Origin of the sequence: Rothia uropygialis (assembly GCF_004137765.1) — a bacterium.
In the GTDB taxonomy this organism is placed as follows: Bacteria; Actinomycetota; Actinomycetes; order Actinomycetales; family Micrococcaceae; genus Rothia.
Genome location: NZ_NOIS01000003.1, coordinates 346,029 through 461,371, shown reverse-complemented (window position 1 = coordinate 461,371; position 115,343 = coordinate 346,029). Strand labels below are relative to the sequence as shown.

At 59.5% G+C, this 115,343-nt stretch carries 107 protein-coding genes, 2 tRNA genes, 1 pseudogene and 1 riboswitch (2 of these 111 cut by a window edge); of the genes and pseudogenes, 59 read left to right on the top strand and 51 right to left on the bottom strand.

Annotated features, from left to right (window positions below; all coding sequences use genetic code 11):
- From EWV35_RS08835 to trxA, 5 genes are all read left to right on the top strand, one after another.
- Positions 1–74, top strand: partial view of an NUDIX hydrolase gene (locus EWV35_RS08835; RefSeq protein ID WP_129358263.1) — the end only. 427 nt of this gene lie to the left of the window's left edge; only the last 74 of its 501 coding nucleotides appear in the window; its start codon lies off the left edge, out of view; it ends in the stop codon at positions 72–74.
- A 64-nt stretch (positions 75–138) separates the two neighbouring features.
- Complete coding sequence (gene murJ / locus EWV35_RS08830) at positions 139–1,773, top strand: murein biosynthesis integral membrane protein MurJ (RefSeq protein ID WP_129660692.1); 1,635 nt, start codon at positions 139–141, stop codon at positions 1,771–1,773.
- 120 nt (positions 1,774–1,893) lie between these two features.
- Complete coding sequence (locus EWV35_RS08825) at positions 1,894–3,282, top strand: hypothetical protein (RefSeq protein WP_129660689.1); 1,389 nt, start codon at positions 1,894–1,896, stop codon at positions 3,280–3,282.
- Between the two features lie 221 nt (positions 3,283–3,503).
- The gene (gene trxB, locus EWV35_RS08820; protein WP_238654359.1) at positions 3,504–4,484 is read left to right on the top strand and encodes a thioredoxin-disulfide reductase; all 981 of its coding nucleotides are present in this window, start codon (positions 3,504–3,506) and stop codon (positions 4,482–4,484) included.
- 55 nt (positions 4,485–4,539) lie between these two features.
- Positions 4,540–4,866, top strand: coding sequence for a thioredoxin (trxA, locus tag EWV35_RS08815; protein ID WP_129660682.1), 327 nt, complete (start codon positions 4,540–4,542; stop codon positions 4,864–4,866).
- 108 nt (positions 4,867–4,974) lie between these two features.
- On the opposite strand, the gene EWV35_RS08810 is transcribed toward trxA, so the two are convergent.
- The 8 genes from EWV35_RS08810 to rpmH form a co-directional block, all read right to left on the bottom strand.
- Positions 4,975–6,060 carry a ParB/RepB/Spo0J family partition protein gene (locus EWV35_RS08810; RefSeq protein ID WP_129661063.1) on the bottom strand — a complete coding sequence of 362 codons (1,086 nt, stop codon included), beginning with the start codon at positions 6,058–6,060 and terminating at the stop codon, positions 4,975–4,977.
- Positions 6,061–7,581: 1,521 nt separating this feature from the next.
- Positions 7,582–8,499 (bottom strand): ParA family protein, encoded by a 918-nt coding sequence (locus EWV35_RS08805; RefSeq protein ID WP_394342444.1) that lies wholly within the window; start codon positions 8,497–8,499, stop codon positions 7,582–7,584.
- A 227-nt stretch (positions 8,500–8,726) separates the two neighbouring features.
- Positions 8,727–9,368: a 16S rRNA (guanine(527)-N(7))-methyltransferase RsmG gene (gene rsmG, locus EWV35_RS08800; RefSeq protein WP_129660679.1), complete on the bottom strand. Its 642-nt coding sequence runs from the start codon at positions 9,366–9,368 to the stop codon at positions 8,727–8,729.
- A complete protein-coding gene (locus EWV35_RS08795) occupies positions 9,365–10,018 on the bottom strand; it encodes a Jag family protein (protein WP_129660676.1) in 654 nt (217 codons plus the stop codon). The genes rsmG and EWV35_RS08795 overlap by 4 nt, the downstream gene beginning before the upstream one ends.
- Before the next feature lie 123 nt (positions 10,019–10,141).
- Positions 10,142–11,116: a membrane protein insertase YidC gene (gene yidC, locus EWV35_RS08790; RefSeq protein ID WP_129660673.1), complete on the bottom strand. Its 975-nt coding sequence runs from the start codon at positions 11,114–11,116 to the stop codon at positions 10,142–10,144.
- 13 nt (positions 11,117–11,129) lie between these two features.
- Positions 11,130–11,558: a membrane protein insertion efficiency factor YidD gene (gene yidD / locus EWV35_RS08785; RefSeq protein WP_129660670.1), complete on the bottom strand. Its 429-nt coding sequence runs from the start codon at positions 11,556–11,558 to the stop codon at positions 11,130–11,132.
- Entirely contained in the window at positions 11,555–11,956 is a 402-nt protein-coding gene (gene rnpA, locus EWV35_RS08780; RefSeq protein WP_129660668.1) for a ribonuclease P protein component, read from the bottom strand. Before rnpA ends, yidD begins: the two co-directional genes overlap by 4 nt.
- Positions 11,957–12,051: 95 nt before the next feature.
- Complete coding sequence (rpmH, locus tag EWV35_RS08775; protein ID WP_129358273.1) at positions 12,052–12,189, bottom strand: 50S ribosomal protein L34; 138 nt, start codon at positions 12,187–12,189, stop codon at positions 12,052–12,054.
- Between the two features lie 651 nt (positions 12,190–12,840).
- On the opposite strand from rpmH, the gene dnaA reads away from it, so the two are divergent.
- The 4 genes from dnaA to EWV35_RS08755 all read left to right on the top strand — a co-directional run bounded on the left by dnaA (position 12,841) and on the right by EWV35_RS08755 (position 17,961).
- A complete protein-coding gene (dnaA, locus tag EWV35_RS08770; protein WP_129660665.1) occupies positions 12,841–14,532 on the top strand; it encodes a chromosomal replication initiator protein DnaA in 1,692 nt (563 codons plus the stop codon).
- Between the two features lie 436 nt (positions 14,533–14,968).
- Entirely contained in the window at positions 14,969–16,093 is a 1,125-nt protein-coding gene (gene dnaN, locus EWV35_RS08765; RefSeq protein ID WP_129660662.1) for a DNA polymerase III subunit beta, read from the top strand.
- A gap of 12 nt (positions 16,094–16,105) precedes the next feature.
- Entirely contained in the window at positions 16,106–17,329 is a 1,224-nt protein-coding gene (recF, locus tag EWV35_RS08760; protein WP_129660659.1) for a DNA replication/repair protein RecF, read from the top strand.
- The gene (locus tag EWV35_RS08755) at positions 17,326–17,961 is read left to right on the top strand and encodes a DUF721 domain-containing protein (protein ID WP_129660656.1); all 636 of its coding nucleotides are present in this window, start codon (positions 17,326–17,328) and stop codon (positions 17,959–17,961) included. Before recF ends, EWV35_RS08755 begins: the two co-directional genes overlap by 4 nt.
- Here the strand turns inward: EWV35_RS08755 and fdhD are convergent.
- Positions 17,952–18,806: a formate dehydrogenase accessory sulfurtransferase FdhD gene (fdhD, locus tag EWV35_RS08750; RefSeq protein ID WP_129660653.1), complete on the bottom strand. Its 855-nt coding sequence runs from the start codon at positions 18,804–18,806 to the stop codon at positions 17,952–17,954. The genes EWV35_RS08755 and fdhD overlap by 10 nt on opposite strands.
- A 6-nt stretch (positions 18,807–18,812) precedes the next feature.
- Complete coding sequence (locus tag EWV35_RS08745; RefSeq protein ID WP_129660650.1) at positions 18,813–19,124, bottom strand: DUF6457 domain-containing protein; 312 nt, start codon at positions 19,122–19,124, stop codon at positions 18,813–18,815.
- 399 nt (positions 19,125–19,523) lie between these two features.
- Here EWV35_RS08745 and gyrB point away from each other — a divergent pair, with 399 nt between their 5' ends.
- The 6 genes from gyrB (at position 19,524) to EWV35_RS08720 (ending at position 25,294) form a co-directional block, all read left to right on the top strand.
- On the top strand, positions 19,524–21,551 hold the full coding sequence (gyrB, locus tag EWV35_RS08740) for a DNA topoisomerase (ATP-hydrolyzing) subunit B (protein WP_129358280.1): 2,028 nt from the start codon (positions 19,524–19,526) through the stop codon (positions 21,549–21,551).
- A 92-nt stretch (positions 21,552–21,643) separates the two neighbouring features.
- Positions 21,644–24,316 carry a DNA gyrase subunit A gene (gene gyrA / locus EWV35_RS08735; protein WP_129660648.1) on the top strand — a complete coding sequence of 891 codons (2,673 nt, stop codon included), beginning with the start codon at positions 21,644–21,646 and terminating at the stop codon, positions 24,314–24,316.
- Positions 24,313–24,897 (top strand): DUF3566 domain-containing protein, encoded by a 585-nt coding sequence (locus EWV35_RS08730; RefSeq protein WP_129660646.1) that lies wholly within the window; start codon positions 24,313–24,315, stop codon positions 24,895–24,897. The genes gyrA and EWV35_RS08730 overlap by 4 nt, the downstream gene beginning before the upstream one ends.
- 97 nt (positions 24,898–24,994) lie before the next feature.
- Positions 24,995–25,068, top strand: a tRNA-Ile gene (locus tag EWV35_RS08725).
- 28 nt (positions 25,069–25,096) lie between these two features.
- Positions 25,097–25,216, top strand: coding sequence for a DLW-39 family protein (locus EWV35_RS13450; RefSeq protein ID WP_238654323.1), 120 nt, complete (start codon positions 25,097–25,099; stop codon positions 25,214–25,216).
- A gap of 5 nt (positions 25,217–25,221) precedes the next feature.
- Positions 25,222–25,294: transfer RNA gene (locus EWV35_RS08720), tRNA-Ala, on the top strand.
- Positions 25,295–25,450: 156 nt separating this feature from the next.
- Here the strand turns inward: EWV35_RS08720 and EWV35_RS08715 are convergent.
- Positions 25,451–26,755, bottom strand: coding sequence for a CynX/NimT family MFS transporter (locus EWV35_RS08715; protein ID WP_129660643.1), 1,305 nt, complete (start codon positions 26,753–26,755; stop codon positions 25,451–25,453).
- Between the two features lie 137 nt (positions 26,756–26,892).
- Here EWV35_RS08715 and EWV35_RS08710 point away from each other — a divergent pair, with 137 nt between their 5' ends.
- From EWV35_RS08710 to EWV35_RS08695, 4 genes are all read left to right on the top strand, one after another.
- Complete coding sequence (locus EWV35_RS08710) at positions 26,893–27,642, top strand: AraC family transcriptional regulator (RefSeq protein WP_129660640.1); 750 nt, start codon at positions 26,893–26,895, stop codon at positions 27,640–27,642.
- 192 nt (positions 27,643–27,834) lie between these two features.
- Positions 27,835–29,115 (top strand): inorganic phosphate transporter, encoded by a 1,281-nt coding sequence (locus tag EWV35_RS08705; protein ID WP_202976061.1) that lies wholly within the window; start codon positions 27,835–27,837, stop codon positions 29,113–29,115.
- 15 nt (positions 29,116–29,130) lie between these two features.
- Entirely contained in the window at positions 29,131–29,427 is a 297-nt protein-coding gene (locus EWV35_RS08700; protein ID WP_129660637.1) for a hypothetical protein, read from the top strand.
- Between the two features lie 33 nt (positions 29,428–29,460).
- Positions 29,461–29,739, top strand: a complete 279-nt coding sequence (locus tag EWV35_RS08695; protein ID WP_129660634.1) for a DUF3349 domain-containing protein — start codon at positions 29,461–29,463, stop codon at positions 29,737–29,739.
- Positions 29,740–29,854: 115 nt separating this feature from the next.
- Here EWV35_RS08695 and EWV35_RS08690 read toward each other — a convergent pair whose 3' ends face one another.
- Positions 29,855–30,742 carry a hypothetical protein gene (locus EWV35_RS08690; RefSeq protein ID WP_129660631.1) on the bottom strand — a complete coding sequence of 296 codons (888 nt, stop codon included), beginning with the start codon at positions 30,740–30,742 and terminating at the stop codon, positions 29,855–29,857.
- Between the two features lie 213 nt (positions 30,743–30,955).
- Here EWV35_RS08690 and EWV35_RS08685 point away from each other — a divergent pair, with 213 nt between their 5' ends.
- The 3 genes from EWV35_RS08685 to EWV35_RS08675 all read left to right on the top strand — a co-directional run bounded on the left by EWV35_RS08685 (position 30,956) and on the right by EWV35_RS08675 (position 34,316).
- On the top strand, positions 30,956–31,498 hold the full coding sequence (locus EWV35_RS08685) for a peptidylprolyl isomerase (protein WP_129358289.1): 543 nt from the start codon (positions 30,956–30,958) through the stop codon (positions 31,496–31,498).
- A gap of 388 nt (positions 31,499–31,886) precedes the next feature.
- Positions 31,887–32,429 (top strand): rhomboid family intramembrane serine protease, encoded by a 543-nt coding sequence (locus EWV35_RS08680; RefSeq protein WP_238654321.1) that lies wholly within the window; start codon positions 31,887–31,889, stop codon positions 32,427–32,429.
- A gap of 822 nt (positions 32,430–33,251) precedes the next feature.
- On the top strand, positions 33,252–34,316 hold the full coding sequence (locus tag EWV35_RS08675) for a C40 family peptidase (RefSeq protein WP_238654319.1): 1,065 nt from the start codon (positions 33,252–33,254) through the stop codon (positions 34,314–34,316).
- A gap of 195 nt (positions 34,317–34,511) precedes the next feature.
- Here EWV35_RS08675 and EWV35_RS08670 read toward each other — a convergent pair whose 3' ends face one another.
- The 6 genes from EWV35_RS08670 to EWV35_RS08645 form a co-directional block, all read right to left on the bottom strand.
- A complete protein-coding gene (locus tag EWV35_RS08670) occupies positions 34,512–34,706 on the bottom strand; it encodes a CsbD family protein (protein WP_129660625.1) in 195 nt (64 codons plus the stop codon).
- A 69-nt stretch (positions 34,707–34,775) separates the two neighbouring features.
- Complete coding sequence (locus EWV35_RS08665; protein WP_129358292.1) at positions 34,776–34,922, bottom strand: ribosome recycling factor; 147 nt, start codon at positions 34,920–34,922, stop codon at positions 34,776–34,778.
- Between the two features lie 215 nt (positions 34,923–35,137).
- Positions 35,138–36,253 carry an NADH:flavin oxidoreductase/NADH oxidase gene (locus EWV35_RS08660; protein WP_129660622.1) on the bottom strand — a complete coding sequence of 372 codons (1,116 nt, stop codon included), beginning with the start codon at positions 36,251–36,253 and terminating at the stop codon, positions 35,138–35,140.
- A 393-nt stretch (positions 36,254–36,646) separates the two neighbouring features.
- The gene (locus EWV35_RS08655) at positions 36,647–38,119 is read right to left on the bottom strand and encodes a galactokinase (protein ID WP_238654317.1); all 1,473 of its coding nucleotides are present in this window, start codon (positions 38,117–38,119) and stop codon (positions 36,647–36,649) included.
- 41 nt (positions 38,120–38,160) lie between these two features.
- Entirely contained in the window at positions 38,161–38,769 is a 609-nt protein-coding gene (locus tag EWV35_RS08650; protein ID WP_129660619.1) for a TetR family transcriptional regulator, read from the bottom strand.
- A gap of 44 nt (positions 38,770–38,813) precedes the next feature.
- Positions 38,814–39,353, bottom strand: a complete 540-nt coding sequence (locus EWV35_RS08645; RefSeq protein WP_129660616.1) for a type 1 glutamine amidotransferase domain-containing protein — start codon at positions 39,351–39,353, stop codon at positions 38,814–38,816.
- A 164-nt stretch (positions 39,354–39,517) separates the two neighbouring features.
- On the opposite strand from EWV35_RS08645, the gene bioB reads away from it, so the two are divergent.
- The 3 genes from bioB to EWV35_RS08630 all read left to right on the top strand — a co-directional run bounded on the left by bioB (position 39,518) and on the right by EWV35_RS08630 (position 42,700).
- A complete protein-coding gene (gene bioB, locus EWV35_RS08640; protein WP_129660613.1) occupies positions 39,518–40,690 on the top strand; it encodes a biotin synthase BioB in 1,173 nt (390 codons plus the stop codon).
- Between the two features lie 71 nt (positions 40,691–40,761).
- Positions 40,762–42,417, top strand: coding sequence for a cation:proton antiporter (locus EWV35_RS08635; protein WP_129660611.1), 1,656 nt, complete (start codon positions 40,762–40,764; stop codon positions 42,415–42,417).
- A gap of 49 nt (positions 42,418–42,466) precedes the next feature.
- Positions 42,467–42,700 (top strand): hypothetical protein, encoded by a 234-nt coding sequence (locus EWV35_RS08630; protein WP_129660608.1) that lies wholly within the window; start codon positions 42,467–42,469, stop codon positions 42,698–42,700.
- Between the two features lie 72 nt (positions 42,701–42,772).
- Here EWV35_RS08630 and EWV35_RS08625 read toward each other — a convergent pair whose 3' ends face one another.
- The 7 genes from EWV35_RS08625 to EWV35_RS08595 form a co-directional block, all read right to left on the bottom strand.
- The gene (locus EWV35_RS08625) at positions 42,773–43,246 is read right to left on the bottom strand and encodes a MarR family winged helix-turn-helix transcriptional regulator (RefSeq protein WP_129660605.1); all 474 of its coding nucleotides are present in this window, start codon (positions 43,244–43,246) and stop codon (positions 42,773–42,775) included.
- A 206-nt stretch (positions 43,247–43,452) separates the two neighbouring features.
- Positions 43,453–44,115, bottom strand: coding sequence for a response regulator transcription factor (locus EWV35_RS08620; protein ID WP_129660602.1), 663 nt, complete (start codon positions 44,113–44,115; stop codon positions 43,453–43,455).
- A 99-nt stretch (positions 44,116–44,214) separates the two neighbouring features.
- Complete coding sequence (locus EWV35_RS08615) at positions 44,215–45,582, bottom strand: sensor histidine kinase (protein WP_165168466.1); 1,368 nt, start codon at positions 45,580–45,582, stop codon at positions 44,215–44,217.
- A 244-nt stretch (positions 45,583–45,826) separates the two neighbouring features.
- On the bottom strand, positions 45,827–46,690 hold the full coding sequence (locus EWV35_RS08610) for an alpha/beta hydrolase family esterase (protein WP_129660596.1): 864 nt from the start codon (positions 46,688–46,690) through the stop codon (positions 45,827–45,829).
- Between the two features lie 142 nt (positions 46,691–46,832).
- Positions 46,833–47,231 carry a VOC family protein gene (locus EWV35_RS08605; RefSeq protein ID WP_202976060.1) on the bottom strand — a complete coding sequence of 133 codons (399 nt, stop codon included), beginning with the start codon at positions 47,229–47,231 and terminating at the stop codon, positions 46,833–46,835.
- A gap of 229 nt (positions 47,232–47,460) precedes the next feature.
- Positions 47,461–48,135, bottom strand: coding sequence for a CE1759 family FMN reductase (locus EWV35_RS08600; RefSeq protein ID WP_129660593.1), 675 nt, complete (start codon positions 48,133–48,135; stop codon positions 47,461–47,463).
- On the bottom strand, positions 48,128–49,228 hold the full coding sequence (locus tag EWV35_RS08595) for an LLM class flavin-dependent oxidoreductase (protein ID WP_129660590.1): 1,101 nt from the start codon (positions 49,226–49,228) through the stop codon (positions 48,128–48,130). Before EWV35_RS08595 ends, EWV35_RS08600 begins: the two co-directional genes overlap by 8 nt.
- Before the next feature lie 774 nt (positions 49,229–50,002).
- On the opposite strand from EWV35_RS08595, the gene EWV35_RS08590 reads away from it, so the two are divergent.
- The 3 genes from EWV35_RS08590 to EWV35_RS08585 all read left to right on the top strand — a co-directional run bounded on the left by EWV35_RS08590 (position 50,003) and on the right by EWV35_RS08585 (position 52,569).
- Complete coding sequence (locus EWV35_RS08590) at positions 50,003–50,572, top strand: hypothetical protein (RefSeq protein WP_202976059.1); 570 nt, start codon at positions 50,003–50,005, stop codon at positions 50,570–50,572.
- Between the two features lie 18 nt (positions 50,573–50,590).
- Positions 50,591–50,767 (top strand): hypothetical protein, encoded by a 177-nt coding sequence (locus EWV35_RS13190; protein ID WP_165168464.1) that lies wholly within the window; start codon positions 50,591–50,593, stop codon positions 50,765–50,767.
- Between the two features lie 560 nt (positions 50,768–51,327).
- Entirely contained in the window at positions 51,328–52,569 is a 1,242-nt protein-coding gene (locus EWV35_RS08585) for an MFS transporter (RefSeq protein WP_129660587.1), read from the top strand.
- 140 nt (positions 52,570–52,709) lie between these two features.
- On the opposite strand, the gene EWV35_RS13575 is transcribed toward EWV35_RS08585, so the two are convergent.
- From EWV35_RS13575 to EWV35_RS08560, 5 genes are all read right to left on the bottom strand, one after another.
- The gene (locus EWV35_RS13575; protein WP_342210832.1) at positions 52,710–52,820 is read right to left on the bottom strand and encodes a helix-turn-helix domain-containing protein; all 111 of its coding nucleotides are present in this window, start codon (positions 52,818–52,820) and stop codon (positions 52,710–52,712) included.
- A 388-nt stretch (positions 52,821–53,208) separates the two neighbouring features.
- Positions 53,209–54,843: an OPT/YSL family transporter gene (locus EWV35_RS08575; protein WP_193554096.1), complete on the bottom strand. Its 1,635-nt coding sequence runs from the start codon at positions 54,841–54,843 to the stop codon at positions 53,209–53,211.
- 23 nt (positions 54,844–54,866) lie between these two features.
- The gene (locus EWV35_RS08570) at positions 54,867–55,820 is read right to left on the bottom strand and encodes a DUF1177 domain-containing protein (protein WP_129660584.1); all 954 of its coding nucleotides are present in this window, start codon (positions 55,818–55,820) and stop codon (positions 54,867–54,869) included.
- Positions 55,817–56,530: a dipeptidase PepE gene (pepE, locus tag EWV35_RS08565; RefSeq protein WP_202976058.1), complete on the bottom strand. Its 714-nt coding sequence runs from the start codon at positions 56,528–56,530 to the stop codon at positions 55,817–55,819. Before pepE ends, EWV35_RS08570 begins: the two co-directional genes overlap by 4 nt.
- An 11-nt stretch (positions 56,531–56,541) precedes the next feature.
- Positions 56,542–57,807: an aminotransferase class V-fold PLP-dependent enzyme gene (locus EWV35_RS08560; RefSeq protein WP_274542953.1), complete on the bottom strand. Its 1,266-nt coding sequence runs from the start codon at positions 57,805–57,807 to the stop codon at positions 56,542–56,544.
- A 33-nt stretch (positions 57,808–57,840) separates the two neighbouring features.
- Between EWV35_RS08560 and EWV35_RS08555 the strand changes: the two genes are divergently transcribed.
- From EWV35_RS08555 to EWV35_RS08510, 10 genes and pseudogenes are all read left to right on the top strand, one after another.
- Complete coding sequence (locus tag EWV35_RS08555; RefSeq protein ID WP_129660575.1) at positions 57,841–58,602, top strand: IclR family transcriptional regulator; 762 nt, start codon at positions 57,841–57,843, stop codon at positions 58,600–58,602.
- Between the two features lie 476 nt (positions 58,603–59,078).
- Positions 59,079–60,539: an MFS transporter gene (locus EWV35_RS08550; protein WP_129660572.1), complete on the top strand. Its 1,461-nt coding sequence runs from the start codon at positions 59,079–59,081 to the stop codon at positions 60,537–60,539.
- A gap of 172 nt (positions 60,540–60,711) precedes the next feature.
- Positions 60,712–60,915, top strand: coding sequence for a hypothetical protein (locus tag EWV35_RS08545; RefSeq protein ID WP_129660569.1), 204 nt, complete (start codon positions 60,712–60,714; stop codon positions 60,913–60,915).
- A 637-nt stretch (positions 60,916–61,552) separates the two neighbouring features.
- Entirely contained in the window at positions 61,553–62,818 is a 1,266-nt protein-coding gene (locus EWV35_RS08540; RefSeq protein WP_165168462.1) for an SLC13 family permease, read from the top strand.
- Between the two features lie 19 nt (positions 62,819–62,837).
- Complete coding sequence (locus tag EWV35_RS08535; protein ID WP_129660564.1) at positions 62,838–63,917, top strand: PrpF domain-containing protein; 1,080 nt, start codon at positions 62,838–62,840, stop codon at positions 63,915–63,917.
- A gap of 214 nt (positions 63,918–64,131) precedes the next feature.
- Positions 64,132–64,314 carry a hypothetical protein gene (locus tag EWV35_RS08530; protein WP_129660562.1) on the top strand — a complete coding sequence of 61 codons (183 nt, stop codon included), beginning with the start codon at positions 64,132–64,134 and terminating at the stop codon, positions 64,312–64,314.
- A gap of 1,020 nt (positions 64,315–65,334) precedes the next feature.
- Positions 65,335–66,183 (top strand): methylenetetrahydrofolate reductase, encoded by an 849-nt coding sequence (locus EWV35_RS08525; RefSeq protein ID WP_342210830.1) that lies wholly within the window; start codon positions 65,335–65,337, stop codon positions 66,181–66,183.
- Positions 66,184–66,275: 92 nt separating this feature from the next.
- Positions 66,276–66,586: pseudogene (locus EWV35_RS08520) on the top strand (formyltransferase family protein); the annotation flags it as partial.
- Between the two features lie 81 nt (positions 66,587–66,667).
- A complete protein-coding gene (gene ligM, locus EWV35_RS08515; protein ID WP_129660558.1) occupies positions 66,668–68,071 on the top strand; it encodes a vanillate/3-O-methylgallate O-demethylase in 1,404 nt (467 codons plus the stop codon).
- A gap of 70 nt (positions 68,072–68,141) precedes the next feature.
- On the top strand, positions 68,142–68,831 hold the full coding sequence (locus tag EWV35_RS08510; RefSeq protein WP_129660555.1) for a PadR family transcriptional regulator: 690 nt from the start codon (positions 68,142–68,144) through the stop codon (positions 68,829–68,831).
- 305 nt (positions 68,832–69,136) lie between these two features.
- On the opposite strand, the gene EWV35_RS08505 is transcribed toward EWV35_RS08510, so the two are convergent.
- The 4 genes from EWV35_RS08505 to EWV35_RS08490 form a co-directional block, all read right to left on the bottom strand.
- The gene (locus tag EWV35_RS08505) at positions 69,137–70,174 is read right to left on the bottom strand and encodes a Gfo/Idh/MocA family protein (RefSeq protein ID WP_129660552.1); all 1,038 of its coding nucleotides are present in this window, start codon (positions 70,172–70,174) and stop codon (positions 69,137–69,139) included.
- A gap of 69 nt (positions 70,175–70,243) precedes the next feature.
- Entirely contained in the window at positions 70,244–71,125 is an 882-nt protein-coding gene (locus EWV35_RS08500) for a sugar phosphate isomerase/epimerase family protein (protein WP_202976057.1), read from the bottom strand.
- A gap of 85 nt (positions 71,126–71,210) precedes the next feature.
- Positions 71,211–72,629: a glycoside-pentoside-hexuronide (GPH):cation symporter gene (locus EWV35_RS08495; RefSeq protein ID WP_129660545.1), complete on the bottom strand. Its 1,419-nt coding sequence runs from the start codon at positions 72,627–72,629 to the stop codon at positions 71,211–71,213.
- Between the two features lie 36 nt (positions 72,630–72,665).
- A complete protein-coding gene (locus EWV35_RS08490; RefSeq protein WP_129660542.1) occupies positions 72,666–73,877 on the bottom strand; it encodes a Gfo/Idh/MocA family protein in 1,212 nt (403 codons plus the stop codon).
- Between the two features lie 368 nt (positions 73,878–74,245).
- Between EWV35_RS08490 and EWV35_RS08485 the strand changes: the two genes are divergently transcribed.
- Both EWV35_RS08485 and EWV35_RS08480 read left to right on the top strand, forming a co-directional pair.
- Positions 74,246–75,238 carry a Gfo/Idh/MocA family protein gene (locus EWV35_RS08485; RefSeq protein WP_129660539.1) on the top strand — a complete coding sequence of 331 codons (993 nt, stop codon included), beginning with the start codon at positions 74,246–74,248 and terminating at the stop codon, positions 75,236–75,238.
- A gap of 59 nt (positions 75,239–75,297) precedes the next feature.
- Positions 75,298–76,395 carry a LacI family DNA-binding transcriptional regulator gene (locus tag EWV35_RS08480; RefSeq protein ID WP_129660536.1) on the top strand — a complete coding sequence of 366 codons (1,098 nt, stop codon included), beginning with the start codon at positions 75,298–75,300 and terminating at the stop codon, positions 76,393–76,395.
- Positions 76,396–76,987: 592 nt separating this feature from the next.
- Here EWV35_RS08480 and EWV35_RS13275 read toward each other — a convergent pair.
- From EWV35_RS13275 to EWV35_RS08460, 3 genes are all read right to left on the bottom strand, one after another.
- On the bottom strand, positions 76,988–77,725 hold the full coding sequence (locus EWV35_RS13275) for a hypothetical protein (protein ID WP_193554095.1): 738 nt from the start codon (positions 77,723–77,725) through the stop codon (positions 76,988–76,990).
- Between the two features lie 259 nt (positions 77,726–77,984).
- Positions 77,985–78,839: an AraC family transcriptional regulator gene (locus EWV35_RS08465; protein ID WP_129660530.1), complete on the bottom strand. Its 855-nt coding sequence runs from the start codon at positions 78,837–78,839 to the stop codon at positions 77,985–77,987.
- A 345-nt stretch (positions 78,840–79,184) separates the two neighbouring features.
- Positions 79,185–80,186, bottom strand: coding sequence for an Lrp/AsnC family transcriptional regulator (locus EWV35_RS08460; protein WP_165168488.1), 1,002 nt, complete (start codon positions 80,184–80,186; stop codon positions 79,185–79,187).
- Between the two features lie 185 nt (positions 80,187–80,371).
- Here EWV35_RS08460 and EWV35_RS08455 point away from each other — a divergent pair, with 185 nt between their 5' ends.
- Both EWV35_RS08455 and EWV35_RS08450 read left to right on the top strand, forming a co-directional pair.
- Positions 80,372–81,778 carry an MFS transporter gene (locus EWV35_RS08455; RefSeq protein WP_165168460.1) on the top strand — a complete coding sequence of 469 codons (1,407 nt, stop codon included), beginning with the start codon at positions 80,372–80,374 and terminating at the stop codon, positions 81,776–81,778.
- The gene (locus EWV35_RS08450) at positions 81,775–83,013 is read left to right on the top strand and encodes an amidohydrolase (protein ID WP_129660521.1); all 1,239 of its coding nucleotides are present in this window, start codon (positions 81,775–81,777) and stop codon (positions 83,011–83,013) included. Before EWV35_RS08455 ends, EWV35_RS08450 begins: the two co-directional genes overlap by 4 nt.
- A gap of 137 nt (positions 83,014–83,150) precedes the next feature.
- On the opposite strand, the gene EWV35_RS08445 is transcribed toward EWV35_RS08450, so the two are convergent.
- Complete coding sequence (locus EWV35_RS08445; protein ID WP_129660518.1) at positions 83,151–83,567, bottom strand: DCC1-like thiol-disulfide oxidoreductase family protein; 417 nt, start codon at positions 83,565–83,567, stop codon at positions 83,151–83,153.
- 34 nt (positions 83,568–83,601) lie between these two features.
- Positions 83,602–84,594, bottom strand: coding sequence for an EamA family transporter (locus EWV35_RS08440; protein WP_238654354.1), 993 nt, complete (start codon positions 84,592–84,594; stop codon positions 83,602–83,604).
- A 222-nt stretch (positions 84,595–84,816) separates the two neighbouring features.
- Here EWV35_RS08440 and EWV35_RS08435 point away from each other — a divergent pair, with 222 nt between their 5' ends.
- From EWV35_RS08435 to EWV35_RS08405, 7 genes are all read left to right on the top strand, one after another.
- Positions 84,817–85,746, top strand: a complete 930-nt coding sequence (locus EWV35_RS08435; RefSeq protein ID WP_129660515.1) for a LysR family transcriptional regulator — start codon at positions 84,817–84,819, stop codon at positions 85,744–85,746.
- A 355-nt stretch (positions 85,747–86,101) separates the two neighbouring features.
- Positions 86,102–87,763, top strand: a complete 1,662-nt coding sequence (locus tag EWV35_RS08430) for an ABC transporter substrate-binding protein (protein ID WP_129660511.1) — start codon at positions 86,102–86,104, stop codon at positions 87,761–87,763.
- Positions 87,760–88,839 (top strand): ABC transporter permease, encoded by a 1,080-nt coding sequence (locus EWV35_RS08425; protein ID WP_129660508.1) that lies wholly within the window; start codon positions 87,760–87,762, stop codon positions 88,837–88,839. The genes EWV35_RS08430 and EWV35_RS08425 overlap by 4 nt, the downstream gene beginning before the upstream one ends.
- Positions 88,839–89,726, top strand: a complete 888-nt coding sequence (locus EWV35_RS08420) for an ABC transporter permease (protein WP_238654313.1) — start codon at positions 88,839–88,841, stop codon at positions 89,724–89,726. The genes EWV35_RS08425 and EWV35_RS08420 overlap by 1 nt, the downstream gene beginning before the upstream one ends.
- Complete coding sequence (locus tag EWV35_RS08415) at positions 89,723–91,399, top strand: dipeptide ABC transporter ATP-binding protein (RefSeq protein ID WP_238654312.1); 1,677 nt, start codon at positions 89,723–89,725, stop codon at positions 91,397–91,399. Before EWV35_RS08420 ends, EWV35_RS08415 begins: the two co-directional genes overlap by 4 nt.
- Positions 91,400–91,575: 176 nt before the next feature.
- A riboswitch (SAM riboswitch) is annotated at positions 91,576–91,693 on the top strand.
- Positions 91,694–91,733: 40 nt separating this feature from the next.
- Entirely contained in the window at positions 91,734–93,140 is a 1,407-nt protein-coding gene (locus EWV35_RS08410; protein WP_129660505.1) for an O-acetylhomoserine aminocarboxypropyltransferase/cysteine synthase family protein, read from the top strand.
- Complete coding sequence (locus EWV35_RS08405) at positions 93,137–94,369, top strand: cystathionine gamma-synthase (protein ID WP_129660502.1); 1,233 nt, start codon at positions 93,137–93,139, stop codon at positions 94,367–94,369. Before EWV35_RS08410 ends, EWV35_RS08405 begins: the two co-directional genes overlap by 4 nt.
- Before the next feature lie 22 nt (positions 94,370–94,391).
- Here the strand turns inward: EWV35_RS08405 and EWV35_RS08400 are convergent, their stop codons facing one another.
- Positions 94,392–95,396: a putative FMN-dependent luciferase-like monooxygenase gene (locus tag EWV35_RS08400; protein ID WP_129660499.1), complete on the bottom strand. Its 1,005-nt coding sequence runs from the start codon at positions 95,394–95,396 to the stop codon at positions 94,392–94,394.
- Positions 95,397–95,464: 68 nt separating this feature from the next.
- The gene (locus EWV35_RS08395) at positions 95,465–96,712 is read right to left on the bottom strand and encodes a glutaminase (protein ID WP_129660496.1); all 1,248 of its coding nucleotides are present in this window, start codon (positions 96,710–96,712) and stop codon (positions 95,465–95,467) included.
- A gap of 135 nt (positions 96,713–96,847) precedes the next feature.
- Here EWV35_RS08395 and EWV35_RS08390 point away from each other — a divergent pair, with 135 nt between their 5' ends.
- Entirely contained in the window at positions 96,848–97,339 is a 492-nt protein-coding gene (locus EWV35_RS08390; RefSeq protein ID WP_129660493.1) for a DNA glycosylase AlkZ-like family protein, read from the top strand.
- A 325-nt stretch (positions 97,340–97,664) separates the two neighbouring features.
- On the opposite strand, the gene EWV35_RS08385 is transcribed toward EWV35_RS08390, so the two are convergent.
- A complete protein-coding gene (locus EWV35_RS08385) occupies positions 97,665–99,188 on the bottom strand; it encodes an MFS transporter (RefSeq protein ID WP_129660490.1) in 1,524 nt (507 codons plus the stop codon).
- Between the two features lie 85 nt (positions 99,189–99,273).
- Between EWV35_RS08385 and EWV35_RS08380 the strand changes: the two genes are divergently transcribed.
- The gene (locus EWV35_RS08380; RefSeq protein ID WP_129660487.1) at positions 99,274–99,870 is read left to right on the top strand and encodes a TetR/AcrR family transcriptional regulator; all 597 of its coding nucleotides are present in this window, start codon (positions 99,274–99,276) and stop codon (positions 99,868–99,870) included.
- A gap of 15 nt (positions 99,871–99,885) precedes the next feature.
- On the opposite strand, the gene EWV35_RS08375 is transcribed toward EWV35_RS08380, so the two are convergent.
- Complete coding sequence (locus EWV35_RS08375; RefSeq protein WP_129660484.1) at positions 99,886–100,560, bottom strand: TetR/AcrR family transcriptional regulator; 675 nt, start codon at positions 100,558–100,560, stop codon at positions 99,886–99,888.
- Positions 100,561–100,673: 113 nt separating this feature from the next.
- Here EWV35_RS08375 and EWV35_RS08370 point away from each other — a divergent pair, with 113 nt between their 5' ends.
- The gene (locus EWV35_RS08370; protein WP_129660481.1) at positions 100,674–101,591 is read left to right on the top strand and encodes an NAD-dependent epimerase/dehydratase family protein; all 918 of its coding nucleotides are present in this window, start codon (positions 100,674–100,676) and stop codon (positions 101,589–101,591) included.
- A gap of 50 nt (positions 101,592–101,641) precedes the next feature.
- On the opposite strand, the gene EWV35_RS08365 is transcribed toward EWV35_RS08370, so the two are convergent.
- Positions 101,642–102,304, bottom strand: a complete 663-nt coding sequence (locus tag EWV35_RS08365) for a GntR family transcriptional regulator (protein ID WP_129660478.1) — start codon at positions 102,302–102,304, stop codon at positions 101,642–101,644.
- Positions 102,305–102,463: 159 nt separating this feature from the next.
- Between EWV35_RS08365 and EWV35_RS08360 the strand changes: the two genes are divergently transcribed.
- Together EWV35_RS08360 and EWV35_RS08355 are read left to right on the top strand one after the other, a co-directional pair.
- Positions 102,464–104,056, top strand: coding sequence for an AbgT family transporter (locus EWV35_RS08360; RefSeq protein WP_129660475.1), 1,593 nt, complete (start codon positions 102,464–102,466; stop codon positions 104,054–104,056).
- A gap of 61 nt (positions 104,057–104,117) precedes the next feature.
- Positions 104,118–105,203, top strand: a complete 1,086-nt coding sequence (locus tag EWV35_RS08355) for an NAD/NADP octopine/nopaline dehydrogenase family protein (RefSeq protein WP_129660472.1) — start codon at positions 104,118–104,120, stop codon at positions 105,201–105,203.
- Between the two features lie 42 nt (positions 105,204–105,245).
- Here the strand turns inward: EWV35_RS08355 and EWV35_RS08350 are convergent, their stop codons facing one another.
- The 3 genes from EWV35_RS08350 to EWV35_RS08340 all read right to left on the bottom strand — a co-directional run bounded on the left by EWV35_RS08350 (position 105,246) and on the right by EWV35_RS08340 (position 107,535).
- Positions 105,246–105,500, bottom strand: coding sequence for a YrhK family protein (locus EWV35_RS08350; RefSeq protein ID WP_165168458.1), 255 nt, complete (start codon positions 105,498–105,500; stop codon positions 105,246–105,248).
- 162 nt (positions 105,501–105,662) lie between these two features.
- On the bottom strand, positions 105,663–106,571 hold the full coding sequence (locus EWV35_RS08345) for a sulfite exporter TauE/SafE family protein (protein ID WP_129660466.1): 909 nt from the start codon (positions 106,569–106,571) through the stop codon (positions 105,663–105,665).
- 175 nt (positions 106,572–106,746) lie between these two features.
- Positions 106,747–107,535 carry an HAD-IIB family hydrolase gene (locus EWV35_RS08340; protein WP_129660464.1) on the bottom strand — a complete coding sequence of 263 codons (789 nt, stop codon included), beginning with the start codon at positions 107,533–107,535 and terminating at the stop codon, positions 106,747–106,749.
- A gap of 234 nt (positions 107,536–107,769) precedes the next feature.
- On the opposite strand from EWV35_RS08340, the gene EWV35_RS08335 reads away from it, so the two are divergent.
- Entirely contained in the window at positions 107,770–108,600 is an 831-nt protein-coding gene (locus tag EWV35_RS08335; RefSeq protein ID WP_129660461.1) for a thioesterase family protein, read from the top strand.
- Between the two features lie 289 nt (positions 108,601–108,889).
- Here the strand turns inward: EWV35_RS08335 and EWV35_RS08330 are convergent, their stop codons facing one another.
- The 4 genes from EWV35_RS08330 to EWV35_RS08315 form a co-directional block, all read right to left on the bottom strand.
- Positions 108,890–109,228, bottom strand: a complete 339-nt coding sequence (locus EWV35_RS08330; RefSeq protein ID WP_129660458.1) for a hypothetical protein — start codon at positions 109,226–109,228, stop codon at positions 108,890–108,892.
- A gap of 706 nt (positions 109,229–109,934) precedes the next feature.
- Entirely contained in the window at positions 109,935–110,285 is a 351-nt protein-coding gene (locus EWV35_RS13665; protein ID WP_238654308.1) for a type IIL restriction-modification enzyme MmeI, read from the bottom strand.
- Between the two features lie 137 nt (positions 110,286–110,422).
- A complete protein-coding gene (locus EWV35_RS08320) occupies positions 110,423–111,127 on the bottom strand; it encodes a class F sortase (protein ID WP_129660455.1) in 705 nt (234 codons plus the stop codon).
- A gap of 20 nt (positions 111,128–111,147) precedes the next feature.
- Entirely contained in the window at positions 111,148–111,960 is an 813-nt protein-coding gene (locus tag EWV35_RS08315; RefSeq protein WP_129660452.1) for a hypothetical protein, read from the bottom strand.
- A gap of 338 nt (positions 111,961–112,298) precedes the next feature.
- On the opposite strand from EWV35_RS08315, the gene EWV35_RS08310 reads away from it, so the two are divergent.
- The 4 genes from EWV35_RS08310 to EWV35_RS08295 all read left to right on the top strand — a co-directional run.
- On the top strand, positions 112,299–112,916 hold the full coding sequence (locus tag EWV35_RS08310) for a sigma-70 family RNA polymerase sigma factor (protein ID WP_238654306.1): 618 nt from the start codon (positions 112,299–112,301) through the stop codon (positions 112,914–112,916).
- Positions 112,910–113,737, top strand: a complete 828-nt coding sequence (locus EWV35_RS08305) for an anti-sigma factor (RefSeq protein WP_129660450.1) — start codon at positions 112,910–112,912, stop codon at positions 113,735–113,737. Before EWV35_RS08310 ends, EWV35_RS08305 begins: the two co-directional genes overlap by 7 nt.
- 164 nt (positions 113,738–113,901) lie before the next feature.
- Positions 113,902–114,624: a YcnI family copper-binding membrane protein gene (locus EWV35_RS08300; RefSeq protein WP_129660447.1), complete on the top strand. Its 723-nt coding sequence runs from the start codon at positions 113,902–113,904 to the stop codon at positions 114,622–114,624.
- Positions 114,621–115,343, top strand: partial view of a copper resistance protein CopC gene (locus EWV35_RS08295; protein ID WP_129660444.1) — the beginning only. Its footprint extends 990 nt past the window's final position; 723 of the gene's 1,713 nt are visible here — the first part of the coding sequence; its start codon is at positions 114,621–114,623; the stop codon falls past the right edge of the window. Before EWV35_RS08300 ends, EWV35_RS08295 begins: the two co-directional genes overlap by 4 nt.

Here is a 115,343-nt window from a genome sequence, read left to right as displayed (position 1 = left end):
GGCGTAAACTCTCGTTTCCGAACGAACGTAGGATTGCGGATATCGCTCGGGAATACATCATCCACCAGATCTAGAACCGTGTGGGCGTGGTTCCGGGCCGGTGCCGATCCCAAACTTCATCGATAGGGCTTAGCAAATATGGCACGAACTGGTGCTCGATCTAGCGCCATTATGGCCGCGGGAACGATGGTTTCTCGCCTCCTGGGCTTCGTCAAGACCATGCTCTTGGCCATCGCTATTGGCGCCTCGACGACGGCCGGTAACGTCTTCGCCCTCGCCAATACACTGCCGAACTTGATCTACGTGCTCGTCGCCGCGGGTGTATTCAACGCGGTACTGGTTCCCCAGATCATCAAGGCGTCCAAGAAGCCGGACGGCGGCGCCGACTACATTTCCCGTTTGCTGTCCCTGGCCATCATCGGCTTGTTTGTCATTACGGCAATCGTCGTTCTGTGCGCGCGCCCGATCATCAGCATCATGGCCAACGACTGGTCCCAGGAAAAGATCGACTTCGGGACGACGTTCGCCCTGTGGTGTTTCCCGCAGATCTTCTTCTACGGTTTGTACACGGTTGTCGGCCAGATCCTCAACGCTCGCGGCGCTTTCGGCGCCTACATGTGGGCTCCGGTCCTCAACAACGTGGTCGCGATCGCCTCACTGTTGGTGTTCATAGGCTTGTTCGGATCCTGGGGTACTGCGCATCACGATCCCTCCAACTGGAGCGGGGAGAAAACATTTTGGCTTGCGGGAATGGCGACGATCGGCGTCATGGCACAAGCCCTGATTCTGTTTATTCCCCTCAAGGCATTGAAGCTCGGCCTCGGTATCAAACTCGGCTGGCGGGGCATCGGACTGGGAACGGCGGCTCGCATCGGCAGCTGGACCCTCGCAACGGGAGTCGTCGCGAATCTTTCTTTTCTCTTTTTGGCCCGTATTGCCACCAGGCCTGAGGGGTCCCAACAGGATTTCAGCCACCCGATCGCGGGCAACAATGTGCTCGATCAGTCGACAATGTTGTACCAGCTTCCCCACGGCGTCATCGGCTTGTCGATCGCAACCGTGCTCTTCAACGAAATGTCCCGCTACGCGGATAACAACGACAACGCCTCACTCGTGGAAACCCTTTCACGCGGCCTTCGGGTCGCTTCGGTCGCGACCATCTTCTGCGCCGTGGCACTGATCGTTTATGCCGGACCGATCGGGATGCTCTTCGGTGGTGGTGATCCCGCCCAGGGTGCTGTGATCGGTCAGGTGATTTCCGTGATTGCCCTCGGCGGTCCGTTCCTGACCATCGCTTTCATGATGGGACGGGCCTTCTACGCTCACGAAGACGCCAAGACACCATTGATCAACCAAGCGATTTCTGCGGTGATCGTGATCATCCTGGGATTCATGGTCGGCAAATTGCCGCCTCAATACATTGTTTTCTGCCTGGCCGGTCTATACGCGATGCAGAATATATTGGCAACGTTGCTCTTCCACCGGGGTCTACGCCGATGGCTCGGCGATTACGATCTGGCCAGCATCGTCAAGACGCACCTTCGGGTCACCGTTTCCGCGATTGTCGCTGGGGTGGTCGGCTTCATCGTTCTTCACCTGATGGGTGGCGGAGCCTTTGGCGGCTTCGCGTGGCACAGTCAGATCACGGCTTTGGTCACGATTCTGATCGGCGGTTTGATCATGGGTGTCGTTTACTTCGGGGCTCTGCGAGTTTTCCATGTTCGGGAGCTGGACAGTGTTCTCAAACCTCTGAAGGCACGTCTAGGCAGGTAGTTCGGACCACAAGGGCCCGAACGCCGGTATCATCGAACTGTTACTTCGACCCAAATTAGCGCGGGGGTACTTTTGACGCAGGCGATTCAACTCGGCACCGTTCTTGGTGGCCGATACAAGGTGACCGCTCAGATCGTTACCACCGCGGCACAGGACCACGTTCTGGATGGCAAGGACCAGGTCCTTGAACGCAAGGTTTCGATCCTTGTGGCTAGTCCGAGCCACAGTGATCTGCTCATTGAAAATGCCCGTGACATCGCGACGGGGTCCCGATCGGGCAGCCTGCAGGTGCTCGACCTCGGCCAATCCGACGACGTCACTTACCTGATTACCTCTCACGCTCAGGCGAATGATTTGCTCGATCTGCTGCTCACGGAGAATCAGGAAGACGTTTCCTCCGAGAATGAAGAACTCGGTGGGGAGATCTTCGGGGGCGGCAACGCTCCCGTGGCTCCTTCGTCGGATTACGAGCAGGTAGGGACAGAGACGTCCCCTCAAGAGGAAGTCGCTCAGGATGAAGAAGACTCCGCTGCTCCCGTAACTGAATGGACTGACGCCGATTATGAGGCCTTTGGAGAGGAACCTCCCGCTCGACGTTCTTCGAGTCCTTCCCAGCGCGGGGGAACTCTGTTCGATCGCGCGGCAACCGACGTCGCGGGCGGTTCTTCCGCTGCCGCCGCGGCTTCGTTGCGTGAGGAAGACAGTTCGTACGACGGCGACAACCGGTATCACTACACCGATGAAGAAGAATTCGTCCCTGCCAGCGACTACGAGGATTACGAGGACGAGGAAGACCCTGAGGAACCGTATTACGACGAGGATGAGGAGTACTACGACGAGGAGCCCCGTCGTAGAAGCTCAGCCGGTCTGTGGATCACAGCCGCGGTCGTCGTCATCCTGTTGGTCGTCCTCGTCGTCTTCGGATTTAACAAGCTCGGATCTCTCGTTTCGAGCTCCGGATCTGTCCCCAGCGGTACCGTGAGCTCCGCGGAAGGCCAGTCCAATTCGGAATCCTCCGGTGAGTCGTCTTCTCCTTCGGACTCTTCGGCGACGCCGCGGGTCGCCAACCTTTCCCGTGTCATTCCCGACAACCCGAATTTCATGTCGGATCAGGACGGCACCTTGGGCCAAGCTAATGATGGCAATCCGGGGACGTACTGGACCAGTTATGGTTTTTCGAATGCCAATTTCGGTCAGTTGATCAAGGGAATTGGCCTTGCCGCTCAGTTGCAAGAACCGGCCAAAGTCAATCAGGTAACGGTGGATGCGCCCAAGAGTACCGGTGGTCAGTTCTCGGTCTACACGAATGACTCCCCCAGCCTCGATGGCGCCACCAAAGCCGGCCAAGGTTCGTTCAAGAACGGTCCTACTTCAGTCGATCTCTCCGACGAGGCCAAGTCGAAGTCGGCGCAGTACGTGATCGTCTATGTGACCCAGCTTCCTCAGGTCAGCTCCCCCATCGGCGGTTATAACTATGGCCTCCACGTGGGCGAAATCAGCGTCAAGTAGCCCTGATTCGGCCTTCCGGGCATGGGTTGGTCGGGTTGCGAGTCATTCTCCGTGCCGAATAGCCCTGCGGAATATTCTGGGGGCTCCCTAGGTTTCATCCAACAGATCAACGTAGAGCCTCAGTGACCTTTGAGCTGAGGCTTCCGCACTGGCCAGCGTCTGGCCCGCATGGAAGGAAATAAGTGACCGACAGCGTCTTTTCACAGGGGGCGGCTCCCCTGATCAATCTCAAGGGTCAGGAAGCCGAGACGTCGCAACCTCAAGGTCATGGCTCCGAGAAGGTCCATGACGTGGTGATTATCGGTTCGGGGCCGGCCGGATACACTGCGGCCGTCTACGCTGCGCGTGCCAATCTGGCTCCGGTCGTCTTCGCAAGCTCTGTCGCGGCCGGAGGTGACCTCATGACCACCACGGAGGTGGAAAACTACCCTGGGTTCATCGAGGGTATTCAAGGGCCCGAGCTCATGGCCAACATGCAACAGCAGGCGGAGCGTTTTGGCGCCGACATCCAGTATGAAGACGTCGAATCCGTCGAGCTGGATGGAGACGTCAAGAAAATCACTCTCCAGGACGGCACTGTCCACCAGGCGAAAGCCGTCATCATCTCGACTGGTTCCGAATACCGCAAATTGGGCCTCGACGACGAGGCCCGTCTTTCGGGCCACGGAGTCAGCTGGTGCGCAACGTGCGATGGGTTCTTCTTCAAAGAAAAGCCGATTGCCGTCGTCGGTGGTGGAGACTCCGCGCTGGAAGAGGCCCTTTTCCTCACCAACTTCGCCTCGAGCGTGACCGTGATTCACCGGCGGGATACTCTCCGTGCTTCCGACATCATGCAGGAGCGTGCGCTCAACAACCCCAAAATCACGTTCATTTGGGATTCTGCAGTCGTCCGGATCGAAGGGGAGCACAAGACCGAGGCACTCCAGGTCGAGAACCTGAAGTCGGGTCTTACGCAACGTGTTGAGGTTGATGGCTTGTTCGTCGCCATCGGATCTGACCCGCGAACGGACTTGGTGAAGGGCCAACTGGAGTTGACGCCCGAGGGAACCATCGCTGTAGAGGGCCGTTCCTCCAAAACCAATGTTCCAGGTGTCTTTGCCGCAGGCGACGTCATCGACCCAACGTACCGACAGGCCATTACTGCCGCCGGGTCAGGGTGCGTTGCCGCCATCGATGCCCAGCACTACCTGGAGTCCCTGTAACTACATATTCTCTCGGTAATCCGAGTAATTTCCACCCACCTCGAAAGGATCAGATATGAGCAACGCAAAGGCAGTTACTGACGCTACGTTCGAAGAGGACGTCCTCCAGAACAACCGTCCTGTCATCGTCGATTTCTGGGCCGAATGGTGCGGGCCCTGCCGTCAGGTAGGCCCTGTGCTAGATCAGATCGCCGAGGAATATGCCGAAAAGGTCGATGTCGTGAAGTTGAACGTCGATGATAACGGCGAAACCGCGGCCAAGTATGGAATTACTTCCATTCCGGCCATCTACGTCTTCAAAGACGGAGAGCTGGCCAAGACTTCGGTCGGGGCCAAGCCGAAGGGAGTACTGGAGAAGGAATTCGCCGATTTCCTTTCCTAGGATCTAGGTACTTACGTAAATGCCCGCTTCGTTTCACGTGAAACGAAGCGGGCATTTTTTGTGATGACGCCATCAGATAGGCAATGAGTCGTGGGCCTCCCAGTCCGTTCAGTCCCTCTCGATCTCCGGGTCAAGCACCGAGATAATACGGTTGAGGTCGTCAACTGACGCGAACTCGATGGTCATTTTGCCCTTGCGCGCACCAAGATTGATCTTCACACTCGTGTCTAGCTTGTCCGAAAAAGCGTCAGCAATGTAATCGAGTCGTTCATGGTGGCGGCTGGGCGTAGCGGCTTTTCGAGGCTTTTGGGTGGCCTTCTCTGCCCCACCCGATTGGATAATCTCCTCGACTGACCGAACAGAGAGACCCTCTGCCACGATACGCTGGGCCAATCTCTCCATGGCAGCCGGGTCGGTGAGCGACAACAGCGCACGCGCATGTCCAGCGGACAGGATGCCGGCAGCCACTCGTCGCTGAACCAGCGCAGGCAACCTCAAAAGACGAATTGTGTTGGAAATCTGTGGACGGGACCGACCAATGCGTGCAGCCAATTCGTCCTGCGTGGTGCCGAATTCATTCAGCAACTGCTGGTACGCGGCTGCCTCTTCCAATGGATTCAACTGGCTGCGGTGCAGGTTTTCCAAAAGAGCGTCGCGGAGCAGATCCACATCCTGGGTCTCCCGCACGATAGCAGGAATCTTTTCAAGACCCGCTCGCTGCGTCGCACGCCAGCGTCTCTCCCCCATGACCAACTCGTATTTTTCCTCGCCCGCTTCATTGCTCGGCCGGATGACGATTGGTTGCAGCAGGCCAATTTCCCGGATCGAGTGGACGAGCTCTTCCATCTCGTCCTCATCAAACTCCTGCCGGGGCTGCTTTCTATTTGGGTGAATGTCCTTGACTGGGATTTCACCAAAGTAGGCCCCCGGAACCGGAATCAGACTCGAGTCCGTTTCTTGGTCCACACCGTTGGACTGGGCAGGCCCTTCAGCAAGGCCCGACGCACTCTGGGATTGCTCCGTTTCACGTGAAACCTTCTCCTCAGATTGCGTCCACGGGGCGTCACCGTCGTTTTGCAGAGCTTGCGACTCTTCACTGGCCTTTCCCGCTATGCTCGATTCGCTCTCGGAGGGTTGAAAGAAGAAATCAACCGGCCGACGCCCCCCAGAGCTCTTCCTCAGGGCAGCACCCATGTCGGCCCGAGGGCCACCAGACCTGCGATTCGGAGAAGCGTTCCCTCCCTCTTTTTCGCCCTTCGCTTTCGATTCAGAGGAGGACTCTTTCCTCTTTCCAGAAGCAGGTGCCCTGGATTCAGTAGAGGCCGACGTATTTCGCCCCTGAGACGTTGTTCTTTTATTCGATTTGCTTGATGCTGTTTTTGCCTTTCCGTCAGATTCAGTTTCCGTCCTCGTTGCAGGTTCATCTTTGGCGGGTTTCACCGAACCTGGAGCAGAGTTCTTCGCCTGGTTTACACTATGTGAAGACTCATCCCTATCCTCGAGCTTGTCCCTTGCGGGCCGGGCTGATGATTTCTTCGCCTTCTCGCCCTTTGCCGGTGAATCTCCGGGAACGCTGACCTCGCGTCGGGAGCTCGGAGCGGAAGTTTCACGTGAAACAGATTCAGCAACAGATGAGTTTTTAGGTTCCGCGTTATCCACGGCATCACTTGAATCTTCTGTAGATGTTGTTGGGATCAAAGACCCCAGTCCACGACCTAGTCCACGACGTCGCTCAGCCACGGTGCTCCTTAATGATGCTGTTGGTGATCCCATCATTCTATAGCCCCGTCTCTCGATTTTTGGACTCTACGCCTGATATTGCGTGTATTTGTGGACTCCAACAGTAAATAGTGCAGCCCTCTCTCCCACGGCTTCAAGATCATCGACTGCCTGTACTGTGCCGCACCGAGGACGCCTCTTGCGTTCTTGGCGATTAACTCCTCCTTCGACGGACCGGCCATCCAGCAGATGTTTCACGTGAAACTGTCCTTACTGGTCCCCAAGTACGGATTCCCGCGACTATCGATGGTCCAAGGGAATGGCTCTAGTCAGAATCCGTTGCACGCACGGAGTGTTCCGCGGGGCCAGGACATGGCCTTCGTCGCCCAATGGCTATCTTGATTATCGTTTCACGTGAAACATTCCCGTTGTACTGTTCTACCGGAAAGGTCCTACTGAATTTCGATGCAGATTGGAGTATCGCGCCGCCAGCCCTCCCAAGAAGTGCCCCGTTCCTTAACAGTTGGATTACGGTCAGTCGGCCAGAACTAAGGGGATTTCAATACAGCATTCTGTCTATATATCTCGGACATCGTCCAGTAGTTCGACTTGACGGTTTCACGTGAAACCACGATTCAACAGGCAACAATCCGGCGTCGCCAAAGTCCTACGACGTTCATTTATGCTGTGACTCTATTTAGCGCCACGAACCGAATCTGGGCCGAGCAATGTGACGATATGCTGGGCGCCCTTGTGGAACTCAAACGGCGCGAGCATCCCGGGGGAGAGGAACGACCGCGCCCCAGTCTGGATCCATGTCCAGAAACATTTAGTTTCACGTGAAACCCATCCATGGCGAAGCCGGGTGCACGCGACTGAAAACGAATTTCAGCCGCCACCCAAATGCATCAGGCCTGTGGTCTATATGTAGGCAATCCGTCGCCACATAAAGAAGACCCCGATACCTCCAGGTACCGGGGCCTCACTGGTGACTGTCTATTCTGCACCTCGTTGGGCAATCTCTACAGCCGCTTCCAGGTAAGACAACGCGCCTGTGGAATGGGGGTCGTAGGTAAGAACAGTCTGCTGGTAGCTAGGTGCCTCGGATATTCGGACGGAACGGGGAATGACAGCATCCAATACTTCGTTGGGGAAATGCTGCCGCACCTCTTCCGCGACTTGAGAGGCCAAATTGGTGCGCCCGTCGTACATTGTGAGGAGAATAGTACTTACACTCAGTGTGGGGTTCAGATGCTTTTGAACGAGTTCAATGTTCTTGAGCAACTGACTCAACCCCTCCAAAGCGTAGTACTCGCACTGAATGGGAATGAGAACCTCCCTGGCCGCGACGAAAGCGTTGATTGTCAGCAGCCCCAAGGAAGGTGGGCAATCAATGAATACGTAATCCAGACGGGGGAGCCCATGCTCTTCCCGATACGTTCCGTATTCTCGTAGGGCGCGGTCAAGCCGCTGTTCCCGAGCCACGAGAGAAACCAGTTCAATTTCCGCACCGGCCAAATCAATGTTGGACGGTAGGCAATAGAGGTTCGAGTAATCGGGGCATTGTTGAACGACATCGCCCATGGCGGTGCCTTCAATAAGCACGTCGTAGGTCGAATCGACTTCAATTCCATGCTCAATGTTGAGGGCAGTGGATGCGTTCCCTTGGGGGTCGATGTCCACAACGAGGGTTTCGAATCCCCGGTCAGCCATCGCGGCAGCAAGGTTCACTGCCGTGCTGGTCTTCCCGACGCCGCCCTTCTGGTTACTGATGGTCAAGACGCGGGTCTGGTCAGGGCGGGGGACCGGTTGCTTGGCTAGCTGCTTCCAGCGCTTCTTTTCGTTCATGAGTTCTCTCGCAACGGGGGATTTGAGGCGGTCCGTGATTTTGATCCTCGACGTCATGGAATCCATCGTTTCATGTGAAACATGGCGACCCTGATCAGGAACAACCGGCTCGGTTTGATCTTGCGGATTAGGTGGCATCCCGGAGTCGGGAGCCCTATGTCTTCCTACCACCAAGTGTCCCTTTCACGATCCGCTGCTTGATTCCACATCACACCAGGGTACCCGGAAAGCCTCCGCGAAAGCAGAACTGTCGGTCATTGTGGATACTCAACCCGTCCCGAAATCAACGGGCGCTACAGTTCTACCTGCACTACGGTGGTTGGTTGCTCCAAGAGCGATTCTCCGACCGTCACGATCTCCGTCGACCGAGCACCATACTTGTTGAGCTTCTTCTGCGCCTTTTGGATTTCCTCTTCCGCAGACTTGCCTTTCAACGCCAAGAGCTGTCCGGTTCCTCGCAGGAGGGGCACTGTCATATCCAGGAGGCCCACGAGCGCTGAAACCGCGCGGGCAGTCACGACGTCGACGTCGATCTCTCCGACGAATTGTTCCGCCCGGCCACGCCGCAGATCAACGTTCTCCAGACCCAAGTCCTCGATGACTTCGTCCAGCCAGATCACGCGACGCTCGAGGGGTTCGATGAGCACAACTTCCAGGTCTGGCCGTGCGATGGCCAGACATAGGCCGGGTAGTCCTGCACCAGAGCCCACGTCTGCAACGCGTGAATTGCGTTCGATAAGGGCTTCGACGACAGCACAATTGAGCACGTGCCTGGACCACAGGCGAGGGATCTCCCGGGGGCCGATCAGACCTCGTTCGATCCCGCTGGTCCCCAAATGCTCGACATAGCGCTCGGCCAGTTCGATGCGTTCCCCGAAAACCGCCTGGGCGGCTTCACGTTCTGAACTTGAAAGTTGAATCTCCGAAGAATTCAATGTGCGGCCTCGGCGTCATCATGAGCCTCGGACTTCATCGACACCACAATGTGTCGTTTGGAGCCTTCGCCTTCCGATTCGGAGTGAAGTCCGTTCTCGGCGACAAGGTCATGGACGATCTTCCGTTCATACGCGCTCAAGGGCTTGAGGTGGCAAGCATCGCCTGATTCCTGGACCGACGCAATGGCTTCCTTGGCCATTTTTTCCAGCTCGTCTCCACGGCGATCACGGTATCCAGCGATGTCAAGGATCAGTCGTGAACGTTGACCCGTTGATGCAAGCACCGATAGTCGAACGAGCTCCTGCAATGCATCCAGAACCTCGCCTCGGCGACCGACCAACAATTCCAGGTCGTCCTCGTTCTCCTCGGTGACCACGGACAGATACGCACGGTTCTGACGGACTTCGATGTCGATGTCCCCGTCCAGATCGGCGATGTCCAGCAGTTCTTCGAGGTAATCGGCGGCGATCTCGCTCTCGTCCTCGCTCGCTTCCGGGGCGGGGGAGGCTTCGGCGGCATCGCTCACAGCCTCTGAGCTCGGCTCGTGGCCATTCTGATCTTGATCTTCCGTATGCCCGCTGTGATCGTGAAGCTCGTCCTCAGCCGGGACCGCTGCCTTGTCGGAACGTTCCTCATTCTGTTCGACCATGGAATTCTCCTGCTCCGCACCGTGGATCCGGCGCAGTCATCGGTTCGGGTGCTCTATGCACCGCACGTGACCTGAATTCAGCGTGCCGGGCCCGGAAGATTTCCGAGGCCCGGCACGGCCGCGCTAATTCTTCTTTTTCTTCTTTTGGCGGTTCTTGCTCACCGGCTGCTGTCGCTGGCCGCCCTGGGCACGCTCACGCTGTGCCTCGAGCTCGGCTTCGTGCTCCTCACGGCTTTTGCCAACGGGAGGCAGTCCTTTGGCGGCGCGACGTTCGTTGAGCTCCTTCTCGGCCTGTGAACCGGCTGTCGGGTTATTGCGGATAACCCACCACTGCTGGCCCATGGCCCAGAAGTTCGACACGGTCCAGTACACCAGAACACCGAGGGGGAAGTTGATACCGCCGACGGCGAAGATGACGGGGAACAGATACATGAGCATCTGCTGTTGCCGGTACATCGGTGATTCTTTGGCCTGCGCACTCATGTTCTTGGAAGTGAGTTGGCGCTGGGTGAAGAACTGGGTGAGAGACATAGCGACGATCATGATGATCGCGAGAATGACGGTGGTCGTGTGGTTGCCATCACCGGGATGAGTCAGCGTCGAGAAGAGCGGTGCCCCGAGAATGTACGCATCATTGAATTGATGCACCATCTCGGCCGAGAGAACCAGAATCCCTTCATGGTTGCCCGAGGCCGGGGGTACGCCACGCAGAACCTGTAGCAAGCCGAAGAAGACAGGCATCTGAACGATGATCGGGAAGCACGACGATAACGGGTTGGCGCCTCTGCTCTTGTACAGGGCCATCTGTTCCTGAGCCATCGCCTGACGCGAGAGCTGATCCTTCTTGCCTTTGTACTTGGCCTGGATTTTGGCCATTTCGGGCTGCAGCTCCTGCATGCCGCGCATGGACTTGATCTGCTTCATGAACAGCGGAACGGTCAGCAGACGCATGACGAAGGTCATGAACACGATGGCGAGGACCCATGTCCAACCGGAGGCCGGGTCCATGCCAATGGCAGTAAACAAACTGTGGAAGACCCAAAGGACCGCGGAAACGATCCATTTGAAGGGCCACAGAATGATGTCGATTGGGTTCATCAGGAATTGACTCCTAGCCCCGAGGCTCGTGGGGCATTGTGTTCTCCGCCGCAGGCGGATGGTTCAACAGCATAATCTTGGGCTCAGTACCCGGCGCGAAGCTCCGCCGCCCGGGAGGCACGGGGTCGACCCCTCCGGTTGCCCAGGGGTGACACCTCAATAATCGTCTCACGGTTAACGCCATTCCTTTGACGAGTCCGTGAACGGTGATCGCTTCCAGCCCGTACGCCGAGCAGGTCGGAAAATACCGGCAGACGTCTCCATACAAAGGCGAGATAATCCGTCGATACAAACGCAGGAACGCGATAGCAATATTCTGCGGAAGTGTCCGGACCGCTTGCCCGGCCCCATTCGGATGTACGTATTCCGCCGGTGCGTTCGACAAACGCTCTTCGGAAGCCACCTGATCGGCAGAGGCGTCCCTGCCATGATTGCATGTCATTGCGGTCTACCGGCCTGCCTTGGTTCACATGCTTGAACCGGTCCCGATTCCGGCGCCTCAAGTTTTCGCTGAATGCTGTTCCAAGCATTCCGGTAGTCACCTACCAGATCATCCCATGACGCGTTGGCCGACGCGGGCAGCGCCCTGACGACGATGCTCATGCCGTATGGCTTCCATTTGATGGTCTCCGCGACCAGCTCACGCAGTCTTCTCTTGACGAGATTCCGCATGACGGCGTTGCCTACGGCCTTCGATACGACGAATCCGCTGATGCTGGGGGAGGAGTTATGTGTAAGGAGCACATATAGAACTAAGTTCCGGCGTCCGCTACGGACGCCGGAACGTGTAGTCATTGAGAACTGTACAGAAGTCCTCATCCTGTGCTGTTGTGCCAGCACGTCAAGGCTCCTTCAACGCAGACCGGGTTGGCGCTTGGTATTTTGGTCCCCTCGGAGACCTGCACCGGTTGACGCCCCATGAACAGGGGAGTCAGTTATGCCGAAACGGAAGAGCGACCCTTGGACCGGCGGTTAGCCAAGATGGCGCGACCGGCGCGGGTGCGCATACGAAGACGGAAGCCGTGCTTCTTGGCACGACGGCGGTTATTCGGCTGAAAAGTCCGCTTGCTCACTGTGGTAACTCCAAGACTGTTTGTTCGGGCCTACCCCTGGTCTGGGTCCTTGCGGGCGATGTTCATGCAAAGAGTCAGAGGATTGGCGCTTTCGGTTCTCCTGCGCCGTCGGACATCCATTTCCAATTCCGGATCATCCCAAGACAGCGGATTCCGGCATATGGGCATAGTCCAACGCGCAGACGACTAACAAACTCTACGAGCAGATCAACGCCCTGGTCAAGTCACTTCCGTGGAGGAACGGCGAACTAGACCAAGGACACACCCTTGCGACCCCCTCTTTCCCCCAGGGTCGCCCATCTCAACATGCTGTGCACTCGCCACGATTCGCAGCTGTGGATAATCCCAAATTTTTTTGCCAGCCCACAGCCCGCGGCATGCCGGGAAACTACAAAGCTGTGATTACAGTTTCCCGCGGATTTGGGCCTCAGGCGGCTTCCGGGATGGCCTAAGCTAGCTAGAGCCATCTACGGTTATCCACATTATCCACAGCTGTGTACAAGGTTGTGGAGAACTTGGGTACAACCCGTGGATGAGCCCTCGGCGGACCTTCTTATCTCGGCCGGACGTGCCCGTCTCACGGTGACAAGTTCGAGTGGAATCCGAAGAGACCGAGGCTGTGCCGGACGTCCCCTCAATACAAGGAGAACAGTGAGCATTCAGGGCAACAACGAGATCCAGTCCCAGTGGGACGCGTGTATTACGGATCTTCAGGCAAATGCCGCCATCGCCCGCCGCTTGCGTGCTTTTCTTCCCCTGGCCAAACCACAGGGGCTCTTCGGCACCACGTTGATCGTTGCTGTCCCCAACGAATACACCCGCGGAATCTTCCAGTCAGATATTCATCAGGCGTTTAAAGAGGCCATCGCCAAGACCTTCGGCGAGGACATCACCGAAGCGTTCGTCATCGACCCTGAGATGGATGTCTCCGAATCCACGTCGGCTGCCCCCGCGAAGGCACAAGATCAGCAACCACAGCGCTCAGAACAGTCCGCACCCCAGGAAAACCGGACAACGAGCTCGTCTGTCTCCCAGTCGACGCCTGAACCGTCTCTCAACCACGAGAATTCGGTGACCGTATCCGGCGTTTCGATTCCGCCGATCAATGAGCTCGAAGCCGAACGAGGCCACGCCACGTCACATACTTCGCCCGTCGACGTGCAGCACACGGATGAAGCCAGCGCCCCCCGCATCAAGAGGAACGACGTCGAATTGCCTGCGCCTCGAGTGGACCCTCCTCATCAGGTACGCAATATTCCGCGTGACTCATATGACCGAACCCAGGACGACATCGAATGGGACAGCTCAGCACGCCTCAACGACAAGTACATGTTCGATACTTTCGTGATCGGGCAATCCAACCGTTTTGCTCACGCGGCGGCACTTGCCGTGGCAGAGAATCCGGCCAGCGCGTATAACCCTTTGTTCATATACGGGGACTCCGGGCTGGGCAAGACGCATTTGCTCCACGCAATCGGTCACTATGCCAAACGCTTTTACCCGAATCACCGCGTGCGGTATGTGAACTCCGAGGAATTCACCAACGATTTCATCAACTCGATTCGCGACGACGAGGGCTCCAGTTTCAAACAGATCTATCGGAACGTGGATCTGCTTCTCATTGACGACATCCAGTTCTTGGCGGGCAAAGAGCACACGCAGGAAGAGTTCTTCCACACTTTCAATGCTTTGCACAACCACAAGAAGCAGATCGTGATCACCTCCGATCTGCCGCCCAAACAACTCTCCGGATTCGCAGAGCGCATGCGTTCCCGCTTCGAGTGGGGATTGATCACTGATGTTCAGCCTCCCGAGCTGGAGACACGTATTGCGATCCTCCGGAAGAAGGCTCAGAACGAGAACCTGGATGCTCCCGGGGACGTCATGGAGTACATCGCATCCAACATCACCACGAACATCCGCGAACTCGAGGGTGCCCTGATCCGTGTGACGGCGTTCGCATCGCTGAACAAGCAACGGGTCGATCTGCCCCTGGCCGAATTGGTACTCAAAGATCTGATCACCGATGACGGCGTCCCGGAAATCACTTCTTCTGCGATCCTGGGCCAGACCGCGAACTATTTCGAAATTTCCTTGGAGGAGCTCCGCAGCAAATCGCGCAACCGCACTCTCGTGACGGCCCGCCAGATCGCGATGTATCTGCTTCGGGAGCTGACAGACATGTCCTTGCCCAAGATCGGACAGGAATTCGGCGGCCGTGACCACACCACCGTGATGCACGCGGATCGGAAGATTCGAAAGCTCATGGGGGAGCGTCGTCAGATCTTCAACCAAGTCACCGAGCTCACCAACAGGATCAAACAGCAGCAGCGCGAGGGCTGACGTTATCCACACTTCCGCGGAATCACGCGACAAGAGCTGTTTATTAACACCTGTGGATAAGTTTGTGGAATAAACCCCAAAACCTGTGGACCTTAAGGGGACGCAAAGGCAGAACCTGTGGAGTCGGCTCATAGGCCCTCAGAACTCTGCACATCCCGTCCACCAGAGTGACCGCTTTAACCCACATCCTGTCTACAGCCTGAACCCTGCGCCGGCACCGCTTGAGGCACTTATCCACAGTATCCACACGGGTTATTAACACTACCCATCGTTTAAAGAGATCATTCCAAATAACAAAACTCTGTTCCGAGTCCTGCCGGCGGAACCGGAGGAGCCCCCCGCCTGAAATCCGTAATTACAAGAATCCTATGGAGACTCCGTCTCCGGTAGGCTCTATACAAAGACCCACCATCTTCCAGAGAGGGACTTCGCGCACGTGAAATTCTCAGTTGACCGGGACGTACTGGCCGAAGCCGTCACATGGACGGCACGTTCTCTCTCGCCTCGTCCGCCCGTACCGGTTCTCTCAGGCCTCCTGATCAAGGCTTCGGGCAACGAGGTCTCCATCGCGAGCTTCGATTACGAGACCTCGGCCAAGCTGAACATTGCAGCCGAAGTCATTGAAGAAGGCGAAACCCTTGTTTCAGGTCGTCTGCTCGCGGACATCTGCCGTTCCCTGCCCTCGGCACCCGTCGAGTTGGAAACCCGCGATTCCAAGGTCTATCTGAGCTGCCGTTCCTCGAAGTTCAACCTGGCAGCCATGCCAGTCTCCGAATACCCGGATCTCCCCGCGCTCCCTGAAATCTCCGGAACCGTCGATGGTGCTGCTTTCGCGCACGCAATTTCTCAGACCATCGTGGCAGCCAGTAAAGACGACACTCTTCCGATCCTCACGGGCGTACGTGTGGAAATTGAAGGTTCGACCATGACCCTTCTGGCCACGGATCGCTACCGCCTTGCCATGCGGGAACTCACGTGGGAACCCACTGACCCGGAGATTTCCACGGCGGCTCTTATCAAGGCCAAAACCTTGAACGAGGTCGCCAAGACTCTGGGTAATGCCGGCCAGATGAACCTTGCGTTGTCCGATTCTCACGAATTGGTGGGCTTCGAATCGGGTGGACGCCGCACCACGAGTCTCCTGGTCGACGGCGAATACCCCAAAATCCGTTCTCTTTTCCCGGAGCAGACGCCGATTCATGCCGTCGTCAAGACCTCGGAATTGGTGGAAGCAGTTCGTCGAGTGTCTTTGGTGGCCGAACGGAACACACCTGTTCGTCTTGCCTTTTCACAGGGCCAACTTGCCTTGGACGCCGGTACGGGAGAAGACGCACAAGCCAATGAAATACTCGATGCCCGACTCGACGGCGACGACATCACAGTTGCTTTCAACCCGGTCTACTTGAGCGAAGGTCTGCACGCATTCGGAAGTGAGTACGTGCGATTTTCCTTCACGACGCCGCCCAAGCCGGCCGTTTTGTCCGCTCAAGACGACCCCGAAGGTGAAGACGGTAAGGACTACCGCTATCTGTTGATGCCCGTACGTCTGCCGAACCAATAAAGGGGCCGCGAGGTGTATATAGATCACCTCTCGCTCATGGACTTCAGAACCTACGGGTTCTTGGATCTGCCACTGACTACCGGACTGACCGTCATGGTCGGTCCCAACGGTGTGGGGAAAACCAACATCGTCGAGGCTGTCGATTACAGCGCAAATTTGGCCTCGCACCGTGTCAGCAACGACTCTCCGCTCATCAGGGTCGGAGCCGACCGGTCCTACATCCGCTCGCGAGTGATCCGGGGCCGTCAGCAGACAGTCATGGAACTCGAGATCACCCCTGGCAAAGCCAACCGGGTTCGTATCAATCGCGCAGCTCCGGTTCGCGTCCGAGAAGCTCTCGGGATTTGTCAGACGGTTCTGTTCTCTCCGGAAGACCTTGGACTTATCAAGGCAGAACCTGCCGGTCGGCGTCGTTTCGTCGATGATCTTGCCGTTTCACTTCGCCCGGTTCTGGGCGGATACCGTGCCGACTACGAAAAAGTTCTTCGTCAAAGAAATGCCCTTCTCAAGTCCCTCCGCAGACGAGGGCCGGGCAAGGCTTTGGGCGAGGACGAGCAGGCAACGCTCGATGTGTGGAACGGTCAGCTCGTCAATCTCGGTGCACGCATCATGCAAGCACGCTTCCAAGTGCTTGCCGGACTGTTGCCTCAAGCCGACCGGGCGTACGAACAACTCACGGACGGCGGCAAGAACCTCGGTTTCGTCTACGAATCGTCGTCTCTAGGGCCCCGGGATGGGTCTGACATCGTGTCTTTGGCACGAATCCCGTTGCTTGAATTGGGAGCAATGATCGAATCCGCGCTCGAGGAACGAGCCACGGAGGAAATCGAACGCGGGATGAGCCTCGTCGGTCCGCATCGCGATGAAATTACGCTCATGCTCGGGAACATTCCTGCGCGAGGATATGCATCCCACGGAGAGACATGGTCCTATGCTCTGGCCTTGCGGCTTGGCTCCTGGTACATGCATCAGGCGGATCACGATGATCCATCCGCATGCCCCATTCTGATCCTGGATGACGTCTTTGCCGAACTCGACGCCACACGTCGTGCCCGACTTGCAAGGATCGTCTCCGGCGCCGAACAAGTGCTCGTGACTTGCGCGGTCGAACAAGACCTCCCGAAAGAGCTCGATGCCGCTCGTCGTATTGTCAGGGTCAGCCCCGGGCAAGCGGTGGTCGCCGAAGACGTGCATGTCGAGGACGATGTGGCTCAAGGCGGTGACCCCGAAGAATGACACCTTCCCGTTCGGACGATGCCCCGGAGGAGGCCACCCGTCGGTCCCTTGAACAGAACCAAATCGACGCTCCGGCGTCGTTATTGCAACGGCTGCGCACCGCAGCCAAAGAACGGGGGGAAGGCCGACTCACGGGTAATGCCGCGAAGAAGGTTATACGCGATTTCGGTGAGATCGTCTCCGCCGAACCCGGGCAGTCCACCAAGAGGCGGTGGCGAGAAGAAGGCTGGGACCCTCGGACACTGGGAGGATATACGGGTCCCGGGAAATCCTCACGTGATCCGCAGGGTTTGGGGTCAGTGATCAACCACATGATCGCCTCACGTGGATGGAAAGAACCGGTCGCGGTCAGCAGTGTTCTCGCCAGATGGTCGGACATCGTCGGTCCTTCCATCGCGGCCCATTCGACACCTGAGAACTATGAGAACTCGGAGGTCGTAATTCGGTGCGACTCGACGAACTATGCGACTATTCTGCGCACCATGACGCCGCAACTGATGCATACCTTTGAATCAGAACTGGGCCCCGGGATCGTGACGAAGATCAGCGTTTTCGGACCGAACGTACCGACATGGCGCAAAGGACGGCGAGTGGCCCCAGGCGGCCGAGGGCCACGAGATACCTACGGGTAGGCGAGTTCTGAGACGGGCAGGACCCGGTGATCGCCGCTGTACAGCACAAACCGATTGCCCCGGACGAAGCCGGCCAGGGTCATGCCCGCATCCTTGGCGAGGTCAACGGCCAGAGAGGACGGCGCAGATACCGAAGCCAACATCGGTATGCCTGCCATGGCCGCTTTCTGAGTCAACTCGAAGCTGGCTCTCCCCGAAACCATCAGAACGTGCTGACTGAGCGGAAGCTTCCCTTGCAGGAGAGCCCAGCCCAAGACTTTGTCGACGGCGTTGTGGCGACCTACGTCCTCTCGAATAGCGACCAGTTCCCCGGTCTCACCGTTGAAAAGGCCAGCGGCGTGCAGTCCGCCCGTGCGGTCGAAGACTTTTTGTTTGGCCCGCAGGATTTCCGGCATCTCGAGCACGAATTCCTCCGACAAGCGCAGAGGGTCCTCGTCAACCGGGAACAAGGATTTCTGATGCACCTGATCGATGCTCGTTCGACCGCACATTCCGCACGCGCTCGACATCACGACGTTGCGTTCCTGGTAATGGAAAGGGGGCAAGACCCAAGGTTGGAGGACGACGTCGACGGTGTTGTCCCCGTCTTCGGCTCCCGGGCCGAAGTCCTTGCGGCAATACCTGATCGACGATACCTGTTCGCCGTCGGTAATTACGCCTTCGCTCAACAGAAAGCCTGCGGCGAGAGAGAAATCTTCGGTCGGGGTTCGCATGGTCACCGCAAGGCGACGCCCGTTGACGCGGATTTCGAGGGGTTCTTCGGCAGCGACCATGTCCGCACGCGCTTCTCTGCGGCCGTCTTGATCCACTCGAATGACCCTGGTGCGGGATTCACTACGACTCATGGAACTCTATTCACCTGCGTCCGGATCGATCCCAGCTTGGCGCTGTGTCCGGGCGACGAGTTCTCGGATCTGTTCGGACAATTCTTTGAGTTGGTCTTCCACAGGAACGGCGGGGTCGGGTTGAGCAGCCAGGCGCAACCCGAGAGCCACCCCCACAAGGTACGAGCTAGTGGGTGCGCCCGGTCGGACGATTCCGTGAGCCACGTCCTTGGTCATCTTGAGTATCGGTCCCGGAACCACGACGTCGCGCGGCAAATCGAGCTCGTCGGCAACCATCTCGAGCCATTCCACCAGGTCAGGCAATTCTCGGTCGGTCATTTCGAGCCTTTCTTCGTACTTGATGGCTACTTTAACCCTGCAAACATCCTGATGGGAGGGGCGGGGTCCAGGAATCAGCCGTGCCCGGTCGGCCCAACCGGCTCAATCGGTCTCTCTTGGTCCCAGCCTTCCGAGAGTGTGGACCCACATGAGCGAGGGGCAAACCGCGTCAAAGGCCCATCGCGGGCCTGTGAAAGCCATCGTCCTTCTCGGGGCATGCTCTGAGCTGAGCGATATGGGCCCTGTGAAGGGCGAAGTCCGGTAGAATGTTCAGTAGATCAAAAGGTGGCCAGCGCAGCGTCCCGATTACATCACTATGTTATCGACTTCGCGCACCGGCCCGCCATCCCCGGACCGGGCCCTTCGAGGCGCCTGGAAACTAGGAGCTGAAACCTCAAAGTGGCAGCCGAAGAGAAGCACGAATACGGCGCGAGCGACATTACGGTCCTCAAAGGCCTGGAAGCAGTTCGCAAACGTCCCGGCATGTACATCGGTTCCACCGGTGAACGCGGATTGCACCACCTTGTATACGAAGTCGTGGACAACTCCGTGGATGAGGCGCTCGCCGGGTATTGCGATCACATCGAGATCACGTTGTTGGCCGACGGCGGCGTCAAGGTCGTGGACAATGGGCGCGGAATCCCCGTGGACATGCACCCCACCGAGGGCAAGCCGACCGTCGAGGTCGTGATGACGGTACTCCACGCAGGTGGCAAATTCGGTGGTGGCGGCTACGCCGTTTCCGGCGGTCTGCATGGCGTCGGCATTTCTGTGGTCAACGCGCTTTCCACACGAGTGGTCACCACCGTGCGAAACCAAGGCTACGTCTGGACCACGAGTTTCCATGACGGAGGCATCATCGATGAGCCCCTGACCCGCGGGGAAGAAACCACCGAGACCGGTACGCAACAGGTCTTCTACCCTGACCCGGAAATCTTCGAATCCGTCGAATTCGATTACGAGACACTTCGGGCGCGTTTCCAGCAGATGGCTTTCCTCAACAAGGGACTCCGTATCACCCTGACGGATGAGCGAGAGGCCGCCAACTTCGAAAACGAGGTTGCCGAGGAAAAAAAGTCCGCCGAGCCCAAGATCAATCAAGAGGGCACCACGGCCGAGGGATATCGCGTCGTCGTATACCAGTACGACGACGGCCTCCTTGACTACGTCAAATTCCTGAACGCCAGCCAGCACACCAACGTGATCCACGAGGACGTCATCTCCCTGGAGGTTGAGGACAGCGAGAAAAAGCTCTCGCTCGAACTGGCGATGCAGTGGACCGAGTCCTATAAGGAATCGGTCCATACTTACGCCAACACGATCAATACTCATGAGGGCGGAACCCACGAAGAGGGCTTCCGCACGGCGCTGACCTCCTTGATCAACCGATACGCGCGAGATAACAAGCTCCTCCGAGAGAAGGATGAGAACCTCACCGGAGAAGATGTCCGCGAGGGATTGACCGCGGTGATATCGGTCAAGATCGCCGAGCCTCAGTTCGAGGGCCAGACCAAGACCAAACTCGGCAATTCAGAGGTCAAGACCTTCGTCCAGCGCGAGGTATGGGACCAAATGGGGGACTGGCTGGAGCGCAATCCCAATGAAGCGAAGGACATTGTCCGTCGGTCCATCACCGCCGCTCAGGCTCGCATGGCTGCTCGTAAGGCGCGCGAGACCACTCGCCGCAAAGGCCTGCTGGAATCCGGAGGAATGCCGGGAAAGCTCAAGGATTGCTCGTCCAAGAACCCGGAGATCTCAGAAATCTACCTCGTAGAGGGCGACTCCGCGGGTGGTTCCGCCGTTCAGGGGCGTGACCCCGAGCGTCAGGCGATCCTTCCGTTGCGAGGGAAAATCCTCAACGTCGAGCGCGCGCGCCTGGACCGGGCGCTGTCCAACGCCGAGGTCCAGTCGATGATCACCGCATTCGGCGCGGGCATCGGAGAGGAATTCAAGATCGAGAAGGCTCGGTACCACAAGATCGTCCTCATGGCCGACGCCGACGTCGACGGCCAGCACATCACCACACTTTTGCTGACGTTGTTGTTCCGCTTCATGCGCCCGCTGATCGAGGCCGGTTACGTTTACCTTGCGCAGCCTCCGCTGTACCGGATCAAGTGGTCGAACGCTCCCGATGACTACGTCTTCTCGGATGCGGAACGCGATGAGGTTGTGGCACGCGGATTGGCGAACAACCAGCGTCTGCCCAAGGACAACGGCATTCAGCGCTACAAGGGTCTGGGCGAAATGGATTACACCGAGCTCTGGGACACGACCATGGATCCCGAACACCGGACTCTGTTGCAGGTGACCATGGACGACGCCGCCGCGGCCGATCAGGTCTTCTCAGTGCTCATGGGCGAGGATGTCGAGTCCCGCCGCGAATTCATTCAGAAGAACGCCAAGGACATCCGGTTCCTCGACATCTGACCGGACCCGAATATTTCACCCAGGGAATATTACGGATTAATGGCCCGGTATCGAGCGACTGAAGACTTTCATCAGGACGGAACACAAGAAACATGAGTACCGAAGACAACGGTTCGAATCAGAATCCTCAAGAGGGCGAACCCATCGAGGGTGAGATCGTAGGAAGCGACGCGGAAGCGACCCCCAAAATCGCGGATCGCATCGAGCACATCGACCTCCAGACCGAAATGCAACGGTCTTACCTCGATTACGCCATGGCCGTCATCGTCGGTCGTGCACTGCCTGACGTCCGCGACGGCCTCAAACCGGTTCACCGACGCGTCATCTACGCAATGTACGACGGCGGGTACCGGCCCGATCGTTCTTTCAACAAATGTGCCCGCGTCGTCGGTGAGGTCATGGGGCAGTATCACCCGCACGGCGACTCGGCAATTTACGACACTCTCGTGCGTCTGATCCAGAACTGGATCATGCGTTACCCGCTTGCGCTGGGACAGGGAAACTTCGGCTCTCCTGGCAACGACGGCGCTGCAGCGCCTCGTTACACCGAGTGCAAGATGGCCCCGCTCGCCATGGAAATGGTGCGGGACATCCAAGAGAACACCGTCGATTTCCAGGACAACTACGACGGCAAGAATCAGGAACCGGTCGTCCTTCCGGCTCGATTCCCCAACCTCCTGGTCAATGGTTCCTCCGGTATCGCCGTTGGTATGGCAACCAACATCCCGCCGCATAACCTCCGAGAGGTCGCGGAAGGCGTCCAGTGGTACCTCGAGAATCCCGAGGCATCCGACGAAGAGCTGCTCAATGCCCTGATCGCGCGTGTCAAGGGGCCGGACTTCCCGACGGGCGCACAGATCCTCGGGCACAAGGGAATCGAAGAGGCCTACCGGACGGGCCGTGGATCGATCACCATGCGGGCCGTCGTCAATGTCGAGGAACTTCACGGACGTACTTGCCTCGTGGTCACGGAATTGCCCTACCAGGCCAATCCCGACAACCTCGCCATCAAGATCGCCGACCTGATCCGCGACGGCAAGATCAGCGGAATTGCGGATCTGCGGGACGAAACCTCCGGTCGCACGGGCCAACGCCTCGTCATCGTGCTCAAACGTGACGCCGTGGCCAAGGTCGTTCTCAACAACCTGTACAAGCACACCCAGCTGCAGGAGAACTTCTCGGCGAACATGCTCGCGATCGTCGATGGCGTTCCGCGTACGCTCTCGCTGGACGCGTTCATCCGCCACTGGGTGCAGCACCAGATGGACGTCATCGTCCGCCGCACGCAGTTCCGACTGCGCCAGGCGGAAGAAGAGGCGCATATCCTCCGTGGCCTCCTCAAGGCCTTGGACGCCCTCGACGAAGTCATTCAGTTGATTCGTAACTCCTCGACGGCCGATGACGCCCGCACAGGCCTCATGGAGTTCCTGGACATCGACGAGGCGCAGGCGCAGGCGATTCTGAACATGCAGTTGCGTCGTCTTGCGGCACTGGAACGCAAGAAGATTCAGGATCGTCACGACGAGCTCATGCGTCTGATCGAGGGATACAAGGAAATCATCGCTTCCGAGCAGCGTCAGCGCGACTTGATCTCGGAGGAAATGCGGGATGTCGTCAACCGCTACGGCGATGATCGACGGACCCAGATCCTGATGGGCTATGACGGAGACATGTCGATCGAGGATCTCATTCCCGAAGAAGACATGGTCGTCACGATTACGCGGGGCGGTTACGTCAAGCGGACCAGGATCGACCAATACCGTTCGCAGCATCGCGGCGGCAAGGGCATCCGGGGGGCGCAGTTGCGCGGCGACGACGTCGTCGAACACCTCGTCGTCACCACGACGCACAACTGGATTCTGTTCTTCACGAACTTCGGTCGCGTGTATCGTACAAAGGCCTATGAACTCATTGAAGCGGGTCGCGACGCCAAGGGTCAGCACGTGGCCAACCTTCTGGCCTTCCAGCCGGGGGAGACGATTGCCCGTGTGATGGCTCTTCGGACGTACGAGGACGCGCCGTACCTGGTCTTGGCGACAAAGCACGGCTTGGTCAAGAAATCTCGTCTGAGCGATTACGACACCAATCGCACCGCAGGTGTCATCGCGATCAACCTGCGGGACGAAGACGAACTGATTTCGGCTCAGCTCGCGCATTCCGACGACGACCTCATGCTCATCTCGCGCAAGGGTCAGTCCCTGCGTTTCACCGCGACCGATGAAGCGCTTCGCCCCATGGGTCGCGCGACGAGCGGTGTGACCGGCATGAAATTCCGTGACGGCGATGAGCTCCTCGCCGCAAACGTCGTGAGCGACGATTCGTACGTGTTCGTGGTCACCGAGGGCGGCTACGCCAAACGGACCAAAGTCGAGGAATACCGCGTTCAAGGACGTGGTGGACTCGGCATCAAGGTAGCCAAACTCGTCGAGGACCGTGGCGACCTGGTTGGAGGCCTGATCGTTGGTGCCGACGACGAAGTCCTGGTCGTTATGCAGTCGGGCAAGGTGGCTCGATCGCTCGTGTCGGAGGTACCTGCAAAGGGTCGTGACACGATGGGCGTAATATTTGCCAAGCCCGGCAAGAATGACAGGATTCTTTCCATCGCTCGAAACCAGGACAAGGGTATTGACGAGGGCCAAGAGATCGCCGAAGACGGAACGGTTGAGGTGCTCGACGCCGAAAATGAAGTACCGTTGGACAACGGTAGTGAACAGACTGATACCCCGGCCGAGTCGGAATCTTCATCACACGGAGGTAATGAGTGAGCACCAATAACCCTGGTAACGCGGCAGGAAGACCCTCCACGTCCGCCAGCTCCTCTGCGCGAAAGCCCGCGGATAACCGCCGCAAGCCAGCCGCCAACTCCAATCGTGGTGACTCGGTGACAGCGAGCAAGTCTGCACCATCCAACGGGCCCGCCAACGGAAAGAAGCGACCGGCGTCTTCGGGAGGTCGACCGTTGGTTCGCCCGGCCCCGCGTTCCAAAGTCCGCCGCGCCCACTTGACGGTGGCCAAGGTTGATCTTTGGTCGATTGCGAAGCTGGTTTTTCTTCTGTCCGTTGCCGTAGGCATCGTCGTCGTGGTGGCCACCGTGATTCTGTGGCTGGTTTTTGACATCACCGGCATCTTCGGTGGAGTGGACTCGGTCTTGTCGATGCTTTCCAGTCAGGGCAATGCGGTATCGATCACGGATTATCTGTCGTTGGGTCAGGTGGCTCTTTACGCGACAATCCTTTCGATCGTAAACGTTGTCTTGATGACCCTCCTGGGTGTCATTTCGGCGTTCCTGTACAACATTGCGGCTAGACTGGTGGGCGGTATCGGAGTGACTCTCACCGACGACTGAAAGATGTGGTGTCTTCTCTTGTGGGGGAGGTCACCGAAGGCGAATTTGGCCCGGGCCGGGTAGTCATGTAGTGTTTTATCTCGGCCCAAGGCCAAAGGGGCGTATAGCTCAGACGGTTAGAGCGCTTCGCTGATAACGAAGAGGTCCCAGGTTCAATTCCTGGTACGCCCACAGAATCCTTTCCAAGGAGGAGGTTTCCATGAGAAAGATCCTGGCAGCCCTCGCGGCTGGTACGGTGGCTTTCGTGGTAACCAAACGAGTGAAGGATTCTCAGGAAACCAAGAGAACGTGGAGTGCATCCACCGACAAGGTTGACTGACCTGCGGGGGCGTGGCGCAATTGGTAGCGCATCTGCTTTGCAAGCAGAGGGTTAGGGGTTCGAGTCCCCTCGCCTCCACCGAATGAATGAGGACCCGGCATCGCGCCGGGTCCTCATTTTTGTCGCAACGCCGCGGTGGAGTCGCGGACGTGGCCGCTGTTCCGGACATTGGCGTCGCACCTGAGGCCGGAACAGCAACCGCCCACCGACGTTGCGCAGTAAACCGCAGATGGCCTAATGACGGCCAATATGGACTGGTCGGCTGGCCAACGCACCAGCTACCAACTGGGCGATCAAGAGCCCGCCCAAAACAATCAACGGAACGGTCCACGTTCCGGTCAAGGAATGCACCGCACCGATCCCCAGCGGCCCCAGACCCGCCAGAAGGTAGCCGAAGCCTTGCGACATCGTCGAAAGATGCCCCGTGTGGTGCGTATCCGGTGATCGCCACACGATGTACGTCAGTGACAGGCTGATGGAAGCACCTTGGCCCAACCCGAGCAGCGTCATCCAAACGTACGGACTGGACAGCGGTGCCAGAGCGATTCCGAGATACGCGCTGCCGGTCAAGATCACGGCGATCGCGACCGGCAACCAGCTGGGGCGCATACGTTTTGCGATCGTCGGCGTCACCAGAGAAGCAACGATGCCTGGGAAAGCGGAATAGGACAACATCCATCCGGCTGATCCGGCATTCATGCCCGCATCCTGAAACATCGTCGGGACCCAGGTGAGGGTTGTGTAGTAGCTGACGCTCTGGAGGCCCATGAGCGCCGTGACCGCGATGGCGACGGGGCTCGTGAGGATCGACCGGAACTTCGGTTCCCCATGTTCGGATGGGGTGTCTGCGGCGCCGTGACCCCCCTTCATGCGCCCCGGCGAACGGAGCATCTGAGGAATCCAGATCAGGGCCGCGAGAAGAGCCGGGACAACCCACGAGGCCAAGGCCAGGCGCCAATTGCCGCCCGTGAGGGGAAGCATCGGTACTGTGAGGCCCGAAGCCACTGCGGCCCCGACGAACAGAGCCGTCGAGTACAGACCCATCATGAGGCCAGCGCGATGGGAGAAATCCTGTTTGATGGCCGGTGGCATCGCAACGTTTCCGATCGCGATAGCGGCTCCGATGATCGTGGTGCCGAGGAAGAGGCTGACCAGACTCGGGTGTAGGCGAAGCGCGATCCCTAAAGCCAACGCAATCATCGTGACACCGAGCAATCGATGCATGCCCAAGCGTCGTGTCAGGCTCGGAGTCAGGAAGGCGAACACTCCGAAGGCAAACACGGGGATCGTCGTCAGCAAGCTCGCGGACGTCGCAGACAAGCCCAGGGAGGATCGGATCTCCCCAAGTACCGGACCGATCGAGGCGACTCCGATACGGAGATTCAACCCGATGAGAATCAAACCGACCCCGAGGAGAACCAGACTCCACGTGCTTCGGATGGGCTCGGGCGGATCTTCCACTTCCCAAGGATTTGGTGGTTCTCCACCGGGGATCGGATACTCTGCGGTGTCTTCCGCCGGGTGAGTACTGACTGACATGGGTTCCTTTCGGGTGAGGCGTTCACGAGCCGCTCCGCGGGCAACTTCGGCTCAACGGTCGAAGACATCGCAGTGATGCAGCTTCGACCCATTCCACGCTCTTGCACCCCGGCAGGCAACCGATAAACTGACTCCTGATGCCTGAATCCCGCCACACCCTGCTCAGCCCTGAGCAGATCCATCTCCTGGGCCACGATGAGCACACTCCGGCTCACGTCCACGGCAGGGGACACATCGTCTATCCGTCGACCGGAGTCCTGTCGATGGTTACCGAAGACGGCTCCTGGATCGCACCACCGAATCGGGCGGTATGGATCCCCGCAGGTTTCACTCATCAGCACCGCGCACACGGGACTACCGATATGAGGATCGTTTTCATGTCCCCGGACATGGCCGGCCTTCTTCCCGAAAGGCCGGCGGTCTTGGCATTGACCGCCCTGGCCAGGGAGGCCGTTCTTGCACTGACGGAAACTTCCGGGCGATCGACCGAGAGCCGGGATCGTCTGAGGCGAATAATCATCGATGATGTCATTGCCGCACCCGAACAGCCCCTTCACCTTCCCGAACCGCATGACGATCGCCTGCTGGCGGTGACCCACCTCGTCGAGCGCGACCTCGCAAGCCCCGTCTCCTTGGCGAGTCTGGGGCGACGAGTGGGCGCAAGTGAACGAACCCTGAGTCGTTTGTTCCAACGGGAAACCGGCATGAGTTTTCGGCAGTGGCGCATTCAGTTGCGGATCCACAGATCTCTTCTGATGTTGACCGAGGGGGTCTCGGTCGTGGACACGGCGACGGCCTGCGGATGGTCCAATCCGAGCGCGTTCATCGACGCTTTTGACTCGTTGGTGGGTCAGACACCGGGCAAGTACCAGCATTCGTTGGGCTGAGATTTCACCGGCATACACGGAGCGACGACGTCGTACGATGCACGATGTGCAGAACGTAGTCTGAAGCAGAAAACGTCAGCTGCCCAGCGTACCCAGCACCATCGTTAATCTCACAGCTTTCGGCTGCGATGTTAACCTTCTGTTCACTTGTTCACCTCCGGGACTTCAGATACGCGTCGGCATAATTCTTGTGTGGCACCTGAACTCATCATCCTCGCAATTGTCATCGTCACGGCATTGGTCTTCGACTTCACGAATGGCTTCCACGACACCGGCAACGCCATGGCCACGTCGATCGCGACGGGCGCTCTCAAGCCCAAGGTTGCGGTCGCTCTGTCTGCGATTCTGAATCTCATAGGTGCTTTCCTATCCATCGAGGTCGCCAAAACGGTGGGCAAAGAGGTCGTGAACCTCGAACTGACCTCCGGCAGTGACCTGATGATCATTGTGTTCACGGGGCTCGTTGGTGGTATCACCTGGAACCTTTTGACCTGGCTTTTGGGACTGCCCTCCAGCTCGTCCCATGCGCTCTTCGGTGGTTTGATCGGCTCGACCATCGCTGGTCTTGGCCTCAGCGGTGTCCTGTGGACCAGCATCGTCGCCAAAGTCATCGTCCCGGCCGTTGCGGCGCCCCTTGTCGCTGGCATTATCTCTACGGTCGGCACGGCCTTGATCTACCGTCTGACGCGAAGCGTGGGAGACGAACAGAAAGAGCGTGGTTTCCGGTGGGGACAGGTGGGAACCGCTTCACTGGTTTCCCTCGCCCACGGAACCAACGATGCCCAGAAAACGATGGGCGTCATCTTCCTGGCTTTGGTGGCCTCGTCGGCCATCGATCCGAGCGCGGACATTCCCTTCTGGGTCAAACTGACGTGTGCCGCAGCCATTGCCCTGGGAACTTACCTGGGTGGCTGGCGAATCATCCGGACTCTGGGCAAAGGTCTGGTCGAAATCGATTCGCCTCAGGGCATGGCTGCCGAAGGCGCTTCCGCAGCAATCATTCTGACGTCCTCCCACTTCGGTATGGCCTTGTCCACAACCCACGTGGCGACCGGTTCGATTCTGGGAACAGGACTTGGGCGGAAAGGTGCGGAAGTTCGTTGGGCAGTAGCGGGGCGGATGGTCGTCGCTTGGATTATCACGATCCCCGCGGCGGCGATCGTCGGAGCCGTCACCTGGTTCCTCGGTCACGTGGTGGCGATGATGACGAACGACCTCGTGGGCGCACTCGTGATTTTCGCATTGCTCCTTGGCCTGTCTGGATACATGTGGCACCGGTCCCGCCAGGTGCCCGTCACCCATGACAACGTCAACGACGAATGGCAGGGTGAGACGTCGGCTGTCGAAGAAGCGGCCCCGGGAGCCGCGAACTCGGAGAGCACCCTGACCGGGACCATGGTTCATGTCAAAGTCGGCGAAATGATTGGCCACGAGTCACGCGGTGGTGCCCGCAAGCACTTCTCCCACAAGTAACCACGGAGTCTGAGCATGAACTTTCTACAACTCATCTCAAACCTCATCCCCGTGACGATCGCCGGATTGATCCTCGGGGCAGGCCTTCCCGCTCTGTTTGCGGTCGGAATGCGCCTCTCCGCCGGTCAGACTCAACATCAGGAAGACGGAAGCGTCATTCAGGTGCGACCTCCATCCACGGCGATGCGGCTTCTCGGAGGGATCGTCTTCGCCGTCATCCTCGCGGCCATCGCCATGGGGATTCTCTGGATTGCCAAAGATTTTCTGTTTCACTTGACCGGATTCAATTTCTTGGGTCTCGCCAAAAAATAGGGCCCGCCATGGAGCTCTAGGAAAGGGGGCGACATGCGAAATATCGCTGCCTCCGTGATCAGATGGCTCCGCGCCGGTTACCCGGACGGTCTGCCCACCCAGGACTACATTCCCCTCGTCGCCGTGTTACGGCGACGGCTGGGAGACGAAGAAGTCATCGAGATCTGTCGGCAACTCATCGCCGAAGGTGTTATGCCTGCCGGAAGCGTCGACATCGGCGTCGAAATCACCAAAATAACCGACGAGATGCCGTTGCCGGAAGATGTTGCCCGGGTGGAAGAACACCTGCGCCACGGTGGATGGGACCTCTGATCGCGACGCCGCATACGATCCGCCAAGCCACTTGGTCACAAAAAACGACGCCGCCGCGCTCGTTGAGCGCGGCGGCGTCGTTGTCTAAAAGTTCAGGCGAACCTGGACTCCGTTTTTACTTGTCGTCCTGGTCCGACTTGGGCGCCTGGTGCTTACCGGAACGCTTCTGCGCTTCGGTGTTCTGGGGCGCATCGCCGGGACGCGGGATCGAGGACTGGGAACCATCAGCGTTCTTGGCGTCGGATTCCTTGTCCTTGTCCGCTGCCGGGGTCCCCTGGACCGACGTGGCGGGCTTGTCCATCGGAGCACCGGGGCCCGGATGGCTGGTGTTCTTGGGATCGTTCAACGACTTGACCTCCTGGTTGGAGGGGGCAGCCGACGAAGCAGGTTTGGTGACTTTCTGCTCGGCTGGGTCAGCCTTGGCCGTTGAAGAAGACTGGTCGCCGCCCTTGCTCTCGGAGGGCTTCTGGTTGGCATCCGCGGGTGTCTTCCAAGGATCCTCAACCGGACGGGAAGCACGCCACGCGGCAACGCCGGCAGCGGTTCCCGCGGCGAGCAGACCGAAAAACACGAGACCCTTGTGGGACTTCTTATTGGCCTTCTTCTGCTGCTTGGCGAACTCTTCGGCTCGCTTCGCAGCGGCCTTCTGTGCCTTCTTCAGAGATTTCTTGTTGCCCGTAACCTTGGCGGCGAGGGCCTCGACCTGCGGGTGGGCCTCGGTGCTGTTCAGCTTGCCCGCCAACGCCGTAGCAGCCTCTCCGGCGCGCTCGCGGGCATTGGAGACAGCGTTCTCCACCGCGGGAGTCGCACGATCGATTTGTTCCTGGATACGAGGCGCGACCTCCTTCTGAGCCCAGTCGTTGGCCTGGTCGGCACGTTGCTGGAGCTTGTTCGTGAGCTCGTTGACCTTGTCAACGCCCTCGGAGTAGCGAGCATTGGCCGTTTTCTTGGCCTGCTTCGCAGCCTTCTGAGCCTTCTTTTCAGCATTCTTCTGGCATCCCATGGGTTACCTCCTCGTGGATCCGGTGCGCAGACAGAATCTCTGCCAGCGCCACCCGTCGATAGACGGGCTGTTTTACCGAGTCAGTTTTAGTCCACTCTCAGGATATGTAATAGAGGGTGAAGTGTCCCCACCCCCAGGGGGTTCCGCCGCGTCGTTTTCACTGTAGGCGGAACACTATTGGGAGCTAGCTCGCCTCATGGGAAAATAACTGTCATGACTGCGATTCCCACTGCCAAAGCGACCCTTCATACCAACCACGGTGACATCGTGGTTAACCTGTTCGGTCATCAAGCCCCCAAGACCGTCAAGAACTTTGTCGGTTTGGCCGATGGTTCCCAGGAGTGGACCGACCCCAAGACGGGTGAAAAGAAGACTACCCCGTTGTACGACGGAGTGATTTTCCACCGCATCATTCGTGATTTCATGATTCAGGGTGGTGACCCCCTCGGCCAAGGCATCGGTGGCCCCGGGTACCAGTTCGATGACGAGATCAGCCCGGACCTCGACTTCAACGACCCCTACAAGCTGGCCATGGCGAACGCCGGTATCCAGAACGGTAAGGGAACCAATGGTTCCCAGTTCTTCATTACCACCGTTCCGACCACCTGGCTTCAGGGCAAGCACACGATCTTCGGTGAAGTTGCCGACGACGATTCCAAGAAGGTTGTCGACGAGATCGAGGGTGTCGCAACCGGAATGATGGATCGTCCGGTCGAAGACGTCGTTATCAAGAACATCGAGATCGAACAGCTCTAGAACCAACGACTTCAGCACGGGGACCTCTCGGTGCCCGATTGATCGAGGCCCTTCCGCGACACCGCGGATGGGCCTCGTTTTGTCTATGCCGTACTAGCACGTGAGCGAGGAACACAGTTTCATGAATCAAGGACCGCCCCAATACGGCCAACGCGACGACGCAGCCGCCTCCGCGGGTGAGCGCCCCGTTTGTCCGCGTCACCCGGACACCGTTTCGTATGTGACGTGCAATCGCTGTCACCGTCCGGTCTGCCCGAAGTGCCAGGTTCAGGCTCCTGTGGGAGTTCAATGCGTCGATTGCGTCCACGAGGCGAATCAGGAGGCCCGCCGACGTGGCGCTTCTGTTCACAACAGGAACTCGATATTCCCCGGCGCAGCCGGACTGACAGTGACGTGGACTCTGATCGCGGTTACCGTCGTGGTGTTCATTCTGCAGTGGGCCATCCCTCGACAGATGATCCTCAATACGTTCGCATACGCCCCGATCCTCACCACCGCAGAACCCTGGCGCATGCTGACCAGCGGATTCGTACATTCTCCGGGGAATCTGCTGCATATCGGTTTGAACATGTACACGTTGTACATCTTCGGGGCAGCCCTCGAACCGCGAATGGGTCGGTGGCGGTTTCTTGCGGTCTATCTGCTTTCGATCATTGGTGGATCCGCAGCGGTATACCTTCTTGCCAGTCCGTACACACTGGTCGTGGGTGCATCCGGAGGGGTCTTCGGATTGTTCGGCGCCTTGTTCGCATGGACCAGGTTCCGCGGCGGTGAGACGCGAGGACTGCTTATCTTAGTGGCAATCAACCTGGTCTTCGGGTTCGTGGTTCCCGGAATCGCCTGGCAGGCACACGTTGGTGGGCTCGTCGTGGGTGCCGTCATGGCGCTGATTTTCGACGTGACATCACACAGACATCGGCAGGGGCGGTGACGTCGAACAAGAGTTGTGATTACAAGAAGTCGCTCGCCGGAAAAGTTATCCACAAGAGTTACCCACAGCTGTTAATAACTACAGGACTGTAACTCCACACATGTTAATAACTTTGTGGATCCTCGATTTCCTGATTTTCCGGGGGTTTTGGGGCTCGGAGAGCCTTTTTGGTAGACGACTTATCCACTCCTGTGGATAACTCTGTGCACGGGGTGGGGACAGGGACGTCGGCCATAGCCGCGAAACGTTGTAATTTCAGGCCCCGAGCCCGATGCGCACACGACGATATTGTGCCTATCTAGTCACATGCAGACCCTATGGCCGGAGATCGGGGTTCTCTGGGTAATGGGGAGGCGCCCGCGGCCCCAGTTGTTCCGTGACGCAATGCTTGTCTCGTCATTTCCGATGGATGCACGCTCTCGAGCCACATAGACGTAATTACAATAAATTCAATTCGGGAGGAAAAACTGTCTCCTCGATGACTCTGCGAACGCGTCAGGGAAAAGATCTAACTCGAAAACTCAGGCTTACTGCCGTGGTTGTTTAACGTTAGTAAAACAGCACGTGACGTGGGATACCCCAGGAATTGTCCCTGTGCTATATTGAGCCTGCTGATCGATACATAGATCTGCTTCTCTGGGAGGCTTGCCGTACCCTGCCGCCGCCCAGAGAACCTGAACTCAGGACAACCTTTGGCAGGGACGAGGTGTTGGATGGGGTTCTCTTCCTCACAAGACTCCGAGGGTAAGTGGTTTTGCTGACTGGGGTTCCTTGATGGATCTTGCACCAACCGCGTAGGCAAAGAGGAGGAAACCATTTCTCATGGCTCAACAAATCACTCGTGTTCGCCCAGTTACCCAGTCACACTTCTTTCGCAACACCGGAATCGGGTTAGCGACCGTCGGAATCGTCGCCGGTTCCATGACCTCAGCGAACGCCTTCGCATCCGCAGCTCCGTCATCGACCTCGACCACGCCTCAGATTCGACCCAGCTTGGCAGTTGCAACGTCCTCCCCGGTTGCTCATACTTTTGTGGACTCCCAGGCATCTGCCTCGACTGGCGCTGCTCCCGCGGTTCAGCAGCCTGTCCCTGCACCCACGCCTGCTCCCGCAACCAGTGCTCCTCAGGCGCCCTGGGCTCAACAGCCTGCTGACGAGGGCGCCGACTCGTCGACTAATGTTCAAGCCTCGGAACCGGCAGCTGCCCCGGCGGCCGATACAGCCACCCAGGCTCCAGCCCCTGAGGCCGTCCCGGCCGCTGAGACGGCTCCGGCCTCTGGCTCCGTCGATGAAGGTATCCAAGAGAATCCGATTGCCGACGATCTCGACAGCGGGGTGGAAGCAACCAACGATTCTGCCGACGCGCCGATCGAGGCCGTTCCTGCGGCAGAGACCACCCCGCAGCAGCAGGATCCCGGCTCCGAGGTTGCTGACCAGGCACAGTTGGCACCTGTGGATCAGCCCCAGTCGGCTGACACACTGTCGGCGCAGGCAACCGATGTCCAGCCCGTGGCGTCCACCGATACCGTAACCGGTAGCCGTGGCCAGATTGTCCAGGATGCCCTGTCCGGAGTCGGCGGATCCTATGTGTGGGGAGGCCAGGACTATATGGCCTGGGACTGCTCCGGATTCGTCTCCTACGTCTACGCTCAATCAGGAATCAATCTGGACGCATACACGTACAGCATGAAGGATCAGCTGGTGCCAACGTCCGCACCCCAAGCCGGTGATGTCGTTTTCACGAACAACTATGCCCACGTAGGCATTTATCTCGGTGACGGGCAGATGGTTTCCGCGCTCAACCCGGAACAGGGAACGCAGATCACCGCCGTCGACGGCGGCGGAATGATGACGGTGGACGGTTACTACGCCGCTCCCGGACTCTGATATCCGATAATTCTCCCATCACGAAGCAGGGGTTGCGGGCAGTTGCCCGCAACCCCTGCTGTCGTCTCCACCTCGTAAAGGGGTGAATTCGGCCGGGGGTTAATCACGAGATTTCGAGTTTCCCGGTTTTAAAGACCTGTGGCGGGCCACCCTTCCAGGTGGCCCGCCACGGGCAGGCAAATGTGAATGCCGGCATTAGCCCTTGAGCTTGTCCCCGATGTTACGGGCGGCATCCTTGACCTTCTCGGCACCTTCCTTGACGGCTGCGCCGAGCTGATCGCCCTTGCCTTCATTCTTCAAATCATCATTGCCTACTGCTTCGCCGACTTTTTCCTTGGCGTTGCCGGAGGCATCCTGAAATGCGTTATTAGCCTTATCCTCGATACCCATATGGGACTCCTTTCATTGGGGTGCCCCTAGGAAATATCCGAGGGACAAGCAAGAACGAACAACGACAGATTAGTTGTTGCCGAACTTGTCGTTCAACGCATCCTTGGCCTTGTCGACATGTTCGTCCTTGACGGTGTCCTTACCGGTCTTGTCATTGACGGTGTCCTTGCCCTTGTTCAGAGCGTCGCCTGCCTTGTCACCAATATCGAAACCCATAGTTGGCTCCTTTCATCTCGGCGATCCTTGCTATTTCAGTGTTGCGGACCGCCACTTGTTTTCGAGACTAGGGCAAACAAGGGGTGATGTGAACCGCTTTCACATATCAGATCGAATTGTTCACCCCTGGCAAAATGTCGTTACCGAATCTCCACCAAACATCCAGGGAATTTTTGGGACGGAGATATTTAGTTCGGGTTTTTATTAAACGGGCGTTATCGCTTGGCTCGATAGAACTGGTCCGGCCAATCCGTATCCTGCCGCAATTCTTGAGCGGCCCTGAGGACCCATCGAGGATCGCGCAATGCTTCGCGGCCAACGCTGACCGCATCGGCCTGACCTGTCGCAATCGTGTGCTCTGCCTGAATCGGATTGGTAATGATCCCGACGGCGCTCGTCGTGACCCCTGTTTCGCGCCGGATATGTGCCGCGAATTCGGTTTGGTACCCCGGTACGGGAACAACATGGGGCTGAGCCAGGTTGCCACCACTGGACACGTCCACCATGTCGACACCGAGTCTCCCTGCTTGCCTCACGAACTCCGTGATGTCAGCCAGGTCCGCCTCGTTGGCGCGGCGGGCTGCCTCGGAGCCCGCCTCTTCCTTCCAGTCGACCGCAGAAACCCGGATCATCAACGGCATGTTTTCCGGTATCGCGGCGCGGACCTGGCGGACGACCTCGAGCGGGAACCGCATCCTGTTCTCCAGGTCCTCCCCACCCCACTTGTCCTCGCGGGTGTTGACGTCCTTTTGCAGGAATTCGTGAAGCAGGTATCCATGTGCGGCGTGGATCTGAAGAGTGTCCACTCCGGCGTCGACTGCGCGGGTCGCTGCCTCGCCGAAGGCCCGAGCCGTATCCAGGATGTCCTGTTCGGACATGGCCTGTGGGGCGTCGAAGGGGCCGAATGCCTGATCCGTGGGTGCCAAGGTGGTCCACGCGCCATCATTCTTGTCCAGTGAACCTTCAGGGTAGCCGGGCAGGGCATGATACGTGGAGGCTTTCCGGCCTGCGTGGGCCAGCTGGATGCCGAACTTGGCGCCTTGGCCATGCTCATGGACAAAGTCTGCAATACGGGCAAACTGTTGGGCCTGGCCGTCATTCCACAGTCCCAAATCTCCTGGCGAGATTCGTCCCTCAGACGCTACGGCGGTTGCCTCCGCTGTGACGAGGGCAAAGCCGCCGGTCGCGAACGAACCCAAATGCATCAAATGCCAGTCGGTGGGAACGCCGTCATCGGCCGCGCTGTATTGGCACATCGGTGCAACAAAAGCTCGGTTCTTGAGTTCAAGGCCTCGGAGGGCCAATGGCTGGAATAAGTATGAAAAAGCCACGAAACCGCCTTTCGCGGTGAGGAATTATGTTGGGCGTGCTCATCCCAACTTGAGCGGCCGGGTCGTTATTCCCTTGCGAGCGGTCGGGCCTTCTGAACGTTTCGAATATCACAAGGATTTGTCGTCCAGGCACCTGCCTCGAGGACTTCGGCATAAAGATTTGATAACGATGTGCGCGCCTTGTTGTGAAACGTACTCGCGAGTGTTTTATTAGTACCTGTCGGTATCGATCGGTGCTGCAGCACATCAGAAATTCCGCCTCATGCGCCTGCAGTGAGGCGGTTTTAAGGGAATGAACCACGTGAGTCAGGCACGGGGGTGGAACGCAAGAAAAGCGTTCCGCCCCCGTCATAAATAACGAATTTTAATTAGATTCTGTTCTTTTTGAGCGTCTTAGATATCGCGGTTAGCCGGGCGTCCCGGGGCCAAGGGAAGGAAAACGGGGACGTCGAAACCTTGTGCTGCGAACGCATCGGCTACGGCCTGTGCAGTCTCCGCAACTGCTTCGCGGGTTGTCAGAGCGAGTACGGCTCCACCGAAACCGCCGCCCACGAGTCGGGCACCCAAAGCACCGTGTTCCAGGCACGTGTCCACGGCGACGTCGAGCTCGGCCCGCGATGCACCGAGATCGTCACGCATCGAGGTATGGGAAGTCGTGAAGAGCCGGCCCAGCTCCTCCCACGTTTCTCGAGAGGTCGGAGTCCGATCCGTGAAAAGCGTGCGAGCACGCTCGACGAGCATCATGTCCGTGAAGACGTGCTTCAACCAACTATGCAGTTTTTCCGTGCCGATCCGTTCTGGGACTCCCGGTAGGTGCGCACAGCGATCTAGGGTCTCGTTGACGGTCAGCTCGCGAGCTCGACGCGCATCGTCGGCGGCGAGGTCGCCAAAGCCGAGCTCCTCCGGCAGGAGATCCCGAAGTTTGTCGACGCCTGCCAACTGCCTGAGCTCCTCGCACACGTCTCTCCGGCTGGAGTATTGACCATCGGCTAGGTCGTGGGGCGCGCGGGTATCGATCACGAGGAATGCCAAGCCGGCCTCGGTCACGTTCACATCGACGGGTTCGATCGAGAAATCCCGGAAATCCACAACCATTGCCTGTCCTGGAAGCGAACGGAGAGACGTCGTCTGATCGAGGCCGCCGGTCACGGCGCCAGCCACTTCGTTTTCGGCCCGCATGCACACCCGCGCCAGCCGTGCCCGGAGGTCGTCGTTGTCGGGGCCGCATCCGCCGACTGGCAACGGTTCCATGGCCGCCTCCGTGCGGAGCGGGCAGGACAGTTCCAGCAGCGCGAGGGCCGTGGAACATTCCAGGGCGGCCGAAGAGGACAGGCCGCCGCCGACCGGAACCGTGGAATCGATGAGCAAGTCCGCTCCGAAATCCGGTGGCAAGGCGATGTCTTGGCCTCCCTCTTGGTTCATGGACCACGCAACGCCACCGACGTATGCGAACCATCCGGAAATCGTTCCGGGAGCGATCTCCGGGACCGGGGATTCAACGGGATTCGACATCTGCCGGGACTCCGCGTGGAGGATGCCGTCCCGTCGAAGTCGTCCCGCGATCAGGGTCCGGTAGGGAAGGGGCGTGGGGAAACACGAGCCGCCATTGAAGTCGACGTACTCCCCAAGGAGATTCAGGCGCCCCGGAGCCGACCAGATGCCATCGGGTTCCGAGCCGTACCTGTCGATGAAGGCCTCGCGCAATGATTCCACCTGCGCAGTGTGGTCCGGCAGGGAGGCCCACTGGGCCACGATCGAGGCCTCGGTCATGGAGTTGTACCTGAATTCTTCTCGTTGGTGGTGTGATTCGGCGCGGAGTCGGATTTCGGACACCGCGAAACAGATCGCGGAACTCGTGGCTCCCAACGCGCCTCATTTATTGTAAAGCGCGGGAGGTTACCCCTCGACTAGGAGGTATGTGATCCTTCCACAATGCCCAGAACGATGGAACTGACTCCGAAATCACATGCTTCGGCATCGTCCGAAGCCATAACGCGGCGACCGCCGGTCGGAGCGGATGGCGAGGCGAGCCGGATTCGGTTGTGTGCCGTCGAGACAAAACCGAGGACCGTGTACAGCACGGAACGGGCTCCCCAATCGGCTCGTCGCTCGGACACACCGCCGAATTCCAGGCAGTTGCGGATCGATACGAACGCAGAAACGGAATCGGGATCGGAGGCTAGGGCGATTCCGATGACGTCTGCGCCGTCCTGATAACGCAGAACGGATTCTCTGACGGCTCGAGCCTGTCCGACAACGGTCTCGATCAGCTCCCGTTCGGTCATCGCCTCGCTCTGCGAAGCTTTGGCGCCGCCCGGGGACAACAAGGGCTCCGGGTCGAGCATTTTGCCTGCCAGCTGCGTGAGCAATTCCTGCTTGTTCTTGACGTGATAGTACAAGGCGCCGGGGGCAACCCCGAGCTCACCAGCTACCCTGCGCATGGACAAGTCACCCAGCCCGTACTCGCTCAAGAGCGACAGGGCTGTTTCCAGGATGAGTTCACGGGTGAGGGCCACGGGAAGAGTCTACCGACTCAATCCCGTCGCCCCGTCCGAGAGGTCTATGAGGAGAGAGCCTCGGAAATTGCCGCGTTGAAAGCGTCGATGTCGCCGGGATTGCGACTCGTGATGAGGTTTCCGTCCACCACGACCTGTGAGTCTTCCCAAAGCGCACCCGCGTTGATCAGATCGGTCTTGGTTGAGACGAACGAGGTGAGCCGGCGTCCACGGGCGAGTTCGGCCTGGGCCAGGATCCACGGAGCGTGGCAGATCGCGGCGACGGTCTTCTCCTGCTCAAAGAAGGCCCGTACGAATTCGGTTGCGCCCTCGGCAATGCGCAAGGTGTCCGAGTTGATGGTGCCGCCAGGCAGAACCAAAGCGTCGAATGCATCTGGTTTGGCCTCGGAGAGAGGCAGGTCCACATCGAAGGAATCTCCGTGGTCCCAGTCTCCATTCATTGCCGTCAGTTTGCCTTCGGCGGGCGAGACGATGACGGTCTGGGCACCTGCGTCGTCGAGAGCCTTGCGCGGACGAGTCAGCTCGACCTCCTCCACGCCGTTGGTCAGGAGAAAAGCGATTTTCTTGCCGGAAAGATCTGCCATGATCTGCACCCTTCTGTGTGATGTTCTTTTCTCAAACCTATTGCGACGCGCTATGGATGGGAATAGATGTGCGCTGAGAGCCAACCCCTGCTTCGCGCGTCAAGTGACCAGTCACAGCCGAGCCCGCACTTGAACACTGTTCAAAAACGGGTTTCAATGCATCCATGCACATTTCATACACGGAACTCGCTCACGAGGTGGCCGCAGGCCACCAGCTCACCCGGGACGAGGCGCTAGCTCTCTTGTCGGCCAGTGACGCCGAGACCTTCGAGATCGTCAACGCCGCATCCATCCTCCGACGCGCGAACTATGGCAACACGGTCAAGGTCAACTACCTGGTCAACCTCAAGTCCGGCCTGTGTCCGGAGGACTGTTCGTATTGTTCCCAGCGTTTGGCATCGGCCGCGGAGATCCTGAAGTACACGTGGATCAAGCCGGAGGAAGCCGTTCGTCAGGCCAGCATGGGCGTGATCGGCGGGGCTTCGCGCGTGTGCATGGTCGCCAGCGGGAAAGGACCCACGGACCGGGATGTCGAACGGGTTTCTCGCATGATCGAAGGCCTCAAAAAAAGCAATCCGGACATCGAGGTCTGCGCGTGTCTCGGAATCCTGAAAGAAGGGCAGGCCGAACGCCTCAAATGTGCCGGCGCGGATGCGTACAACCACAATCTCAATACTTCCGAGGACCACTATGCGGAGATCTGCTCGACACACTCGTATTCCGAGCGAGTTGCCACGGTCGAACAAGCGCATGACGCCGGACTCCAAGCTTGCTCGGGTCTGATCGTCGGGATGGGGGAAAGTCCCGAACAACTGGTCGATGCGGTGTTCTCCCTCGTTGACCTGGACTCCGAGTCGATTCCGATCAACTTCCTCATGCCCTTCGAAGGAACTCCCTTGGAAGGTACCTGGGAACTTACCCCGTTGAAGTGCCTGAGGATCCTCTCGATGGTTCGCTTCGCCGCGCCGGAAAAGGAAATTCGCATGGCCGGTGGCCGCGAAATGCATCTGAGGTCTCTTCAATCCGTGGCCCTCCACGTCGTCAACTCGCTCTTCTTGGGCGATTACCTCACCAGCGAGGGCCAATCGGCTCTGGACGACCTGCGCATGATCCAGGACGCAGGATTTGTAGTACTGGGCGCCGAGGACAGAGACCTCGTTGCGGAACACGAAGCATATCTGGAAGCTCACCAGGTAGACGGCGCGAAGCCGGAAACGCCGGCCGGCACGCCGCCTTGCGGTCAAAGTCCGCGTTGTTCGACCGCCGCAGAAGGTGCGCCGGTTCCGGTCACGATCAGGCGGCGCGGCGTGGGTACTTCGGTCGCCCCAAATGCCTGAATTGGAATAGACGGTCAGTTCACGTCCGAAAAATGTTATCCCTGCCGGGCCCGGTCGGATAAAGTCGAAACGTGGACTTCTTGATCGTCGTCATTGTGATCTTGTTGGCGACCCTCGTCCTCGTGGGGGTCGGCGACAGGTTCAACCTGCCCTGGCCGGTTCTTCTGACTTTGGCGACCGCCGCCATGATTTTCATTCCTGGTGTGCCGAATGTGACCATTCAGCCCGAGCTCATCCTCCCGATATTCTTGCCGCCACTTCTGTGGGCGCTGGGGCAGAGGGCCAGCTGGCAGATGTTCCGGACCAACTGGCGAGCGATCGTGATCTATTCGGTGGTCCTCGTGGCCATCACCATCCTGGCGGTCATGTGGACCTCCATGGTCTTCATCCCCGGAATGACCGTGGCTGCTGCCGTCGCGATCGGTGCGGCCGTAGCCCCTCCGGACCCCGTGGCCGTCGAGGCCGTCGCGGAACCCGTCGGAATACCTCGACGCATCGTTTCGACCCTGCAAACTGAGGGCCTCTTCAACGACGCCGTCTCCTTGGTGGCATTCCAGGCGGCCCTCGCAGCCATTACCGTCAACAGTCATCTGTCCGCACCGGTTCTCCTCCTCGAATTCCTGTATACGGCTTTTGCAGCAGTGGTTATCGGGCTGCTCTTCGGTTGGCTTGGCGGAATCGCGCGGCGTCACCTCAACTCGCACGTCGCGCGATCCGGCCTGACTCTCATTATTCCGTTTGCGGTATATATAGCATCCGAAGAGGTTCGCGCCTCCGGAGTCATTGCCGTGGTCGTTGCCGCCGTCCAAATGTCCAGCACGATGGGCGACTTGGAACCGGAGGATCGACTGACCGGAACGGCGTTCTGGGAAGTCATCGAGATGCTCATCACCGGCGTCGCATTCGGGCTGATCGGATTGCAGGTTCGACAGGTCGTTGAGGACGCAGGAGATCGCATCGGAGAGATGCTTCTCCACGGATGCATCATCGCGGCAGTCGTCATCTTCATTCGCCTCGCCTGGATGAGCATCATTGTCGCTTTCAACCATTCCAAGGCGCACCAACCCATGACGCCGCGGACCATGGGCGAGGCGCTCGTAATGACATGGTCAGGGATGCGAGGTCTTGTCACGTTGGCCCTCGCGCTGTCCCTGCCGGCCGAGGGATTCGGATTCCGTTCCGAAGTTCTGGTGATCGCGACCATGGTCCTGCTCTTCACCATGGTTTTCCCTGGACTGACGCTTCCGTTCCTCGTCAAAATGCTAGGTCTCGATCAAGAGGATCAACAGGATCGACAAGAGCGCGAACTTCTGAAGAGGGCGCAGCACGCTGCGATGGAAGCGGTTGGCCGCTACGCTCAGGACGCCCCACCCGAACTCGTGTCCATGGTCTCGGACCTGTACCGACGAATGGTTCCGAAGAGCCCCCAGGAAGTGGAGAACCAGGAGTTCTACGAGGCACAACTGGCGGAGCGCAACAAACGTCGTAAGCTCTTCGCCAAGATGAGGGACACCGCCCTGAACGCTGCCCAGGACGAAATCATCAGTGCGCGCTCTGATCGCGGAGTGGACCCGGCCACCGTAGACCACGTGCTTCGGAAGCTCGACCAGATGGCCGCCGTTCAGAACCCCGATATGGCAAATCTGCTCCCGGGGCTGCAATCGGGCCTCTCATCTCCACCGGCGGGCAAGCCCCAGAAACCGCCCCGGGCCCCAAAACAGAGCTAGCAACCATGCCTTATACGCGAGTCCAAGACGGACGTGGTGAAATAGGTATATGAACTATCGCGTCTTCCTCACCCCTGCGTACTTGACCTCGTTGCTCGTGCTGTTCGTGGGTGCCATCCTCATCACGGCACACCTGGGAATCCTCGGCTGGATCCTGGTGCTGGCCGGTATCGCTCTCAATGTCGTCGCTTCCATGGTGAGCCACAATCGCGAGGAACTGCGCCGCGCCGAAGAAGCGGGACAGTCCCAACGATCCGGCTCCACAACGTCGCCGAAGCGTTGAGCAGAAAGGACCGTGGCTCGCGATGCGCATCGCGAGCCACGGCCCTTCACTGAGTTTTGTGGCCTGGGTGTCTTAGCCTTGCAGGAGCCGTTGCCGAATTTGAGCGAAAAGCCGCTCGATCAACTCGGCCTCCTCGACACTGACGAGGTCATTGAGGATCTCATTGACGTGCTGTCGATGAGTTTCGCGGGCTTGGAGAAAAACGTCCACGCCGTGGCTGGTCAGCTCCGCGAATGCGGCGCGACCGTCGGTAGAGTCTTCAATGCGACGAAGGACGCCTTTGTCGCACAGAACCCCCACCTGGTAGCTCAAACGTGACGGTGAGAAAACCATGATGTGCGCGATGTCTCCGAGGCGCAATCGGTGGTCCGGGGCGTTGTAGAGGAGCTGGCAGACATCGTAATCGGCCAGCCGGAGCGCTGTGTCCTTGCGCAATAATTGTTCGAGACGATTTGTCAGCATCTGCGACGTCTCAAAGAACTGGCGCCATGAAGCGGCTTTGATCTGTGCATCAGCGTCAACTGGTTCCTGTTGCAGCTCTGTCACTTATTCTCTCCCTTGGTGGTCACTTAGTCCGCGACGGTAGTTCGCCGAATCCTTGGTCCAAGGCGGCGAAAACACCCGTCACAGATTCAAAGGGTACTAGTATTTTGGATCGTCAAATCTTCAACCTAATAGACGGCCTTGTAAAGGCCGTATTGAGAATGGTTCTTCGGAATAAGCTAGGGGACGCGCGGGGCACGCGCCTAGGGTCAGTGGTCCAGGAATGCAAGGACCGCGCGGACGCGTCGATTCCCGGCGTCGCTGTCCAGCCCCAGCTTGTCGAAAATATTGCCGATGTGTTTGGCTACCGTCGCGGAAGAAACGTAGAGCTCCTGCTCGATCTCCGAATTCGCCTTGCCCTGCGCCATCAGCTTGAGGATTTCGAGTTCGCGCGGGGTCAATCGCTCCAAGACCGCTGACCTGTTGTCCGACGCGGCGTTTCCCATGAGGTGCTTGACGACGTCGGGGTCGATGACGGTCCCGCCCCCGGCCACCGTTTCCAGGGCCCGCGCGAAGTCCTCGATTTTGCCGACACGGTCCTTGAGAAGGTAACCCAGGCCGGACGAGTCGTCGGAGAACAACTCCCGTGCATACGCAGAAGCAATGTACTGGGAGAGAACCAGGACGGGGAGCCGGGGATACCGCTCACGGAGGGTGTGCGCGGCCTGTAGACCGTCCGAGGTATTGGTCGGGGGCATGCGCACGTCCGTGACCACGACGTCGACCCCTTCCTGTCCTTGCGCTTGGTCCACGGCGGCCAGAAGCCCAGGTGCATCCCCGACCTCACGCGATACCTCATGACCCAGGCGTTTGAGAACCATCACGAGGCCCTCTCTGAGGAGGGTGGAATCTTCGGCGAGAATGATGCGCACGGGACCCTTTCTGAGAAACGGAATTATGGATCAGGTTATGGAAGTGTCGGTGTCAGATGTCGATGGTGCGTGCTCAGTACGTTCCCGACAGTTCACGGGCTACTCGACGGACAACGAAGGTGAAGTCTGCTTCTCCTCCAAGGGTATCGAGCCGAAGAGGGTCGTGGGCCCGCCAGGGGGAGAAACCAGCCAGACCTTGCCGTTCATGGTTTGAACGCGTTCGTTCAGGCCCGAAACGCCGGTTCCGCCACGAGTATCGGCACCACCCTGGCCGTTATCGGTGATTTCGATATGCAGGACATTGTCCTCTGTATACGCTGTGATCCAAATGGTGCTGGCGGTCGAATGCTTGAGGGTATTGGTCACTGCCTCGCTCGCGATGTAGTACGCGCTGCGTTGGATATCCTGTGGAAGCTGGTCTGCTGCGGTGTAGACCAGCTGGACAGGCAGCATGCAGTTGTTCGCGAGTTCTTCGAGCGCCGCTCGCAGACCGTGGTCTTCGAGAACCGCAGGGTAGATTCCCCGGACCGTATTGCGCAGCGTTTGGAGAGCATGGTCCATCTGTTCTTGAGCGCGGGACACTTCTTGCCGTGCTGCTGCGACGTCGATCCCTTGATTCGCTAGGGCTTGGAGTTCGTATTCGGCCATGCCCAGCCTCAGTGTGAGGTTCACGAGCTCCTGCTGGACTCCATCGTGCAGATCCCTCTCGATACGGCGTCGCTCGGACTCGAAGGAGTCCATGATCCGGGCGCGTGAGGACGTCAACTGTTGAACCTGACGCTCGATCTCCTCCGGACGCGGGCTCAGAAGAGCCTTCGACGCCGAGCCTGTAACGGCGGCCAGCAGCCCGTTGAAATAGGCGAAGACGATGAGCGATGCGAGCGCAACGAGCGGGAACTTCCACCAATCATCTGGGGTGACGTCCCCGTCCGTCATCAGACGGATGAACTTGAACAATCCGGGGAGCTCATTGGCCGGAATGGTTCTGTGGAATTGCCCGGTAAAGATCCACAGAAACCCCATGGTTGCCAGAGTCAGGGTTTCGAGCGCGAGCAGTACCGTATTGACGATTCCGAAGACGCCCGTGACCACGAGAGCAAGGACGTTGCGCCAGGAAGCGGGTTCGCGATACCTGGTCTTGAGCCATACCAAGAAAGGTTTGAGGGGCAGATTGACGTGGGCCGATGGAACGTTCTGAAAACCCATCATCCACAGCCGGCCACGCTCGATGTAACCGAACCACAGGCCTACTACAGGCAGGAAAATGACCCCCAGCAACGGGATCCCGAAGAAAAAGAAGCTCAGCGCATAGTCGTTGCTGGATATGAGGGCCATGACGAGAAATACGGCCAAAAACGCTACGAAAAACATCATCGGTTGGATGACGATGGCGATGAGGGCGACCCAGGGGCCGGCGGATACGAGGTACCAGGGACTCGCCAGCTTGCGCCACATCGAAACGTTCATGGTTCCTCTCATCGATACGCGTAGCGTTTTTCTGCTGGCGACGTTACAGGTTTCCCCATCAACGTGTGGGCCGACCCAGGAAACGAGTGGTTGCCCGGAGAGCAAGGGTGCTGTGGTCGAGACGGACTCGCTCCGCCAGGCGGGAGGAAACCGTTCCTGGATCAGCCGAACGCTATGTCTCCATATTCCATGAGTCAGGGAGGCTGCGTCAGTGGGGAACGGTGTGATTCATGGGTAGAGCAGGCTATACCTCGGACAAACCGAAGAAACCCGTGATCACGTCCGCCGCGGCAAATGCTCGTGTTCCCGGGCCAAGGCTCGCAGGCAGATCGTGGGGAACCGGGACCACATGGCCCATACCGTGCACCGTCCACAGCTGGACCGGTTCCAGACCTTGTCCGGCCCATTCGGTGACGACGACGTCTTCATGCCATTGGGTCTCGGTGGGCGGTGTGTGGATGCCATTGCGTTCTGCAAAATAGCGGGCGGAATCGGGTGCGGAAAGGACCGCTCCCCGAGACTGCTTTCCCCACAGTGACGCTTGTCCACCCTTGTAGGGAGCCAGCTGATCCTCGGTCCCGTGGACTGCGAGAAGGCGTACCGGTCTCGGCAACGTCGGGAGTCTGCCGGCAAGCAGAAAATTGTCAGGGGTCGGCTGTGTCGCCGCGATAATGGCCGCTCCAGCCAGGAGTTTCGGGGCTTCGTGAATCAAACGGATAACCATGTGACCGCCATTCGAGTACCCGACCACGAAGACCTTGGACTCATCGATTCCGTGAGTCCTTCTCAGCCTTTTGATCGTGGCGGCCGTGAAAGCCACATCGTCGATCCCGAGCTCGCGGCATCGGAAGTCCGCGCCCACGCGGGAATCGTTGAAGTGCCGATCGAAGCCATCCACGTAGGCGAGGACGGAACCGGTGCGTGCGGCCGCATCGTCGAAGGTCCCCGCGGTGAATTTTCGGAATACGCGGGAACTCTGCTGAGAACCGTGAAAAAGTATCACGAGCGGAGGGTCCGGGGGGAGATTTTTCGGCACGACCAACGTCAGGGTGCGCTCGCGGCCCTGGACGGTCAGGGAATCCTGGGACGCAATCGGGCAATCGTTCACCCGATCATCCTAGGCACCGAAGCCCAGGGATCGAAGCCCAGGGATCGAAGCCCTGAAATCCCTGAAAGAAACGGTCGCCGGGGCAGAGCGCACATCATGCCGCGCCGTACGGACATTCGATCGCCCGAGGAGACCGAGATGGTTATGGCCGTGTGCCGAAGATTCTGATCTCGATGCCGTCGGGATCGTGGAGGAGCAGCACGTTGCCATTGGGGGTCGATTCGGGAGAGTCGTAACCGAGTCGAACGAGATGCTCTTTCCACGCGGCCAATTCATCATGGTGGGGGACGAACAGCGAAAGGGGATCGAAGCCGTGAATCGCTTCAACAACCTTTGGATTCTGCCGGAGGGCGATGGAGAGGAACGCGTCGCCCTCGGGTGAGGTCAGCGTCCCGGCGACGCCGCGCACCACGCCGTCGTCGTCCTTAAAGTTGTGATTGACCTGTAGGCCGAGCACCGCCTCATACCACCGGCGGCTCTGATCGATGTCGCTGACGGGGATCTTCACATGGTGGATGCCTGACAGGGATGGAATGGCCATGCTCGTTGCTCCTTAGTTTGAGGCGTCATCGGCCGAACGGTTCCGACTCAGAACAGGGGTGAGGGCCTCAGGCCGCATCCTTGCCCTCGTGACCCTCGCGGAACGGTCAGGCTTGGAAGTCGGAGGCCTTCATCTAGAGACTACATAGCCTGGGTCCGACACGACAGGTCGCCGGACCACCCCGTTCCGGGGCGGCGCCGTCATCGAATTCCGTTGAAGCGACGAGGTATCACGCCTCGCCGTTCAACAGCTGGTCGAAAGGCGTGACCTTGAGCGGAGGAAGCCCCCTACCGCCGGCGAGGGACGGCGCCTTCGGCTCGGTTTCCTTCTCCACCGATGGTGCCCTCTCGGCCCGGGTGGCCCCGGATCTCCAGGCGATGCGTTCGGCCAGCTCGAGACCTGCCCGATCGATGCGGTGCTGAAGTGAGGAGTCGGCCCCAAAATCGTCGGTTGCCGCAAATACTCCGGTCGGGACGACGTCGGCGTGCAGGTACGCGAAGAGCGGGCGCAGGGAAGACTCGATCATGAGCGAGTGACGGGCCGTACCGCCGGTAGCGGCGACGATCGTGGGGATTCCCACAAGATCGTCGTCGTCCGTCAGATCCCAGAAGGATTTGAACAGCCCGGTGTATCCGGCCTTGAACGTGGGGGTTACCGCGATGATCGCATCCGCAGAACGTACCGTATCCAGCGCGCTGCCGACTTCGCCCGAAGGAAAGCCCATAGTCATGTAATCGGCGATCCCGTGGGCCAAGCCGCGGAGACTGATGGTCTCGACCTGAGCGGTCAAGCCAGTACCTTCGAGGCGGCTAAGCGCGGAATCCGCGAGGCGTTCGCCCAGAAGCGCCGTCGACGACGGCTCGGACAGTCCCGCAGTGATCACGACGATCTTGGGATTACGCATGGTTTGCTCCTTCCTGAAGCTCCCGAGTCTTAGCGACGCGAGGGTGAACCGGCGCTTCCGGCACCTCGGGGTTGTGCGAGGCCGAGTACTCCTTCCGAAGCTCGGGCAGGACCTGTTCGCCGAACATGTCGAGCTGCTCCAAAACGGTCTTGAGGGGCAGACCCGCGTGGTCCACGAGGAACAGCTGGCGTTGGTATTCGCCCGCATACTCCCGGAATGAAAGGGTCTTTTCAAGGACTTCTTGGGGAGAGCCGACCGTCAACGGGGTTTGATCCGTGAACTCTTCCAACGTGGGGCCGTGCCCGTAGACGGGAGCGTTGTCGAAGTAGGGGCGGAATTCCCGCCATGCGTCCTGGCTCTTCTGCCGCATGAAGAACTGTCCGCCCAAGCCGACGATTGCCTGCTGGGCCTTTCCATGACCGTAGTGTTCGTAGCGCTCGCGGTACAGATTGATCATCTGCTCCGTGTGCTCCTTGTTCCAGAAGATGTTGTTGTGGAAGAAGCCGTCACCGTAATATGCCGCCTGCTCGGCGATCTCGGGGGTGCGGATGGAGCCGTGCCATACGAAGGGCGCGACGCCGTCCAACGGGCGCGGCGTTGAGGTGAAGGACTGTAAAGGCGTCCGGAACTTGCCCTGCCAGTTCACGACGTCCTCATTCCAGAGGCGATGCAGCAGGTTGTAGTTTTCCACCGCAAGATTCACGCCTTGACGAATGTCCTTACCGAACCATGGGTAGACCGGCCCGGTGTTGCCGCGACCGAGCATCAGGTCCACGCGGCCCTCGGCCAGGTGCTGGACGTAGGAGTAGTCCTCCGCCAGACGAACAGGATCCATCGTGGTGATGAGGGTGGTCGAGGTCGACAGAATAATGTTCTTGGTTACGGCCGCGAGGTACGCCATGAGCGTGGGAGGGTTACCCGGAGCCACGAACGGTGGGTTGTGGTGCTGACCCGTCGCGAAAACGTCCAGGCCGATATCGTCGGCCTTCTTGGCGATCTCGACGGTCGCTGTGATGCGTTCATTTTCGGTCGGTGTGGTGCCGTTGGTGGGGTCCTGGGTGACATCCCCAATTGTCATGATTCCGAGCTGCATGGTGACCTCCTGATGGTCTGTCAAAGGCGAATCACCAAGATCAACACGTCGATAGTTCCGCTTATTCCCGGTAAAAATTATTTGAATCGTAAAGCAAGTATGCGGCGGCGAGCTCAAGGTGTTCGGCGGGCGGAGCGGCTTGGCGCCATTCTCGTCATGCTGGTGAAATCCGTTTTGTGGCAGATTCGGAGATGGATCATAGGCCGAGAGGCCCCGGCGGGAGGCCTCTGGGAGGGCACTGGCCTGAAGCAACGATCGACCCTCTCGTTATCGGTGAGCTGGAGGGTGTCTGTTGTCCTATCAATTGCCCCGTGGCCCAGATTAGATCAAACGCATGTTGCCGGTCTGGGCTCCCAACTTCCGGCGTCGAGCCAGAGTGCCAAGACATCCCGCAGCTGGAAGCGGTCTTATGCAACTCCTAAGGCGCTGGCACGGTGGCGCCTCTAGTCTCACACCTTCGGGTCATCTACCCCGGTTGGATGCCGTCTAGCGGGCATGGTGTGATTCAACGAGACAACCTTCCCTGGAGTTGCAATCGGCTGACGGCGATTGACTGGCCACCACCTCGCAGTCGTAATTTCGGTTATGAATGATTCGCGGTCTCGAGGCGGTCTCCGGACTGTCACGATTTAATAACAGTTAACTACTTGAATATATTTTCAGTAACGATTTATACGTCATAGTGGTTATTCCTTGCATCCTCAGTGTTTTCATACGTAACGTGCATCACGTGAGAATGGCCGAACCCCAGCAGGGTAAAACGGAAGGACAGATATGAACACCGCTAAGAAGACCACCGCCGTTGGCACGGGAGCGCTTCTCTCCTTAGGGCTTCTCGGCGGTATCTTAGCTCCCGCTAATGCAGCTGAAGCTCCCTCAGCCCAGACCCAGCAGGCCTCTGAGGTGGATGCTCAGAAGAGCATCAAACAAGTGGATGATTCGAATCTGGCCTTCCGGCTTCCTGATGGAGTAAAGCTTGTAGAGGATGGGTCGGCAGTCGTCGCCAAGGACGGCTCCAAGCAAGCCCTTCCTTCTGAGTCAAAGGACAAGAATGGTAATGGCGTCGCGCTGAAGTACGCCGAGAAAGATGGCGTTGTGTCAGTCAATGTCATCAGTCAGGACGCTGCCAACACGTCGCAGACCAACACGTACCTGGGTAAGGGTGCCAAGTGCGGTCTCGGAACTGGCGGTAGTGCTGGAACTGGAGCTATCGCTGGCGGGGCCGCAGGGGCTACCATCGGTAGCGCTGTTCCTGTCGCAGGAACTGTCACCGGCTGGGCAGTTGGGACTGCCATTGGGGGTGCAGTTAGCGGCGGCGCTGTAGGTGCAGCGACATTCTGCTAATAGAAGGAGTGAAAACCAATGAGTCAGCGCCGCATAGCTCTGTTCGCAACAGTATCCGCGTGGGTAGCCGTAGTGCTCGCTCTTGGCCTGACACTGCTTGCGGGAGGGCCGATGTTCATCCTTCTGGCTTTCACTGCAGTGATAGCTTTGTCAGTCACGTTCTACTGGTCCATGAGGTCTCGGCAACAGAGTTAGATACGGAATAACTTCAGGACAGTGCGCCTCGCCTGCCGCCTCGGACGCGACCAAACTCATGAGCCGAAGAACCCGTATATGTTGTTTTCGGAGTTGTATGACGTCATCGGCTTCAAAGTGGTGACAGGGGAGAGATCAGTTACTGGAATTGAATGACAGTCACGAGCGGAATCGCATACTCCCGCCCGGAAACATCCGTGTAGTCCGTCCACCATGTCCTCCAAAAGTTGCCTAGTGCAGTCGAAACGGGATGGGGCATCACGGAAGAGTGGATGATTGCCCACAGCCGATTTCCTGCAGCACTGGTGTCGGCAAGCTGTCGTCGATGTGGTCCTCCAGGGCCTGGTTGAGAAATCTTTCCGCCCGGTCATCGGAAGAAACCTTCGCTCCGGAGGCGACAAGGGATGCGCTTTCAAGACTAGAGGAGCGCATGACGAGTCACATATAGCAACGGAAAGCTTCACGGTCGACACCCTGACACAGGACGGACTAGCCTAGTCTGCGCGCAATGGGGCGATTGTTATCGAATCGAATCCCCCCTCCACTCAGGAAGGTCAGCCTTGACCACTCTCACCCCCGTCCGTCGAGGCATTGCCCTCGTGGCCATCGCCCTCGGCGGGTTCGGCATCGGAGTCACCGAATTTGCCTCCATGGGTCTCCTTCCTGATATCGCGCGGGACCTCCTGCCGAAATTCAATCAATCCCCCGAAACCGAGATTGCCAAGGCCGGCACGCTCATCACGATGTACGCGCTAGGCGTCGTCGTGGGAGCCCCGACAATCGCAGCCCTCGGCGCCAAAGCCTCGCAAGCGCGATTGGCGTTGTTGCTCTTAAGCTTGTTCATCATCGGGACACTCGCGTCCGCATTCGCCCCGACCTTTGGGTTGCTTTCCGCTTTCCGGTTCATTTCTGCCCTGCCTCACGGTGCGTATTTTGCGGTGGCCTCCCTGCTCGCGGCACGGATCATGGGTCCAGGGAATCAGGGGAAGGGAATTGCCCTGGCTCTTTCCGGACTCACGATCGCGAACGTCGTGGGCGTGCCCCTCGCGACCTGGCTCGGCCAGAACTTCGGGTGGCGTTCGGCCTATCTGATGGTCGCGGCGATATTCGCTCTTGCGCTCGTTCTCGCCTTCTTTTCTCTTCCGCGCTATGCCGGGGATCCCACGCGCACAGCGGGATCTGAGCTCCGCGCTTTCAAGAACATACGCATCTGGATCATGATCGCCGTGGGTTCCATCGGGTTCGGCGGATTTTTTGCGGTGTACTCGTACATCACCGAGGTCTCGACGCAGGTCGCGGGCCTGTCCTCGGCGGTGGTCCCGTGGGTCCTGGCAGTCATGGGCATCGGCATGACAATCGGCAATATGATCGGCGGCTGGGCCAGCGACCGCAATCTCACCAAGACAGTGCTCTTCGGCTTCACCGCGTTCATCATTTCGCTAGTGCTGTACACACTGCTCGCCCCGTCCAAGCCCGGCCTTTTCATTACGGTGTTCCTCATCGGCGTCACGCAGTCGATTCTGATTCCGTCCATCCAGGCGCGTTTGATCCGCATCGCGGGCAAGGCCGCGCTCCTCGGCGCGGCGGTGAACCACTCAGCGTTCAACATCGGCAATGCCCTCGGTGCCGCGCTGGGTGGCGCCTCGATCGCCGCAGGCTTCGGTTACCTCTCACCAGGTTGGATCGGCATAGGACTCGACGTGCTGGGTCTGGTTCTGGCTCTTGTCAGCTTGGGTGTCACGCGCCGGGACAAACGCGCAAGCCGGGACACGGTGGGCATCAGTATCGTGAAAAGACATTAAGGGCTTCGTCGAATAACGTGATGATCCCTTACGTCTGGCGAGTGGTCGCCAGTCATGAATGTGCTGTTCCGTCAAGAACCTCGAACCGTTCGCGATATTCCCGCATGTGAGCCTTGGACTGATCGAACTATCCGTTGTCCTCAGGTAGTCCCCGTGTGACTGGTACCGGGCCGATGAATTGCTCTGTACACCGTGGACCGGGCCGCGCCGAGCCGTTCCGTGATGTCTTCGGTCGTATGCCCCCACCGCAATGCAACGACACCAGATGTTTCTTCTGAGACGGAGAGAATTTCGGCTTGTCGCCCTGCAACCGGCCATTTTCCTTGGCTACGGCCCTTCCTTCACGGGTGCGAATACGGAGCAAATCGGCCTCGAAATCGGCGGCCATCCCCAGTACGCGGAACAGCAACCGGTCGGTCGGACTATATGGGAATTCAAGAACTGCGGGTTTGGCGGTACGACCCACCGGATCCTGTAGCCAGCTAGCGGTGGCACCCATCGCGTGGACGACACCATCTTGAGTGCCCACATGATTCGCGCCATTCTCGGCAGTAACAATGGCTGTACCGGTACGGTGCTACAAAATGATTTTGGTATGAATCCTGACCTTGGAGCCTACATCGCATCGTCGGAGAGGCATCAAATCCGAATGATCTTGCCGAGGTTGAACAGCGAGTCACCAGCAATCAGTCCAGCGCCAACCAGACCGACCTCTCGTTCACCCTCTTCACCGCGCCATTTGGTCCAGAGCTTTCGTCCAAGCAATCCGATGAGGACCAGCCATCCAGCGTTTGGCGAGGCCACCAGCAAACCCGTTGCAAACAATACGCCCAGCTGTCGCTGAGGTCCGCCCACAAGCTGAATGATCGCTCCCGGTATGGCCCACAGGGCCATTGTCTTGCCAATGGACGGGTCACTGACACCAGCTGTGATGGTGTCGGCGAAGACTTGGGAAGTCGGCGGGATGGCGCCGCTGCTCAATAAGTTGTCCCATGAAATTGCAACGATGCCGATGGAGATCAGGATTGCTACCACAGACGCTTGCAGCTGTTGCTTGCGGCCGTCCATTTCGAATGCAGTGTACGGACGATGTTCCCTCCGCAGGATCCATCCGGCCTTGTAGTCATAACCCATATCAGCAAAAGCCGGTCCGGTCGCTGAGCAATAGGCCACCAACAAGACCAGGGGTGCGGCTGGAATGTGAATCAACAGGCCGATAACCAGGAAGATCAGAGTAACCGCAAAGGCCGGGAACCAGCCCGCGTGCATTGCAGCCAAGCCCACGATCAGTTCGTGAATGATCGCGGCCAAACCGGCAAACAGAACCAGACCCAGAATTTCCAACCACGGCAGTCCTTCTAGAACGCCCGCGAAGCCGGTGAGAATCACCGCTCCCGCCACGAATGCCAAGTACCCAAAGCCAAAGGCCCGAGCTAACTGTTGGGGATTAACCGTGTACTTCATGGACGGATCCGCCTTGGCAGCTTTCGATACTACTGCCTCACGCTTTTGCGCCGACTTGCTTCGCGAGCCGAAGATGATCCACAGCACTTGAAACAGAGCGACGATGCCGGCCCCGATCATCAGCCCGTGTGGTATGTACAGCGCCGTCAGGTCCACTTGGAACAGGGCAGGTGCGTACTGGGCAATCAGCAAGCCAATTCCGAACATCGTCAGGGACCACATATTGCCGATAAGGGCCACACCTGCAGCGGACATGGGCAGAGAAAAGAATGACCCTCCGATACCTACCGCGGTGCCAGCGGCGAGGATAAGCGCGCGTCTGCCCCCACGTGAGCCCGCCTTAATGGTCTCGGCCGCCGCGGTTCCTGGCGGCCAGGCGTTGGATGCCGGAAAGAGCTTCGACCCGTAGACCTTGAACAGGACAAAGACATCTACCAGCACACCTATCGAGGCTCCGAGCAGCATGGGCCAAACGAGCTCAGGCATCCCCAGCGCGAATGGAATAGCGATGGGTGCCAAAAGACCGTTTGCTGCCGCGAATGTCGAGGCCGAAACAGCCGATTGCACCAGGTTCTGTCGATTTTCACTGCGGAGCTTGGACAACCCGAAGAAGGAAATCCTGCCCAGCAGCATGGCAATCACTGCGCCGATGATGCTGGTATTTGCGGAGATTCCCAGCGTAGTAATCAGGTTCAACCCTACGATGGCGCCAAGAACACTCAGAATAATGGTGGGTATAAGCACGACGGGCTCGAAGGCTCCGGGGTGCCGCGTTTCGTTGCCTTCCGGGGCAACCTTGTTCTCAACCACGTCGCTCACTCCTGTGTCCGGGGCTATTTCTTGCCTGTGGTTTGGAATTGCTTCAAGGATCCGTACTGCGTTTGCAGTTTTTCGAATTCGGCAAAGTCGAAGAACTCAGCACGGCCCCAGGTGAACTGAACGGCGGTCTCGAGTCCGAATCGAACCGCGTCCAGAATTGCGTCCGGATAGCTTGCGCCCGTCACGCTCCCGGGAACGGCGGCCTTGGCTGTCAGCGCGAGTCCAATGACCGGGGCACCTGTCGCAACATGTGGCTGCATGATCGAGTTGAAGTGGTAGAACCCGTTCTCATAGGGAGTGATGTCCTGGAGCGATACGGGGAAAGTGAATGCGGGTTCTCCCGTCGCGTTCTCCAAGATGCTCACCAGATCGGGTGCGACCGGCAGAATGTAGCCTTGCTTCGCCGTCGCGGAGATGGCAATCCCGCGGTGATTGATGATTTTGTTGCCTTTGGAGGTATCCACGGAAAGGATCGCGTCCATGGTCTTGTCGACCTCGTGATCGTTCATTTTCGCGGAGCTTAGGGGCGAGCCCATGAAATCTACCGGTTTGTGTTCCTTAATCGACACGTGCGTGGCGACGTGGGTGGTGATGATGACGTCACCCTGAAGTATGGCTCCGGCTTCGTGCATGCGAAGGAGCTTCAGCGCAAGCGCCAGGGCGACAATGGATCCGTCGGCGTCGGAGACCATGCCTGTGCGCTCAGGTTGAGCTTGCTGGGCTCCCAAACGACCGATGATACCTAGCGTTCGTTGTTTCCCCCCATGGGTTTTGCCGTTGCTTCCCGGAATAACGACTTTGACGAAGTCGCACTTGAATGGCAGATCCGGATCATCGTAGGGAACGGAATCAACCGTTATGGTGCACCCTTTGGCACCAGCAGAGTCCAAGAGTTTTTTCGCCCCTGCTCCGTTAAGGCTCGGGTCGTCGATGAGGTTGATGACTTCTGAAACTTCTTTGATGCTCATTTCTTCCCCTTGATTTCGCCAAGACTAAACATTTCCCCGACAGCGATCGTTCTGGGCTGGGCGTTGTTGCTGAACACAATCCCCTCACGGTCACCGATAATGGTTCCGGTGTCTTCCTGGACGTGGAGAGCGCAACCTTCATATAGGGCCAGGACCTCCTCGTCACGGTTCAGGGTTACGAACTCGGTCAGCCGTTCTTCACGGCTTTCACCGTTGTGACCGGCCGGTTTGCCGGAAACGAAATGAGGATTGATCTGGAAGGGAACTAAGCCCAGGCCCACGAAGGACGGCGGTTGCACGATCGGCATGTCATTGGACGTTCGGATGCTCGCCGTAGCCACATTCGTCCCCGCGCTCCAACCGACGTATGGGATGCCCTCGTCCATTACCCTGCGTCGGATCGGATCGACGAGACTTTCCTGATAGAGACGATTCAGCAACGCGAAGGTATTACCGCCGGCCACCGCGATTGCTCCCGCTTCAGCTACTGCGCGGAGAGGATCCGGTTCGTGATGGATAGAGCGAATCGTATAGCCAAGCTGTGAGAACGGTTCGGCAGCAAGAGCTTCGTATTCGTCGTAGGTCGGCGTAATCGCCGCATACGGAACATAGAGGACATCCCTTGGTCCGCTGCCCAGCAGGGTTCTTAGCTGACTGGAGGCATGTTCGAGGTAGCCCAAGTCGTCTTTTTTAGAGCTGCTCATCAGCATTGCATTTGCCATCAGTGCATGCCTCGTTCCTTCTCGAGAAATGATTCGATAATCGAGATCATGCGGTCGATCTCTGTCGGGGAATTGAAGTAGTGCAAGGATGCTCGCGCCATCGTCTCGATCCCATAGGCCTTCAGAATCGACGTGGCCATGAAGTGCCCGGACTCGATGATGATGCCCTGTTCTTCCAGGGCTGATACCAGTTCGGCCGGGTCGATTCCAGCAACGTTGAATGGGATGATGCCCAAGCGATGCGCGGAATCCAGGGGGCCATAAACAGATGCCCCGTCGATGGATCGAATTTTTGTCACGGCATATTCGGTCAGTTCCCGCACCTGCGCCTCGATGTCCGCGACACCGATGCTCTCCGCGTAGTCAATGGCCTTTTCAAGGGCCAGGATGACAGGCACGTTGGGGGATCCTGCCTCGAAACGACGAGCAGTGTCCGGGAACCCGATTCCGCCGTCCTCGCCTATTGAGGCGTTCCACCAACCAGCAAGTGCGGGAGAGAGACTCGAAATATGTTCTTGCCTGACGTACAAGATGCCGGACCCTTCAACAGATCGAAGGCCCTTCCTGGTACACGCCGAGAGGAAATCGCAACCGATTTGGTTGATGTCGGTGGGGATCATCCCCAAAGATTGCGCCGCATCCACGTGAGTGAGAATTCCAGCTCTGCGGGCCACCTGACATATTTGCGCAACTGGTTGCACGGCGCCGGTAACGTTGGACAGGAAGACAAAACTTATGAGCCTGGTGCGTTCGGTGATGGCGTGTGCAACCGACTCGGGATCAATCAGACCGTGTTCATCTGCCTTGACGGTAATGATTCGAATGCCGGTTTCCGACTCCAACTGGCGCCAGACGGCAACGTTGCTGAGCATCTCCGTGTCAGGCAGGATCAGTTCATCGCCTGCCTTCCACGCAATTCCTCGGCCGACCAAGGAAATCGATTCCGTACCGTTGCGAGTGAAAGCGATTTCCTCTGGTTCTGCGCCGATAAACTGTGCGGTTTTGCCCCGTATGTCTTCGATCTTTCGGTAAATCTCTGCTCTCAATGACGGCAGGTACGGACCAGAGTCCACCGTCTTGGCAAGGTAGTCAGTCATTGCCTGTACGGCACTTCTGACAGGTGGTGCAGCGGCCGCCGTATCGAAATATGCGTATCGCTTGGTTACTGGGGTCTCATCTCTCACGCGTTGCCACTTCACGGATCCACCTTTATCTGTGGTTCTTGAGTTCTTGAACAAAAGTATGATCTGGGCAACACTAGCCATGCCACAGTTTCCCGGAGAGAGGGATAAGACATCATGGTGGAACGAGTTCACGGAGCCGCCCATGCTTTAGAGGCCTTGCTGGCCTTCGACGCAGAACGCGACAGTCTGGGGGTTTCGGAGCTCGCTAGACGTTTGGGTTGCAGCACATCGACAGCGCAGCGTGCCATTAACACACTGTGTGAGCTCCAATTCCTGCGTCGCGACGACCAGACCAGGCGTTACTACCTGGGAACAGCCGTACTCCAGCTCACCAAGGCCTGGAATCGGGCGAGTTCTCTCAAGAGGTTCGCTGAGCCAATCATCATCGATCTGGCCGCAACCACGGGCTTAGTAGCGACGTTTGCTGTGCCTGATCATGCCCACATGCGCTCCCTCGTTGCTTGCGATGGCAAGGAAGGCGCTCTGCGTGGATATCCGATGGGAGGGGAGTTGTTCCCCGCCCACGCCGGCGCGATTTCTAAGGTCTACTACGCGCAGTTGCCCGAGAAGGCACGGGCTCGGTTTGTCACAGGTCGGCCGATGGCCAAGTTCACCGCCACAACTACAACCGATCCATTACAGCTTGAGCAAGAGTTTCGAAAGATCGTGAAGGCCGGGTATTGCTCGACTCACGGAGAATATGATGAAGCGGTTTCCGCTCTGGCGGTTCCTGTGCTGGTCAAAGACGACCCGCTCGGCGCCATCTCTGTCGCCACGCGAGGCGATCTGGTCGTCGATTCAACACTGATTGCACAGTGCAAGCAGGCCTCCAGCGATCTGCAATCGTTGCTTTCCCTGCAACGTCGCAGACGCTAAACACCACAAGGAACGAACTCGGCTTGGCCTTGCCCGTCGATTATGGACACCGAATTTCGGTAGTGGCAATTGCCGTTGATAGGCAAGTGCCACGATGACAAGTGTGATGAGGAAACGTCGGAGTCCCACCCCGGAGTATCGGTACCGTCGACCTCGCAGGAAGAACAGTCGTGACCTTGGCCTCTCGTGCCTGCACAACCTGACGCGGCGGGTCTGCCATACAATGCTGCATGAGCTGCCGGCGATCCGTCTCAAGACACCGCGGGCGACGGTTCGGGGTCAGCCGGAGGGCGCGTGAGCTGCAGCCTCTGTGACCTGGTCACCGGCTTGACGGCCCGTCGCACCGCGCTCTACTCTGGCCGCATTGGGGTAGAAACCTGCACCACCTTGTCGCCGGAGTGAATTGCACGGCTCGGTGCAGCGAGTACACACGGCGCACCGGCGTCGTCACTCCTTCATCTCATTGAAGGAGTGACATGACTTCGCCCTACCACCTCATCCCGGCCCGTCCGTCGTCAGTGCGCGGATCCTGGTTGCCATTGGCCGGACTGGCCGCCGTGTTCCTGATCGAGATGCTCGACAACTCGATCCTCAATGTTGCGTTGCCGACCATCGGACGGCGCCTTCACGCCTCGGGGGCCGCTCTGGAGTGGATCACGCTGACCTATACCGTGATCTTCGGCGGGCTCATGATCGCACTCGGCGCCCTGGCTGATCGCTTCGGTCGACGCAGGATGATGCTCGTGGGCTTGATCATCCTGGCTGTGGCTAGCCTGTCGACCCTGCTGGTGACGGCGGTGTGGCAGCTTATCGTGATTCGAGCAATCACAGGTATAGCCGCGGCCATGACCGCACCAGGGTCGATGGCTCTGGCTTTCCGCCTGTTCGATGCCGACGAATTGCGCGTCCGAAGCATGAACATCATCTCCACGGTCGGGCTGATCGGCATGGCCATCGGCCCGATTGCCGGCGGTTTCATCCTGGCCCTGGCACCCTGGCAGGCACTCCTGGCGATCAATGCCCCCATCGCCGTTCTCGCCATGATCGGTATCCGCAGCGGCATTCCCGCCGATCGCCCAGACGAGCTTCACCGCGCTCCCATAGACTTCGCCGGCTCCCTGCTAGGCACGGTCACGATCATGGTGGTCCTCCTTGTCCCGACGCTGTTCACCGAAGCCGGCTCCACATCGGTCTGGCCGTGGGCGGCGATTGCTTGTGCCGTGGTTGCGGCAGTGCTGTTCGTCGTACGTGAGCACCGGACCCCTCATCCAGTGATCGATCTCGGGCTGCTCGCCCGACCGCTGGTGGCCAGCGGAGTCCTGTTCAAGGCCGCCGCTTCGTTGGCGACCGGGGCGCTGGGGTACCTGGTGACACTGCACCTGCAGCTGGCATTTGATTGGACCCCCGGACGGGCAGCCCTGGGTATGCTCCCGCAGGTCATCGTGCTCATTGCTGGCGGAGCTCTGGTCGGCCCCCTGATCGCTCGTGCCGGGATGACGAGAGCGGCCTGGTACTCCTCAAGCGTCATAGTCGCAGGACTCGCCGTCTACGGGCTGCTCGGCACACGCGGGTACGCGTGGATCGCCGCCGCACTCGTCTTGGTTGCCACCGGGATGCGTATCGTCGGAGTCGTCGCCGGTACGAACGTTATGCGAGGACTGCCTGAAGATCGCACCACCGTCGGAGCAGCCCTGGCTGATACGGCCGGGCAGGTTGGCGCCTCGATTGGGCTGGCTTTGGCCGGTACTATCCTGACCGCCCTGTTCACCGGCACCTTGGCGGCCGGGAATTGGACTGAGCACCAGTACACCGAGTTCGACACCGCTATCACCGTAGCCGGTATAGCCCTGGCCCTTGTCACGGCACTCATCGTCGCTGCCGGCATCGTCCTCTCCCGTAACCGTGCACAGGACGAGTCATCGCAGGCGCGACAGTGATCCGGCTCATGTGGGCACGTTCCGGTCCTGATATGTCCCCTCGAATCAGCACTTGCGGTCAGTGGCGAGCTGTCTGCCAAAGCAAGAGGGACTGACCATGTGCGACCCTGGGGTAGAAGGTTCCGGTAGTTCCTGCCGCGCGGTCAGTTGCTTCAAGTAGAGAGGAAGCGAGATGTCTGAAAAATACACCGTGGCTGGCTTCATCATCGGTTTGGCAATCTCTGGCGGGGTTTTCATTCTCCTGCTCCCCGGATTGTTCGACCAAGCTTCATCAGGACGAATTTGGCTAGCATGGTTGGTTTTTGGTATCGCCGTCAGTTGCGCCGCAGGGACTCTGCTTGCGCGCCCATCCGGTAACGACTCAGCGAGTCGATGAAGTTCGGTCACCACCAGAGCGTCCTCGGCTCGGCACGCGGCCCAGGTGCGGCACGATTAGATACCGTCTTCCTGTTACGAGCGGTGGACTCCGACAACTTCTAAACGAGAATCCCGCGGCTTTCCGCTGAGACGCCACGACGACTCGGCGTTACCGAGGTATCTCCCAGTACCTTCGGGCGGAAGATCAAGGAAATAGGAGACCGCCCTGCGATCGTCCCGGGACGCGTGAAATTGTCTAACCGCTGGCTTGATGCCAGCCACTACTGATCATCATGCTCCTCGCCTTGGCGCGCTCGCAGGTCTAATAGGCGGCATTTCGACATCATTTCCGGTGCGCGCGGCGATGGGAGCCTCCGTTGCAGGAGTGTTACCGATCTCGCAAACTTTGGTGCTCTGTTCTTCTTCCGGGAAACTCCGCGGACTGAACATAGGCCCACGGCGGCCGAATTAACGCTTTGCTGTGCTGGGGTTGTCTGCTGATACGGTGACCTCTGTGATTCCGATAACCATCGTGTCCCGTCACGGGCTCGGTGTCCGCCGCCGGGCGGCCAATTGACTGAGCTTTCTCCACGTGCGGACCCCTGAATCGGAGCAATCCTCGCCTACTCTGGCACTGATTATTGGAGAGAGATTTTTTGAGCGCACCGCAGACCATATCCCTCATTTTGCTGGTTCTGATCTTGATAGGTGCGGTGTGGAAGAAAATCAACATTGGCACCCTGTCATTGTGCGCTACGTTCATCCTCCTGCTCATCGCTGGCGCTTCGGTCGATGAGGTTTACAGTAGCTTCCCTGCTGACCTGGTGATTCTGATTATCGGCGTATCCCTGATGTTCAGTCACCTGGAGCTCAGCGGGGCTATACGCTGGATTATCAACGGCGTCTTTCGCGTTGTCGGAGACCGTCATGCGTTGATTCCGTGGGTGGGATTCCTCCTCGGCGGTTTCCTCTCGACAGTGGGCATTTTCGGTACGGGCCCGGTGGCGATTCTGGTACCGATCATTGCCTTCATCTCTGTCAAATATCCGGGTACCTATCTCATTAACGCGCTGGGCGTGATCATGGGATCCATCGGATTGGGAATGTCCCCCTTGAATCCCACGGGCGCGACCGTCCATCACTTGGCGACGAAGGCAGGCGCTGATTACCCCGTATGGGCGCTGTGGCTTGTGGCCCTCGTGGTCACTGCCGCCGCTCTGGCGGTGCTGCAGATCGTTTTCGGCATCATGACCAAACGCGGCAAAGCGTTGATTGAACCTCGTGCCTCCCAGGTTGATGAAGGAGCCGAATCCAGTTCAGAAGCCGTCAACACGACCTATGCTGTGGGCTCGATCATCGGACTGTTCCTGTTTGTGCTGTGCGTGATTGCCTTCGGTACCGACGTCGGTCTGACGGCCATGGCGATTACCGCAATTTTGCAGTTGATCTTTCATCCGGCCCAGAAAGACATGCTCAGTCGCGTCCCGTGGGGTGCCACGCTGCTGATCGGTGGGCTTCTGACCTACCTGGGTCTGCTGGAGTCCGTGGGGACGATCGACTCGATTCAGAACTCGATGAACGGGGTCGCTTCAGGTGCGGTCCTCTTGCTTGTCCTGGCCTATCTGACCGCGGTGCTGTGCAATGTGGAATCCTCTGCTCTGGGCGTGTTGAGCCTGACCATGCCGTTGGCCTACGGATTCTTCTCCGATTCGCCTCACATTTTCTGGATCGTGGCGGCGGTTGCCGTCCCCTCAGGCCTGATGGTCATGAATCCGATTCATATTGCCGGAACGTTGGTTGTCGCCAACGCTCAGCAAGACCGACAGAACGACGTGTTTAGGATCTTCCTCTTTACATCCCTGGGCATGACGATAGTGGTTCCCGGGTTGTTGTCCCTTATTCCACTGGCCCTGAGTATTTGAAGGAGAATTCGGGCAAGAGATGAGCGACAAGATTCCAGTCTCGATCGTGCGCGGTGGCACCAGCCGCGGCGTATTCCTCAAAATACGTGACCTACCCTGGGAGGCCTCCGCGCGGGAGGCCTTATGTCTTTCCTTGATCGGCAGTCCCGATCCACTGGCAGTCGATGGACTCGGGGGAGGGGCATCGTCAAACAGCAAGATTATGGCCGTCGACGTTCCGGACAGGATCACCGCCATACCCGGAGCCGACAAATGTCCCGAAGGCATCGACCTGGTTACCTTATTTGCCCAAGTAGACCCACGAGCTCCCAGCGTTGACTGGAGTGGCAACTGCGGAAACCTCAGCGCCGCGGTGAGCGCATATGCGCTGCACCAGCAATTGCTTGCACGAAGCGGGCAGCGGTCTCTCGCGCGAGTCTGGAATATGAACACCAATTCGATTTTGGAGCTGGAGCACGACCTCGAAGGCGGGCTCCTGCCCCGGGGCGGTGATTTTGCGATTCCCGGCGTGGCAACCCCCGGCCCTCGAGTCGACTTGAGGTTTCAGGCCCCGGGTGGAGAAAAGACGGGATCAGTACTGCCCTGCGGCCCGACGACGTTTTTGACTGAAGCCGGCATCGAAGCGTCTCTGGTCGATGTCACCAATCCGCTGGTGCTAATCCGCGCGGCAGATGTCGGTCTTGAATCCTGTCGGATGCCAGAGGTGCTCAATAAGAAACCCGCCCTACTGGAACGTCTCGAATCCATCCGCCGGGAAGCCGGAAAGCTCATGGGCCTGCCCCAAAGCACTGCGATCCCCCGTGTAACGTGTCTGTTTCCAGCCACCAGGGCGCACGAAGTTCAAACGCGAACGACATCCATGGGGGTTTTCCACCACGCGATTCCTGTAACCGGGGCGCTGGCGTTGGGTGCGGTCGCGGCGCTCGGAGGCACCCTGCTCGATGAATTCGTGGCACAGGATCCCAACGGTGATCTTTTGATCCAACAGCCCCAGGGCCTTGTCACAACCACGGCCCATACGCATCAGGGTCACCTGAAATCCGCGGGCATCGCCCGGACCGCCAGAATCATTATGGATGGCTTCGCGTACTCGGGCTGAGGCGACAAGAATACGGTCAGGTCCCCCGGGCACCGGAGAAACTCGGAAGGTGTGCGTAGGGTGTGAGCCCATAACCGCCTTCCGCCAGGGACTGGCCGACCACCATCCACGTTTGTGATGGTTCGTCCGGTGGCGATGGACCCCTGGACCGTGTTCTTCGAGAAGCTGGTTTCGGGATTTTCCCGATGCAAGGACGGAAACAAGCCGCGAAGCGATGAAAACCGTTTCCTGGGCCGGTATGACCGGGACCGTGGTCGTGTTCGGGATGGCTCCAGCCTCCGAGGACGGTGGAACGTCTCTGGTCTCCCATAATTACCAAAGCTTCTGGCGTCAATGGCTCCGGAACTCCAACGTTGCCTCTGGGGTCGAACCGCAACCGCGGCGATCCCAGGTCTGACAACACGATATCGCGAAGCTTGGTCCAGCTATTGAAGAACGTGTTGACGCTCTGGAAAGCACGGATGCGATTCAGCACCTAACCAGCCGATACACGCGCTTCCGATCGGGGCGGTTGCGATTTGACCAAGTTCCCGAGGAATGAAGACGTGTCATTCTCAGGAGGGAGATCGGCGGGCCTTTCCAAGGCGTGGAAACCATTGCTGGCAGCTTGTAGGTCGTCAATAAGGTGATACATCGCAGGATGGCCAGTACCGTCCCCAGGTGCCATGGCGTATGAAAGTTCGTGACGCAGGAGCTCTCTGTGGATTACTGGGCACCTTTGAAGGAATGGGTACCTATACTTGGCGCCGAAATGAACACGATCATTTCCGTCGCCAAAGGCTGTTCGTTTTCATCTGCACGGCGATCAGCACCACGTCTGTGAGCGTCTTGTGCATTCTAATGACCGTGCTGGGGCTGAAGTCGCGGAAGAAATTTTTCTTAGGGTTCAAATCAGGGGGTAGGCCACCACGTGGCTCAAGAAGGCCCGTCCCTTTGCTTCCGCTCCTCGTCGCGTGTATATCGAAAGGCTCTGCGTTTCCCTTTCTCTGAACTCAACATATTTGCTTCCTAACTGAGGAGTCGCCTGGACCTTCTTATCGGTCTGTTGTGGTCGGACCTCAGTGGAGGCACAGTGTGTGGTCCTCGATGTGACCCGAACCGTGGCGACACTCCAGAGCTCCAGTTGGGCGGTCGGTGTTGAGGTGACAGCGACGAAGGGGTCGATTGCATGGATCGCCAGAGCGGCCACCGTCGCGGGCTTGCGTTCGTTGCGCTCCGCGGCCAGACGGCAGTCGAGAGAGCAAGGCTGCCATGCCTGACAATGATGCGCTCATGACGACGCCAAGAACCGTCCAGGAGTGGTCAATCTCTGGACAGTCCTGGTTCGATGTTAAATACCTATGGCCATAGGCATATGCCTATGCATATAGTGACCTGAAGAACACAGAGCGGTGTTCAAGAAAGGAAATTCCCCGTCGTGGCGCTTACTGCAACACACCTGCTGGATGATTTCTCACTCGAGATGACAGGGAAAGACGTCTCCAAACTCCGTGAGGCTGCTTATGCAATCCCCGCGGGGACGCGGATCAATGTCACGTTCCTCGGCAACGAAGACCTCTCGATGCGCGTCGATGCGGCAAAAACCGTGACCGAGCTCGGGTTCGTCCCGGTCCCGCATATCTCCGCACGCAGGCTGAAATCGGAAACGGAGCTCAAGGAGTTCCTGGATGCGTTGCAGCAGGCGGGGGCGACAAAGCACATCTTCGTTATCGGTGGCGATCCCTCTACACCGGAAGGCCCGTACGCCGACTCTCTGTCGGTGATTCGCACGGGGATTCTGCAGAACTATGGAGTCGAGGAGGTCGGAATCGGTGGGTATCCGGAGGGTCATCCTGATATCAGCGACGACGAGCTCTGGGCGCACCTGGTAGCAAAGATTTCAGCCCTGTCAGACCAGGGATTGGATCAGATCGTCGTCAGCCAGTTCGCATTCGATGCAGACAGGGTAGGTGCGTGGGTCAAAGAAGTCCGTGACCATGGGGCTGATTCGGTGATCCGGATCGGTACTCCCGGACCCGCCGGCATCAAGCGGCTCCTCGGCTACGCGCGACGCTTCGGGGTGGGAACGAGTGCCGGAATCGCCAAGAAGTACGGATTCTCACTGGCAAACCTCGTCGGTACGGCAGGGCCGGACAGGTTCGTCAACTCACTGGCACTGCATACGGCGGATTCGGAGACTCCGGCATCGTTGAAGCTTCACTTCTACACCTTCGGTGGTCTGCTCGCCACGGCGGTGTGGGCAGAGAAGTTCTCGGCTGGTCAATGATGAGGTGTTCGTATGCCACCAATAACTGACAGTCACAAGGACTACGGCGGCCTGATCGTCACCGGCCCCGACCAATCGGGTCTGGTGTCACTCGTATCAAGGTGCCGGTGATCAATATTCATCCCTCATTCCTGCCGGCATTGGTTGGGTCGGGCCCGTATCGCAGGACCAAAGAACGAGGGGTAAAGCTCATCGGAGCGACCAGCCACTACGTCACGAAGGACCTCGACGAGGGGGCCAATCATCGAGCAGGACGTTACCCGCGTCAACCACACTGTGACCGACGAGGACATGCAGGCTTAGGGGATCGTACGTCGAGCGCGCGGTGCTCTCCAAAGCAGTGAGGCTGCACGCCGACGACCGTGTCATTCGATATGCCAACCAAACAATTCTCTTCGATTAACCCAGTACGGAGGCATGGCAGTTCCTTACCCGCCCATACAGATTACTGACACATCACGAAAACAAGAGAGGTTCATCGACGATGACTGACAATCTTCAACAGCTACTCGAGGCGACCAATCCGGTCGACCTGCTACGCAATTCACAGATCGGGTCGTATATCTACCCTGTGGTACCGGCGGACTTCACGAACTGGATCAAGGAACAGCGTGCTTGGCGTGAAACAGCGGTCCTCTACGATCAGTCGCATCACATGGACAATGTGTTTCTACGTGGGTCCGATGCCATCAAGCTGATCTCCGATACAGCGATCAATTCTGTCGAGAAGTTCGCCGTGAACAAGGCCAAGCAGTATGTGCCGACGACCGCCTCGGGCCACGTGATCGGCGACGGGATTCTCTTCCACGAAGCCGAGGATGAGTACGTCTACGTGGGCCGAGCACCGGCATCGAACTGGCTGATGTTCCACGGCGAGACTGGCGGATACTCGAATCTCGATATCGAAGTGGACCGTCGTTCTCCGTCTCGCCCCTACGGGGAGACAGTCAGCCGTCGCTACTATCGCTTCCAGATTCAGGGGCCGAATGCATGGAGCATCATAGAGAAGCTCAATGGCGGCTCGTTGGAAAAGATAGGGTTCTTCAACATGTCAACCATGACGATCGCTGGGAAACACGCGCGGACCCTGCGTCACGGAATGGCCGGTGCCCCAGGTCTCGAGATCTGGGGTCCATACGAGGACCACAGTCTGATTCGCGAGGCGATCATCGATGCCGGTGCTGAATTCGGCCTGTTGCCGGTTGGATCACGTGCCTATCCGTCGAACACACTCGAGTCCGGTTGGATTCCCTCGCCGCTTCCCGCGGTCTACACCGGTGAGGAGGAGCGCGCTTTCCGTGAGTGGCTCGGCGCCGATAGTTACGAGGCCACTGGCACTCTTGCCGGGTCGTTCGTCTCCGATAACATCGAAGACTATTACCTGACGCCGTGGGAGTTGGGCTACGGGTCGTTCGTCAAGTTTGACCATGACTTCATTGGCCGCAGCGCTCTGGAAAAGATCGATCCGTCTACCCAACGCAAGAAGGTAACTCTTGCTTGGGATGCGGAAGACCTTGGCAAGGTGCTGTCATCGCCTTTGAACGTTGACGGTCCGAACTTCAAGTACTTTGACCTTCCTTTGGCGAACTACGGCTCTGCCAACTATGACTCGGTTGTAGATGCCGATGGCAATACGGTTGGTTTCTCGATGTTCACCGGGTACTCGGCGAATGAACGCCGCGGATTGTCGCTGGCCGTGATCAACCCGGACGTCCCTGAAGGCACGGAGCTCAAGGTTGTGTGGGGCGAGCCGGACGGCGGAACGTCGAAGGCTTCCGTCGAACCGCATGTGCAGACCGAGGTGCGAGCAGTGGTCAGCCCGGTCCCATATTCGACGGTGGCTCGCCAGACATACCACGGCGGATGGCGAACCGGCAGCAAGGGTTGAGAGCGGTAGTCTGAGGGGGGCCCGGGAGCCACGCCCGGCCCCCCTGCTGATTCACAGAATAGGAACAACGATGAGTCTAAGAAGTGCCCTGCTCGCGCTTCTTCGGATTAGGCCGATGTCCGGCTACGAGTTGCAGAAGCAGTTCTCACAGTCTGTGGGTCATGTCTGGCATGCTCCCGACTCGCAGATCTATCCTGAGCTGCAGAAGATGGCCAAAGAAGAGCTCATCGTCGCTGAAGAGCAGACCCGTGGGACAGCAGGCATGCGCCGCGTCTACTACGTCACCGATGCTGGCGAGTCATCTTTTAAGGAATGGATGAATAGTCCGCTCAAGTACCAGCGCACACGTGACTCCGCACACCTGAAGGCTGCCTACCTCGAATCCGCTGACTACGGAGCCAGGCTGAGTTTCCTCCACGATCACATCGATCAGTGGACGAGAGAGTTGAAATGCTGGGAAGAGGAGATCGACAATATCGATATGCTTGAGAGCCCCATGCTCAACCGCCGGCTCGATATGACAGCTGATGAACGCCGGGAAACGACAATTGCCTACAAGCGTTTCGCTTATCAGGGCCTGGCCGCACGGGCCCGAGGCGAGATCGAGTGGGCCGAGCAAGGTCTGGAACTCACTAAGCGCCTCAAGCTTCACGAAGACAGCGCTCACCAGCAAGTATCTAATGGCGACGCTGTGGAGACCGGGGTTGTGGAGTCAGCCGAGCGTTCCTTCACCGAAAACGGTGCTAGCAAGGATCCTTGAAGTCGTGATTGCTGAGGCGCGTCTGAACGAACCCGGCGTGTCCGACCAGTAGCTCCAAGGCGGAGAGGGCGTTGGCCCGCACAGCCAATGGCAGCCGAGAAATCTTGTCGGGATACTTTTTCGGCCCACGAGGCTCTGCCCGCTGAGGCTCAGCTCGGAAATATTCACCCCGAGTACCACCGTAAGTCGCGCCGATAACACCGAGTATTTTTCATCTCGACGATGGAACGGTCGATCTCCTCATGCAAACGGCGGAATCCTGAAAACTGGCTTCGCCGGGGGGCCTACCTGGTACCTTCCCAGCTTCAGTCTTGCGGATGACGAGTGAGGTGACCCAGGCGCGCGGCCTGTTTTTCTGCAATGAGCTGAAGCTTCGAGGCCAAGAAACAGTGTTCCTGCCCCAGGGCCAGATTTGTTCGCTCGCGTACGTCGCCTGCAAGGTCGCGGGCGAAAGGACTGGTGTAACCGCTGACATCCACGTGTTCGGTAGTCTTCTGGTCTACGACGAACAGGTGGGATCCGCCGGGCCGGCCGGCGATGTCGATAAACTTGCGGACTTCCATATACCCTTCCGTTCCGAGGACGATCAGACGGCCGTCGCCCCATGTATCCAGGCCGTTCGGGGTCAACCAATCAACGCGTGCGTATCCGGTACCGCCATTGCCGCGCAGCATGACGTCGCCGAAGTCTTCGAGCTCGGGATGCTGGGGGTTACGGTAGTTGCCCACCTGGGAGGCAACCACTTCGGCCTCGGTAGAACCGGTGAAATGCAGGAACTGATCCATCTGGTGGGAGAGAATATCCACCAAAATACCGCCGGTTTGTTTTTTGGAATAAAACCAATCGGGCCGCGGGTGCAACCCGATCTGGTGCGGACCGATGCCGATCGTCTGGATGACCTTCCCGATACGTCCCGCGGCAACGAGTTCGGAAGCTTTGGCTGTTGCCGGCTCGTCTAGTCGTTCTCCGTACCAGACGTAGTAGTGCCGGCCGGTGGATTGTTGAACCGTCCGTACCTGTTTCAGCTGCTCCAACGTCGTCACGCCGAGTTTGTCCACGAGCACGTCCTTGCCGTGTTCCATTGAGGCGACGGAGATGGCGGCGCGATCGTTGGGAATGGCGGCGCAGTTGATGAGCTGGATCGAGTCGTCGTCGAGGATCTCTTGCATGCTCCCGGCCAGTTCTGCTTGGGGGAACTCCTTGTGGAACTCGGCGATTTTCCCTTCGTCCGTGCCCCAGAACTTTACTAGCTCGAACTCGCCGCTGGCGAGGAGCTGGATATTTTGATGGTTGGCATGCGGGTGGTCGATGCCGATTGTGGCGAATTTGATCTTTGAGGGCATGAGTCCTGCCTTTCATAGGGGGAGGGCGCCGGAGGGACTCAATGCGGTGTGCTCCTCCGGCAGGGGGATTTAGAGCCGCGCGAACTCGAGCGCCTTCTTCGCCCAGTCGTAGGACTCCTGAAGGGAGTCGAACTTCGTCGCGGCGCTGGGCACATCGACCTCGATCATGAAGTCGCCGTCGAAGCCGTGAGGCATGGCGGCAAGTACCCCGTCGAAGTCGACGACGCCCTTGCCAGGCTCGGCCCACAAACGTTTGGTAGCGGCCGTCTCGGCATAGGTCAGCTTGTCTTCGGCGGCTAGACCCAGGTGGTCGGGATAGACGTCTTTGACATGGATTGCGCCAACCCGGTCGGAGTAGTCAGCGATCATGCGTGCGGGATCCATGCCGCACCAGGTGAGATGGCCGGTATCAGGGCCGAAGCCGACCACCTCGGATCCCAGCTCGTCGAGGGCGCGGCGCAACTCGCTCTCTGTCTCGACCCAGCCGCCGGTGTGCCCGTGCAGTACAGGATGGACTCCCTCGCTCTTAATGGCCTGTGCGACTGCGGCCATGTCTTCGAGGACGTTCTGGAACCGTCCCTCGTCGAAGGCCACTCCGACGCCGGGCGTCTGGAGTCGCTCGGGGACGAAGATGGGGCACAGCATAGTCACTGTCAGGCCGAGCTCGGCCTGATCGCTGGCGAAACGTTTGGCCGCTTCAACGTCCTCCTCAAGAGGGATGCTGCGGTCGAAGGTCGAGTTGTACAGTCCGACGGCTGGCTCGAGTCGATATTCGCCCAACCATCGGATGTAGTCGGCCGGGGCCATGTCTTCGGGAATGTCGGCCTTTACGGAGCTGAAGCCGATCTTCTGAAGGTCGGTGAAGGCGGCTTCTAGGCCTTCACGGGTACGGACGGTCTTGGTGCCCTGCAACCAGTAGGGTATCGGATTCGCGGCAACGCGGGTGCTCATCAGTGGTTTCCTTCTCATCTCGGGAGTGATTTTTTCTGGTCGTGTTCTTGGGAGCCCTCCCGGTGCAAGGGGCACCGGAAGGAAATCATGCTGGTTGGTCCGTCTCGGGCCGCCCGGATTTGCGGGCACGAAGTTCGGTGGAGATCCGTTTGTGATCGGCATCGCTCATGGGGTAGCGCGACATCAGCAGGATCGACGCGAGTATGAAGAGCGCGGGCACAAAGCCCACCGCGATGCGGATCCCCCATTGGGTGCTGTCACTCTGTGCGAAGTTGCCGGCGGTGTAGCCGAACAGACCGATGATCCACACTCCCAGAGCTCCGGCGATCGCCTGAGAAAGTTTGCGAACGAATGAGAACACGGCGTAGGTGGTGCCCTCAGATCGTAGGCCGGTCTTCCATTCGCCATATTCGACGGTGTCTGCCTCCATGTTCCACATCAACGTGTTGACGCTACCGTTGCCGATGCCGAACAATCCTGCACCCACATACGCGACCCAGACCCCACCGTTGGGTATGAGTGCGAGCAGCAACGCGCCGATCATGCTGAAGAGGGCGGTGAGCTGGAACAGGCGCGGTCGACCGATAATGCGTGACAGGGATGGCAGGAGCCATCCGACGACGAGGACCATGCCCGTGAAGAGCGTCATGATCACAATGAGGGTGCTCGCATCGCCGAGCACGTCGCGGGCATAGTAGGCCAGCACGCCCTGGGCGCCGAAGTAACCGATGAGAAACAGCAAAGAGGAGATGCTCAGCATCTGCAGCGCTCGGTTGGAGCCGATCGTCTGGATGCTCGAGCGAAACCTGATTCTCCCACTGACACGCGGGACGTTCTCCCGGGCGGTAAAGAACAAGAAAAGGTACAAAGCAAGCGCGACGGCTGCGAGTGGGAAGAGCGTACTGAACAGGGCGCGCTGGAGCCCATCCGGGTTGCCTTGGTAGACCTGCAGGGAGGGACTGATCAGAAGTGCGAGGAGGACCTGCATGACAGCGGTTCCGATGCTCCGAAACATTGCCAGACGCGCCCGTTCCCGTGCGACGTCCGTCATAGCTGCAGCGAGCGAGCCGTAGGGAATGTTCACCGACGTGTATGCAACGCTACCCATCAAGAAGTAAGCGACGGCCGCCCACGCGATCGCCCATGGTGTTCCGTGCAGCCCGCCGGGCATCGAGAAGTTCAGCACCACAAGTACGACGAGTGGAACACTCCCACCCAGGATCCACGGACGGAACTTCCCGAAACGAGTGTTCGTCCGATCAATCAGCGATCCCATGACGATGTCGGTGAAACCATCGACAAAGCGCATGATCAAGAATATGAGGCCTACCGCTCCTGGGCTCAAGAGGGCCACGTCGGTTAAGTACAGCGGCAGGAAACTCACGGCTAGTGAGAACGCAAGGTTGTTTGCGGCATCGCCGCCCCCGTAGGACAGGTACTGCTTCAGCGTAAGGCGAGGGGTTATCACGGGCTGGACGGCGGAGTCTCTGGTGTCTGATCTCATCGTCGAGACCTCCTTCAGCGCGGTCGTGGGGAGTGGTCAGTGGTTCTCGCGCTGGGGATAGAGACCCTCGGCGACAATGTGCCTGTTGAGTTCGTTGAAATAGGTCTCTTCGTCGAACATGTAGTCGACCTCGCGTCCAGTCCACGCCGAGAGATGGATGGCGTTGGCAAGGCGGACTGCGTTGACCCCCTCGGCCGCTGGGGCGATGAGCTCGGCTTGTCCGAGAATGGTTTGCGCGAAGTTCTCGAGGACCTCGCAGTGCTGCACGCCCCATGGTGTGGTCTCGTCGAGGACTTCGATGTCGACGGGCCCTTCGAGTCCGGCGCCCCGGCCGCTGAGAAGGGCAGAAACATCTTCTCGTGTCAGCTCGTCGCTGATCTCGCGCTCGGGCCGTGGGTAACGAAGCACGCTCGCGTGGGTCGAGCCGTCAACGACGATTTTTCCCCGCGAACCCAGGATCTCGAATCGGTCTGTTCCCTGCATGTCATGTGTTGCGGTGACGAAGGTGCCGGTGCGGCCGTCGCCGTAGTCCACGAGTGCGGTGACCTCGTCCTCGACCGTAATGTCTCGTGCGAACCCGAATCCGGCCTTCGCGAAGACCTTCAGTGGGACTCCACAGATCCATTGCCAGAGGTCCAGCTGGTGCGGTGCCTGGTTGACCAGGACACCGCCGCCCTCACCGCCCCAGGTCGCCCGCCATGGGGACTGGTCGTAATAGGCCTGCGGGCGCCACCAGGTCGTGATCACCCAGCTGGACCGAAGAACTTGGCCGATCTCGCCAGCCGAAACGATTTCCTTGATCCTGCGATACATCGGGTTCGTGCGCTGGTTGAACATGATCGCGAAGGGGACTTCGGGATGCTCGTTCGAGGCTTCGATCATCTGATGCACCTGGTCAGTGTGCACGGCCGCAGGCTTCTCCACCAGCGTAGGGATGCCCCGTGAGAGTGCGGTGATCGCCACGGTCGAGTGGTCGTAGTGAGGCACGCAGGTCACGATCGCGTCCACCGCCCCGGAATCCAGGGCGTCCTCTACGGAGCTGAACACTGGGACTCCTGGATGTGCTTGGGCGGCGGCGCTGAGGGCATGCTCGTCGATGTCGCACAAAGCACCGAGCACCATGTGCGGAACCCGCCCACCAGAGACGAATGATGCATAGAAGGAGCCCTGAGTCCCTACTCCGATGATGCCGATACGAATCTGCTTGTTCTGGTCCTTGGAGTACTTGCTGGGTGTATGCACGGTCATGCGGCAACCTTCCTCGTCGTTGCTGGTCCGCGGGAGGGACGGACTCTGACCACCGACCCCGGGGCGGGTACGTGTTGCACGCTACACGCACTGCACACGTTGTGCAATAGTGCAATAGATTGCATTTGAGGCGGTTGAATTCCCCAGAGTGACTGGGAGAAAAAGCATGTACACGTGTGCAAAGATTGCATAAGTCGTGCACAGATACGCTCGACGCCGGTCTTCCCGTAAGCCCCTGAGTGCCCACGGGATGTGACGTTCCGTCCACCTTGTTATTCGCAAGGCTTGATCCCTCGCGCACAGAGGCTTGGTGCAGCTCCCGGTCGGAGCAGAAACCGGCAAAGACGAGAAACCATGGAGGTACAACAGTGACAACGGCAGCAGTCATTGGGTGCGGAGATATCTCTTCCATCCACGAACAAGCCATTAAGGCCATCGAAGGCATTGAGCTGATCGCAGTCTGCGATGTGGATGAGGCTGCTCGGGAGGCCGCGAGCAAGGTGTACGGAGTCCCTGGCTTTGCCGACCACCGGCTTCTCCTGCGGGAGGCGGAACCGGATGTTGTCCACATCTGCACTCCGCACGATCAGCACGTTCCCGTGGCGCTGGACTGCCTTGCCGCCGGTGCGGATGTCCTGAGTGAGAAGCCCGTCGCACATACCGTGGAGCAGGCGGATCGACTGATTGAGGCTGGGGAGTCCTTTCCGAGGCAGGTCGGGGTGTGCTTCCAAAACCGGTACAACGTGACTATTCAGGAGATGCGACGGCTACTGGATTCCGGGGACCTGGGTGAGATCGTGGGAGGGTCGGCAACCGTGATGTGGTCTCGTAGTCCCGAGTACTACGAGGCGAAACCGTGGCGAGGAACCTGGGCACGCAGTGGCGGCGGTTTGCTGATCAACCAGGCGATTCACACCATTGACCTGTTGCAGTGGCTGCTCGGGGACGTCACCGAGGTGCGCGGGCATGCTGCTACCCATGTATTGGATGATGTCGTCGAGGTCGAAGACACCGCCCATATGATCCTTCACCATGTCGGCGGTCCCCGGTCGGTGCTCTATGCAACCAATACCAACGTCACCAACTCCCCAGTGACTCTCGAGATCGTCACCAAGAATGCGACTTTGAGTCTCTGCGGGGACCTGACCATCTCCTGGAACGATGGCCGCACTGATGTCATCCCCGAGCGCCGCGGACCCATGATCGGCCGGTCCTACTGGGGTGTCTCACACTTGGAGCTGATTCGCGATTTCTACGAGCGTCGAGGCGACTCCCAGCCGTTCTGGATTTCTCCGCGGGAAGCGGCGAAGTCCCTACGCATACTGAAAGAGGTGTATTCCCAGAGTTTCTCGGATGCCTGACTCTCGGGGGTTGGCCCGTCATCACTTGTGAGAAACTGGCAAGGACCAGGAAGGAAGTGATGATGTCTCGGCCAAGTACTTCGACGTCGGGTTCAGGCTCGGGGAGCACCGGTGCGTCACGTTCCGTCTCAGCCCGTACTACCGCTCGAGACATCGCTACGGTTGTCGGCGTAGCTCCCTCGACCGTCTCACGTGCCCTCACGCGGCCTGACCTTGTCTCACCGGCGCGGCGGGAACAAATCCAACAGATCGCCCGGGAGATGGGGTACGTACCAAACCCTGTGGCGCGAGGACTCCCCGCTGGCCGCACGGAGGCGATCGGGGTGATCGTCCCCGATCTCGAGAATCCGCTGTTTGCGACGCTTTTGAGGGCGATCCAGCGTCGAGCGAGGGCGCAAGGTCTCGCGACCGTCATTGCTGACTCCGAGGAGGACTCGTACCTCGAGAAGGAGCTGCTCACGTCAGTGAGTTCAAGGGTCGATGGGACCGTCGTGTTTTCTCCTCGGGAGCACCCGGCGGTACTGCAGGAGATCGCTGCCCGAGCGCCACTAGTAGTGGTCAACCGGCACGTCGAAGACGTCCGCAGCGTGGTGGTGGATGACCGCGTAGGGATGACCCGCGCAGTGACTCATCTCCGTGCTCTGGGCCATCGGGTCATTGCTCTCGTTTCCGGCCCGCCAGACTCATTCTCGGCTCGATCTCGTGCGCAAGGTGTTCGGGAGGCCGCTGAAGGACTCGAGCTGATCGAAATCGGTCATGTGGCACCGTCGACGGTTGTCGGTGGTATCGGCATCGCCGACCAGGTACTAGCCAGTGGTGCTACAGCGGTGATCTGCTACAACGACCTCATCGCCCTCGGAGTGCTCCACCGAGCTACGGCGCGCGGCGCCCGCGTGCCCGAAGACCTCTCGATCATCGGGGTCGACGATATTCCTGCCGCTGGGCTCGTCTCTCCCGAGCTGACTACGTTGGCACCGCCGCTTGAGCAGATCGCGCAGGAAGCCCTCGACATGTTGAGGGCGTCGATGTTCGGCGCTGAGTCTACGACAAGTCATCCGCAGGGTGCCGGAGAGTCTCTTAGCCTCGATCTGCCCCCTACCTTAATCGTCCGCGCCTCCACGGGAGTGCCGGGTGAGCGCTTGGGTGTGGGCTGCTGATCGAAGGTTCCGTTCCGGATGCTTGCGCACGGCACCTTTACAACGGTGAGCCAATGCAATGAGGTCCTGGTTGTGCCGCTTGCCCAACGCTTTCTTCCGGACGTAGTACGCTCGCGAAGCTGAGACGCCCTTGGTAGTTGCCAACTCCGAGAGGAACAAACCCAATTCAAGAGCTTGATCCAGCGATACGAGGGTGGCCCCTCGCGGTTCGAGATCCCTCGCCCCGGGTTACCGGGGGGGTGTTGACCCTCGCATAAGTGGCCGGGTGCGGGGCGGATTTGAAGTCCTTGCGCAGAGCCTCGGTGAGGTGATTAGGTGGTTCGTCCTTGCCGTATCCAGGCTAAGATGCCCCGGCGGTATGCGGTTCTGGACGATCTCATCCGAGGTTCGCCGAAGCCTTCACGGATTCTTTACTGGGGCGCCCGGAAGCTGCTCGTGACGGTATTGTTCAACAACTGGTCGACCTGGGTGAATCCTTGTCCTCCCACGCCCTTGAAGGCTGGGAGGACAAGTTCATGCATCGTGGTGCCTCACGAAGCCATCAAGGCTTCTTGCCGGAGACGCTCGTGCCCAAGTGCCCATTGGCTCCCGACTACGGACAGGTGCTGGCGGTGAAGCTCATCTGGCTGAGGAATATTTGTTGGCTTCCCGTGCCCGTCTTGCTCCAGAACTCGACGGTCACCGACGTAGTGGGCTGGGTGTATTGAATCAAGCTTCGGGAGGTCATGTTGTCGGACCTGAGGTCACCGCGGTTGCGGTTCGGACCCAGAGGCGACGTCGGGGTTCCGGAGCCACTGACGCCGGAAGTATTGGTGATGATGGGAGAACCGGAGAGGGCCACCTGGTCCAAATAACCCGCCTGGTCGAGGTCCGAGATAGTGAACTTCAAGTTGCTGACGGGACGGTCGAACGTGATGGTCAGAATCTGCCGAGCTGCATAGCCAATCGGCCCCTTCTGGATGAGTTCTAGACCGTCGGTTGCGAGGTCCCCTGCACCGTTGTATCCCAGTTGGTTCTGCTGCCCGGCCACCGCGAGGTTCTGCACCGCACTGATGGTTTTGCCACCGGTCGCCGACGCTGTGAACGAGACATCGACCGTTGGCTTTACCGGCCCGGTAGGCGAAGAGGGCGTGGTCGTGGGATTGAATTTTCCCGTAGCGGAGGTCGAGCTGGCACGTGTGATGGTACTGGTGCTGAGCACTGGCTGGTAAGCGACATCCTGGCATATGGATGCGGCATAAGTCGGCACGGTGCTCGCTGCGGCAATGACCGGTGCAGACCAAGCTGCACCTCGGACGACAGTTCTACGGGAGATGTTGTTTACAGGCATGGTTCCCCTGAATGGTTCGTAAGGCTAAAAATAGCGACGGAAAGATAATAGCCTACTGCCAAGTACATATCCGGTAATTTTGTGTTCAAGACTTCAGGCAAGGTTTCTGGGGCAGCGACCTGTGCGACGGTGGGGCACGAGGCTGCTCCGGTCCTCGCGTAGAGCCTGTGGACGGATTTGAGCAGGCTATTGGGCCACCCGGAGCGACGCCCTGTAGAGGAATTCGCGTAGCCCGTTTGTGGGCTACGCGAATATCTCTTCACTCCTGTTCGATAGGCAGCCAAAGCTGTCCGCTGACCTGCGTCCCGTCTCCACTGGTCTGGACACTGAGCATCTCAGGCCCTCGTGCCCACCGGTATGGGTTGGCCGGGAACCATTCCGTGGCCGCGTCCGACCACAGGTACTGGAGAACCTCGGGAGATTTCCCTTGAGTCTCGAAGACAACCCACAGCCCAGCGGGGACGTCCAGACGGTCGAACCCTTCCGGTGCCGGTTGCGAAGTGGCTACAACATGCCAATAGTCCACTTCACTCCCTTCAATACGGCGCTCCGAGATGTTGTCGGTCACCGCCAACGGTCCTGTCGGATCGACATCGGAGATAGCAAGCAACCGATCGGTTGCCGCCTTGTCCAGGTTCTGTTCGAACTGCTCGATGGCTTGGTTCGGACCTTCGTATATCAGCGGGACACGGGTCCTGAAGCCGACCAGTCCGAAGGCTTCCTTGTTCACAATGCGATGTTGCATGTCGTTGCTCCCTTCAACGCGGAGATGGAATCTCAATTGGGGTTGGGAATGGAGCACTGCTCCTGGCGCCCGAGCCTGAGTGGGCGTGAGACCGTGAACGGCCTTGAACGCGCGATTGAACGCTTCAGCGGACCCATATCCGTACCGTATTGCTACGTCGAGGACGGTTTGCCCGGCGAGGATCTCTCCAGTGGCTGCGGTCAGCCGCCGACGTCTGATGTACTCAGAGACCGGTATGCCAGCCAAGGACGCGAACATCCGCCGGAAGTGATACTCAGATGTCAGAGCAACTTGAGCTAGGTGTGCAACGTCGATCGGCGCTGTCAGATCTGCCTCGATGAGCTCGATGGCCTGGTCCCATTCCTGCATGGCTGCCTCCATTCCTGTTACTGACAGTACGGATTCCAAGTCGCCGTAGGCCCGACAATCTGTGCCCGAAAAGGTCTCCCCTAAAGGTAGCCAACCAGCGGTATTCCGGAAGGGCCGCTTCCATGGCCCAAGGACAGTTGAGAGGTTAAATTCGGGCTCGATGAGCCCGTGACGTGCTCATCGATGCGATGCAAGCTCCCACCGAAACGCCCCGATTCACCGAAAACCAAAAATACCAACTTGCGAGATTCGAATCCGCTGAGCTCCCTCGTGGTTCGGAATCGGTTGTCTGGCACGCCTTGTCCGGACGCGTCTGGCCGAAAGAAACGACCGTATGCTTGCCAGCTAGCTTGTTGACCACCACGTGATAGGGACCGTGCTATTGCGGCTTCCATCTTCATTGAGAATTTGCCCCATCCGCTTGTAGGAACGCAACACGACGTGCCGATCGGCAACAGTTGCCCTAGGAGCTATGGCCACCACTTTTGCCTCATGATCCTGCACTTGTTCGTAGCTATGAATCCAAAGTGTCGCAGTAAGATTCGCGGCCCCAAATACTTGCGCCGAAACGCGACACATGGGGTCGGCAGCTAAGTGCGCGCCTACCGCATCGACCGCATCGCTCGGGATCGACCAGTTGACGATGACTTCTTGTAACCCCAGGTTCTCCCGTGTGGAGGTATCGCAGCGGAACTCCATCGAACCCGTATTCATCATCCGTGTAACGCGTCGCTTCGCTGTCTGGGCGGATATGCCCACGCCATCCGCGATCGTTTGCCAAGCGATCCGGCCGTCTGCAGAGAGTTCTTCGAGAATCTTTATATCGATACCGTCCGGCTGCCGACCCGTTGGAGCCCGCGCATGCGTTCGCATCAGAGCTTGTTGCTCGGGCTCATCGAGTACGCCCGAACGCCATTGGCTACCAAAACGATATATTTTGGTGATGGGATCGATCTTGCGGCGAACCACTCCCGGCATCGAAGGGAGATCGCGAGTGAGCAAATGCATGAGGTCATGGGCCGAGGCCGCAAAGCAGTCAAGAAGAAACTGGCCTTCCCCGGACAGCAGAAGCACGGATGCGAAGCTCGGCTCGGCACATAGGCGCTCAGCCAGCTCTTCCTGGTCTCCCGCATCTGCCTCGATACTGATAAATGCAGACCACCCTTCTTCGTGGTGCCTATATCCGGGAGAGACCGTAACCCACGCTTCTCCTGTCTGAGTCAGCCCTTCCCAACGTCGCGCAATCGTGGCCGGCGAGTAGCCGAGCACCTCTGCCAAGGTGGAAAAATCCGCCCGTGGTTGGACCTCGAGGGCGCTGACGATCGCCAGATCGGTTTCATCCATCATGGGCGTTTTCCTTAATCGGGCATGCATTTTTGGAAGATTTCCGCCATTTTCAACCCTACTGTGATCTGGGATATAGCCTGCAATGAGCGATCAAAAATGACCCTCGAAAGTAGTCAGACATGGACTCAATGCCTCGCGAAGCCGGACCACGCAGCTGTTGTGTGCAGCCGCAACAGTCCTCACAGATGGCAACATCCTCTGCCCGGCGCGGAGTTGTCGGAGTGCTTGCACTCATGGTCATCGTCGAATCGACGAGCGGGGTTGTTCAGGGTTATCTGAACCCCATTCTTCCCGCACTCGGGTCGGTATTCGACGTTAACGCCCCTGAGGTGAACGGCCTGTTCCTCCTTTCCAATGTCTCCTTCGCCGTACTCACGCCACTCATCTCACGGTTTGGTGACAGCTACGGCTACCGTCCCGTGCTGCGAGCCAGCTCGCTCATGGTTGCAGTCGGAGTTTTGCTCATGGCTTTGATCCCCTCGCTGCTTACCGTCATCATCGGCATCATTCTCATTGCCGGAGTGGTCGGTTTTATTCCGCTCATGATGGGCATCCTCCGGAATACATACCCCGATTTGGTTCGCACTGGGGTGAGCTATCTGGTCGGGACACTCATGATCATGATCGGTGTCGGTGGTCTTATCGCGGGAATCCTTGGGATGGTCAACCCTGTGCATGGTTTCTGGGTAGGTGTTCCATTCGCGTTGGCTACCCTCGTCTGTTCGTTCTTCGTCCCGGACGCAGGAACGGCAACGCGCGAGTCGATCGCCGCAATTCCAATGAGCAGCTGTCTATTGGGCCTTGTGATGACTATTGCTGGCCTATCCCTGGGGCCTGACTTCGGGTGGACGGATTGGAGGACTCTTTGTCTTCTTGTAGTCGGAATAGGATTGTTGACTTACTGGGGGTACCTCGATTCGCGCCCCAGCGAAAGAAAACAACGTTTCATTGACTTGCGGCTAATTCGCAGACGCTCTCTGCGCAGCATATCGGTGGCAACTTTTTTCTTCGGGTTTGCCTCCATTAGCTACTTCGGTACGAACGGAATTTTCCTGAGCTCGGAATATTCTGTTGCCGGGTACGGATTTAGTTTTTCTCCTATGCTCATTGCTGTTCTGTTGGCCGCTACTTCGTTGCTTTCTTTTGTCGCTTCCGTTGTGTCGGCTCCGCTCATGAATCGACGGTCCGAACGTAGTGTATTGACCTTGGCCGGAATGATTCTGGCTTTCAGCTTCGTGGTGATGATGGTCGGGATGCACAGCCTTATCGTCTACATCGTCGGATTTTGCCTCTTCAACATCGCGCTGGGCGTGTATCAGGCTGCAACGCGGTCGCTGTCCGTCGAGGGTGTTCCGGCCGAGCAGACCGCGGCCGCTGCAGGGCTCAATGAGCTGGCGCTTTCCGTAGGTATCGCTGTAGGAGCTGCTGTCATCAAGATGATTTCCTCTGCCACTGTCACCGGCAGTGGCACGATCTCATCGACCGGGTTGACCCTTATCTGGCTCTCCCTCTGCCTGGCGGCTCTCATCGCGACAGTCACAGGGTCTCGCTATCCCCTACAACATCGGACGGTCTTGGAGGCCATGGCATGAGCGACCCCAATACACCAGTTCGTTCTCAACGACGCACTCTTGCCGAATCGGTGTCGCAAACTATCGAGGTCTGGCGCGATACATTGCTTGCTTATAGTCATGCGTTGCATGCCGACCCGGAACTCAGTGGTGAGGAGTACCGTGCGGCAGAACGGACCAGAGTCATTTTGCGTGATGCCGGATTCGATATGGACGGAAGGCAACCTGACGCTCCGACTGCGCTGAGCGCTACGTTCGGCTCCGGTGAATTCACAGTCGCTCTGTGTATCGAATACGACGCACTTCCTCATATCGGTCATGCTTGCGGGCACAACGTCAATGCGGCCTCAGCTCTGGGCGCGGCCATTGCCTTGTCACGACTCGCAGAGGAGTTGGACCTCACGGTCCAGGTTCTTGGTACGCCAGCCGAGGAGACTCACGGCGGCAAGATCGATCTCATTGAACAGGGCTTCTTTGAGAATGCGCATGCCGCGGCAATGGCACATGCATCCGCTCAAGATGCGGCCGGTTGCTCGTCGATGGCGCTGTCCGCCTGGGCGGTGTCCTACCGAGGTGTGGCCGCCCATGCTGCCAGCGCACCGTCGTCCGGCGTCAATGCCCTGGATGCTGCACATATTGCGCAAACAGCTATCGCTGTAGCCCGTCAACAACTTCCCCCTGATTCCGTGGTTTCTCTGATTGTCGAAAAGGGCGGCGATGCCGTCAATATCATCCCCGAGTGCGCACAGATCTCAGTCGAAATGCGCTCCCCACTCAGCCAGGATCTCGATATCATCAGAGACCGCGTCGAGAAGTGTCTCCGAGCCGGAGCTATTGCTACCGATTGTGAGATCAACATCGAACCGCAAGGCAACACCTTCGCAGACCTCAGACAAGATCCGGATCTATCCCAGGCCTATGTTTCTGCGCTTCTGGATCGAGGCCGCGACGTCCCGATACTCGACAAACCAATCGCATCAACGGATATGGGCAATGTTTCCCAAGTTCTGCCGAGCATTCATCCCCAGATCGGGTACGAAGTCCACGGTGCGGTCAATCATAACGAGGCGTTCGCCGCCTACGGTGCAACGGCTTCTGCGGACCGAGCTGTTCTCGACGCGGCGTACGGGCTTGCCATGGCAATGAGCATTGCCGCAACAGACGAAGATTTGCGTATTCGCCTCATGAGGGCACGGCAATCAAGAAATCGCTCCTCAGCCGGTGAATGCGGACTATTCGGTGGACGGAAGCAATAACCATGATCGTGACGATGGTTGGTTCACGGATTGAAGTCCGGCGCCAAGACCTTCGTTGTCAGAAGCGGGTCCCTACACCTCAAGGAAGCCCTCCCCATGGAGGAGTAACGCCCCAGCCCCTCCGCGGGTATACGTGATTACCGCCGGTTCCGTCCGCTCGTGTCCTGCCCGTCGATGCCGCACGAATTTCCACCGAAACGCCACCGGTTCGCGGAAAACCAGGTGTAGAACCAACGAGCCGGAATCGAGAGCCCCGGAGCAAGGATCATGCGCCCCGCAAGACGGTCGATTCCATAAGTGGAAGCGAGCAGAGCTTTGCCGACGGCTTCGTGGCCCCAGAATTTCCGGCCCTGCGGGAGGACGGCGTCATCCGAGGGGACGGGGCCCTCGAGATAAACCGCTTCCTCGAGGAACCTCTCGGCCTCGGCATCCGTCAGCTCTGATTGAACCCGGGAAAACGGCACCACGTCGAGACGGTCCCGCGTGCGGGCGTCGAGGAACCGGGCAGCCGGAACACAGGGGCCGCAATCATCGTCGTAGACAAAAGTCCTCATGTCTCGAGGCTAGACCTCTGCGTCAATTGTGGTGTCAGCTCGCGGTGACTCGTTCGGCTTTTCTCGCACGGCGGCGTTTGGATCCGGGAATGCGAATTTTTGTGGAAGACAATGTGGTCCCCATCGAGGCGAGAATGACCAGGACAATCGCGAGAAGTCGAAGAGGCCCCACGACCTGGTGAAGCAGAAGAAACCCGAAGAGGGCGGCGAACGCTGGTTCCAGGCTCAAGAGGATGCTGAAGGTCGCGTTTGGGAGACGACGAAGGGCCTTGAGTTCGAGGGAGTACGGGATGACCGAAGACAACAACGCCACCAATGCCGCCAGGGCCAGCAATGGAGGATCCCCGAAGGCCCGCACGGCGGAGGGGCCACCAACTGGGGCCAGAACAACAGCGGCCACGGCAATCGCGACGGCGAGGCCGCCCGTTCCCGGAACAGTTCGCCCCACCTGGGCGCTCGTCAAAACGTAGACAGCCCAGAAAGCGCCCGCGATGAGAACGAACAGGACACCCAGCGGATCCAGGGCAGCGTTCGCGCTCGTCACACTCTCGAAACCCAGCACGGCCATGCCGGTCAGCGCCAGAAGAACCCACAGGAAATCGACGGCCTTGCGCGAGAGGGCCGCGGCCAGGGCCAAAGGTCCGAGGAATTCGATCGCAACTCCTGCTCCCAGAGGAATACGTGCGATCCCGGCATAGAAGAAACCGTTCATCCCGGCCAGGGCGAGCCCGAAAAATATGACCGACCGCCACTGCTTGCCGGTCCATCCTGCAACTCGTGGTCGGGTTATGAGCAACAGAATGACCGCGGCGAAAAGCATGCGCAGTGATGTCACGCCCCACGGGCCCAGCCGAGGGAACAGCTGCGTCGCAATCGCGGCCCCAAGCTGAAGGGACGTGCACGAACCAATGGCGAACAAAATCCCCGGGGCCATGCCGCGCGCAGTGTCCGGTCCTGGATTCACAGTGGGCATGGAACCGGTCGCCACGACGGCCGGCGTCACGCCGGTTACGGGTCCATTGTTCATGGTGCTCACGGGTCACCTCCTGCAGGCTCGAGTCTCATAACGACGCCCATACCGCTGCATTTTCGCGGAATGGGCCGTTACAAGCATGAGGCCTCAGGGAATGGGTAGTCTAGCGAATGTATCTAACCGGAACCGATAAGAATAAGTAAACCCATTGTCGGTCCTCCGAACCGCGAATGGCAGCAGGGCCTGCGGCCTCCGTAAATCTAGGAAGAGAAGGCAGTGCTGAACCTCCAACGACTTCGCATGCTTCGCGAATTGCAACGGAGGGGCACCCTCGCGCGCGTTGCGAAGTCCATGTCGTACACACCCTCGGCCGTGTCCCAACAGTTGTCTCTGCTCGAGCGGGAAGCCGGCGTCGTGCTCCTGGAGCATGTGGGGCGCGGGGTCCGGCTGACGGCCGAAGCGGAGAACTTGGTGAGGCACGCCGACGAAATCCTCGCGCAGATGGAACTCGCCGAATCCGAACTCGCCGGAACCCACTCCGAGGTGCGCGGAACGCTGCGCATCGGTTCATTCCAAACAGCGGTGATGACAGTTGCTTCGGCGGCTCTGGACATTCTTAACGAACGGCACCCCCAGCTGACGGTCGAAATCACCCAGAGGGAAGTGGGGGAGGCGTACGAAGGCCTCATGTCCCACGAATTCGACGTGATCATTGGGGAGGAATACCCAGGCCTCGCCGAGCCGGTTCGAGAAGGCATAGACAGGATCAACATGATCAGGGACCCGTTGAACCTGGTCATCCCCGGAACGGGTCCGTGGGCCAGGACGCCGCGAACCGTGCGGGACCTCGAAGACGCTCCGTGGGCCATGGACCCCTCGGACCAGCCGACGGGACAGTGGGCCCGAGGAATCTGCCGCAGCGCCGGATTCGAGCCCAAGGTCCGGTTCGACACCCGGAACCCGTTGATCCAAGCACACCTCGTCCGCACCGGCCACGCGGTCGCGCTGATCCCGGCCCTTCTCAGCGGCCAATACCTTGCAGGCACGCGATTGATCGGACTTCCCGGCGATGCACACCGGATGGTCTACACGTCCATCAGGACCGGGCGTGCGGGCCACCCTGCAATCCTTGCCTGCAGACAAGCCTTCCAGGCCGCCGTTCGAGGCGAAACCGCGCCCGAACCAGAGCTCAGGCTGAAGGAATAGTCAGAAGCGAACATATCTGCGCGCGAAACCTGCGGTCCGGGCAATGTTCAACAACGTTCAACACTGCGTTTTCTGACCTCAGATGAAGGTTTCTTTCTTTTCCTCTGCCTCTTGCGATGTGGGTCGATAGCCTGGGCTCAGACGCACCGGCCTACCCGGTGACCCCTGAGACGACAAGGGATTTGAATCGTGACTGCTTTCAGAAATTCGCAGAGCTGGGCGCTGGCCTCGCGCTTCGAGGCCCTGGACTGTCGTATCTGCTGAGCGGCGTCGGAGAGCACTGGACATTCCAAGGGTCATTGCGTTCACCGCCGCCCGAGCGATGTTCCCGATACAGACACCCAGGAAGAATTCCATGCCCCCATTTCACCGTTTCCCGCTGAAGAATGCCCGGTTGGCGCGAGCCGTTGCCGTTGGAATCAGCGCGGTATTCGTACTGGCCGGTTGCGGATCATCCGAGACCACCGGCGGGGGTCAGGCCAAGAACCCGGTGTCCGGAGGGACACTGAAATTGGCTTTCGACGCCGACCCCGGATGCGTGGACGGGCAACAAGCCGGTCAGAACGTCGCACTCAACGTGACGAGACAGGTCACGGACTCCCTGACCTACCAGGACCCCGAATCCGGAGAACTCGAACCATGGCTCGCCGAATCGTGGGATGTGAACCCGGACTCCACCGAATTCACGTTCCACCTCCGGGATGGTGTGAAATTCCAGGACGGAACGGAATTCACCTCCACGTCCGTGGAACACAATCTTCGAGCGATCCAGGACTTGGGAGCCAAAGCAAGTCTGGGTTCCACGTATCTCACCGGTCTTTCGGACGTAAAGACTCCAGACGAGCGAACGGTCACCGTACAATTCGATAAGCCCAACGCGCAGTTCCTTCAGGCGACGTCCACGATGACCCTGGGCTTCTACTCGGATTCGACACTGGGCAAATCGCCTGAGCAAAGGTGCGGGGGCGAGGTCGTGGGGACCGGCCCCTTCCAGCTGAAGAGCTACACCCCGCGGCAGGGCATTCGCCTCGACCGGTTCGAGGACTACGGATGGGCTCCCAAGCAGGCGAATCACAGGGGCCCGGCCTACCTCGACGCAATAGACATGTCGATCGTCCCGGAATCGACCGTCCGAAACGGGAGCCTGGCCTCCGGCCAGATCGACGTCGACACCGTTGTCCAGCCGCAAGACGAAGAGCTGCTTCAGGCTTCGAACTTCACCATCGTCGACCGGCCGAATCCGGGCGTGGTCTACAACTTCATCATGAACGAATCCCGGCCGTTGTTCTCGGACGCACGAGTGCGCCAGGCCGTAACCAAATCGATCAACCGCGATCAACTGCGGGCGCTGCTTTCGCGCTACCAGGAACCGGCGACTTCGGTGCTCGCAGGCTCCACGCCTGACTACCAGGATTTCTCCGGACTGCTCAAACACGACCCGGACGGTGCCGCCAAACTGCTGGACGAAGCCGGCTGGACGATGAACTCCAAAACCGGACTGCGGGAGAAGGACGGGAAAACCCTCAGTTTCACCGTCAAATATTGGCAATCCGCACCGTTCCTGGAGCTCGTTCAGCAACAGCTGAGGGAAACCGGTATCGAAATGAAACTTGAACAGACGACGGTGGCCAACACCGAAGCCGCCTCGCAATCCGGGGAGGCCGACGTCGAGTTCATGAACCTCACGCGCTCTGACCCGGACGTGCTGCGGACCGTTTTCGACGCGAACGGAGCCAACCGGAACAAGCGGGACCCGGCTCAGCTGGACCAGGCCCTCGACCAGAGCCTCGGAGTCCAGGACCCGAAGGAACGGAAGAAGCTCGTCGACGAGGCTGTTGCCTCCCTGATACGTGATGCCCACTCGGTCCCCTTGGTCGAGCTGTCCGGTGTGATCGCGACAGCGCCCCGGGTCAAGGACTTCAAATACGATGCTTCCTCGCGCATCGAACTGTACGACACCTGGCTGAACGACGCCGGCGGGAACGCGGGCTCCGGATCTCAGGAAGGCGACCGATGAACCCCTTGCTTGCGATGATCCTCCGCCGCCTGGGATTCGGCATTCTGGTGCTGTGGGCGGCCTATACCCTGGCCTTCCTCCTGTTGTACGCCTTGCCGGGCGACTCGGTGGCTGCGGTTCTGGGCGGTGACCTTTCGACGGCGTCCCCGCAGGAAATCGACGAACTCCGCCATCAATACGGGTTCGACCAGCCACTGGTCGTTCAATATCTGACAGCCCTCGGCAATGCCGTACGAGGCGACCTCGGAACGTCCTACACCACGGGCCAACCGGTTGCCGCGGCGATTGGCCAGGCACTTCCGGTCACGATCGAGCTCGCGGCGTGGACCTTGGCTATTGCGATCCCGGGCGGCATAGTTCTGGCGCTCGCGGCCGTGGGCGTCCGGAGCTCCTGGTTGCGGAATCTGTTGTCCGGGCTGCCCAGCCTGGGGGTGTCCCTCCCGACATTCTGGGTCGGACTGCTCCTGCTCCAACTATTCTCGTTCCGCCTGGGCGTCATCCCTGCAATCGGGGCGCAGGGTTTCGCGGGTGTGATTCTTCCGGCGGTGACTTTGTCCTTGCCACTCGGGTCGATGATCGCTCAAGTATTGCTGCGATCGCTCACTCAGGCGTGGAGCAGACAATTCGTGACGACTTATCGTGCCGCGGGCCTGGGCCGGCTCCGTCTTCTTCTCTCACATGCCCTGCCGCCGGCCGGGGTATCCCTTTTGTCGATCGCGGGCGTCGTTCTCGGCAACGTTCTGGGCGGTGCGGTGATCGTCGAGACCGTCTTCACGCGCAATGGCATCGGTCGTCTCGCGGAAACGTCGGTCACGGGCCAGGACATGCCAGTGGTACTGGGCGTGGTGGCCTTCTCCGCGCTCGTGTTCGTGGTGGTGAATCTGGCGGTCGACCTGCTGTACCCGGTGGTCGACCCTCGAACACGTCCCACGGGGAATCGACCAAAACGAGGCCGTGACGACTCGCAAAGCCAGGACCCGCACAAGAGTCCCCACCCCGACGCCGCGGCCACCACATCCGATACAGGTCTGCCGCGAGCCGACACCACCTCTCACCCGATTCAGGAGGCCAGATAGTGAGCACGAGCGAGCTTCCCTCCGGATCCACGAGTTCGGTACGACGCCCTGAAAACCCCCAAAAGCGTCGCCCACCGGCGGCCACGATGATTCGTGTGCCGTACGGACTCATCATTTCCGGACTTGTCGTTCTCATCGCACTCGCATGGGCGGTTCTGCCCAGCGTCTTCGTCACGGAGAACCCGTTACTGGGTGACCCCGATATTCGCTTGTCGCCGCCCGGAACGCAGCACTGGTTCGGTACCGATCACCTCGGGAGGGACGTATTTTCCAGGGTCGTCCAAGGAGCCGGGGCATCCTTGGGGACGACCGCCATCGCGGTCCTCATAGCTTTCTTCGTCGGAACCCTTCTCGGGTTGTTGGCAGGAACCGCAGGAAGCATCGTCGACACCGTGCTCATGCGCGTCGTGGATGTCTTGCAGTCGGTGCCTTCGCTCTTGCTTTCCCTCGCGGTCGTGGCCGCGCTGGGGGCCGGGACCGTCAACATTGCCGTCGCCGTGGCGCTGGCGTCCATACCGTCTTTCGCGCGACTCATGCGAGGCGAAGTCCTTCGATGGAGGAATTCTCTGTTCATCGAGGCGGCATCGATGTCCGGCATCCGCACGCCGGAGATCCTGGCCCGCCATATCCTTCCGCACGCGATCGGCCCGGTGTTTGCATTGGCCGCAATCGAATTCGGTGCCGCGATTCTCGCGATTTCCGCCTTGAGCTTCTTGGGATTCGGAACCCAGCCGCCCAATCCGGAATGGGGGTTGCTGATCTCCGAGGGAAGAGATTACCTCGCGAGCGCCTGGTGGCTGACCGTCATTCCGGGACTCGTGATCGCCGCCGTCGTCGTTTCCGTCAACCGCATCTCTCACGCCCTGCAGACCAGGAGACCATCATGACCATGCCCCATCGGGAAAATGTGCCACACCTCGTCGAGGCCACCGAATCGGCGGATTCCCCCGTGGCTGTCAGCTTGCGAGACCTCACCGTCCGGTACTCCGACGGCGCGGCCCCCGCGGTCGAAGGGGTTTCACTGACTGTCCCTGTCGGCGAAACCCTGGCAGTGGTCGGTGAATCCGGTTCGGGGAAGTCAACCACGGCCGCAGTTGCGGCCGGACTGCTGACTTCCTCCTCCCACGTGGATATCGCTGAGCAATCTCTGCTCGGCTCGGATATGCGGTCGGCATCGGAGAAGCAATGGAAGCGTGTCCGGGGAGACCTCCTGGGCTACGTTCCTCAGGACGCGGGGACGGGACTGAACCCCGTACGCACCATCACTTCGCAGCTTTCGGAATCCTTGCGAGAAGCCGGCCTTTCGCGTCAGCGGGCCAAGGAAGAGACGGGGAAAGCACTCGAGGATGTCGGCCTCGAAATCGACGTCCACGGCTCCCGCTATCCGCACGAACTGTCCGGTGGCCAGCGCCAGCGGGTCCTGATCGCGCTCGCATTGGCGCGTGGTCCGCAACTGGTGATCGCCGACGAGCCGACCTCCGCCCTCGACGTGTCCGCGCAGAAGAACGTCCTGGACTTGCTGGAGGCGCGAGTCGCCGACGCCGGAGCAGGCCTCCTCCTCATCACCCACGATCTCGGAATCGCTCGGGACCGGGCCGATCGAATACTCGTGATGGAAAAGGGCCGCGTTGTCGAGGAAGGCTCGGCAGCCAGCGTATTCACCGAACCTCAGCACGATTACACCCGGCGCTTGCTCAAGGCATCGCCGGCATTGCACGATGTGCCGCGTAAGCGTACTGGGCCCGCACCCCGCGGCGAAAGCTCGAGCGTGGTACGAGCTCAGGGGCTGAGCAAGACCTTCGGTTCCGGAATGAGGAAGGTCCAGGCGGTGGCCGATCTCGATTTGGACCTTGAACCGGGGCGAACACTCGGGATCGTCGGGGAATCGGGATCCGGAAAATCGACGACGGCCCGGATCCTGCTCGGCCTGGAGTCGTATGACGCCGGGCGGTTGGAGATATTCGGGCGGCCGTTCGGCGGCACAAAACGTCAGGCTCGGGAGCTCTCGACGCGCGCCCGGTTCGTTCACCAGGACCCCAGCGCATCGCTCGACCCGCGGTATTCCGTGGCCGCCTCGATCGGGGAGCCCCTGCGCGGATTCCGTATCGGAACACGTGCACAGCGCGAACGACGCATCACCGAGCTCCTCGATCTCGTGGCCCTGCCTCGGGAGTTGGCGGGTCGTCGGCCGGCAGAACTGTCCGGAGGGCAACGCCAACGCGTTTCCATAGCTCGGGCACTCGCGGTCGACCCCGAACTGGTGATTCTGGACGAACCCGTCTCGGCACTGGACGTTTCGGTTCAAGCCCAGATTCTTGACCTGCTTGCGGACCTCCAGGATCGTCTGGGGCTCTCCTACGTGTTCATCAGCCACGACCTGGCGGTGATCCGACAGATCTCCGACGACGTGCTGGTTATGGCTCATGGCCGGGTGATCGAATCGGGCCCCGCGGCGCAGGTCTTCGAGAACCCGCGCGAGGAGGCGACGCGGACCCTGATCAAGGCTGTTCCTGGATCTCGTTACGCGGCCGATGCGTTGGGCTCAGCGCTGAGCGCCTAAGTCTGAACTCGGTCCGCACGCGAACGGATTCCACGGAGTCCGCCCAGGTCATACGGGAGTCTCACCCGGTCATATGACGTTGGGCGGCCGGTGGATTACCTTCATGTGACGATCTGCCTGAACCGTGCGTCATGTCCTTTCGAGCCCGGTGGGAAGGCTGTAAGTTTCTGAATCAGGATCACGAGTACCGGTTGTGAAGCTCTGGCTGACCGGTCGGCAACCCTTTCCGCTGTGATGGGGTGCCCCAGATGAAGATCCGGCCGGGGGCAAACCGCTCCCCGGCAAGCACGGCGTTACGAGGCGAACTCGGCGCCCCGCCTTCGAGGGGATCACGATGTCAGCTGATAACAACCCAGTACCCGGAATCGGAACGGTGCAAGTGCACGGGGGTACGGCCAATCCGCCGACTGCGCGACCTGTGCATCCGCCCTTGTACCTGACGGCCTCCTACGAATTCGAGACGCTGCGCGACGCGCGCGAATGCTTCGGCCAGCGGGAACCCGGATTCACCTACTCACGCACCGGCAGCCCCACGGTGGGTCTGCTCGAGCGTCGGCTCGCGGAACTCGAAGGAGGCGTCGGTGCCGTCGCCACCGCTTCCGGTCAAGCTGCAACAACGCTCACCCTCCTTGCCCTGGCCGGTCGATCAGGTCAGAGCGATGACGGGGAGCCCCACCCGGAGGTCCCCGCCGGCCATGTGGTGGCATCCAACCGAATCTATGGTGGCACCGCCGATTTGCTCAACGACACTCTCGCCGAGGCAGGCATCCAGGTCACGTGGGTCAACCCGCATCGACCCGAGGAATGGGAAAATGCCGTCACGGCGCGCACTCGCGCGTTCATCGTGGAGTCCATCGGCAACCCTCATGCTGACCTGCCCGATATCCCCGCGCTCGCGGATATTGCGCATGCCACGGGTGCTGCCTTGATCGTGGACAACACTCTCGCGACGCCATATCTCCTGCAGCCCGGGAAACTGGGTGCCGACGTCGTAATCCATTCCGTCACGAAATACCTGACCGGAAATGGAACGGCGCTTGCGGGAATCATCGTCGACACTGGCCGGTTGACCCCGAGCGAGGCCCCCGCCCGATGGCCGCAGTTCACGGCTCCGCGGAGGAGATTCGGGAACAGATCCCTGGTCGAGGGGCACGGCGACCACGGTGCGTTGCTCCACCTCGTTCGCGCACAATTGCTCAACGACTTGGGGCCGAGCCTGGCTCCGTGGAATGCGCAACAAGCCCTCGAAGGAATAGAGACCCTCGACATCCGGGTTGAGCGCCATTGCCATGTGGCCGAGGAGATCGCGCGGCGACTGGCGACTCATCCTCGCGTGCGCTGTGTCCGGCATCCGAGCCTTCCGGGGTCGCCCGATGCGGCCATCGCCGAACGAGACTTTCCGCGCGGCACCGGAGCAGTCCTGTCCTTCGACATCGCGGGCAACACGTTGCAGGTAGAGAAATTCTTCGACAATTTGAAGCTGTTCAAGCTCGCCGCCAACCTGGGCGACGCTCGATCCATGGCAACGCATCCAGCGTGGACCACCCATTGTCGACTTACCCCCGAGCTCAGAGAGGCCGGGGACATCACCGAACAGACCGTTCGGCTGGCACTGGGCCGCGAAGAGGTCGACGATCTCTGGGATGATCTCTCCACGGCGCTCGGCTCCTTGTCCACATCCAGTCAGACGTCGGGCCGGGCGACGGCTCTCACGCGAGAGAAGGAGGCTGCTCACGTATGACCGCAGTCGAACAATCCACCGAGTTCAAGCAGGGTTCCGCAACCGATCGAGTGAATTCGACCCGCCCGGGGTTCAGAACAGCGGCCGTTCACGCGGGTCAGGAGCCGGACCCTCAAACCGGCGCCGTGATTCCTCCCATTTACCAGACGTCGACCTTCACCCAAGACGGAGTGGAAACGCTCAAGAGCGGATACGAGTATTCGCGAGGCGGAAACCCCACTCGGAGTGCTTTGGAGGTTCAGCTCGCGGCCGTCGAAAACGGTACGCATGCCTTCGCTTTCGCTTCCGGGATCGCCGCCGAGGATGCCCTGTTGCGTGCGACCTTGCGACCGGGAAACAAAGTTGTGGCCGCGGCGGAGACCTACGGAGGAACGCACCGACTCCTCAGCCAGTTGTATGCCCGATGGGGAGTCGAAACGGCCTTCGTGCCGCCTCAACAGACCGATGTGCGGAACCGGGTTCTGGCCGATCCGGAAGCACGGGTCGTTTGGTTGGAGACGCCGACGAACCCCTTGCTGACCATCGTGGATATCCAGGAATGGGCAGAGGCAGCCCATGCCGCAGGCGCGTTGTTGGTTGTGGACAACACCTTCGCTTCACCCGCGCTGCAGAACCCGCTGACGCTGGGCGCCGACGTCGTGGTGCATTCGACCACCAAATACATCGGTGGTCACTCGGATGTGCTGGGCGGAGCCCTCGTGGTCGGTGATGCGCTGTGGGAAGACCAGCCCCTGGCCGATCTCCTGCAATTCCAGCAATTCGCGGGGGGTGCGGTGGCCGGTCCCCAAGATGCGTTCCTTACCGCACGCGGTCTCAAGACCCTGGGTGTTCGGATCCGGCAACATTGCGAGAACGCCCAGACGGTCGCTGAGTGGCTGCGGGAGCACGAAGGCGTAGAACGTGTGTATTATCCCGGCCTCGCCGACCACCCCGGTCACGCTGTCGCAAAACGGCAGATGTCAGGGTTCGGAGGAATCGTATCGTTCCGCGTCAAAGGTGGAGAGGCCGCGGCGCGGAAGGTCGCGGAGTCCACTGACGTCTTCGGCCTGTCCGTCAGCCTGGGTGGTGTCGAATCGCTCATCTCCCACCCGGCGACGATGACCCACGGCTCCACGAGGGGCACGCCGGAGGCCCCGCCGAGCGACGTCGTGCGGCTCTCGGTAGGCATCGAGGACGTCGAAGACCTGATTTCCGACCTGGAGCAGGCCTTGAACCGATCCGGCGAGTGACGCCGCGCCCGTCCCGAGGACTTCAGATTCCGAGGGCGGGCGCGACCTCGGTTGCCAGCAGCTCGAGTGAGCGCAGCGTCTCCTCGTGGGTCGCCGGAGCGGAATGGACCTGGAAAGCGACCTGGGTCGCGTAGTCCCGGACGATGACGTCCTCCCGGAGGCGTGCCACGATCTCGTCCGGAGTGCCGAGATAGGTGTCCGTCGCGACCAGGAGCTCTTCATCGGAAAGGCTCGAGGTGTCATACCCCACCAGGCGATCGGCTTCCCCACGGCGAAGTTTTTCTGTCGTTCGCCGGACCAAATCCGAATGGTTCTTCGCGTCGACCGCGATGGCCGTCCGGGAGGCCATGATGCGAGGATCCGTGCCCTTGGGAAGTTCGGCCAGATACGCCTCGACCACAGGCACCTGGATCTCACTCAGCGGAGCATCCGTTCTGCCTGGCCGGGGCTGAGTCCGGGAGAGCATGAGCCCGTCCCCTCGGGAACCTGCGATCCCCGCGCCGAATGATCCGAAACTCGCCTGCCACAAGCGTTCGAGAAGTCCGGGCGCGGCGGGGTACAGTCTGTTTCCGCCCTCGGTCTCTCCCCCTTGCCACAAGGTTTCCAGAGTTTCGAGATGGGAAGCGAAGATCTCACCCCTGTCTTCGAAGGCCCGTCCGAAGGCCGGGAAGGATTGCGGATTTCCGCCCGACCCCAGGCCGATCTGGAGCCTTCCACTGGACAGAGCGTCCACCACGGCTGCGTCTTCCGCGACCCGAACGGGGTTTTCCATGGGCAGCGTGATGACGCCCGTCGCCAGGTGAATGCGGGCAGTACGTTCCGCCGCGGCAGAAAGCAGGACCAACGGCGACGGCAACCCGCCTTCGTTCTCGTGGAAATGATGTTGGGCGACCCACGCGCTGTGGAATCCCAGACGTTCCGCGGCGTCGATCTGTTCCAGGGCGGATGTGTACCGTTCTTGCGGGCTCACGTCTTCGAGGAGTCGAGTGAAGAATCCGAGGGTCTTCTTGCGTGTTTTCTCGCTCATGAACAGCCTTTCTCGTGAGGGGCTACCCGGAGGTCGTCGGTGCGGTCCTCAGAAGACCGGCCCCGGGGCTACGTCGTCTCCCGCTGAATCGGATAGGTATTTCCGCCCAGGTCCGGGTCGGGGAGGACATCGTCGGGGTCGATGAGTTCTACGCGGTGCCCGTCTGCCGTGAGGCGCCGCAGGCCCTCGAGGAACATGCGCCGGGCCATCTCGTCCAGTCGAGTGACTTTGGTCAGGTCAAAGACCATGGTCCCCGGATCGCATTCCAAGTTTGCCATGCGGTGGAGGATGGCTTCGGCCCCCGAGAACTGAATGACCCCCTGGAGACGGACCACGGTCTCATCCTCGCCTTCGCTGACCGAACGAATTGTGTTCGAACCGAAGATTCCGGCGTCGAGCAGGTGGAGGCCCATGTCCTGGGAGAGCTTATTGAAGACATTGACTCCGCGGACGCTATTCCCCTTGGAATCCAAGCGCGGGGAGAAGACGCCGATCCCGACTTGGCCAGGCAGGACACCGAGGATCCCGCCGGAGACCCCGGATTTGGCAGGGATGCCGACATCCGAGAACCAGGTGCCGGAGGCGTCGTACATTCCGGCCGAGACCATGACGGCCAGGACCTGCCGCGCGACTTCGCGACTCGCTACGCGCTCACCGGTGAAGGGGTGCAACCCTCGATTGGCCAGAGTGGCGCCCATGACGGCCAGGTCTCGCACAGTGACCTTGATAGCGCACTGGGCGACGTATCCGGCGACCGCTTGGTGGGCGTGCTCCTCGAAGACGCCTAAATTCCTGAGCATGTGCGCCAGGGCGAAGTTCCGGTCGGCCGTTTCCAGCTCGGACCGGAAGACGGAATGATCCATCTCCAGCTTGCGCCCCGCGAGACGAGAGAAGAACTCGACGGTGTGGTCGGCCCGTTCTTCCAGCGAGGATCCGTCGTCGGCGAGCATACTGTGAATCGTGATGGCACCGGCATTGATCATGGGATTCTTCGGCCGGTTTGTGCCTTTTTCAAGAGAAAGCTCATTGAAGGCCTCGCCCGTGGGCTCCACGCCGACTTTGGCGGCGATGGCCTCCAGGCCCCGGTCCGTCAGCGCGGCGGCGTAGGAGAAGGGCTTGGAAATCGACTGGATGGTGAACTCTCGTTCGTCCTCGCCCACGGAATAGGTGCGACCGTCGATCGTCGTGAGGGCAATCGCGAAAACGTCCGGATCGGCTTTGGCCAGTTCTGGAATGTAGTCAGCGAGTTCACCCCCGTCCATGTCGGTCGTCTCTTTGTAGAGCTGGTGTAGGTACTTACGTACGGGAGACTCCAAGAGTTCCTTTCGGGATCGGTGCGGGTTCAACGTTCTACGGAGGATGTTGGCCTGTCACGAGCCTATTTCATCGGGTGGGGGCGGCGCCCGGGGAGCAGTGCCGTGCCTCTGTGACCGTGATCCAACCGGGGGGGGCTGGGGAGAGCCGCGGTCAATGACGTCGGGGACTATTTCCGCATCCCTGGCGACGTGGACGTTGCGGCCGTAGCCGACGACGCCGGATACGAGCGCATACGGGTTGAAGGATCCAAGGGTGTTTGGTTCGTTGACCCGGAAGCGCTTGCTGAGGTGACGGAAGGTCAGTCTTCCGGGCCGTCGCTGGGTGTGACGGTGTTGTCTCCCTTTGACCCCCTGATCTGGACGCGGGCTAGGCTGCGTGACGTGTTCGGAAAGCATTATCTTTTGGAAGCCTACAAGCCGTCTACGGCGCGGGAGTTCAGGTATTTTTCGATGCCCATCCTGGCGGGGCGCCGGCTGGTCGGCCGGGTCGCGGCACGGGCGAAAGCAGGGGCCGTGGAGATCGAGAACTTCGAGTGCGATGCCGAAGTGTCCGCCTCCGCCATCCGTTCGGCGGCGAAAACCCAACTCGAGAAGTGGACGATGCCTGTTCGGCTTGACCCGAGGTGACTCATCCTATCTTCCGTTCTCCCGCTTGCTCAGAACGGCGAATACGGAGTTCATGAGCGCGGAATATGCCACGAGCGCGAAGTACTGAGCACGCGGAAACCAAAGCCCGCCAGAGCATTTCGTCTATCCAGAAATGTAACGCCAGCATGATGAGACCGATGGAAATCATGACTTCAATGAGTCCGAAAGGCGTTTCACGGCCGTATGGCGGAGAAGATCCTCAAAGGACCCGCCGTTGACAATGAAGAGTAGGGACAAGACGCAGCACGTGAGTATCTGAGTGGCAATGGATGAAACGCCGACGCTTGTGTCGCCCGAAGCGCTCCTAGGACTTCGCGTCGCGGAGAGTCCGCAGGGCGATGATCGCCGCAGCGATCATCAGCACGACGCCGATGCCCGAGGTCAGCGCCACTCCTGAGTCGAAAGCCGAGCGAGCGGACCTCAACAGTGCGTCCCCTGCGGGGCTCCCGATCTGGGAGGCGACTTCGGTCGCACCCCCGAGGGTTTCCCTCGCGGTGTTCCTAGCGGATTCGGGAACCTCTGAGGGCACCGTGACGTTGGTTCGGTAGGCGGCATTGAGGATCGACCCCAATACCGCGGTGCCGAGGACGGCGCCGGTTTCGTAGGCAGTTTCCGAGATCGCGGAGGCCGCACCGGCTTTGTGCGCCGGGACCGCGGCCAGAATGAGGTCGTTCGAAATGGTTTCCGCGGCCCCGATTCCGGCGCCAAGGACCACAAAGGCCAGGATCAGACCCACATCCGATCCCGCCGGACCGGCGACGGTCATGATTCCGAACCCCACGGCATTCAGGGTCAGCCCGCCGGCGACCACGTGCGACGGCTTGAAACGACGAACGATCGGTACCACGGCCAGTCCCGCGACGATCGTGGCCGCAAGGCCCGGGATCAAGACGACGCCGGCCTGCATCGGCGTCATTCCGCTGATGAGCTGTAGATGCTGGGAGACGAAATACAGGAATCCGACGAGGGAAAACACGCTCAGCAGGTTTGCACTGACCGCACCTGAGAAAACGGAGTTGGTGAAGAGGCGGACGTCCAACATGGGGTCGTGCCGACCCAGTTGGCGGCGGACGAACCAAACGCCCGAACCCACCGCCACGACGAGGCACAGCAAGGCGTCGATCCCGAAGCCGTCGCTCGCGAACGCCTTGATGCCGTAAACCAGGGGCGTCATGGTCGCCATGACCAGGAAAATGCTCGGAATATCGATGCGGCCTGGCTTCGGGTCCTTGGACTCGGGAACCAGAAGCGGGCCGAAGACGAGGAGCGGTACAAGCATCGGTACGGCCAAGAGGAAGATCGAGCCCCAGTAGAAATGCTCCAAGAGGAAACCACCCAGAATCGGGCCGAGGGCAGCGCCGCCCGAGAATCCTGCTGCCCAAATGGCGATGGCTTTCCGGCGTTCATTCGGTTCCACGAAGATATTGCGGATCAGCGACAGGGTGGCCGGCATAAGCACCGAGCCGAAGAGCCCCATGGCGGCCCGTGCTGCAATCAACCAGCCCGGGCTCGGGGCGAAGGCCGCGGCGACCGAGATGATAGTGAACCCGGTGCTGCCTATCAGCAAGAGACGACGCCGACCTATGCGGTCTCCCAAACTGCCCATCGGAACCAGGAGGCCCGCCAGAACCAGAGAATATACGTCGACGATCCACAACAACTGCGTTCCGGTCGGGTTGAGGGCTGCCGAAATGGGCGGTAATGCGAAAGCCAAGACTGTGTTGTCCACCGCAACCAGGAGAACCGGCAGCATCAGGACGACGAGCGCGACCCAACGGCGGTCGTGCAACGGCGGACGCCCGGCACGGCGCTTTGAGGCGGTGGACATGGCCTTTTCCCTTCATATCACGGCACTAGATGACGATTACTGTACCGTCTGGACGGTTTAGTGCCAAGACAGTATGGTCGACATCATGAGTGCGAAAAGTCGTGTCCTGGATGCCTATGAATCGATCCTGATCTCCGAGGGGGAGCGCGCGGCGACGATGGACGCAGTTGCCGCTCGTGCCGAGGTTTCAAAAGGGGGACTGCTTTATCACTTCAAGGACAAGAACTCCCTCGCCGACGGGTTGATCGAGCGGCTCCTGGAATATGCCGCGGACGACAACGCGGCAATGCGAGCATCTCCGGAGGGCCCCTCCAGATATTACGTGCGTTCCTCGGCCTTTTATCTCGGCAACGAATCGAGCCATGGCGCACCCATTGATCGCACGTTTGTTGCGGTTTTGAGTTTGGGTCAAGAGGCCCAGCCCAAAGCGCGTGAAGCGATGAGTCGCATCCACTCGGACTGGTACAACATCATTCTGGAAGAGGTGGGGGAGCCCGTGATTGCCTCCGCGATACTTCTGATCGGCGATGGCCTGTACTACAACGCTGCGCTCGCCGGCGGATCGGTCGATGACGTGCTGGCCCCCGCCCCGGAAACTGCCCTGGGGGCCTCCTTGGTCAGTTCGCGAGGGCTCGAAGATCTTCTGGAAGTAGTGGACAGGCTCAAGGGCAACGCCAGTTGAGCAAGGGTTCTGGTCCTAAACGGCACCGAGTTTTTCGGTGAATGAGTCGACCATTCGACTCATGATCTCCGTCCCGAGATCATCCAGTCCTGGGCCCAATTGCCCAAAAACTTCCATGCTGATGCATCCCACGATGCTTCCCCACGCTTCTATTCCGAATGCGGCGTGAGTTGCAGATGCATCGATTCCGAGGCCGGCGAGCTCAGAATCGAGACGCTCCGCGAATTTCCTGCTGGGCTCGGGGTAGCGGATCCTGGCTGCTGAAAAGATACTGAGGAACATCCCGATCACTCGCGTGCCCGGACCTGTTGTCCTCTCGGCCGGTGCCGCGTACCCGGGAACGGGGGATCCATAGATCAGAGCCCATTGTTCACGGTGTTCCAGGGCCCATTCACGCATCCCGAGAGCCAGAGCGCGGAACTGTTGTGCGGGCGCTTCCGACGCTTCGATCTTCCCCGCCACGTGGTCGGCCAGGGAAGAGTAGGAATCGACCACGAGCAGTGTGAGCAGTTCGTCCCGGCTGGCTACATATCTGTACACCGCGGACGAGACGACGCCGATTGTCCGCGCCACCTCGCGCAAAGAGAGGTTTGCTGCTCCTCGGGACACGAGCTGTTCTCGACCCGCCGCGATGATGGCCGACTCCATCTGGGCTCTGGACTCTGCCCTGGATTGATGTGGGGTGTTCATGGTTTCAGTGTGCCATTTTCAACAACCGAGAGCACTGCTCTTGTTTAGGGTCGGACTTGAGAATAGTCTGGTGTCATCAAACAGAGAGCAGTGCTCTCGGATGGGTGGTTATCATGAAATTTCTCGTTACCGGCGCTGGGCAGATCGGCTCGCAGCTGGTCTCGGATCTGGTCTCGGGCGGTCACGATGTCGTCGTATTGAGGCGTCGGAATTCGCCCGTAGAGGGGGCTGCGGTTGTCAGTGGGGACGTGCTGGACCGCCAGCTGCTCCGGAACGCGATGACCGGCGCCGCCGCGATCTTCCACTGCGTCCATACGGCGTACGACGCGAAAAAGTGGAAGGAATTCCTGCCGAGTCGTGAACAGGCGGTCATGGACGCTGCGGCAGATGCGGGCATTCCCGTGATTTTTCCCGAATCGGTGTACGGCTTCGGGGACCAGTCCGTCGATCTGCGGGAAGGGGCCAAGGTGAATCCGTGCAGCCCGTTGGGTGAGGTCAGGGCGTTATTGTTGACCGCCCGAAAACGGCATCCGGCCCGTACCGTAAGTGTTGTGGCGTCGGATCTCTGGGGGCCGACCGCCTTGCCGGCGACGTCGGTGGCCCACCTGGCCGTGCTTGTCCCGCGTCCTCACGGCAAGCGGGGTTATGCCTTGGGGAATCCGAGCCTCCCACACACGCTGACGTACATCCCGGACCTTACTTCCGCGATGATTTATTCGGCGCTGCATGCAGGGGCGCTCGCTCCTGCCGGCGACCGAATTCTTCACGCTCCTTCATCGGAAACGGGATCCTTGGAGGATCTCAACAGGCTGGTTTCCCTGCGTTCCGGCGTGCGGTACAAGAGACTCCTTCCCATACCGAACCTGTTGCTGGGGGCCGCAGGGTTGGTCAGTCCGATGATGGCGGAATTGAAGAATCAGGCATATCTCTGGAACCGCCCCGCGATTCTCCGGCCGGGGGTTCTCGCCGAAGAACACGGTCTCAAGGCCACTACCTTTGAGGAGGGCGTCGAGGCGACCGGAACCCGATAGCGAGACTCTCGCACCCGGGTATCGGCCCTCGGTGCGGCGTTCGTTTGCATTCAGGACGGTCGTGTGGCGGAGAAGGCTCCGCCGTCCAACATGGTTTCGAGCATATGCACCCGAGCCCTTTCGATGCCCGCGGTCACGACGTCCCTTATCTCTGACTCGTCGCCGCTGCGTATGGCGTCGATGAGCCGACCGTGGTTGACCGCGGTATACGGCTTGCCGAGCTCCTTGCGCAGGTTCAGGAATCGCTCGATTTCCTCGTTGAGGGCAGTGACGGTTCGCAAGAGGATGGGCACGCGGGCCAACTCTGCGATGCGGACATGAAAGATCCGGTTTGCTTCGTTCCTGGCCGTGCTGTCGGAACCGGCACTCACCGTTGCTTCGCTCAACGTCTCGAGATCATCGAGTTCCTCGGTGGTTGCGCGGCGGGACGCGAGGATTGCAGCCTCCGGCTCGAGCAGCGCCCGCAAACGGTACGTATCCTGTGCCTCCGTAAAATCCACGCTCTTGACGAAAGTGCCTCGGCGGGGAATGACCACGACCAAGGCTTCACGCTCAAGGAGATTGATGGCCTGGCGGATCGGCGTCTTGCTCATGTCGTATTTTTCGGCCAGCCACGCGTCCACGATGACCGCTCCCGGACGCAAGTTGCACCGGATAATGTCTCGCTTGATCGCCTCATAGGCCCGATCCGCCATCGACATCTGGCGCTCCATGCCGGCCTCCGTTCCGCCTTTGTTGACTATTGACTTCCTTCGGACCCTAGTCTAGCGTCTATCAGAAATATCACGGGAATGTCACCGTGATCTCAGGTGGTTCACCTCCACCCGCCGCCGATTCATCCGGCAGTGCAGGCCCAAGGCAAGGCGATGAGGATGACGAAGACGTCAGACGATGTGATCGAGAGCGTTCCGCTCAACCGCTTCTACCGTGCTCTGAGCGCCATCGAAAGGGCAGGAAACCGGCTTCCGCACCCTTTTTGGCTGTTCGTCATCCTCATCGCTGCCTTGGGGGCGGTGAGTGCCGTCCTCGCCTCTTTGGACGTGAGGGTCACACTTCCCTCCTCGGGAGAAACGGCGGCCGTGAAGAACCTATTTTCTGTGGAAGGCGCCCAGTACGCGATCAAGAATGCGTTGACGAATTATGCGACGTTCCCGCCGCTGGCAATGGTCGTCGTCGTTCTCCTGGGCGTCAGCGTCGCCGAGCGCAGTGGGCTCCTGACCGCGCTTCTTCGATGTACAGTCGGCCGCCTTCCCAAACGCCTGCTGACGTTCGCGATCGCCTTCAGCTCCATGACCGCGCACATCATGAGCGATTCCGCGTATTTGGTCATGATTCCGCTGGGGGCCCTCGCTTTCCGCGCAGCCGGACGTAGCCCGGTCTTGGGCCTCATGGTCGCTTATGCGGCCACGGCCGTCGGATTCAACGCGAGCCCATTGGTTACGCCACAGGATGCCATTCGGTCGTCTCTGTCGACGGCGGCGGCTCAGATTGTCGATCCGGACTACGTGATGACCCCGGTCGCGACCTACTTCTTCACCGCCACGTCATCGGTCGTTCTCGCGGCCGCTATTGCCATAGTTGTGGATCGCCTCCTCGCTCGCAGACCCGAATTCTCGTCTTCCCAACTGGAGGCGGATTTCGAAGTGGCCGACACATTGTTCAACACCGACACTGCGAACAGCACCACGGCTTCGATCGGCACCATCAAGCTCTCGAAGACCGAGATGCGAGCCATTGCGGCCACGGCGGTGGTCTTCGCGGTCTGCGTCGTCGCGATCGTCCTGATGCTGCTGCCCGGGTCCCCTTTCCGCGGTGAGAACGGCGGACTGCTCGACTCGTACGTCGTCGAGTACATCGCGATATTCATCTCGATCATCTTTGCGCTCATGGGCATCACCTACGGCAGGATCACAGGCACGATCCCCCGGCTGGGCGACGTGCCGCCGGCTATGGCCGACGGCGTGCGTTCTCTGGCGCCTGTGCTCGTGCTCTTCTTCGTCGTCGCCCAGTTCCTGAGCTACTTCACGTGGACGAATATCGGCTCCGTCATCAGTGTCAATGGCGCAGACCTGCTCCGCTCGCTCCAGGCGCCACACCTGGTCATCCTGCTGACCATCATTTTTTCGATCTGCATCCTCAACATGCTGATCACGAGCGGATCGGCAATGTGGTCGATCCTTGCCCCCGTGGTTGTTCCGCTGGTCATGTACGTCGGGATGACCCCGGAAGCCGCGACGGTCGCCTTCATGATCGGCGACTCGGTCACCAACTGCATCACACCACTCAACGGCTATTTCGTCCTCGCTCTCGGCTTTGTCCAGCAATTTCGCAAAGGGGCAGGTATCGGAACCCAGCTCTCGTTCACGATTCCGATCGCAGGCGTCGTGTTGATCGTATGGATCGTGCTCTTTGTCCTGTGGTACTTGCTCGGCATCCCCCTCGGGCCGGGCGTGCCGATCCGCTGATCACCCCATTCATGTCAGGGACGGCAGATCGCCGTTCACACCACCAACGTAAGGATCTCCCATGGGAAGCATTGCAGTAATCGGAGCTGGCAACGTCGGCCAGGCGATGGCCGGCCATATGAAGCTGAAAGGCCACGATGTCCGTGTCTATTCACGCTTCGAACGGGACTACGCCGCGATCGAGCAGCGCGGAGGCATTACCCTTTCCGGCGAGATAGAGGGTAGCGCGGTACCGGATCTGTTGACGACGGACCTCGCGCTCGCGATCGACGGAGCGGACGTGGTCGTCGTGGCCGCACCCGCATTCGCGCACCCATATCTGTCCGAATCACTCGCGGACGTGCTGGAACCCGACCAACTGGTCATCTTCCAACCGGGGGTGCTCGGCAGCGCTCTCGAACTCACGAGGAAGACGAGGTTGGCCGGACGCGAGCCCGGAATCGTCGCCGAGACCTCGACCAGCCTGTACACCTGCAGACTTCGCGGACCGGCCCAGGTATACGTCGGTGCCATCAAGAATGCGGTACCGATGTCTGCCATCCCCAATCGCCAAACGGCCACCGTTCTCGACCGACTGGAGCCGTTCTTCGGCCAGCGCTACGTCGACGGCGAGGACACCCTTGCTGTCGGTCTCACGAATATCAACCCCGTCTACCACGTGCCTCCCGCAATCTTGAACTTCAAGACGGTCGAGGATGCCGCCCGCCTGCCGCAGCACACACTCGTCACACCTCGGATCGGAGAGGTGATCAACGATCTCGACGAGGAACGCATTGCATTCGGCCGTGCTCTGGGCGTTCAGCTGCCGACCTTCTGGAATTTCCTCGAAACATCGTATGGCGTCAATGAGGGCAGCTTCGTCGAGAGAGTGATCGCTGGGTACGGCCGTCAGGCCTTCCCGGAACCGGACTCCCTCGAGCACCGCTACTTCGTCGAGGACATTCCCTTCGGTCTTCTCACATGGAGTTCGATCGCATCGCAAATAGGCATCGCCATGCCTCTTACCGACTCTTTCATACACATCAGTCAGGTTCTCTGTGATCGCGATTGGGAGCTCGAGGGACGCACGGCATCGACCTTGGGCCTCCTCGGTGGCGACGCCGAAGCCATCAAGGAGGCGTTCGTCTCCGGTGAGTTCCCCGAATGAGCCGGACCGCACGCAATCCAAACGCCGCTTCGGCTGCCCACGTCAGGATGTGTTGCTTATTGGTCCCGGACCCGCATCACGGGTCTCGTTCTCACGGCGTACGAGCTTCTCACCGATGCTGTCGAACATCATTCCAGCGGAAGCGGCGATGAAGATCCAGGTTCCTGCATCCATAAGCCCGGGCGAGAGAAAGAAGATACTCCCGAGGACGAAGAGCGTATTACCGATCAGGCCGATCCAGCGGTGGAACCAAGGAAAATCGTGTGCAAGCTTGCCGATGGTCCACCGCATCTTCATCGTCCCTTTCGTGGCAGATCCCGGTTGGCCCTCCATGGTAAGCAGCCGGATCGGTCCTCGTCACGGCATCGGAGTCGGCGGCAGGATCATGCGGGATCTCATGGGGAACAGTGAAAATCGAGCTCTCCGTAAGACACCATGATCGGCCGGCCGGATGGGCTGTCAGGCTTCGACGCTTTCCTTGGTGTTTGAAGGTTCTTCGCGTTTGTCGGAGAGTTCTTTGCGGACCACCCATACCAACGCAACGGCCCACAGGGCCGCGATGGCCAACAGGATGACCGCGTAGGCGGCGCCCGGCAGGACTGCGTTGACGGCGTCGAGCTTCAGCAGGGTGCGGGCGTTGGTGAAGATGATGAGTCCACCCGCACCAACGGCCAAGAGTCGAGGAGCCAGCAAACGGACTAGCCATGCTGCTATGGGTGCGGCGATCACGCCTCCGATCAACAGCGCGAGGACAAACGGCAGGTTGATGCCTTGATGGCCCATGGCCATGAGGAATCCTGCCGAAGCGCCCAGACTCACCACGAATTCGGAGGCATCGATTGAGCCGATGACTTTGCGCGGCTGAATTTTGCCGGATGCGAGGAGCGTTGGGGTTCCCACGGGGCCCCAACCGCCTCCGCCGATCGCATCCATGAAGCCTGCGACCATCGCGAGCGGGACGAGCAAAAAACCTGGGACCTTGCCGGAGAAACTCGGGCGACGGTTCGGGATGCGCAGAAAGCGCCACACCACGTAGACCCCTAGAAGCAACAAGAGGGCGGACATGACCGGCTCTGCGCCATCGCCCGAAGCCGTGAGAACGTTGGCGCCGAAGAACGCGGCGATTCCACCCGGAACGGCCATGAAGCCGACGACGCGCCAGTCAATATTGCCGAACCGCCAGTGCGACGCCCCCGAAGCGAGCGTCGTACCGATTTCAGCGAGGTGGACGGTAGCCGAGACCGACGCCGGTGCAAGCCCTGCGGTCAGGAGCAACGTCGAGGATGTCACGCCGTAGGCCATCCCCAGCGAGCCGTCCACGAGCTGTGCGGCAAGTCCGATCAAACCCAAAAGGATCAACGTACGCATGGTCCGCTCCAGAGATTGAGGTATTCAAGTTCGAACACTCTATGGAGTGGTTGCGGGACCCCTCAAAGGATGCGTCGTGGCGTGTACCCAGGTGACACCGCGTTGCGACCGGCATCAACACATTTCACCGGCCGTCATACAATCACCGCTCCGGTCCCAGGGGCCGCGGACGGTCTCAGGATGATTGGCCGAGAACCGTGCGGATGTACTCCGCCGTGGTGTCGACAATGACGTCTGTGGCGTCCTTGACCTCTTGCGGCGAGTAGCCGAATGACGCCGAGTGCCGGGCCCACTCGTGCATGGCCAGGTCGTTCCACGAATCCCCGATGGAAAAGGTCTCATACCGATCGCCCAAATGCGCGTCGTCGAGCCATTTGAGGCCTGTGCCTTTGGTGCAGTCCGGCGGCACGATATCCAGGAAATCCTGATTCCTGTGGCAATCGACCTGGCCCGAGAAGTCGTTCAGGATCCACGTTCGGATTCGTTCGATCGCGGCGTCGTCGTTCTCTATCCACAAGGGGATGCCCACGAACTCATGATCTGGAATGTCAGAGAGTTTCATGGGCTGGAAATAGGAGAGGATAGAACTCGATTTCTCGCCGGTCGTCGAGGGGAATTGCACGTCATCGGGGGAGTCCAACGTCGTCCCGTAGACGGCAACGCCCTCTTCCGTCGTCATAGTCTCGACGATCCTTTGCACCGTCTCGTTGGGCAATGTGTGGCTCATGAGCACGGCGAAGTCGGCATCCGTGACCGCACCACCCGTGTACAAGACGTAATAGTCGAACCGCAGGCCGGTCCCGTTCAGAGCGTGCCGGGTTGCAGCAATCGATTTTCCCGTTGCACACACCGCAAGATTGCCCGCCTCCTGCCAGTCGTGGATCGCGTCGATGCTGCTCTGGGCGATTTTTCCGTCAAAGACGAGCGTCCCGTCCAAGTCGAAAGCCATGAGCTTCGGCGCCATGAAGACTCCTTAGTGGGGTGGGTCCGAAAATGCCTCTGACCACTTTACGGCTCCGCGGGGGGCTCCCGCTCATCCTCGGTCTGTGCATGCACCACCAGGATAACCAGGTGAAATACAACACATGACGTTCTGTTGGCCGGTAAGCTCCACACCGAGGCCTCTGCCAAGGCGCGGCAATCGGCACGGACACACGACGACGATATCGGATGTCAGGGAATCGACGAGGGAGACACTATGGACAAGAGCGCGGGCCGGACGGAACTTCCCGAATTGGCAACTGCGGAGGCCTATTACGAGGACCGAGGAGATGGAAATTTCCGTTCTTCGATTCACGCCCAAGGGGCGTGGAACGAGCACGAGCAGCACATGGCTCCGGCGTCCGGGATCATGGCCCACTGTCTCGCGCGGCATGAGCCGCGAGAAGATATGCGCATTGCCCGTATCAGTTTCGAGATTCTCGGTCTCATTCCGGGTGGTGACTTCGAGGTCGTGACATCGACTGTTCGGCCCGGCAAGACCATTGAACTCCTCCAGGCGGAGCTGACCGCCGGCGGTCGTGTGGCAATTCGGGCCACGGCGTGGCGGCTGGCTACCTCCGACACCTCTGAGATTGCCGCGACCGAAGATCCGAGCCTCCCCCTGCGAGCAGAATGTGCGAGGTGGAACGGCTATGAGGAATGGCCTGGAGGGTTCATTCGCTCGATCGAGGCGGTGCAGGCTCCGGGACATCGACCGGGCAGGGGGAGGGCCTGGATTCGCCCCACGGTTCCCCTGGTCGACCGCGTCGATTCGCCGGATTGGGTGAGACTGCTCGGCGTCGTCGACGCCACCAACGGGATCGCAACCCGAGTCCCAGCCGGTGCCGGGAGCTGGTTGTTCCCGAACGTCGACCTGCAAATCCACATGTATCGCGAGCCCACGGGCGAGTGGCTGGGCATCGACAATTCCGTGGCTTTCGGTACGGACGGAATTGGCCTGACGTCCTCGATCATTCACGACGAGCGAGGGCCCTTTGGGAGATCGGAGCAGATTTTGACCTTGAGGAAGGGGCCCGGCCAGTCCTGATTGCCTGAGACCTCGTGACCTCTGCGTGATCGGCGTGCTGGCTTTGCGTCAGCTTTCCAGTCACACTCAGGAACGCGCCGTGAAAAAGTCCGCGAAATTCTGCACCGTTGCCACGCTGGCCGGTGCCTTAGCCTTTGGTTGAGCAGCAGCCGCCAACGCACACGGCCGTGCACCCGAGGTCGAAGTGGCACTATCGAGACGCGATACTTCTACATGGACCTTTAGACGTCAGCGCCAACAGAGGCCGATAGGTGTTCTGTTGGCGCTGACGTGTGTCCAACCAGCAGCACTAGCCGCCTACCGGTGTGTACTGAGATGAAACTGAAACAACGGCCGAATGAGGAGCGCACTCCATGCGGATGGGGTGCTTTCCATCAGCAATGTGGTCCTTGGTCGTAAAGGAGTGGCCCTCCTGTCCAGCGCACTGGTATCTGGCGTTAAAAGTCCCGTAGATCGCTGGGTTATTTGGCTGTGTGCAATTGGCGTAGCCGATTCCGCCGTCGTGGTTGGTCGTACACGGCACCCCACCATCGTCTGCGTAGGCGGGGGCAGAAATCGCGGTGGTTCCCACGACCAAAGCCGCTGCGGCGAATCCTGTGGTGAGCGTTTTTCTGATCATGCCCTTCATAACTACTCCTTTGCTAAGTGATGTGGGTGACATGTCGTGGGCCTCACCCTAGGGAAGATCGCACCTCAATGACAAGTGAACAAAAGTTGAGTATGGGCTGGGCCTTATCGTTTTCCGCGTTTGCCTTGAAACCGGTTGTCTCGGACTCGGATTGATGGGGTTGAATCCGCTGCAGCGATGATATGGGTAGCAGGTCGCCGCTCAGGAATTAGCATAATTCACGGATTTCGGCGAACTTTCACGTATAGAACATGCGTCGGATTTTGCGCGGTTCCAGGTTCCGGATAATCTGCGAATTTTCGCGGCACGGCAGAAGTTGTCCACTCCGGAGATTCACCTGGTGCAGGATCGACCGTTGGCTCTGATTCTCTATTTTCCGACATATGCTAGCAGCGGTTGGGTAGGCGGATTGTTGCGTGGGATTCAGGCCGAGTCACCGTTTTCCGGGAACCTGAATAAACATCACTCGGAGAGGACGTCCTCCCGGCTGTCCGTGAGGTTGGTTCATGATGAAAATATCTATCAATCTCACGGCTCCTCAACAATGGTTAAGCCGGCCTTTTTCAGAGACAAGGGAATGTTGGGTAAGACACCGTGCATGGTCCTAGCTAGCTTGGTCAAGGCCGCACAAGGAATACGCTGTAGTTCTTCCGCGTCAGCACCGGATTCCAGCAGCGGATCAGGGAACTCGAAGGTGCTATGGCCATCATGAGTGTCGTAGACACCTCGCGTGTAGCAGTATGTGCCACCGACTGTGGACGGCGTCGAAGTCTTTGGCGCGGGTGGACTTGTTCCGAATCAGCCGATCGGCCCGGTCCTGGTACTCGTCCAAGAACAGCGGTCCGATGGTTTTGAGGATGTTCGCCTCGGAAGTGTAGTGCTCCCCAGCAGCCCGGCGAGCTTCCTTCGACTTCACGAGTTGGAACATGGCCCCGAAGACCGAGACGCTGATCCGGTTCCACTGGAAACGACACGCAGCCAACAGCACGTCATGGGTCTTCGGGGTGAAGTAGTCAACGAAGATTCCGGACAACCCGGAATTGGTGCGACATAACATCCGGTTTGCGTGAACGTGGTCGGAATCCCCGAGGCTTTCCAGTGCATACAAGCAAATCATCTCCACATTGCGGGGTGAAGGCTTGTTCGAGGAGGCCGACCGCGGTCCTGTGGTCCCTGGCTCTGGGGCGTATTGTTTTAGGTGCTCAGGGTGGCGTAGACGACGTAGTTGTCGTCGAAAAGCCCGGACGAGTCGTCGTACCCGTCGCAGGTGATCAGACGCAGCTGAGCGTCGTTGGTGTGGCCGTAGACTTCAGCGGTCGGGAAGCGATCCTTCGGATACGCCTTGGCCTTTGTGACCGTGAACCGGGCTTCGGAACCATCTTGACGAGCCACGGTGACCTGGTCTCCGGGTTTTAACGAGCGAAGGTCGGCGAAGACTCCGTCTCCGCCGGCGGTGTCGTTGACGTGGCCGAGGAATACGGACGGGCCGCGTTCCCCTGGGGTCGGTGATTGGTTATACCAGCCTGCCGGGGATCCGGGATCGCCCGGGGGTACCTGAAGATGGTGGTCTTTATTCAGGCCGAGACTCAGAGGGATGGTATCGACCCCGATCGAGGGGATGCGCAATGAACTCGGCCGCGATGCCTTCAACACCGGGACTGTACTGTCTTGGGCCTTGGTGCCTGCCGTGTCGGTGGCGGCCGGGTCGTTGCGCGTCGGTTCCGGACTAGATGTCGAGGGATCGCTGCTTGGGGACTGCGATGTCGTTGGCGTAGTACCGGATGGTTCGGGTGGGGGTGTTCCTTGGTCGGGGTCTGGGGTGCAGGCTGTTACCAGCAGGACAGCGGCAACCGCGGAGACCCTGAGGAATCCGCGGTTGCTGCGTGATAAGTCAACCATGATGAGCCTAGAGACTGTTTCTAGGCTCGCTGGTTGCGGCGGTGCAGGTAGACGGCCCCGCCACCGAGTGCGACCAGTCCGGCAGCACCGGCACCAACCTCGATGGCGGTGGAGGCAGGATCGGTCTTCTGCGCGACGCCGGTATCGGCACCACCATCGGGAACTTCACCCATTTGCGAGGCGTTCAGGGTTCCGCAGGCGGCCGGCAGGGTTGCTGCCAACGGCAACGAGTCATCCAGCGGGCTCATTTCCTGCTGGGCCGTCTGGCTCAGGTTCGTCGGGTCCACACCGTGAACGACCATGACCGCGGTCCCGTCCTTCAGTGCCTGCTTGGTCGCATCGTCGATGTCGATGGTCCGTTCGTAGGTGTAGGAGCTACCGCCGGGGAACCGTTCCACGGCCAGGCCCGAATCCGGACTGGTATCACCGGAGGTCGTCAGGGACGAGGCAATCATTCCGTAGGCGGGATGTGCTTCCGGGGTGCTGACGGCGCCGTCACCGTTCTGGTCCAGCTCTGGGCCCGGGCAGGTTCCGGCGGCTCCGATGTGGATGTGCTGGGCGTGGGGGAAGGGACCGTTCTGGAAGGTCTCGGCAGCGCCTTGGACGTTCATGCTCACGGTGGCTTTGTTTCCGTCGACCTTGACTGTGGCATCACCGGTGGTCCCGGAGTTGTTGAGACTGTCCAGGTGGGCCATGGTCGTCCACGAGCCTTCGTCAGTGGAGGTGGTGGTTGATTCCTGGGCGTGGCCTTCGTGGGCGGAAGCCGGCGCAGCCGATAGGGCCAGGGTTGCCAGGGCCAGGGCGGGGATGGTCAGAAGTGTTGAGTGTCGCATGGTGGTCTCCTCAATAGGTGGTGCTTGACCGCCTCAAATTCTTGGGGCGTATGTATGAGGTTCGACACCACAGGGTGTGTGGATGAATACAAACTCAACTTTTTTTGTGCATTTAATGCGGTGCGGTGTTGTTCGTACTGAGCTGAGGAGTCTGGACAGGCTCAAAAACTGTGGGAAGAGGTTACCCATCCGTAGACGGTCCGGTGGCGAATACAAGCTACATTTTCACTGGGTCTGTTCAGAGGATCTGTGGCATAGTCCATAAAAAGGCCTGCCCGCAAGGGGTGAGCGATGCCGTAACGCGAGGACGCGACGGCAGGAGAAGTTAGCGAGATCATGTGAGTTCTACCTCAGCTACCCCCGGGGGTCGTGATGGGGCATCGCGAAGAGTCGTTACCGATGCGGATGAGGCTGCTCGGATAGAAATGCTTGCCCGTAGTGCGAAGGGTGATGAATCCGCTTTTGCCCAGCTTTACGATGCCACCGTGAGGGTGGTTTATGGTGTCGTGATTCGATTGCTGCGCTCCAGGGATCTTGCCGCCGAGATCGTTCAAGAGGTTTATCTCATGGCATGGCAGCAGGCGGAGAAGTTCGATCCCGCACGGGGAACGACTAAAGCCTGGCTGTGCACCATGGCCCATCGTCGGGCCGTGGACCTGATCCGGACCAGCAGACGTCGTCGTGACCGTGAGGCGTACTACAACGCTCATGAAAGGGAGGCGGGTCCTGCAGATCAGACGTGGGAAGGCGTCGAGAGCGCTTTGGATAGCGACGACGTCCAGACGGGTTTGGCCCAGCTCAGTGAGGTTCAGAGGCAAGCTTTGAATCTGGTGTATTTCCAAGGGTTGAGCCACCAGCAGGTGGCCGAGCATTTGAAAATCCCTCTGGGCACGGCGAAATCTAGGATCAGGCACGGGTTGGTCAGTCTTCGGACGGTATTGGGGGAACAGTGGTAGATAACAGTGCAGAGGGGCGTGATCAGGGCGGCGACGTCCATTCGGACGCTGCACTTTATGCTGTTGACGCCCTCGATACAGAAGAGGCACGTGGGTTTGAAGCGCACTTGGCCACTTGCTCTCGGTGTCAGGAAGAGGTTGCCTCTTTCCGTGCGACCGCCGCGGGGCTTGCCGAAGCCGTTGCGGTTGAACCACCGGCAGAGCTGAAAGCCCAAGTGCTCGGCGCGGTTGCCCGCGAATCGCACCGGGGCACCGATAACGGGCGGGTGCCGACGGGCCAAACGGCTGCCGAACCCGACTCCGGTTCCCAGGCCAGGGTATATCCGCTCGAGACGGCCAGGACTGGCCGTAGCCGTTGGCTTCTTGCCGCGGCCGCGGTCATCCTGGTGCCTGGTCTGGCGTTGGGAGGTTGGAGCCTAGGCCATCAGGCCGGGGAGGACAGCCAGCAAGTGACCGCAGACCAACAGCAACAGCAACAGCAACAACAGCAGCAACGTCAGGATGATCTTTTGACCGCCCCGGATGTGGCCGTCAAACACGTGAGCAAGGATGGGGCCTCCGCGACGGTGGTTGCTTCCCGGCAACGAACCGCCGCAATGTTTGTTGGTTCGAATTTCACCGATCCAGGAGAAGGTAAGCAGTATCAGCTCTGGCTGATGAAAGACGGGGCTCCCGTCCCGGATAAGACCTTCGACGGTGGCGAGTCCAGTGTGTGGCTGAGTGGCGATGTTCGCGATGCCGAAGCCGTGGCGGTGACGGTTGAACCTGAGGGAGGCTCTGAAGCTCCGACTAGTGATGTGATGATGGCCGCCGAAATCTAGACGCGCAGGTTCAAGGTGTTGGTGTTCAGCCTGCCACGGTCCTGGCCTGTTTGAGTCGACCCTTCGAAATCTCGGCGCTTAAAGCCAGCGGAAGTATCGAGCCTGTTGGAGGGAGACAAGCTTGCTCCGAAGCGGGGAAAGCAAAGAGATGAAGGAGAAGAACAATGACGGCAAACAACAAAAAGAAGTTGATGCGCTCACGAGGCAAAAGACCGCTGGTGATGATGTCAGCGGCAGCAACCGGGGCCCTTGCGCTCACCTTCGGTGGGGCAAGTGCAGCGAATGCACACGTGACGGTGACTCCGGACACCACTGAGGCTGGCGCGTACTCGGTGTTGACGTTCAGCGTTCCGCACGGTTGCGATGGCGCGGCTACAAATAAGGTGGCCATTCAGATGCCACAGGGCATTGATGCGGTTACGCCCACCCGTAACCCCTTCTATTCAGTCGAGGTGAAGAACGAGAAGCTCGATACTCCGATCAACGACAGCGACGGCAACGAAGTAACCGAACGAGCCTCCGAAGTTGTCTACAAGGCTAATACCCCGTTGCCTGACGGCCAGCGTGACACGTTCGAGCTCTCAGCGAAACTTCCTGACAATGCGGCTGGAAAAACACTGAACTTTCCCACGGTACAGACTTGCGAGAATGGCGAATCCGCCTGGGTTCAAATTCCTGCAAAAGGCCAGGACGCAGATGAGCTCGAGTTGCCTTCTCCACAGATAAAGGTCACCGCGACTGGCGCTGATGACCCAGCGGGTGAGGCGGACTCGCCCACAGACGACAGTGACGCGCAGAATCCTTTGGCGATCACTTCGCTGGTCATCGGGTCACTGGGACTGGTCGTCGCGATCTTCGCTGTGGCCAGGCGCCGCAAGAAGGCATGAGCTTGAACGTTCAGAGCAGCAGGCAGCGATCATGGGCAGTGCTTATACGCGCATTGATCGCGATCTTCTGTGGGGGTGTATTGGCCCTGTCAACGTCGACGAGTCCGGCGGCTGCCCATGCTGCTCTACTCGAAACCTCACCCGCCGAGAACCAGGTCGTCAAGACGGCGCCGGCCACGGGCGAACTGCGCTTCGACGAACCCGTCGAGCTCATCGACGGCGCGATCCGTCTCTTTCCCAGCAGCGGCGACCCTCAGGTCCTGGAGGCACAGACTCGTGATCATTCGGTCATTGTCGACCTTCCTCGGGATCTGCCCGATGGCACCTATTCCCTCAACTATCGCGTTGTGTCAGCAGACGGTCATCCCGTCGGCGGTGCGGTGACTTTCCACATCGGCGAGGAAACTGCCTCGACCCCGGGACCGACGACGCCCGATGCCGCCACCACACCAACGTCGACGGAAACAGCGGTCACTATTCTGACTGTGATGCAGTACTTCGGTCTGCTCATTTTTGCCGGATGGCTGTTCTTTGACACGATGATCCGTCGATCACCGGCTCGCCCTGACCAGATGACTCGCCGAGTTGCACGCTGGAGCATCAGCCTTGGCGTGATGGCATCGTTCCTGCTGATTCCCGTTTCGGCCCTGCGCATTACCGGTCAGGCCCTGACCTCGATTTCGGATCTGCCCTCATGGGGCTTAGGAGTCCGGGCAGCA

Coding starts and splice junctions, on each gene's coding strand:
- murJ (WP_129660692.1), top strand. CDS start 139: ATGGCACGAACTGGTGCTCGATCTAGCGCCATTATGGCCGCGGGAACG.
- trxA (WP_129660682.1), top strand. CDS start 4,540: ATGAGCAACGCAAAGGCAGTTACTGACGCTACGTTCGAAGAGGACGTC.
- EWV35_RS08810 (WP_129661063.1), bottom strand. CDS start 6,060: ATGGGTGCTGCCCTGAGGAAGAGCTCTGGGGGGCGTCGGCCGGTTGAT.
- EWV35_RS08805 (WP_394342444.1), bottom strand. CDS start 8,499: ATGGATTCCATGACGTCGAGGATCAAAATCACGGACCGCCTCAAATCC.
- EWV35_RS08795 (WP_129660676.1), bottom strand. CDS start 10,018: ATGGTCGAACAGAATGAGGAACGTTCCGACAAGGCAGCGGTCCCGGCT.
- yidC (WP_129660673.1), bottom strand. CDS start 11,116: ATGAACCCAATCGACATCATTCTGTGGCCCTTCAAATGGATCGTTTCC.
- yidD (WP_129660670.1), bottom strand. CDS start 11,558: ATGACATGCAATCATGGCAGGGACGCCTCTGCCGATCAGGTGGCTTCC.
- EWV35_RS08755 (WP_129660656.1), top strand. CDS start 17,326: ATGACACCTTCCCGTTCGGACGATGCCCCGGAGGAGGCCACCCGTCGG.
- fdhD (WP_129660653.1), bottom strand. CDS start 18,806: ATGAGTCGTAGTGAATCCCGCACCAGGGTCATTCGAGTGGATCAAGAC.
- EWV35_RS08745 (WP_129660650.1), bottom strand. CDS start 19,124: ATGACCGACCGAGAATTGCCTGACCTGGTGGAATGGCTCGAGATGGTT.
- gyrA (WP_129660648.1), top strand. CDS start 21,644: ATGAGTACCGAAGACAACGGTTCGAATCAGAATCCTCAAGAGGGCGAA.
- EWV35_RS13450 (WP_238654323.1), top strand. CDS start 25,097: ATGAGAAAGATCCTGGCAGCCCTCGCGGCTGGTACGGTGGCTTTCGTG.
- EWV35_RS08715 (WP_129660643.1), bottom strand. CDS start 26,755: ATGTCAGTCAGTACTCACCCGGCGGAAGACACCGCAGAGTATCCGATC.
- EWV35_RS08710 (WP_129660640.1), top strand. CDS start 26,893: ATGCCTGAATCCCGCCACACCCTGCTCAGCCCTGAGCAGATCCATCTC.
- EWV35_RS08700 (WP_129660637.1), top strand. CDS start 29,131: ATGAACTTTCTACAACTCATCTCAAACCTCATCCCCGTGACGATCGCC.
- EWV35_RS08695 (WP_129660634.1), top strand. CDS start 29,461: ATGCGAAATATCGCTGCCTCCGTGATCAGATGGCTCCGCGCCGGTTAC.
- EWV35_RS08690 (WP_129660631.1), bottom strand. CDS start 30,742: ATGGGATGCCAGAAGAATGCTGAAAAGAAGGCTCAGAAGGCTGCGAAG.
- EWV35_RS08685 (WP_129358289.1), top strand. CDS start 30,956: ATGACTGCGATTCCCACTGCCAAAGCGACCCTTCATACCAACCACGGT.
- EWV35_RS08675 (WP_238654319.1), top strand. CDS start 33,252: ATGGCTCAACAAATCACTCGTGTTCGCCCAGTTACCCAGTCACACTTC.
- EWV35_RS08670 (WP_129660625.1), bottom strand. CDS start 34,706: ATGGGTATCGAGGATAAGGCTAATAACGCATTTCAGGATGCCTCCGGC.
- EWV35_RS08665 (WP_129358292.1), bottom strand. CDS start 34,922: ATGGGTTTCGATATTGGTGACAAGGCAGGCGACGCTCTGAACAAGGGC.
- EWV35_RS08645 (WP_129660616.1), bottom strand. CDS start 39,353: ATGGCAGATCTTTCCGGCAAGAAAATCGCTTTTCTCCTGACCAACGGC.
- bioB (WP_129660613.1), top strand. CDS start 39,518: ATGCACATTTCATACACGGAACTCGCTCACGAGGTGGCCGCAGGCCAC.
- EWV35_RS08630 (WP_129660608.1), top strand. CDS start 42,467: ATGAACTATCGCGTCTTCCTCACCCCTGCGTACTTGACCTCGTTGCTC.
- EWV35_RS08615 (WP_165168466.1), bottom strand. CDS start 45,582: ATGAACGTTTCGATGTGGCGCAAGCTGGCGAGTCCCTGGTACCTCGTA.
- EWV35_RS08605 (WP_202976060.1), bottom strand. CDS start 47,231: ATGGCCATTCCATCCCTGTCAGGCATCCACCATGTGAAGATCCCCGTC.
- EWV35_RS08600 (WP_129660593.1), bottom strand. CDS start 48,135: ATGCGTAATCCCAAGATCGTCGTGATCACTGCGGGACTGTCCGAGCCG.
- EWV35_RS08595 (WP_129660590.1), bottom strand. CDS start 49,228: ATGCAGCTCGGAATCATGACAATTGGGGATGTCACCCAGGACCCCACC.
- EWV35_RS08590 (WP_202976059.1), top strand. CDS start 50,003: ATGAACACCGCTAAGAAGACCACCGCCGTTGGCACGGGAGCGCTTCTC.
- EWV35_RS13190 (WP_165168464.1), top strand. CDS start 50,591: ATGAGTCAGCGCCGCATAGCTCTGTTCGCAACAGTATCCGCGTGGGTA.
- EWV35_RS08570 (WP_129660584.1), bottom strand. CDS start 55,820: ATGAGCATCAAAGAAGTTTCAGAAGTCATCAACCTCATCGACGACCCG.
- pepE (WP_202976058.1), bottom strand. CDS start 56,530: ATGCTGATGAGCAGCTCTAAAAAAGACGACTTGGGCTACCTCGAACAT.
- EWV35_RS08560 (WP_274542953.1), bottom strand. CDS start 57,807: ATGGCTAGTGTTGCCCAGATCATACTTTTGTTCAAGAACTCAAGAACC.
- EWV35_RS08555 (WP_129660575.1), top strand. CDS start 57,841: ATGGTGGAACGAGTTCACGGAGCCGCCCATGCTTTAGAGGCCTTGCTG.
- EWV35_RS08550 (WP_129660572.1), top strand. CDS start 59,079: ATGACTTCGCCCTACCACCTCATCCCGGCCCGTCCGTCGTCAGTGCGC.
- EWV35_RS08545 (WP_129660569.1), top strand. CDS start 60,712: ATGTCTGAAAAATACACCGTGGCTGGCTTCATCATCGGTTTGGCAATC.
- EWV35_RS08535 (WP_129660564.1), top strand. CDS start 62,838: ATGAGCGACAAGATTCCAGTCTCGATCGTGCGCGGTGGCACCAGCCGC.
- EWV35_RS08530 (WP_129660562.1), top strand. CDS start 64,132: ATGAAAACCGTTTCCTGGGCCGGTATGACCGGGACCGTGGTCGTGTTC.
- ligM (WP_129660558.1), top strand. CDS start 66,668: ATGACTGACAATCTTCAACAGCTACTCGAGGCGACCAATCCGGTCGAC.
- EWV35_RS08510 (WP_129660555.1), top strand. CDS start 68,142: ATGAGTCTAAGAAGTGCCCTGCTCGCGCTTCTTCGGATTAGGCCGATG.
- EWV35_RS08505 (WP_129660552.1), bottom strand. CDS start 70,174: ATGCCCTCAAAGATCAAATTCGCCACAATCGGCATCGACCACCCGCAT.
- EWV35_RS08500 (WP_202976057.1), bottom strand. CDS start 71,125: ATGAGCACCCGCGTTGCCGCGAATCCGATACCCTACTGGTTGCAGGGC.
- EWV35_RS08495 (WP_129660545.1), bottom strand. CDS start 72,629: ATGAGATCAGACACCAGAGACTCCGCCGTCCAGCCCGTGATAACCCCT.
- EWV35_RS08490 (WP_129660542.1), bottom strand. CDS start 73,877: ATGACCGTGCATACACCCAGCAAGTACTCCAAGGACCAGAACAAGCAG.
- EWV35_RS08480 (WP_129660536.1), top strand. CDS start 75,298: ATGATGTCTCGGCCAAGTACTTCGACGTCGGGTTCAGGCTCGGGGAGC.
- EWV35_RS13275 (WP_193554095.1), bottom strand. CDS start 77,725: ATGCCTGTAAACAACATCTCCCGTAGAACTGTCGTCCGAGGTGCAGCT.
- EWV35_RS08465 (WP_129660530.1), bottom strand. CDS start 78,839: ATGCAGGAATGGGACCAGGCCATCGAGCTCATCGAGGCAGATCTGACA.
- EWV35_RS08460 (WP_165168488.1), bottom strand. CDS start 80,186: ATGATGGATGAAACCGATCTGGCGATCGTCAGCGCCCTCGAGGTCCAA.
- EWV35_RS08455 (WP_165168460.1), top strand. CDS start 80,372: ATGGCAACATCCTCTGCCCGGCGCGGAGTTGTCGGAGTGCTTGCACTC.
- EWV35_RS08450 (WP_129660521.1), top strand. CDS start 81,775: ATGAGCGACCCCAATACACCAGTTCGTTCTCAACGACGCACTCTTGCC.
- EWV35_RS08445 (WP_129660518.1), bottom strand. CDS start 83,567: ATGAGGACTTTTGTCTACGACGATGATTGCGGCCCCTGTGTTCCGGCT.
- EWV35_RS08440 (WP_238654354.1), bottom strand. CDS start 84,594: ATGAACAATGGACCCGTAACCGGCGTGACGCCGGCCGTCGTGGCGACC.
- EWV35_RS08430 (WP_129660511.1), top strand. CDS start 86,102: ATGCCCCCATTTCACCGTTTCCCGCTGAAGAATGCCCGGTTGGCGCGA.
- EWV35_RS08425 (WP_129660508.1), top strand. CDS start 87,760: ATGAACCCCTTGCTTGCGATGATCCTCCGCCGCCTGGGATTCGGCATT.
- EWV35_RS08415 (WP_238654312.1), top strand. CDS start 89,723: ATGACCATGCCCCATCGGGAAAATGTGCCACACCTCGTCGAGGCCACC.
- EWV35_RS08410 (WP_129660505.1), top strand. CDS start 91,734: ATGTCAGCTGATAACAACCCAGTACCCGGAATCGGAACGGTGCAAGTG.
- EWV35_RS08405 (WP_129660502.1), top strand. CDS start 93,137: ATGACCGCAGTCGAACAATCCACCGAGTTCAAGCAGGGTTCCGCAACC.
- EWV35_RS08400 (WP_129660499.1), bottom strand. CDS start 95,396: ATGAGCGAGAAAACACGCAAGAAGACCCTCGGATTCTTCACTCGACTC.
- EWV35_RS08385 (WP_129660490.1), bottom strand. CDS start 99,188: ATGTCCACCGCCTCAAAGCGCCGTGCCGGGCGTCCGCCGTTGCACGAC.
- EWV35_RS08380 (WP_129660487.1), top strand. CDS start 99,274: ATGAGTGCGAAAAGTCGTGTCCTGGATGCCTATGAATCGATCCTGATC.
- EWV35_RS08375 (WP_129660484.1), bottom strand. CDS start 100,560: ATGAACACCCCACATCAATCCAGGGCAGAGTCCAGAGCCCAGATGGAG.
- EWV35_RS08370 (WP_129660481.1), top strand. CDS start 100,674: ATGAAATTTCTCGTTACCGGCGCTGGGCAGATCGGCTCGCAGCTGGTC.
- EWV35_RS08365 (WP_129660478.1), bottom strand. CDS start 102,304: ATGGAGCGCCAGATGTCGATGGCGGATCGGGCCTATGAGGCGATCAAG.
- EWV35_RS08360 (WP_129660475.1), top strand. CDS start 102,464: ATGACGAAGACGTCAGACGATGTGATCGAGAGCGTTCCGCTCAACCGC.
- EWV35_RS08355 (WP_129660472.1), top strand. CDS start 104,118: ATGGGAAGCATTGCAGTAATCGGAGCTGGCAACGTCGGCCAGGCGATG.
- EWV35_RS08350 (WP_165168458.1), bottom strand. CDS start 105,500: ATGAAGATGCGGTGGACCATCGGCAAGCTTGCACACGATTTTCCTTGG.
- EWV35_RS08345 (WP_129660466.1), bottom strand. CDS start 106,571: ATGCGTACGTTGATCCTTTTGGGTTTGATCGGACTTGCCGCACAGCTC.
- EWV35_RS08340 (WP_129660464.1), bottom strand. CDS start 107,535: ATGGCGCCGAAGCTCATGGCTTTCGACTTGGACGGGACGCTCGTCTTT.
- EWV35_RS08335 (WP_129660461.1), top strand. CDS start 107,770: ATGGACAAGAGCGCGGGCCGGACGGAACTTCCCGAATTGGCAACTGCG.
- EWV35_RS08330 (WP_129660458.1), bottom strand. CDS start 109,228: ATGAAGGGCATGATCAGAAAAACGCTCACCACAGGATTCGCCGCAGCG.
- EWV35_RS13665 (WP_238654308.1), bottom strand. CDS start 110,285: ATGTTATGTCGCACCAATTCCGGGTTGTCCGGAATCTTCGTTGACTAC.
- EWV35_RS08320 (WP_129660455.1), bottom strand. CDS start 111,127: ATGGTTGACTTATCACGCAGCAACCGCGGATTCCTCAGGGTCTCCGCG.
- EWV35_RS08315 (WP_129660452.1), bottom strand. CDS start 111,960: ATGCGACACTCAACACTTCTGACCATCCCCGCCCTGGCCCTGGCAACC.
- EWV35_RS08300 (WP_129660447.1), top strand. CDS start 113,902: ATGACGGCAAACAACAAAAAGAAGTTGATGCGCTCACGAGGCAAAAGA.